96 protein-coding genes, 1 tRNA gene and 2 pseudogenes (2 of these 99 cut by a window edge) are annotated in these 115,343 nt (G+C 41.9%); 14 read left to right on the forward strand and 85 right to left on the reverse strand.

What is annotated here, in order from left to right:
* Positions 1-760: the 5' portion of a CdaR family protein gene (locus ACVC7S_RS05805; RefSeq protein WP_447266505.1), read on the reverse strand. The gene continues 38 nt to the left of window position 1, outside the view; 760 of the gene's 798 nt are visible here — the first part of the coding sequence; its start codon is at positions 758-760; its stop codon lies off the left edge, out of view.
* A complete protein-coding gene (gene cdaA, locus ACVC7S_RS05810; protein ID WP_447266506.1) occupies positions 747-1,604 on the reverse strand; it encodes a diadenylate cyclase CdaA in 858 nt (285 codons plus the stop codon). The genes ACVC7S_RS05805 and cdaA overlap by 14 nt, the downstream gene beginning before the upstream one ends.
* Positions 1,605-1,740: 136 nt before the next feature.
* Here cdaA and ACVC7S_RS05815 point away from each other — a divergent pair, with 136 nt between their 5' ends.
* Positions 1,741-2,709 carry an NAD(P)/FAD-dependent oxidoreductase gene (locus ACVC7S_RS05815; RefSeq protein WP_447266507.1) on the forward strand — a complete coding sequence of 323 codons (969 nt, stop codon included), beginning with the start codon at positions 1,741-1,743 and terminating at the stop codon, positions 2,707-2,709.
* Between the two features lie 32 nt (positions 2,710-2,741).
* On the opposite strand, the gene whiA is transcribed toward ACVC7S_RS05815, so the two are convergent.
* The 9 genes from whiA to ACVC7S_RS05860 form a co-directional block, all read right to left on the reverse strand.
* Positions 2,742-3,653 (reverse strand): DNA-binding protein WhiA, encoded by a 912-nt coding sequence (gene whiA / locus ACVC7S_RS05820; protein WP_447266508.1) that lies wholly within the window; start codon positions 3,651-3,653, stop codon positions 2,742-2,744.
* A complete protein-coding gene (locus tag ACVC7S_RS05825; RefSeq protein ID WP_447266509.1) occupies positions 3,650-4,627 on the reverse strand; it encodes a YvcK family protein in 978 nt (325 codons plus the stop codon). The genes whiA and ACVC7S_RS05825 overlap by 4 nt, the downstream gene beginning before the upstream one ends.
* A complete protein-coding gene (gene rapZ, locus ACVC7S_RS05830; RefSeq protein ID WP_447266510.1) occupies positions 4,624-5,514 on the reverse strand; it encodes an RNase adapter RapZ in 891 nt (296 codons plus the stop codon). Before rapZ ends, ACVC7S_RS05825 begins: the two co-directional genes overlap by 4 nt.
* A 51-nt stretch (positions 5,515-5,565) precedes the next feature.
* Positions 5,566-5,946, reverse strand: a complete 381-nt coding sequence (locus ACVC7S_RS05835) for a RidA family protein (RefSeq protein ID WP_001140420.1) — start codon at positions 5,944-5,946, stop codon at positions 5,566-5,568.
* A 9-nt stretch (positions 5,947-5,955) separates the two neighbouring features.
* Positions 5,956-6,543, reverse strand: coding sequence for a ribosome biogenesis GTP-binding protein YihA/YsxC (yihA, locus tag ACVC7S_RS05840; protein WP_000405203.1), 588 nt, complete (start codon positions 6,541-6,543; stop codon positions 5,956-5,958).
* Positions 6,544-6,551: 8 nt separating this feature from the next.
* Positions 6,552-7,784: an ATP-dependent Clp protease ATP-binding subunit ClpX gene (gene clpX / locus ACVC7S_RS05845; protein ID WP_004240351.1), complete on the reverse strand. Its 1,233-nt coding sequence runs from the start codon at positions 7,782-7,784 to the stop codon at positions 6,552-6,554.
* A 201-nt stretch (positions 7,785-7,985) separates the two neighbouring features.
* Positions 7,986-8,492 (reverse strand): dihydrofolate reductase, encoded by a 507-nt coding sequence (locus ACVC7S_RS05850; RefSeq protein WP_447266511.1) that lies wholly within the window; start codon positions 8,490-8,492, stop codon positions 7,986-7,988.
* A 118-nt stretch (positions 8,493-8,610) separates the two neighbouring features.
* Positions 8,611-9,285: a (d)CMP kinase gene (gene cmk / locus ACVC7S_RS05855; RefSeq protein ID WP_447266512.1), complete on the reverse strand. Its 675-nt coding sequence runs from the start codon at positions 9,283-9,285 to the stop codon at positions 8,611-8,613.
* Between the two features lie 9 nt (positions 9,286-9,294).
* Positions 9,295-9,801: an SAG1386/EF1546 family surface-associated protein gene (locus ACVC7S_RS05860; protein ID WP_049549902.1), complete on the reverse strand. Its 507-nt coding sequence runs from the start codon at positions 9,799-9,801 to the stop codon at positions 9,295-9,297.
* A 45-nt stretch (positions 9,802-9,846) separates the two neighbouring features.
* Between ACVC7S_RS05860 and ACVC7S_RS05865 the strand changes: the two genes are divergently transcribed.
* Positions 9,847-10,050: a ferredoxin gene (locus ACVC7S_RS05865; RefSeq protein WP_004240353.1), complete on the forward strand. Its 204-nt coding sequence runs from the start codon at positions 9,847-9,849 to the stop codon at positions 10,048-10,050.
* An 82-nt stretch (positions 10,051-10,132) separates the two neighbouring features.
* On the opposite strand, the gene ACVC7S_RS05870 is transcribed toward ACVC7S_RS05865, so the two are convergent.
* The 6 genes from ACVC7S_RS05870 to ACVC7S_RS05895 all read right to left on the reverse strand — a co-directional run bounded on the left by ACVC7S_RS05870 (position 10,133) and on the right by ACVC7S_RS05895 (position 17,240).
* Positions 10,133-11,098 (reverse strand): glycosyltransferase family 2 protein, encoded by a 966-nt coding sequence (locus ACVC7S_RS05870; RefSeq protein WP_447266513.1) that lies wholly within the window; start codon positions 11,096-11,098, stop codon positions 10,133-10,135.
* Between the two features lies 1 nt (position 11,099).
* Complete coding sequence (gene galE, locus ACVC7S_RS05875; RefSeq protein WP_447266514.1) at positions 11,100-12,119, reverse strand: UDP-glucose 4-epimerase GalE; 1,020 nt, start codon at positions 12,117-12,119, stop codon at positions 11,100-11,102.
* A gap of 101 nt (positions 12,120-12,220) precedes the next feature.
* A complete protein-coding gene (locus tag ACVC7S_RS05880) occupies positions 12,221-13,324 on the reverse strand; it encodes an NAD(P)/FAD-dependent oxidoreductase (RefSeq protein WP_447266515.1) in 1,104 nt (367 codons plus the stop codon).
* A gap of 16 nt (positions 13,325-13,340) precedes the next feature.
* Positions 13,341-14,138, reverse strand: a complete 798-nt coding sequence (locus ACVC7S_RS05885) for a Nif3-like dinuclear metal center hexameric protein (protein ID WP_447266516.1) — start codon at positions 14,136-14,138, stop codon at positions 13,341-13,343.
* Positions 14,125-14,802: a tRNA (adenine(22)-N(1))-methyltransferase gene (locus ACVC7S_RS05890; RefSeq protein WP_084856037.1), complete on the reverse strand. Its 678-nt coding sequence runs from the start codon at positions 14,800-14,802 to the stop codon at positions 14,125-14,127. Before ACVC7S_RS05890 ends, ACVC7S_RS05885 begins: the two co-directional genes overlap by 14 nt.
* A 101-nt stretch (positions 14,803-14,903) precedes the next feature.
* On the reverse strand, positions 14,904-17,240 hold the full coding sequence (locus ACVC7S_RS05895) for a cation-translocating P-type ATPase (protein WP_447266589.1): 2,337 nt from the start codon (positions 17,238-17,240) through the stop codon (positions 14,904-14,906).
* Between the two features lie 132 nt (positions 17,241-17,372).
* Between ACVC7S_RS05895 and ACVC7S_RS05900 the strand changes: the two genes are divergently transcribed.
* A complete protein-coding gene (locus tag ACVC7S_RS05900; RefSeq protein ID WP_447266517.1) occupies positions 17,373-18,122 on the forward strand; it encodes a lysophospholipid acyltransferase family protein in 750 nt (249 codons plus the stop codon).
* Between the two features lie 42 nt (positions 18,123-18,164).
* Here ACVC7S_RS05900 and ACVC7S_RS05905 read toward each other — a convergent pair whose 3' ends face one another.
* The 26 genes from ACVC7S_RS05905 to pbp2b all read right to left on the reverse strand — a co-directional run bounded on the left by ACVC7S_RS05905 (position 18,165) and on the right by pbp2b (position 61,685).
* Positions 18,165-18,857 (reverse strand): alpha/beta hydrolase-fold protein, encoded by a 693-nt coding sequence (locus ACVC7S_RS05905; protein ID WP_447266518.1) that lies wholly within the window; start codon positions 18,855-18,857, stop codon positions 18,165-18,167.
* Positions 18,838-19,848 (reverse strand): ABC transporter substrate-binding protein, encoded by a 1,011-nt coding sequence (locus tag ACVC7S_RS05910; protein WP_268710588.1) that lies wholly within the window; start codon positions 19,846-19,848, stop codon positions 18,838-18,840. Before ACVC7S_RS05910 ends, ACVC7S_RS05905 begins: the two co-directional genes overlap by 20 nt.
* 19 nt (positions 19,849-19,867) lie before the next feature.
* A complete protein-coding gene (locus ACVC7S_RS05915) occupies positions 19,868-20,623 on the reverse strand; it encodes an ABC transporter ATP-binding protein (RefSeq protein ID WP_447266519.1) in 756 nt (251 codons plus the stop codon).
* Position 20,624: 1 nt separating this feature from the next.
* Positions 20,625-21,671 carry a FecCD family ABC transporter permease gene (locus tag ACVC7S_RS05920; protein ID WP_447266520.1) on the reverse strand — a complete coding sequence of 349 codons (1,047 nt, stop codon included), beginning with the start codon at positions 21,669-21,671 and terminating at the stop codon, positions 20,625-20,627.
* A 302-nt stretch (positions 21,672-21,973) separates the two neighbouring features.
* A complete protein-coding gene (gene rpsO, locus ACVC7S_RS05925; protein ID WP_001018251.1) occupies positions 21,974-22,243 on the reverse strand; it encodes a 30S ribosomal protein S15 in 270 nt (89 codons plus the stop codon).
* Between the two features lie 291 nt (positions 22,244-22,534).
* On the reverse strand, positions 22,535-23,227 hold the full coding sequence (locus ACVC7S_RS05930) for a phosphoglycerate mutase (RefSeq protein WP_000240126.1): 693 nt from the start codon (positions 23,225-23,227) through the stop codon (positions 22,535-22,537).
* A 314-nt stretch (positions 23,228-23,541) separates the two neighbouring features.
* On the reverse strand, positions 23,542-23,922 hold the full coding sequence (locus tag ACVC7S_RS05935; RefSeq protein WP_447266521.1) for a hypothetical protein: 381 nt from the start codon (positions 23,920-23,922) through the stop codon (positions 23,542-23,544).
* Between the two features lie 151 nt (positions 23,923-24,073).
* Positions 24,074-29,581 (reverse strand): ZmpA/ZmpB/ZmpC family metallo-endopeptidase, encoded by a 5,508-nt coding sequence (locus ACVC7S_RS05940; protein WP_447266522.1) that lies wholly within the window; start codon positions 29,579-29,581, stop codon positions 24,074-24,076.
* Between the two features lie 232 nt (positions 29,582-29,813).
* Positions 29,814-30,194 (reverse strand): hypothetical protein, encoded by a 381-nt coding sequence (locus tag ACVC7S_RS05945; RefSeq protein ID WP_447266523.1) that lies wholly within the window; start codon positions 30,192-30,194, stop codon positions 29,814-29,816.
* Between the two features lie 247 nt (positions 30,195-30,441).
* Complete coding sequence (locus ACVC7S_RS05950) at positions 30,442-36,888, reverse strand: ZmpA/ZmpB/ZmpC family metallo-endopeptidase (protein ID WP_447266524.1); 6,447 nt, start codon at positions 36,886-36,888, stop codon at positions 30,442-30,444.
* Positions 36,889-37,117: 229 nt separating this feature from the next.
* Positions 37,118-45,430, reverse strand: a complete 8,313-nt coding sequence (locus tag ACVC7S_RS05955) for a ZmpA/ZmpB/ZmpC family metallo-endopeptidase (RefSeq protein ID WP_447266525.1) — start codon at positions 45,428-45,430, stop codon at positions 37,118-37,120.
* Positions 45,431-45,724: 294 nt separating this feature from the next.
* Positions 45,725-48,517 carry an isoleucine--tRNA ligase gene (ileS, locus tag ACVC7S_RS05960; protein WP_447266526.1) on the reverse strand — a complete coding sequence of 931 codons (2,793 nt, stop codon included), beginning with the start codon at positions 48,515-48,517 and terminating at the stop codon, positions 45,725-45,727.
* Positions 48,518-48,767: 250 nt separating this feature from the next.
* The gene (locus tag ACVC7S_RS05965) at positions 48,768-49,562 is read right to left on the reverse strand and encodes a DivIVA domain-containing protein (RefSeq protein ID WP_096406333.1); all 795 of its coding nucleotides are present in this window, start codon (positions 49,560-49,562) and stop codon (positions 48,768-48,770) included.
* Positions 49,563-49,578: 16 nt separating this feature from the next.
* Complete coding sequence (locus ACVC7S_RS05970; RefSeq protein WP_447266527.1) at positions 49,579-49,833, reverse strand: DivIVA domain-containing protein; 255 nt, start codon at positions 49,831-49,833, stop codon at positions 49,579-49,581.
* An 8-nt stretch (positions 49,834-49,841) separates the two neighbouring features.
* Positions 49,842-50,633 carry a YlmH family RNA-binding protein gene (locus ACVC7S_RS05975; protein ID WP_447266528.1) on the reverse strand — a complete coding sequence of 264 codons (792 nt, stop codon included), beginning with the start codon at positions 50,631-50,633 and terminating at the stop codon, positions 49,842-49,844.
* The gene (locus ACVC7S_RS05980; RefSeq protein ID WP_000576501.1) at positions 50,630-50,890 is read right to left on the reverse strand and encodes a YggT family protein; all 261 of its coding nucleotides are present in this window, start codon (positions 50,888-50,890) and stop codon (positions 50,630-50,632) included. Before ACVC7S_RS05980 ends, ACVC7S_RS05975 begins: the two co-directional genes overlap by 4 nt.
* Positions 50,890-51,420, reverse strand: coding sequence for a cell division protein SepF (locus ACVC7S_RS05985; RefSeq protein ID WP_000053351.1), 531 nt, complete (start codon positions 51,418-51,420; stop codon positions 50,890-50,892). Before ACVC7S_RS05985 ends, ACVC7S_RS05980 begins: the two co-directional genes overlap by 1 nt.
* 9 nt (positions 51,421-51,429) lie before the next feature.
* Positions 51,430-52,101, reverse strand: coding sequence for a YggS family pyridoxal phosphate-dependent enzyme (locus ACVC7S_RS05990; RefSeq protein ID WP_447266529.1), 672 nt, complete (start codon positions 52,099-52,101; stop codon positions 51,430-51,432).
* Positions 52,102-52,104: 3 nt separating this feature from the next.
* Positions 52,105-53,361, reverse strand: a complete 1,257-nt coding sequence (gene ftsZ, locus ACVC7S_RS05995; protein WP_000144251.1) for a cell division protein FtsZ — start codon at positions 53,359-53,361, stop codon at positions 52,105-52,107.
* A gap of 16 nt (positions 53,362-53,377) precedes the next feature.
* Entirely contained in the window at positions 53,378-54,748 is a 1,371-nt protein-coding gene (ftsA, locus tag ACVC7S_RS06000) for a cell division protein FtsA (RefSeq protein WP_447266530.1), read from the reverse strand.
* 215 nt (positions 54,749-54,963) lie between these two features.
* Positions 54,964-55,668 carry a YwaF family protein gene (locus ACVC7S_RS06005; protein WP_447266531.1) on the reverse strand — a complete coding sequence of 235 codons (705 nt, stop codon included), beginning with the start codon at positions 55,666-55,668 and terminating at the stop codon, positions 54,964-54,966.
* A gap of 88 nt (positions 55,669-55,756) precedes the next feature.
* Positions 55,757-56,368, reverse strand: coding sequence for an NUDIX hydrolase N-terminal domain-containing protein (locus ACVC7S_RS06010; RefSeq protein ID WP_447266532.1), 612 nt, complete (start codon positions 56,366-56,368; stop codon positions 55,757-55,759).
* Positions 56,355-57,728 (reverse strand): UDP-N-acetylmuramoyl-tripeptide--D-alanyl-D-alanine ligase, encoded by a 1,374-nt coding sequence (locus ACVC7S_RS06015; RefSeq protein ID WP_447266533.1) that lies wholly within the window; start codon positions 57,726-57,728, stop codon positions 56,355-56,357. Before ACVC7S_RS06015 ends, ACVC7S_RS06010 begins: the two co-directional genes overlap by 14 nt.
* A gap of 85 nt (positions 57,729-57,813) precedes the next feature.
* Entirely contained in the window at positions 57,814-58,857 is a 1,044-nt protein-coding gene (locus ACVC7S_RS06020; RefSeq protein WP_447266534.1) for a D-alanine--D-alanine ligase, read from the reverse strand.
* Between the two features lie 175 nt (positions 58,858-59,032).
* The gene (recR, locus tag ACVC7S_RS06025; protein ID WP_000966754.1) at positions 59,033-59,629 is read right to left on the reverse strand and encodes a recombination mediator RecR; all 597 of its coding nucleotides are present in this window, start codon (positions 59,627-59,629) and stop codon (positions 59,033-59,035) included.
* Between the two features lie 10 nt (positions 59,630-59,639).
* Positions 59,640-61,685, reverse strand: a complete 2,046-nt coding sequence (pbp2b, locus tag ACVC7S_RS06030) for a penicillin-binding protein PBP2B (RefSeq protein ID WP_447266535.1) — start codon at positions 61,683-61,685, stop codon at positions 59,640-59,642.
* A gap of 255 nt (positions 61,686-61,940) precedes the next feature.
* Between pbp2b and ACVC7S_RS06035 the strand changes: the two genes are divergently transcribed.
* On the forward strand, positions 61,941-62,792 hold the full coding sequence (locus ACVC7S_RS06035) for a MurR/RpiR family transcriptional regulator (RefSeq protein WP_061586714.1): 852 nt from the start codon (positions 61,941-61,943) through the stop codon (positions 62,790-62,792).
* A gap of 291 nt (positions 62,793-63,083) precedes the next feature.
* On the opposite strand, the gene ACVC7S_RS06040 is transcribed toward ACVC7S_RS06035, so the two are convergent.
* The 28 genes and pseudogenes from ACVC7S_RS06040 to nrdR all read right to left on the reverse strand — a co-directional run bounded on the left by ACVC7S_RS06040 (position 63,084) and on the right by nrdR (position 94,390).
* Entirely contained in the window at positions 63,084-63,848 is a 765-nt protein-coding gene (locus tag ACVC7S_RS06040; RefSeq protein WP_447266536.1) for a class I SAM-dependent methyltransferase, read from the reverse strand.
* A gap of 464 nt (positions 63,849-64,312) precedes the next feature.
* Positions 64,313-65,209 carry an ROK family protein gene (locus tag ACVC7S_RS06045; RefSeq protein ID WP_447266537.1) on the reverse strand — a complete coding sequence of 299 codons (897 nt, stop codon included), beginning with the start codon at positions 65,207-65,209 and terminating at the stop codon, positions 64,313-64,315.
* 15 nt (positions 65,210-65,224) lie between these two features.
* Positions 65,225-66,142: a dihydrodipicolinate synthase family protein gene (locus ACVC7S_RS06050; protein ID WP_221161040.1), complete on the reverse strand. Its 918-nt coding sequence runs from the start codon at positions 66,140-66,142 to the stop codon at positions 65,225-65,227.
* Positions 66,143-66,312: 170 nt separating this feature from the next.
* On the reverse strand, positions 66,313-66,957 hold the full coding sequence (locus ACVC7S_RS06055; RefSeq protein ID WP_411866303.1) for a YesL family protein: 645 nt from the start codon (positions 66,955-66,957) through the stop codon (positions 66,313-66,315).
* A 20-nt stretch (positions 66,958-66,977) separates the two neighbouring features.
* Positions 66,978-67,430 (reverse strand): YhcH/YjgK/YiaL family protein, encoded by a 453-nt coding sequence (locus tag ACVC7S_RS06060; RefSeq protein WP_447266538.1) that lies wholly within the window; start codon positions 67,428-67,430, stop codon positions 66,978-66,980.
* A gap of 490 nt (positions 67,431-67,920) precedes the next feature.
* On the reverse strand, positions 67,921-68,760 hold the full coding sequence (locus tag ACVC7S_RS06065; protein ID WP_070696207.1) for a carbohydrate ABC transporter permease: 840 nt from the start codon (positions 68,758-68,760) through the stop codon (positions 67,921-67,923).
* A 15-nt stretch (positions 68,761-68,775) separates the two neighbouring features.
* The gene (locus tag ACVC7S_RS06070; protein ID WP_001209416.1) at positions 68,776-69,642 is read right to left on the reverse strand and encodes a carbohydrate ABC transporter permease; all 867 of its coding nucleotides are present in this window, start codon (positions 69,640-69,642) and stop codon (positions 68,776-68,778) included.
* 218 nt (positions 69,643-69,860) lie between these two features.
* Positions 69,861-71,189 carry an ABC transporter substrate-binding protein gene (locus ACVC7S_RS06075; RefSeq protein ID WP_447266539.1) on the reverse strand — a complete coding sequence of 443 codons (1,329 nt, stop codon included), beginning with the start codon at positions 71,187-71,189 and terminating at the stop codon, positions 69,861-69,863.
* 114 nt (positions 71,190-71,303) lie between these two features.
* Positions 71,304-72,002 (reverse strand): N-acetylmannosamine-6-phosphate 2-epimerase, encoded by a 699-nt coding sequence (locus tag ACVC7S_RS06080; RefSeq protein WP_001135647.1) that lies wholly within the window; start codon positions 72,000-72,002, stop codon positions 71,304-71,306.
* 232 nt (positions 72,003-72,234) lie between these two features.
* The gene (locus ACVC7S_RS06085; protein ID WP_447266540.1) at positions 72,235-75,732 is read right to left on the reverse strand and encodes an SIALI-17 repeat-containing surface protein; all 3,498 of its coding nucleotides are present in this window, start codon (positions 75,730-75,732) and stop codon (positions 72,235-72,237) included.
* Between the two features lie 328 nt (positions 75,733-76,060).
* The gene (locus ACVC7S_RS06090) at positions 76,061-77,041 is read right to left on the reverse strand and encodes an acetylxylan esterase (RefSeq protein ID WP_447266541.1); all 981 of its coding nucleotides are present in this window, start codon (positions 77,039-77,041) and stop codon (positions 76,061-76,063) included.
* A gap of 159 nt (positions 77,042-77,200) precedes the next feature.
* The gene (locus tag ACVC7S_RS06095; protein WP_000894824.1) at positions 77,201-77,683 is read right to left on the reverse strand and encodes an acyl-CoA thioesterase; all 483 of its coding nucleotides are present in this window, start codon (positions 77,681-77,683) and stop codon (positions 77,201-77,203) included.
* A gap of 310 nt (positions 77,684-77,993) precedes the next feature.
* Positions 77,994-80,009, reverse strand: coding sequence for an ATP-dependent DNA helicase RecG (recG, locus tag ACVC7S_RS06100; RefSeq protein WP_447266542.1), 2,016 nt, complete (start codon positions 80,007-80,009; stop codon positions 77,994-77,996).
* Positions 80,010-80,030: 21 nt separating this feature from the next.
* Entirely contained in the window at positions 80,031-81,134 is a 1,104-nt protein-coding gene (gene alr, locus ACVC7S_RS06105) for an alanine racemase (RefSeq protein ID WP_447266543.1), read from the reverse strand.
* Complete coding sequence (gene acpS / locus ACVC7S_RS06110) at positions 81,124-81,486, reverse strand: holo-ACP synthase (RefSeq protein WP_447266590.1); 363 nt, start codon at positions 81,484-81,486, stop codon at positions 81,124-81,126. The genes alr and acpS overlap by 11 nt, the downstream gene beginning before the upstream one ends.
* 45 nt (positions 81,487-81,531) lie before the next feature.
* On the reverse strand, positions 81,532-82,563 hold the full coding sequence (locus tag ACVC7S_RS06115; RefSeq protein WP_000864036.1) for a 3-deoxy-7-phosphoheptulonate synthase: 1,032 nt from the start codon (positions 82,561-82,563) through the stop codon (positions 81,532-81,534).
* 1 nt (position 82,564) lies between these two features.
* Positions 82,565-83,596 (reverse strand): 3-deoxy-7-phosphoheptulonate synthase, encoded by a 1,032-nt coding sequence (locus ACVC7S_RS06120; protein WP_447266544.1) that lies wholly within the window; start codon positions 83,594-83,596, stop codon positions 82,565-82,567.
* A 79-nt stretch (positions 83,597-83,675) separates the two neighbouring features.
* Positions 83,676-86,189 carry a preprotein translocase subunit SecA gene (secA, locus tag ACVC7S_RS06125; protein ID WP_447266545.1) on the reverse strand — a complete coding sequence of 838 codons (2,514 nt, stop codon included), beginning with the start codon at positions 86,187-86,189 and terminating at the stop codon, positions 83,676-83,678.
* Positions 86,190-86,320: 131 nt separating this feature from the next.
* Complete coding sequence (locus ACVC7S_RS06130) at positions 86,321-87,076, reverse strand: DNA alkylation repair protein (RefSeq protein WP_447266546.1); 756 nt, start codon at positions 87,074-87,076, stop codon at positions 86,321-86,323.
* Between the two features lie 143 nt (positions 87,077-87,219).
* Positions 87,220-87,510: a hypothetical protein gene (locus ACVC7S_RS06135; protein WP_447266547.1), complete on the reverse strand. Its 291-nt coding sequence runs from the start codon at positions 87,508-87,510 to the stop codon at positions 87,220-87,222.
* 19 nt (positions 87,511-87,529) lie between these two features.
* Positions 87,530-87,868, reverse strand: a complete 339-nt coding sequence (locus ACVC7S_RS06140) for a hypothetical protein (RefSeq protein ID WP_049537130.1) — start codon at positions 87,866-87,868, stop codon at positions 87,530-87,532.
* 123 nt (positions 87,869-87,991) lie between these two features.
* On the reverse strand, positions 87,992-88,588 hold the full coding sequence (locus ACVC7S_RS06145; protein WP_000812473.1) for a LemA family protein: 597 nt from the start codon (positions 88,586-88,588) through the stop codon (positions 87,992-87,994).
* Positions 88,589-88,743: 155 nt separating this feature from the next.
* Positions 88,744-89,595, reverse strand: a complete 852-nt coding sequence (locus ACVC7S_RS06150; RefSeq protein WP_447266548.1) for a TPM domain-containing protein — start codon at positions 89,593-89,595, stop codon at positions 88,744-88,746.
* Positions 89,596-89,822: 227 nt separating this feature from the next.
* Positions 89,823-91,133, reverse strand: coding sequence for a ribosome biogenesis GTPase Der (gene der, locus ACVC7S_RS06155; RefSeq protein ID WP_084971241.1), 1,311 nt, complete (start codon positions 91,131-91,133; stop codon positions 89,823-89,825).
* Positions 91,134-91,146: 13 nt separating this feature from the next.
* Positions 91,147-91,859 (reverse strand): annotated as a pseudogene (locus ACVC7S_RS06160) (NADPH-dependent oxidoreductase).
* Positions 91,856-92,752 carry a primosomal protein DnaI gene (dnaI, locus tag ACVC7S_RS06165; protein ID WP_000446492.1) on the reverse strand — a complete coding sequence of 299 codons (897 nt, stop codon included), beginning with the start codon at positions 92,750-92,752 and terminating at the stop codon, positions 91,856-91,858. The pseudogene ACVC7S_RS06160 and the gene dnaI overlap by 4 nt, the downstream one beginning before the upstream one ends.
* A complete protein-coding gene (locus tag ACVC7S_RS06170) occupies positions 92,753-93,916 on the reverse strand; it encodes a DnaD domain protein (RefSeq protein WP_447266549.1) in 1,164 nt (387 codons plus the stop codon).
* Positions 93,917-94,390: a transcriptional regulator NrdR gene (gene nrdR / locus ACVC7S_RS06175; protein ID WP_001203676.1), complete on the reverse strand. Its 474-nt coding sequence runs from the start codon at positions 94,388-94,390 to the stop codon at positions 93,917-93,919.
* A gap of 140 nt (positions 94,391-94,530) precedes the next feature.
* Here nrdR and ACVC7S_RS06180 point away from each other — a divergent pair, with 140 nt between their 5' ends.
* The 3 genes from ACVC7S_RS06180 to ACVC7S_RS06190 are packed head-to-tail and all read left to right on the forward strand — an operon-like array spanning position 94,531 to position 96,340.
* A complete protein-coding gene (locus tag ACVC7S_RS06180; protein ID WP_096406266.1) occupies positions 94,531-94,896 on the forward strand; it encodes a GntR family transcriptional regulator in 366 nt (121 codons plus the stop codon).
* 4 nt (positions 94,897-94,900) lie between these two features.
* Complete coding sequence (locus tag ACVC7S_RS06185) at positions 94,901-95,596, forward strand: ABC transporter ATP-binding protein (protein ID WP_447266550.1); 696 nt, start codon at positions 94,901-94,903, stop codon at positions 95,594-95,596.
* A gap of 15 nt (positions 95,597-95,611) precedes the next feature.
* The gene (locus tag ACVC7S_RS06190) at positions 95,612-96,340 is read left to right on the forward strand and encodes a hypothetical protein (RefSeq protein ID WP_447266551.1); all 729 of its coding nucleotides are present in this window, start codon (positions 95,612-95,614) and stop codon (positions 96,338-96,340) included.
* 31 nt (positions 96,341-96,371) lie between these two features.
* Here the strand turns inward: ACVC7S_RS06190 and ACVC7S_RS06195 are convergent, their stop codons facing one another.
* Together ACVC7S_RS06195 and ACVC7S_RS06200 are read right to left on the reverse strand one after the other, a co-directional pair.
* Complete coding sequence (locus tag ACVC7S_RS06195) at positions 96,372-97,067, reverse strand: LrgB family protein (RefSeq protein WP_447266552.1); 696 nt, start codon at positions 97,065-97,067, stop codon at positions 96,372-96,374.
* The gene (locus ACVC7S_RS06200; protein ID WP_000781325.1) at positions 97,064-97,438 is read right to left on the reverse strand and encodes a CidA/LrgA family protein; all 375 of its coding nucleotides are present in this window, start codon (positions 97,436-97,438) and stop codon (positions 97,064-97,066) included. Before ACVC7S_RS06200 ends, ACVC7S_RS06195 begins: the two co-directional genes overlap by 4 nt.
* A 196-nt stretch (positions 97,439-97,634) precedes the next feature.
* On the opposite strand from ACVC7S_RS06200, the gene ACVC7S_RS06205 reads away from it, so the two are divergent.
* The 3 genes from ACVC7S_RS06205 (at position 97,635) to trxA (ending at position 98,666) form a co-directional block, all read left to right on the forward strand.
* On the forward strand, positions 97,635-98,015 hold the full coding sequence (locus tag ACVC7S_RS06205; protein ID WP_447266553.1) for a MarR family winged helix-turn-helix transcriptional regulator: 381 nt from the start codon (positions 97,635-97,637) through the stop codon (positions 98,013-98,015).
* Between the two features lie 100 nt (positions 98,016-98,115).
* The gene (locus ACVC7S_RS06210; RefSeq protein ID WP_000570263.1) at positions 98,116-98,337 is read left to right on the forward strand and encodes a DUF4649 family protein; all 222 of its coding nucleotides are present in this window, start codon (positions 98,116-98,118) and stop codon (positions 98,335-98,337) included.
* Positions 98,338-98,351: 14 nt separating this feature from the next.
* Entirely contained in the window at positions 98,352-98,666 is a 315-nt protein-coding gene (gene trxA, locus ACVC7S_RS06215; RefSeq protein ID WP_001029581.1) for a thioredoxin, read from the forward strand.
* 94 nt (positions 98,667-98,760) lie between these two features.
* On the opposite strand, the gene ACVC7S_RS06220 is transcribed toward trxA, so the two are convergent.
* The 10 genes and pseudogenes from ACVC7S_RS06220 to ACVC7S_RS06265 all read right to left on the reverse strand — a co-directional run bounded on the left by ACVC7S_RS06220 (position 98,761) and on the right by ACVC7S_RS06265 (position 109,099).
* Entirely contained in the window at positions 98,761-99,429 is a 669-nt protein-coding gene (locus ACVC7S_RS06220) for an MIP/aquaporin family protein (protein WP_042902662.1), read from the reverse strand.
* A gap of 218 nt (positions 99,430-99,647) precedes the next feature.
* Positions 99,648-100,004: pseudogene (locus ACVC7S_RS06225) on the reverse strand (hypothetical protein); the annotation flags it as partial.
* A 2,577-nt stretch (positions 100,005-102,581) separates the two neighbouring features.
* Positions 102,582-104,378, reverse strand: a complete 1,797-nt coding sequence (gene pepF / locus ACVC7S_RS06230) for an oligoendopeptidase F (RefSeq protein ID WP_447266554.1) — start codon at positions 104,376-104,378, stop codon at positions 102,582-102,584.
* A gap of 10 nt (positions 104,379-104,388) precedes the next feature.
* Entirely contained in the window at positions 104,389-105,132 is a 744-nt protein-coding gene (locus ACVC7S_RS06235) for a 16S rRNA (uracil(1498)-N(3))-methyltransferase (protein WP_447266555.1), read from the reverse strand.
* A 1-nt stretch (position 105,133) separates the two neighbouring features.
* Positions 105,134-106,084 carry a 50S ribosomal protein L11 methyltransferase gene (prmA, locus tag ACVC7S_RS06240; RefSeq protein WP_447266556.1) on the reverse strand — a complete coding sequence of 317 codons (951 nt, stop codon included), beginning with the start codon at positions 106,082-106,084 and terminating at the stop codon, positions 105,134-105,136.
* Positions 106,085-106,221: 137 nt separating this feature from the next.
* Positions 106,222-106,695, reverse strand: a complete 474-nt coding sequence (locus ACVC7S_RS06245) for a GNAT family N-acetyltransferase (protein ID WP_447266557.1) — start codon at positions 106,693-106,695, stop codon at positions 106,222-106,224.
* Positions 106,696-106,753: 58 nt separating this feature from the next.
* The gene (locus tag ACVC7S_RS06250; RefSeq protein WP_447266558.1) at positions 106,754-107,122 is read right to left on the reverse strand and encodes a hypothetical protein; all 369 of its coding nucleotides are present in this window, start codon (positions 107,120-107,122) and stop codon (positions 106,754-106,756) included.
* On the reverse strand, positions 107,119-107,547 hold the full coding sequence (locus ACVC7S_RS06255; RefSeq protein WP_447266559.1) for an NUDIX hydrolase: 429 nt from the start codon (positions 107,545-107,547) through the stop codon (positions 107,119-107,121). Before ACVC7S_RS06255 ends, ACVC7S_RS06250 begins: the two co-directional genes overlap by 4 nt.
* A gap of 1 nt (position 107,548) precedes the next feature.
* Positions 107,549-108,610, reverse strand: coding sequence for a site-2 protease family protein (locus ACVC7S_RS06260; RefSeq protein ID WP_447266560.1), 1,062 nt, complete (start codon positions 108,608-108,610; stop codon positions 107,549-107,551).
* A gap of 18 nt (positions 108,611-108,628) precedes the next feature.
* Positions 108,629-109,099 (reverse strand): DUF3013 family protein, encoded by a 471-nt coding sequence (locus tag ACVC7S_RS06265; RefSeq protein ID WP_447266561.1) that lies wholly within the window; start codon positions 109,097-109,099, stop codon positions 108,629-108,631.
* A 115-nt stretch (positions 109,100-109,214) separates the two neighbouring features.
* On the opposite strand from ACVC7S_RS06265, the gene ACVC7S_RS06270 reads away from it, so the two are divergent.
* From ACVC7S_RS06270 to ACVC7S_RS06280, 3 genes are all read left to right on the forward strand, one after another.
* Positions 109,215-110,486, forward strand: a complete 1,272-nt coding sequence (locus ACVC7S_RS06270; protein WP_447266562.1) for a replication-associated recombination protein A — start codon at positions 109,215-109,217, stop codon at positions 110,484-110,486.
* Between the two features lie 264 nt (positions 110,487-110,750).
* A tRNA-Lys gene (locus ACVC7S_RS06275) sits at positions 110,751-110,823 on the forward strand.
* A gap of 352 nt (positions 110,824-111,175) precedes the next feature.
* A complete protein-coding gene (locus ACVC7S_RS06280) occupies positions 111,176-111,691 on the forward strand; it encodes a DUF308 domain-containing protein (RefSeq protein WP_020900386.1) in 516 nt (171 codons plus the stop codon).
* A gap of 271 nt (positions 111,692-111,962) precedes the next feature.
* On the opposite strand, the gene ACVC7S_RS06285 is transcribed toward ACVC7S_RS06280, so the two are convergent.
* Both ACVC7S_RS06285 and ACVC7S_RS06290 read right to left on the reverse strand, forming a co-directional pair.
* Positions 111,963-113,051: an AI-2E family transporter gene (locus ACVC7S_RS06285; RefSeq protein ID WP_447266563.1), complete on the reverse strand. Its 1,089-nt coding sequence runs from the start codon at positions 113,049-113,051 to the stop codon at positions 111,963-111,965.
* Between the two features lie 9 nt (positions 113,052-113,060).
* The gene (locus ACVC7S_RS06290) at positions 113,061-114,350 is read right to left on the reverse strand and encodes a DUF308 domain-containing protein (protein ID WP_447266564.1); all 1,290 of its coding nucleotides are present in this window, start codon (positions 114,348-114,350) and stop codon (positions 113,061-113,063) included.
* A 784-nt stretch (positions 114,351-115,134) separates the two neighbouring features.
* On the opposite strand from ACVC7S_RS06290, the gene ACVC7S_RS06295 reads away from it, so the two are divergent.
* Positions 115,135-115,343, forward strand: the 5' portion of a protein-coding gene (locus ACVC7S_RS06295) for a low temperature requirement protein A (protein WP_173304495.1). The gene runs 937 nt beyond the window's last position; 209 of the gene's 1,146 nt are visible here — the first part of the coding sequence; it begins with the start codon at positions 115,135-115,137; the stop codon falls past the right edge of the window.

The raw sequence follows: 115,343 nt of genomic DNA on the forward strand, positions 1-115,343 counted from the left end.
TCGTTGAAGACGAGCTGCTAGTCGAGGACCCTGTTGATGAGGTCGTTGACGAAGAACTCGAGCTAGACGATACTGTCTTGGTTGTAATTTTCATTGTAGTGTCAAATGGCATAATGACGCTTGGCAAGACATTTCCATTTTTATCGACTGCTTGTAGAGGAACAGAGGCTGAATAGTTACCTGTTATCCGTTCACTAGTCGGTAAGATGGCAATGACACGATCTACTCTAGAGAGAGTTTCCTCGTCACTAATAACCGTTACTTTTTCATCTGACACAGTGACTGTATCAATTTTCACACGAGAATCAATCTGACTAGGGTCAATCTCAGGCACAACGATTACATTGTCTCGTTTTGCTTTTTTACCAACCTTGACTGTTATCTTTTGCGGAGTTGCAACAGCGGTCAAACCACTCGGTAAATTTTCAATGGTTAGAGGAACTTCAATGGTCCCTACATTGGCATTGGTTAAGTCAGCTTTGACCTTGAATTTTCGAGTGCTTTCCTGCATCTCACTCGCCAAAGCAACTCTGTTTGATCCAGTTAGGAAGACAGTAACCTCAGATGTAAAACCACTGATAAAGTACTGGTCGCTATCATATTGAATATCGATTGGGACATTAAGAACCGTATTGGTATAGGTTTCTGTCCGCACTTGCCTAGCACTATTGCTATTCTGGTAGTTTGTAGAAGTCGCATAGATAAAGAGGATGCAGGCGAAAAAGAAGGAAGAAATAATATAAAGACTATTTTTTCTCATGTTTCAATCCTCCTAACAAACGCTCTTTCAGACCGTTCTTTTCCTCTGATGCTGGAAGTAAGATTCTTCTCAATTCAGATTCAAACTCTTCCAAGGTCAAATCATGCTTAAAGACTCCATTATAGGTGATTGAGATCCCACCTGTTTCCTCAGAAACCACAAAGGTAAGAGCATCCGATACTTCTGACAAACCAATCGCCGCCCTGTGGCGTGTCCCAAACTCCTTGGAAATTCCTGTATTTTCAGTCAGGGGTAGGTAGGCTGAAGTTACGGCAATCCGATTTTCTCTGACAATGACCGCACCATCGTGCAAGGGAGTATTAGGGATAAAGATATTAATCAATAACTCGGATGAGATTTTCGCATCTAGAGGAATTCCAGTAGAGATATATTCCTGCAAGGTTCTCACTCGCTGAACAGCAACCAGAGCACCTATCTTACGCGGACTCATGTACTCGACTGATTTGACAAAGGCACGAACCATTTGCTCTTCCGCACTAATAGGGGCATTGTAGAAGAAATCAGTAGCTCGACCTAATCTCTCTAAACCAGTCCGAATCTCTGGCGAGAAGATAACCACCGCTGCGATGACCCCGTAGGTGATAATCTGATTGATCAACCATGAAATGGTCGTTAAGCCAATCATATTGGACAGAATCTGACCTAGAATAAAGACCAAAACTCCCCGAACCAATATCATGATTTTAGTCCCTGCAATCGCTTTGGTAAAATGGTACAAAATATAAGTCACAATCAAAATATCAATCAGATTGATGACTATCGTCCAAGGACTTGAAAACAAACTCGTCCAGTATTGCAAATTGGATAATTGTTGAAAATTCATCCCTGGCCTCCTCCCTGTCAAAACACTTTCCGTACTATTATACCATTTTCTACTCATTTTTTCCCCATCCTACTTCATTTTAAATTAAGCAAAATTATGATAAAATAAACTGACTAGAAAAAACGAAGGAGAAATCATGTCTCAACTCTATGATATTACCATTGTAGGTGGTGGTCCTGTCGGCCTCTTTGCTGCCTTTTACGCCCACCTACGCCAAGCCAAAGTCCAAATCATCGACTCTCTTCCCCAGCTCGGTGGTCAGCCTGCCATCCTCTACCCTGAAAAGCAAATCCTTGATGTGCCAGGTTTTCCAAACTTAACTGGAGAAGAGTTAACCAAGCGTTTACTTGAGCAGCTAGATGGCTTTGATACACCTGTTCATCTCAACGAAACCGTTCTTGAGATTGAGAAACAAGATGAAGGATTTAGCATTACAACCAACAAGGGAAGACACCTGACTAAAACAGTCATCATTGCCATGGGTGGCGGTGCCTTTAAACCGCGTCCGCTCGAATTAGATGGCGTCGAAAACTATGAAAATATCCACTACCACGTTGCCAATATCCAGCAATACGCTGGTAAGAAAGTGACCATCCTTGGTGGAGGGGACTCAGCAGTTGACTGGGCATTGGCTTTCGAAAAAATTGCCCCAACTACTCTCGTTCACCGTCGAGATAACTTCCGCGCCTTGGAACACAGTGTGCAAGCCCTGCAAGAATCATCTGTGACTATCAAGACACCATTCGTTCCTAGCCAACTCCTTGGAAATGGAAAAACACTTGATAAACTGGAAATCACAAAAGTCAAATCGGATGAAGCCGAAACGATTGAGGTAGACCACCTCTTTGTCAACTACGGCTTCAAGTCTTCTGTCGGAAATCTTAAAAACTGGGGACTGGATCTCAACCGACACAAGATTATCGTCAATAGCAAGCAAGAATCCAGCCAAGCGGGTATTTACGCTATCGGAGACTGCTGCTATTATGAAGGAAAGATTGATTTGATTGCCACAGGACTTGGAGAAGCACCTACAGCTGTTAACAATGCTATCAACTACATCGACCCTGACCAAAAAGTACAACCCAAACACTCAACCAGTTTATAAGAAAAGAACCACGGATTAACTAATCCGTGGTTTTATAGTTCATCTGCGATCTTGTTTATTTTTCTGAGTCTGTGGTTGACACCACTTTTAGTCAGGGGATTGCTCAGGCTATCTGCCAACTGCTGGATAGAGTAGTCTGGATGCTGGATTCGCAACTGAGCCACCTCTTGCAAATCCACTGGTAAATTTTCCAAGCCCATTCTATCTTTGATTTTACTGATATTATTGATGGTTTTCATGCTGGCAGAAACCGTTCGAGCGATATTAGCTGTCTCGGCATTATTGGCTCGATTGAGATCGTTACGTGTTTCACGCAAAATCTTGACGCGCTCAAAATTATCACGCGCCTGCATGGCCCCAATCACAATCAAGAAATCCATGATGTCTTCTGCACGCTGGAGATAGGTAACTGCACCTTTCTTGCGCTCAATGACCTTGGCGTCCAGCAAAAACTGCTGAAGAAGAGAGGCCAGTCCTTGGGCGTGGTCCAGATAAACAGAACTGATCTCCAGCTGGTATTTGCCAGACTCAGGATCACGGATACTTCCATTTGCCAGAAAGGCCCCACATAAATAAGCACGACCTGCTTCTTCATCTGCTAAAATATCAGGATCGATGCCCGTCTCCAAACCAAAGAAGGAATCCGCAAGCCGCAAATCAGCTAAAAGCTCCTGCACCCTCTCGTCAGTATAGACCGTATAGACACGGTTCTTGCGAAGATTGCTTCTCTGATGGTGACGAATCTCTGACTTGATTTCATAAAAATGGAGAAAGGACTCATAGAGGTGCCGAGCTAACTTGGCATTTTCAGTCACAACAGACAGGGTCAAGCCCGAAGACGAGAGACCAATACTGCCAGACATCTTGATGATGGCTGATAGTTCATGACGACTGAGATGGTGCTGACCAAGAATTTCTTCTTTTACTGCAACTGTAAAACTCATTTTCGCACCTGTATAATTCGCATCAATTCATCCACAATCAAATCCCCATCGTGGAAGGCTCCTCCATTTTCCAAACGAAGGAAATTGGAAGAAATCACACGAGGAACCTGCTTGCAGAGACCAGCAAAATCATGTTCCACCTGTACCAAATATTCATCGAAACGGTTGGTATCCATGTATTCTCTAGGTACCTTTTCGATATTGACCAAGACTGTATCAATAAAAGGCCGACCTAGATGGCGATGGAGGACTTCCACATGGTCACTGTCTGAAAAGTGCTCTGTTTCCCCACGCTGGGTCATGATATTGCAGACATAGGCTATCTCTGCCTTGGTATCCAAGAGTGCTTGTCCAATCTCTTCGATCACGATATTGGGTAAAATCGATGTAAAGAGAGAACCAGGCCCCAAGACGATCATGTCACTCTCGAGAATAGTAGTGACTACTCGACGGCTGGCTTGTGGTGTTTCATCATCCAAGGTATTGGTCACATAGACATGGTCGATCATGCCTGGATGATCTGCAATATGGCTCTCACCCGCCACCTCAGAACCGTCTTTAAAGACTGCATGTAGCGTCAAAGGGTGGTCACTTGATGGGTAAATCTTCCCTGTTGTATGGAAAAAAAGACTTAGTAGCTGCATGGCATTGTAAGTAGATCCCTGCATTTCAGAAAGGCCTGCGATGATGAGATTCCCTAGGGGATGACCAGCAAAAGCGCCAGCCTCTTCTGAGAATCGGTACTGAAAAACCTTCTCATAAAACTTGGGCATATCCGACATGGCCACCAAAACATTACGAAGATCTCCAGGCGGTGTCAGTTGTTGGATATTCTTTCTTAGCTCACCAGAAGATCCACCATCATCGGCGACTGTTACGATGGCTGCAATCTCAACATCCTTTTCCCGCAAACTTTTCAAAATGACGGGGATACCAGTTCCTCCACCAATCACCGTTATTTTAGGTTTTCTCATGAACGGTTTACCGTTTCCTTTCTTCGGTCTTTGTCACGATGGCTTTCATTGACAGACCAGTTTTTAGCTAGGTCCTCTGCGATTCGTTTGGCAAAGGCAACACTACGGTGCTGTCCACCTGTACATCCCACTGCAATGGTCAAAACAGACTTGCCTTCTTTCTTGTAACTTGGCAAAATGGGTTCAATCAAGGCAAGCAAGTGCTGATAGAAACTTTCTGATTCTGCATGTTTCATGACATAGTTGTAGACTGGCTCATCCATCCCCGTTTGATTGCGCAGTTCTGGTAGGTAATAGGGATTTGGCAAGAAACGGACATCAAATACCAAGTCCGCATCGATAGGGATGCCGTACTTGAATCCAAAAGACATGACCTCGATACGGAAAGACTGGGCTTGTTCTTGGTCCGAAAATTGCTCAGCAATGGTTTTACGCAATTCACGCGGAGTGAGTTCTGTCGTATCCACTACATTTTGACTCATATTTTTCAAAGGTGCCAAGAGTTCACGCTCCAGCTTGATGCCGTCTAAAATCCGACCATCCGCTGCTAGAGGGTGACTCCGTCTGGTTTCCTTGTAACGGGCCACCAATTCCTTATCTTTTGCATCCAAAAAGAGAATTTTGAAATCCAATTCATCCTGGTTTTCCAATTCATCCAAAACAGCCTGAATCTCCGAGAAGAAGGAACGACTACGCATATCCACTACCAAAGCCAGTTTGTGGTCATCATCTTTGGTTTCGACCAACTGTAAAAACTTTGGCAAGAGGGCTGGCGGCATGTTGTCAATCGTGAAATACCCCAAATCCTCGAAGGACTGAATGGCTACGGTTTTTCCTGCGCCACTCATCCCTGTCACAATCACTAGGTGAAGTTGTTTTTTTGTCATTTATCTCTCCTTATATCAAAAGAAGTTTGGTAAAACCAAACTTCAACTAGCTTATCCAATCTCTGCGATGACTTCAATTTCGACTTTCACATCGCGAGGAAGACGAGCCACTTCCACAGCTGAACGAGCTGGGAATTCCTCTTTGAAGGCCGTTTGGTAAACCTCATTAAAAGGAACAAAGTCGTTCATATCGCTTAAGAAGCAAGTTGTTTTGACAACGTGATCAAAGTCCGTTCCCGCTTCTGCTAAAATAGCACCAATGTTTTTCAAGACTTGTTCTGTCTGTTCTTGGATGGTCTCTCCTACAATTTCCCCAGTTTCAGGTGAAAGAGGAACTTGACCGCTAGCAAACAAAAGATTACCAACGATTTTCCCTTGAACATAAGGTCCGATTGCTTTTGGAGCTTTGTCTGTATGAATTGTTTTTGCCATTTCTTTCCCTCACAATTTTTCTAATATTGCATCCCAAGCCTGATCCATCCCTGCCTTACTGACAGATGAAAAGAGGATGAAGTCGTCACTTGGGTCAAAGTTTAATTTCTTTTTGATTGCTGATTCGTGCTTGTTCCACTTACCACGAGGAATCTTGTCTGCCTTAGTTGCAACGATGATGACCGGAATTTCATAATACTTGAGAAATTCATACATCTGCACATCATCTGCTGATGGGTCATGGCGGAGGTCAACCAGACTGACCACCGCACGGAGATTTTCACGAGTTGTCAGGTACTCCTCAATCATGCGGCCCCACTTTTCTCGTTCCTTTTTGGAAACGCGGGCGTAGCCATACCCAGGTACATCCACAAAGCGCATCTTGTCATCAATGTTAAAAAAGTTAAGGAGCTGGGTTTTCCCAGGTTTCCCTGATGTACGGGCTAGATTCTTGCGGTTGAGCATGGTGTTGATAAAGCTGGACTTCCCAACATTTGACCGACCTGCAAGGGCAATCTCTGGCAGTTCATCCTGCGGATAGTGGGATTTATTGGCCGCACTGAGCAAGATTTCTGCATTGTGTGTATTGATTTCCATAGTCACCTCTAGGCTGTTTCTAGGATTGGTTTATCCGTTCCATCCACAGCTTCTTTGGTGATGCGGACCAATTTCACATTTTCCTGACTCGGTACTTCAAACATAACATCCAGCATGGTCTCTTCGATGATGGAGCGAAGTCCACGCGCACCCGTTTTGCGTTCGATGGCTTTATTGGCAATCTCTTGAAGGGCTTCGTCGTCAAATTCCAACTCAACATCATCATAAGAAAGCAAGGTTTGGTATTGTTTGACCAAGGCGTTTCTTGGCTCTTTCAAGATGCGAACCAAGTCATCCACCGTCAATTGCTCGAGAGCCGCAAAGACTGGCAAACGTCCAATCAACTCAGGAATAATTCCGAATTTTTGAATATCTTCTGCTATGATTTCTTGCATGTATGAGCTGTTTTCATCAATCGCCTTGTTATTTTGGCCAAAGCCAATAACCTTCTCACCCAGACGTTGTTTAACGATTTCTTCGATTCCATCAAAGGCACCACCCACGATGAAAAGGATGTTTTTAGTATCCACCTGAATCATCTCTTGTTGCGGATGTTTGCGTCCACCTTGAGGCGGTACACTAGCTACAGTTCCCTCTATGATTTTAAGAAGGGCTTGTTGCACTCCTTCACCCGAAACATCACGTGTGATAGAAACATTTTCGCTCTTCTTGGCAATCTTGTCAATTTCATCCACGTAGATAATCCCACGCTCTGCACGTTCGATGTTAAAGTCAGCAGCCTGCAAGAGTTTGAGGAGGATGTTTTCCACGTCCTCACCCACATAACCAGCCTCAGTCAGAGCTGTCGCATCTGCGATAGCAAAAGGCACGTTCAAGCTCTTAGCTAAGGTCTGGGCCAAAAACGTTTTCCCTGAACCCGTTGGGCCAATCATCAAGATATTTGACTTCTGCAAATCCACATCTTCAGACTCTTCACGCGTATCGTGGAAATTGATGCGTTTGTAGTGATTGTATACAGCCACTGCCAAGGCACGTTTGGCACGATCCTGACCAATCACATAGTGATTTAAGATATTTAGGAGTTCGATTGGTTTTGGTACTTCAGACAAGTCTGCCAAGACTTCCTCAGCCAACTCCTCCCTAATGATTTCCTGGGCCAACTCCACACATTCATTACAGATAAAGGCGTTGTTCCCAGCGATTATTTTCTTCACTTCTTCTTGGCTTTTGCCACAAAATGAGCAATAAACCATCATATCATTTTTCCTATTTGTAGGCATGATTTCCTTCCATTCTAATTTATCATTCTATCTAAAATAAGGTCATATAAAAAGCGTGGACACTGTTCACCAGATTGGTAAAAGCATTCAACCAGAGTAAGGCAGAAAGTCCATAGCGCTTCTTACGAAAAGCCTGTGCTCCAGTCAAAATACAGATCACACACAAAAAAGCTGTAAAAAATCCAAATATACTGCGCTCCATTAGACTTCCTTTCTATCTCGGTATTGGATGGTGAAATCATAGTTATTTTTCTCATCTCGGGTGTAAGATTTGCTTGCTACTGTCTCAAAATGAGACAAGTCAAACTCCTCAGGAAAATAGGTATCTCCCTCCACCTGAGCATGAATCTGTGTCACAATGATTTCATCTAAATATGGCTCAAAAGCCTGAAAAATCTGTTTTCCGCCAATGATATAGAGATTTTTTTCCTGACTCTGATACCACGCTAAAACAGACTCCACATCTTGAAATACGAGCGCCCCATCTATGACTTCTTCGCTATTGCGCGTTAAAATCAAGGTTTGCCGTTTTGGAAGCAGACGACGTCCCATGCCATCAAAGGTCACTCGCCCCATCAGTATAGCATGATTTAAAGTTGTTTCCTTAAAATGTTGCAACTCTGCTGGCAAATGCCAAGGGAGACGATTTTCCTTCCCAATCACACCTTTTTCATCTTGGGCCCAAATGGCTATGATTTTCTTTGTCATGCTTCCGTCCTTTTTATTGATACTACTATTTTATCAAAATTCTCCCAAAAAGGCTGTTTTGAAACGCGCGCAAAAGAGAGAAAAGGAGCAGGCTTCATTTAGCCTGCTCCTCTCGTCCCTAGGACATATATTTTTTTGCTTCTGATTCGATTTTTTCGACCACTTCTTGGATACTTAGTCCAGTTGTGTCGAGGTAAACTGCATCCTCAGCCTGTTTGAGAGGTGAGGTTTCACGATGACTATCCTTGTAGTCACGCGCAGCAATCTCTTCTTTCAACGTTTCAAGGTCTGTTTCGATCCCTTTAGCAATATTTTCCTTGTAACGACGCTCTGCTCTTTCTTCAACAGAAGCCACTAAGAAAATCTTGAGTTCAGCTTTTGGTAAAACAACTGTCCCGATATCACGCCCATCCATGACGATACCACCTTGCTGAGCAATCTCTTGCTGGAGCGAAACCAGTTTCTCACGCACCTCAGGAATGGCAGCAATGCTTGAAACTTTGTTGGTCACTTCATTTTCACGAATCGGATGAGTAATATCAACATCCCCTACAAAAACAAGTTGCTCACCTGTTTCTGAACGACCAAAACTAATGGGGTGTTGGTTAAGAAGCTCAAGAAGTTGGTCTACATTTCCTGCATCCAACTGATGCTTGAGCGCTATATAAGTCGCAGCACGGTACATAGCACCTGTATCAAGATAAGTGTAACCAAAATCTTTAGCAACAATCTTTGCGACCGTACTCTTACCACTCGAAGCTGGACCATCGATAGCAATTTGAATTGTCTTCATGACCGACTCCTATCTTGTCTTAATCACATCACCTGGGTTGGCAAACCAAGATCCAGATGACATGTGAGAAGGATTTAGAGCCTCTAGCTGGGCAATGGAAATCCCTGCACGTTGAGCAAGAGCTGCTTCTCCCTCTCCAGGATGTACTGTAAGTGTTCCTTCACCTTCTGTATGTTCTTCCGAACTGCTCTCTGAAGGTGTTGATTCAGAAGAAGCTGTTTCCTCTACCTTGCTACTTGAAGATGATGATGCTTCTACTTTAGAACTTGAACTTGTAGAAGGAGACGATGCATCATAGAAGTCCTTCAAAGATGAAGTACGATTGCTTCCTCCGGTTGATAGGTAAATCAATACAACTACCATTGCTACAACGATTACAAAGAAGAGGCTAGCTAGAACCGTCAAGACACGATTCGCAACAACGCCTTTCCCTTTTTGTTTCCGGTGTCGACGCTCTGATCTTGTTTCTTCCTCATTGTTTTCGTAAATATCTTCTTGCCACGGTTCTTTTTCCATACCTTACTCCTTGTTTTTTTTACATTTTCTTATTACAATATAAATATGAAACTCACACTTATACCTGAACGATGCATCGCCTGTGGGCTTTGCCAAACCTATTCTGAACTCTTTGATTATCACGATAATGGAATCGTTCGCTTTTATGATGATCCAGTTGAATTACAAAGAGAAATCACTGAGACCAGCGATGTTCTGGAGGCCATCAAAAATTGTCCTACACGTGCACTTCTAAAAGATCGGTCATAGTTTAAAAGGGAGATTGATATTGTAGATTCGTTTTATCACTTTAATCCCTTCATCTACTAGTTTAGCATATTTCTAGGTAAAATTATAGTCTTTTCCGGTTATTTTTTCCTTCAAAAATAGAAAGATCACTTTTTTCTTTAACCAGATAGAGTGGTCTTTTTTTGGTCTCTAGATAAATCTTACTGATATACTTGCCTAGAATCCCAATGGTCAGGAGTTGAATCCCTCCAAGAAAGAGAATGACAGCCATCAGAGAGGTCCAGCCAGATGTCGGATTTCCCAGAATAAGAGTCCGAAACACCACAAAAACAGTCATCATAAAAGAAATAAAACAAGATAGGAGTCCCGCTACAAAGGCTATACTTAAGGGAAAATCTGAAAAGTTGAGAATCCCTTCAATCGAGTAGAAAAAGAGCTGCCTAAAACTCCAACTGGTCTTGCCAGCCTGTCTTTCGACATTTGGATAGTCAAGATAGTGCGTTTTAAAGCCCACCCAAGCAAAGAGGCCCTTAGAAAAACGATTGGATTCGGTCAAGGCTAAAATAGCATCCACCACAGACCTTCTCATCATCCGAAAATCACGGACACCCGAGGGCAGAGCTACGGGGCTGATTTTTTGCATGAGGCGGTAAAAGAGATTGGCACAGAAGCTTCGAAGGAAGGGTTCTCCCTCCCGACTAGTTCTCCGTGTCCCAACACAGCCCAAGTCTGCATTTTGGTCTAGTAAGGCTTTCATCTCAAGTAGCATACTAGGAGGATCCTGAAGGTCTGCATCCATCACGACCACCAGGTCTCCAGTTGCATGCTGCAAGCCTGCATACAGAGCTGCTTCTTTCCCAAAATTTCGCGAGAAAGAAATGTAATGTACCGCAGGATTTTGCATCCGATAGGCCTTCAGCAAGTCTAAGGTCCCATCACTTGAGCCATCGTCTACAAAGACATACTCGATCTCTGCTCCCAATTCTGGAAGCAGTGCTTCAACAGACTGATAAAAAAGAGGAAGTACTTCCTCTTCGTTTAAACATGGGACAATGATTGAAATCATCATCTTAGTCTTCAAATCCATTTGGATGCTTGCTTTGCCAACGCCATGCGTCTTCACACATTTGCGTGATACTGAGTTCTGCTTCCCAGCCCAGTTCAGCTTTGGCTTTTGCAGGGTCTGAGTAGCAGGCAGCGATATCACCTGGGCGGCGTTCTACGATGCGGTAAGAAATAGGACGTCCCACTGCTTTTTCCATGTTTTGGATAATTTCAAGAACTGAGTAGCCCTTACCTGTTCCAAGGTTGTAAATGTTAAGGCCTGAACCTTTTTGGATCTTTTGTAGAGCTGCAACGTGACCTTTGGCGAGGTCTACAACGTGGATATAGTCACGAACACCAGTCCCATCTTCCGTATCGTAATCATCTCCAAACACTTGCACTTGCTCTAGTTTACCAACTGCTACTTGCGCAACATAAGGCAAGAGGTTGTTTGGAATACCGTTTGGATTTTCTCCCAAATCTCCACTTTCATGCGCTCCGATTGGGTTGAAGTAACGAAGCAAGACCACGTTCCATTCTGAGTCTGCCTTGTAGATATCGGTCAAAATTTCCTCTAGCATGAGCTTAGTACGGCCATATGGATTGGTCACTGAAAGTGGGAAATCTTCTAGAATTGGCACTGTATGAGGATCTCCGTAAACTGTCGCAGAAGAACTGAAGATGATGTTTTTACAGTTGTTTTCTTCCATGGCTTTCAAAAGGCTGACAGTTCCAGCGATATTATTGTCATAGTAGGCAAGAGGGATACGTGTTGATTCACCAACAGCCTTCAAACCAGCAAAGTGAATGACACCAGTCGGTTCTTCCTGCTTGAAAATATCTCTGAGGGTATCTGTGTCACGAATATCTGCCTCATAGAAAGGAATCTCAACTCCTGTAATTTTTTCAACAACTTCTAAACTCTTACGATTGCTGTTGACAAGATTATCCACCACAACCACTTGATGACCTGCTTGGATCAATTCAATAACAGTGTGGGTTCCGATAAATCCGGCACCGCCAGTTACCAAAATCTTTTCTTGCATCTTTTTTCCTCGATTCTCGGATTATTTTTTCTTATTTTATCATTTTTGATAGGGAATGTCATTTGCCATCCTAGAGGGTAGGCTAAAATTTCAGTAAAATTCTATTCTCTTTTTACTCGTTTGACATAGTTTGCAATTGGATAGGCTGCAGGGTCCAGGGTTAACTCCTTTTCTTGAGCTAGTTGGGCTAAGTGGTAACCAATGATAGGCCCAGTTGTGAGACCTGATGACCCTAGCCCACTAGCCGCATAGACACCTGCTAAGCCTGGCACCTGTCCAAAGAAAGGGGAGAAATCACTGGTATAGGCGCGAATTCCCACACGCTCACCAGATGATTTCGCTTCTGCTAAGGCTGGATAGTGGGGGAAGGCTGCCTCCTCCATTTGTTGGAGCAAGGTTTCATCCACCGTCAAGTCAAATCCCATATCATTTTCATGGGTAGCTCCTAGGGACAATTTCCCACCTGCAAAAGGAATCAAATCCCACTCACCCTCAGGCATAACAACAGGGTAAGATTCCATATCTAGGGTAAGTTGATAATCTCGTAGTTGTCCCTTTTGGGGACGAACATCTACCACATATCCTAAAGGCCTCAAAATGTCTCCCAACCAAGCTCCCGTCGCCAAAATAACCTGTTCAAACACCTCTTCACCAATCTGGTACCCTGCTGATACAGGAGTCAGAGTCATTTTTTCTTTGACTAACTTGACTTGACTGACTTCCAGCAAACGAGTCACTAAGAGGTGGCCATCTACTCTCGCTCCACCAGAAGCATAGAGCAGGTGGTCAAATCCCTGCAAACCAGGGAATAATTCATTTGCAGACGCTTGGTCTAAAATGGCTAACTGGCCTATCAAGGGAGAATCTTCCCTACGCTGAAGGGCTAGCTCATAGAGTTCTTCCAACTTGGATTCGTCCTTTTTCAAGAGAAAAACTCCTGAGCGTTGGTAAAAGTCGATTTCCTGACCAGATTTTTCTAAATCAGCCAACAAATCCGCATAAAAGTCAGCCCCCAAGCGTGCCATCTTATACCAGGCTTTATTGCGGCGTTTTGAAAACCAAGGACTGATAATTCCCGCTGCTGCCTTGGTTGCCTGACCCTGTTCATGATCAAAAACGGTCACCTCTAAATCTGCTTCTTTGGAGAGGTAGTAGGCAGCAGTTGCCCCTACAATCCCTGCTCCAATAATGGCAACTTTTTTCATTGTTTTCTCTTTCTAACTAGATATGGTGGAAAGGATTGGTCGATGCTTGACTAGGTATGATATCAATGGACCAATCCTTTTCTGCCTTCCATTGAGTAAGGAGGTCAGCGATTTTTTCCACAAAAAGCACTTCGATATAATGTCCTGGATCCAATGCCATCAGACCATCAGACAACATATCCTGAGCTGTGTGGTAGTAGATGTCACCAGTAATATAGACATCTGCCCCCTTAGCTAAAGCATCAGGATAGAAAGACTGACCACTACCGCCACAAATGGCCACACTTGAAATAGGCTTCTGCAAATCACTCTCTTGATAATGCACCATGCGAAGACTATCAAGACCAAAGACTTGCTTGACATGCTGGGCCAATTCTTCAAATGTCTGAGGCTGAATATTCCCAATCCGCCCAATCCCACGTTCTGGGCCTGTTTCCTGGAGATAAGTCGTCTCCTCAATGCCTAGCATCTGGCAGAACCAATCATTGAGGCCATTCTCAACGATGTCAATATTAGTATGACTGACATAAACGGCGATGTCATGCTTGATCAGGTCGATGTAAATCTGATTTTGCGGACGACTGGCTACCAAGTCCTTGATGGGACGAAAGATAGGCGCGTGCTTAACGATAATCAAATCCACACCCTTTTCAATGGCCTCTGCCACCGTCTCTTCTCGAATATCGAGGGCAACCATGACCCTTTGGATATCCTTGTCCAAAGTACCGATTTGCAGGCCACGACTGTCTCCCTCCATTGAAAATTCCTGAGGACAAAAGGCTTCATATGCGTTAATTACTTCACTTGCTAGCATGGAGTACCTCCTTGATGGCTTGAATTTTATCTACTAAAACTTGTCGTTCCTCCAGATTTTTTTCCGGGATTTGTTCGAGAGCGAACTCTAGCTTAACCGCTTCTTTTTGCCATTTTTGGACAAATACTGGACTGACCTCTTTGGACAAGAAAGGTCCAAAGCGAACATCACTGGCTGATAGCTTCATTTGTCCTGATTCCACCACCAAAATCTCGTAGAATTTGCCTGCTTCTTCTAGGATGCTTTCTGCCACAATCTGAAAATCGTTATCTTGCAACCAAATACGCAAGTCGTCTTCACGATTATTGGGTTGGAGGATTAAACGCTCTACATTAGCTAGCTTTTCCAAACCTTCTTGCAATATGGTAGCAATCAAACGGCCACCCATACCAGCAATGGTGATAACCGATACTTGGTCAGCCTCTTCAAAGGCTGCCAAGCCATTGGCTAAACGAACCTGAATTTTCTCCTTTAGACCGTGATTCTCAACATTTTTCACCGCTGACTGGTAGGGGCCTTCCACCACCTCACCTGCAATGGCGCTTTTGATTTGGTCTCTCTCAACTAACTCGATGGGCAGATAAGCATGGTCACTTCCCACATCTAGTAAAATAGCTCCCTGTGGTACAAAGGACGCCACCAATTCTAATCTCTTTGAAATCATCTTCTCTCACTTTCCAAAACTCTATTACCTCTTATTATACCATATTTCAGCTAGCAATCTTGCACCTAAAAAGACCACAATCCACAGATTGCAGCCTTTCTTTATTTTCTAGCTTGATAACGACTGGTTAAGATAAATATCACTGTAAAGACAGCCATCATGACAAGGTAAACAGACAGCGTTTGTCCTGTCAAGGTTGAAATTTCAAGCAACTTTTGAATCATTGGGAAGAGAGCCGTAGCCAGGAAGCCTCCCACAGACCAGACAATCAAAAGCACACGCCAGAGGGTGAATGGCATGCAGGCTCTAAATACGGATAAGAAACCGATAGACCCAAGGAGATAATAAAGTAGGGTTGAGATTTCTAACTCTGACCAACCTTGGCTAGCCCCAAAGATTTTGACAAAGAGAACGCTGAAGACGATCATAAGGGCACTTGGTAGGGCACGAAGCATGGATCTTCTGAGGAAATTTGGCTCAACAGGTTTGATATTTCGCTCAAAAGTCAGAACGAATGGCGGGAAACCTTCCACGAATTGGTCAATCATGGTAATCTGAATCGGAATGAAAGGGAAAATCAAAATCCACTCAGACCGTCCCAGCAGAGCACTGGCGATACAGATGACTGCGAGCAAGAAGGAATAGATGGTCTTAATCAAGAAAATCGGTGCAATATGGGCAATGTTATTGACCACACGACGACCTTCAAAGAGAATCTCAGGAACATCATTAAAGTCTGAGTTCAAGAGAACCAGATTGGCAATCTGACGAGTCGCAGGATCTCCCTCAGCCATCACGATAGAGCAGTCTGCTTCACGAAGGGCCAGAATATCATTGACACCGTCTCCTGTCATAGCTGTTGTATGACCCGCTTTTTTCAGGGTTTGGATCAGTAGTTTCTTTTGATGAGGAGAAACACGTCCGAAAATCGCAGTCTCCTCCGCCATGGCCATCAATTCCTCATCCGTGATTTTTGAGCAATCAACATAGCTTTGATAGTCTGCAAATCCAGCTTTCTGGGCAATGCTGGATACAGTGACCGGATTATCACCAGAGATAATTTTGAGGCCCACTTCCTGAGAACGGAGGTAGTCTAGTGTCTCTGCTGCTCCTTCTCGAATGGGGTCCAAAATTTCCAGCAAGGCCAGAGCCTGAATATCAGATGGTTTATGTGGTTTGTGATGATCTAGTTTTTCCTGACTGAGAGCCAAGACCAAGACACGAGAACCTCGTTCCAAGGCCTCTCTGGCTTCTGGTACTTCAGAGTCCAACAACATCTCAGGCGCCCCTAAGAAAACTGTCCCTAGCCCTTCCAACTCCATAGCTCCCCACTTGCGGTCGCTAGAGAAGGGAAGATTGGAAAGCATAGGGTAGGCAACCTTTCCTTGGAAACGCTGGCGAATGGCTTGAGCTGTAGGATTTTTATCCTCACTATGGGCCATATAACTGGTCAAAATGCTGGCAATAGTCTCTTCACCATAAGTTTCCGTCAGCGGAAGAACGGCTTCCACCTGCATCTTTCCTTGGGTGATGGTGCCCGTCTTGTCTAGACAGAGCATATCCACGCGCGCCAAGGTCTCGACAGAGTACATCTCCTGCACCAAGACCTTTTTCAAGCCCAGCTTAATCACCGCAGTCAAGAGTGAAGTGATGGTCAAAAGGGCGATTCCCTTGGGCAACATTCCCAAAAGTGCTGTTGACGAATTTACAACGGATAACTTAAGAGGCAAACCTTTTAAAATCAAGGCTTCTAGCAAGAGAGCCAGACCAAAGGGAATGATAATCTTCCCAGTAAAACCTGCTAGCTTGTCCAGTGATTTCATGATACGAGAGTTGATGGGTTTAACAGTCTTGGCTTCCAGCATGAGTTTGGAAGCATAGTTTTCTGCCCCGACATGGTGGACACGAGCTAAAACTGACCCACTGGCTAAGAAACTTCCAGACAAAAGCAAGGCATCAACTTCCTTTTGCACCAAATCACTCTCACCCGTCAACATGGCTTCATTGACTTCCGCAAAGCCTTCTAAAACCCGCGCATCACTAGGAATCTGCTCCCCAGCCGACAGACGAATGACATCTCCTAGAACCAATTCTTCTGGATTGATGGCAATTTCCTGACCCTCACGGATGGTTTTGACCTTTTCTTTGGTCATGAGATTGAGCTTGTCCACCATGTGTTTGGCCCGTAGTTCGGTCACAATTCCAGAAAAAGCGTTAAAGCAGATAACAGCAAAGAAGACCAAATTGCTCCAAGCCTGCACAAAGGCAAGCGCTAGGGTAATAACAAAGTTTAATGCGTTAAAAAGTGTAAAAACATTTCGTTTGATGATTTGCCAAGTACTGGTACTGGCTGAAGCGGTAAAGTCATTGACCAAACCTTGAGCCTGTCTTTCCTTGACTTCTCTTTGGGTTAATCCCATAATCTTATTTTTATCCATAAATTCTATCATATCATTTTTTTTAAAAGAATTCTAATCCAATCTAAAACTGTTGGCTGATAACTGAAAAAGTTTGCCAGCAGTCTTTTGATAAGGTATAATAATAAAAGCAATACAATCGAAGGAGATCTCATGTTTTATACTTATTTACGTGGACTAGTCATGCTGATCTTGTGGTCCATCAATGGCAATGCCCACTATCACAATACGGATAAAATCCCTAGTAAAGATGAAAACTATATCCTGGTCGCACCTCATCGTACCTGGTGGGATCCAGTTTACATGGCTTTTGCGACCAAACCAAAACAATTCATCTTTATGGCCAAAAAAGAGCTTTTTAACAACCGCATATTTGGCTGGTGGATCCGTATGTGTGGGGCCTTTCCTATCGACCGGGAAAATCCTAGCGCCTCTGCTATCAAATACCCTATCAATGTCCTCAAAAAAAGTGACCGTTCCCTTATCATGTTTCCTAGTGGTAGTCGCCACTCGACAGATGTCAAAGGCGGAGTTGCTCTGATTGCCAAGATGGCTAAGGTCCGTATCATGCCAGTTACCTATACTGGTCCCATGACCTTGAAAGGTTTGGTTAGCCGTGAACGTGTCGATATGAACTTTGGAAATCCAATCGATATCTCAGACATCAAGAAAATGAATGATGAAGGGATTGAAATGGTTGCAGACCGTATCCAAGCAGAATTCCAACGTTTGGACGAAGAAACCAAGCAATGGCACAATGATAAAAAACCAAACCCACTCTGGTGGTTTGTCCGAATCCCAGCCCTCATCCTTGCTGTGATTGTTGGTATCCTAACGATTATCTTTACCTTCATCGCAAGCTTTATCTGGAATCCAGATAAGAAGAGAGAGTCTCTTGGTTAAAAAATACAATTATCCCTTGGTAAAAACCAAGGGATATTTCTTTTATTCGATTTTCCATTTTTGGGCCAACCAGTTGGAAAAGGCTAGGAATCGTTCAGCCACTTGCTCATGATGCCCATAAGGGTCAAAGACAAACTGACTAGTCGGATAGCGTTGCTGAAAACTGGTATGAATCTGCTCAGCGTAGACTGGTGCTTGAGCCAAGCGATTGGTATGATGGGCTCCTTCTGTTTGACCATTCTGTAAATACAGCAAACAATCTAAATTTCTCACCTTTTCTTCCCTGCAATAAGTCGTAAAATCAGGATACCAAAAGGAACCACAGATAGAGAAGATACAGGAGACCTTGTCAAAATGGAAAAGACTGTATACAGCAGCCAATCCACCTAGTGAGTAACCCCCATAGGCAAGGCGATTTTTGTCCAGGCGATAAAGCGACTGCAACTTGTCTAAAAGACCTCCAAATAAATGACCATGATAGGCATTTGCCTGACCACCAAAATCTGGAGCCCCATCTCTCAGAGCAGATGCCTTCCAGGGAGTGTAGTCGTCTAGGCGATTTTTAGAGGTCAAGCCCACTAAAATCACAGATTCGGAAAGAGATGATAGGAAATCCAAGTTTCCATCATTCAATAAAATAGCTGGATAGGTTTGATTGGGGTTATAGGTCGAAGGAAGGCTGACCTTGACTTGGATTCCTTCCCAATCAAACTCATTATTTATTGATAAAGTCATTGATTTTCTCAAGGGAATCAATCACTGCTGGACCATAGTCCATCAACTCATCGTAAGAAATGGTCATGATTTTTTGATTCTTAATAGCAGGAACGTTTTCTAAAACTTCATTTGCCTTCATCAACTCTACTGCATTGGCATCCAATTTTTTATTGCGGTCGCTGGTTACATAGATAATCAACTCAGGATCCATTGACACGAGATTTTCCAAGGTCAAGCCTGATGTTCCCGTTGCAACGTTGGTATAACCAAGTTGATTCAACAAGCTCTCTTGCAAAGCAGACTTGTAAGCACCAAAGGTTTCGTCGTTATAAGCAACCATAATCAAAGCCTTTTTCTTTTCACCTTGGCTTGCTGGGTTTGCTTTCTTAACAGCGTCAATTTTAGCTTGTAATTGGGCTGCGTATTCATTAGCCTTGTCCTGAACATTGAAAATCATTCCAAGATTTTTGACATCTTCTACGATATTTCCCAAATCTTGCTGAATCGTTGAGAGAGAAGCTTTCTGTGTATAGACTGGGATTTTATTTTCATTCCAGGTGCTAACTGTCCCCAAGGATTTTTCAGAAAACATCATGTTTCGACCCATCACAGCGTCTGGCTCATAAGAAAGGACTGTCTCTTGTGAGACTGTTTTTTTATCACCGATTTGAGGAATAGTCGCAATCGCGTCCTTGTATTTGTCTGTTACAGCATTGTCAGGGTTGAGCATGCCAGCAATTTTATCCTTCAAGCCTAACTCCAATAAGATTTCAGTGGTTGACAGATTGTTGGTGATAACTTTTTCAGGTGCCTTGTCAAAGACTTGTTCGACTTCATTTCCCTTAGCATCATAGGTCTTGACCGTTAACGGATAAGTCGTCTCTGTGCTGGCCTTTTGACTTGTTTCTGTGCTAGATTGTGTGGTAGCCTTTTCAGTGGTAGTGTTGCCACAAGCTGCCATGGTTAGGGTAGCTACTGTTACGAGTAAAATGCTTAGTGTTTTTTTCATTTTGTTTTCCTTTTCTTTCTTATAAATAGTGAATCATAGCTTGCTGATCCTCGGTCCAAGTAACCTGACTTTGAACTCCGTATACAGTTTGCAATGACTCAGGGGTGATGGTCTCCTTTGGAGTCCCTTGGTAAAGGATTTCTCCCTCTTTCATCAGATAGAGATAATCCGAATAGCGACAAGCAAGTTGAATATCATGTAGGACAGCTAAAACATTGACCTTGAGATTCTTCACAATGGCCAACAAGTCTAGCTGATACTTGATATCCAGGTGATTGGTTGGTTCGTCCAGGAGCAAGAGAGTCGGTTCTTGCGCTAAGGCGCGGGCTAATAAGACTCGTTGTTTCTCCCCCCCTGACAGGGACGAATAGATACGAGTTTTCTTCTCGAGCATGTCCACTTTAACGAGGGCATCTTGAACGAGCGTATAATCCCTTTCCTTTTCCTTCTGTAAAAAAGAGAGGTGGGGAGTTCTTCCCAGCAAGACGATTTCCTCAACTGTACAATCAAACTGCAATTGATTAAACTGGGTGACAACTGCCATTTGCTTGGCTGTTTCTTTGAGTGACCAATGCTCCAGTGGCTTTCCATCTAGGCTTATCAAGCCTTTGTCCGCCTTTTCCTGACGATAGAGGAGTTTAAGCAGGCTGGTTTTTCCACTTCCATTTGGTCCTAGTATCGTGTGAAATTGATGCCCCTCAACCTTAAGAGAAACTCCTTTGAGGATTTTTTTCTCTCCTAGTCCAAAATGGATATCCTGACAAATCAAGTCCATATCAGGCCCTCACCTCCCTTCGCCTACCTCCAACAATGTAGATAAAGAAGGGAGCACCTACTAAGGCTGTGAAAATGCCAATCGGCAACTCAGCGTTTGGAATGATGATACGAGAGAGTACATCTGCCCAGATGACAAAGAGGGCACCCAGTAAGGTCGCAACGGGAAAAAGCCTCCTGTAATTCGTTCCTACTAACCCTCGAGCTAAGTGAGGAGTAATTAGACCAACAAATCCAATAATCCCACAAGTAGCCACCAAGACAGCTGTCAGCACAGCCACCACGGTCACGTAAAGATACCAATAGAAGCGTAAGGGAATTCCCAAAGTTAAAGCAGCCTCATCTCCCATCATCATCGCATTAAAAACACGATACTGGGTAGCGAAAAATAGAAAGGCCAATCCTACTACTATAGTTGGCAGGACTAAGTCAGACCAAGTAGTCCCGGCAAGCGAACCCATGGTCCAAAACTTAATAGTCATCACACTATCCGCATTAGCGCCAACTGAGATAATAAAGTTGGAAAAGGCCAGAAATAGAGCATTAACCACCGTTCCTGATAAGATCAGACTAGAAGTCGTCATCCTGCCCTGCATAGAGGCAATGATGAGGACAGCGATTGTTGCCAAAATAGCTCCAAGGAAAGCTCCAAGGCTAATCACCAATTTTAAACCAAGAATGATGCTCAAAGTTGCCCCTAGAGTTGCACCCGCAGAAATTCCTAAGACATAAGGCTCTGCGATGGGATTGTTCACTGTAGACTGCATCACGCTACCACACATAGAAAGACCAGCCCCTACTATCAAGCCTAACAATACTCGAGGGAATCTCATGTTCCATACAATGGCAAGAGTAGACTTGGAAACCTCTCCTATCTCAAGAGGAATCCCCAATCTGCTCAAAATGATCCGATAGGTATCTCCTAGATCAATCGCAACAGACCCCATAGAAACAGCTATAAAGAGGGAAATTCCTAAAACACTTAGCAAAATAACCAAAAACAACACAAATTGCAAATCTTGTCGGCTTCCAGAAAATTTGGAAAGCATGAAAACCTCCTTAGACAAAATTAAAAATTTAGAAAATTCTCATAAAAAGTATACCATATTTTCAACAATGGAACAAGATGAGAAAAATAAATATAGTTGGTCTTACAGTGCTAATAATCGTAACCGAAGATTATACTTGGGTATATCGAGGTAGGGTGACAAAAGTAAAAAAGCTCTCTGAATATCAGAGAGCTCAAGTCTTGCTGGATAAAACGTTTATAGACTAGGCAACGAGGCGAAGATTGTACTAATGGTACATCGAGCTGAAGCCAACGAAGTATAGAAACGTTTTAGACGCAAGATTAACGACGAAGTCCAAGAGAGTTGATTAACTCACGGTATCGGTTAACGTCGTTTTTACGCAAGTATGCAAGCAAGTTACGACGGCGACCGATTTTCTTCATCAATCCACGGTAAGTAGCGTGGTCTTTTTTGTGTTGTTTGATGTGTTCGTTAAGGTGGTTGATTTCCCAAGTAAGGACAGCAACTTGAACCTCTACTGAACCTGTATCACCTTCGTGACGTGCATATTGTGCGATGATTTCATTTTTTTTCTCTTTTGAGATTGCCATGATGTTTCTCCTTTTTATTTGGCTTCATCCGAGTGACAGGTTGGCATGCCTGTAACCAAGAAGAAGTTATTTGTCTTTACGACAGTTCTTATTCTACCAAGAAGCAGAGACTTTGTCAACTGATTTACTGTTTAAAACCTTGAATTACTCTACTGATTTCAGGGCTTCGAGCATATCTACTTTTCTTACAATCAAGTCACTCTTTACTATCATTATAACGCTTTTTCAACTAGTTGGAAACCAGAAGCAAAAACAAAAAAGCCTAGGAATCCTAGGCTTTCTGTTTATAGATTATTTTCCAAGGTAGTATTCAGAAACTACGTTCAATTTTTCGTCAAATTCGAATACCAATGGTGGGAAGTTAGGGATTTCCACATCCATGATTTCGTCGTCTGACAAGCGTTTGATGTGTTTTACAAGGGCACGGATTGAGTTACCGTGAGCTCCTACGAATACGTTTTTACCATCTTTAAGTGCTGGAGCGATTTTGTCTTCCCAGAATGGAAGGGCACGTTCCAAAGTCACTTTCAAGTTTTCAGCATCTGGAATAACTGAGTCGTCAAGTGAAGCGTAACGACGGTCAGTGTGAGCTGAGTGCTCATCATCACGATCCATGTTTGGAGGCAATACATCGTATGAACGACGCCAGATGTGAACTTGCTCATCACCAAATTGTTCAGCAGCTTCAGCCTTGTTTTTACCAGTCAAACCACCGTAGTGACGTTCGTTCAAGCGCCATGATTTTTCAACTGGAACCCATAATTGGTCAGCCGCTTCAAGAGCCAAGTTTGTTGTTTTGATCGCACGTTTCAATACTGAAGTGTAAGCTTGGTCAAATTCGATACCAGCTTCTTTGATCAATTTACCAGCGTCAATCGCTTGTTGTGTTCCTTTTTCAGACAAATCAACATCAGCCCAACCAGTGAAAAGGTTAGCTTTGTTCCATTCAGACTCACCGTGGCGAGCAAAAACCAATTTTACCATTAGATGGATTCTCCTTTTATTTTTCGAGGTTGCCCTCGTTTATCTATTCTATTTTACACAATTTTTCACAAAAAAGCTAGTTAAAATCAACTAAAAAGAAAGAACAGTGTCCTCTCATCTAGTTATTATTAATTCGCGATATTCAATCAAGAAACGATTGCAATTATTTGTTATTTAAAGCATCAATTAAACGATCAGTATTCTTAGTTACATCATGTTTTCTTATAAAAAAAGCATTTTTCCAACATATTCTTTCACCAGATAATTCTTTAAATGAAAAAAACAACCCTCCAACGGATTGTTTCACTAAATTATCAGACAAGGCCACGGACTTCTTTCAAAAATTTAGCAAAAGAAACAGCTCCTTTAATGATTAGAAATCCTCCTATCCACTCGGTCGCTGAAAGAAAGCCCAGCACGCCACCAATGATAAATAAAATAGATGGCAGCTTTCGAAGTTGTTGGTCTTCTTCAAAATAGATTAGCATAAAGGTCCCTATTGCAATCATCAAAATCTTAAAAAATGTCAGGAGCAGGGAAAAGGCAACCGTAACAACCAGCACCTTTGAAGGATCTTTATAGATGAGAGCCCCAGTATAGGATAGCAAAAATCGTAGGACAGGTCCCAAAAGCAAGGTTATACCTGCCAGCATGCCCAGTCTCCAATTGAGTCGAACCAATCTATCTCTCTCCATAAAAACCTCCTTCTCTCGTAGCTATCATTCTACCATATTTGCCCCAGAAACAAAAGACCTTCTCAGGCACAAACAAATCGCCTACCAGCTTTCAGACAGCCGAACATAAAAAGAGAAGATCTGTCGATCCTCCCTTTTCATTTTCCAACCCTTATTTCTTAAAAATAGAGGTTCTGAAATCGTTTGTTTGGTCAAGATAGGCTTTAAAGATTGCTCTCTTCAACTTATGAACAGCACTGTCATACTCTGGATTATAGTTGCTCCAACGAGGAGCATCCGCATCCTCCAGTACAGCTTGATCCATGAGGGCTTGCAATTCAGTCACACTATTGATGGTCTTTGTCGCATAGCTTGGCCATGGTCTTGTCGGATCTTTAAAGGTCACTTGTTTCAAGTTTTCAAACTGATCCACACGTTCTTTATACATAGCTTTCTTAAAGGTAGCCCAAGATGCATACTTGCCTTCAAACACCTTGTCCAATACAAGATCATCTGTCACCAATCCTCGTGTTTTACCATAGAGATTGATGGTTTTACCTTTTTGTTTGGCAATTTCTTCGTATTGATTTGAGATATAAGGTACCATTCCATCCTTAAAGCCTTTGGCAGCCAAAAGTTCGTAAGCGATCCGGCGTCCCATAAGGTCCCCTGGCGTGCCTTTCTCACTGCTGAGAGCTGAAAAGATTGGAGCAAAGAGTTTAATCGTATAGTAGCCATTTCGCTCATAGTCGCCAGATTGGTACTCACGAGATGACAAGATGTTATGGTCAATCAAACTATCAAAGTTAGTTAGTTTTTGGGCCTCTTCTGCTGTCAATTCTTTGACTACGTTAGTAGCGTATACCTCATTGCCATCTACTGGATCTTTCACATACTTGTTCTCAATTTTTCTGAGAGCCACCATTTTCTGGTAAACATTCAGTTTGTTAACGATTGACTGCCCTTCGAGATATTCCAGCATGTAGATAAGGTCAAACATGTTATGGACATAGCTCTGAAGATCTGCTGCGTTTTGGAATCTTTCTGTCGGATCCAAGACTTGCAGACGGGATCCCTCTGTACTATCTGATGTTGAGTGTTTCAAGATTGAGTTGATGGTAATGGTTGCGTCACTTGGTTGGTCAGGAGCCTGCAATAAGCCTTTTGCGAAGAACTCTGGTCCCAAGCCGCTTCTTCGACCATAGCCGCCAAGGTAAATATCCTGATCCGAATCATGGGTCATCTCATGGGTATAGGTAATGGCTCCATCCTTGTCCAGCATACGGTAAGACATATAGTAGACACCATCACCTGTTGCGTAGGCTCCATGCTGATTGTGTACTACCTTATTGCCAACCGGTCCAAAGAAGTTCTTCATAGCTGGATTGGAGCTATCAAACTTAGCCTCCACTGTAGCTTTTCCAGAGGTTGTATCATCGCCAAACTTATAGGCATCATAAAGGAGAATCGTACGATAAAGTTTTTCACGTCCCTCATTATCTAAAATACGATACCAATAATCGTAGTGATCACGCTGACGTTTGGCTGTTTCACGTGCATTTTCTTCTACAAAATCATTGAGAGCCTTGCCCGCTTTATGGTCACTATTGCGGTAGCGATCATAAGCTCCAAATCCTAGACTAGACATGGTCGAGATGACAAAGACGGATCTCTCTGGCAAGGTTAGGAGAGGCAAGATCATATTGCGGTATTTCCATGTGGCACTCGTGATGCGGTCATAAACACCGATAGAATACTTGGTGCCAGCTTGTCCTTGCTTGGCTTTAACCTCTGCAATATTGGATTTTTCTTCAACGATATAAGCCTTGGTCTCTGATTTAAACCAGTCATTGTTGCTTTTCTCTGGTAGAAAGACTTTTCGGTAATGTTCCAGCGTGCTAAATAAATCTGTCGTTCCATGCTGGTTGGCAAGACTGATACCATAAGTATCGACATTATTCTTAGCTAGAAGATTGTTAAAGCCAGATTTACCTAGCTCAATCAGAGTGTCCAGTGGTGAAGCATTTCCCTTACCAAAGAAGTCCAGATGGTACAGAACCAGGTCTTTGACGTTTACTTGACCATAGCTGAAGTTGTACCAACGCTCCAGATACGCCATACCAAGTAGCAAGGCTTCCTTGTTGTGCTTGATTTTATCTACAAGATAGCCCTTGGTAACTTGGTTGTCACCAGCCAGTCCGGCATCTGCTGACAAGAGTTTCTTCAAACTGTCTTCCAGATGTTGTTTTGTTTTGGCGAACTGGTCTTCTAGATAGAGCTCAGTCTGCTTGACGTTTGGAGAAATACCTAGTGTCTTTCTGATGCCTTCTGAATGGTAGTCCACCTGCTGCAATTCAGGTAAGACTTGCTTGATGATAGAGCTTTGGTCGTACAAGAATTGGTTTGGCGTATAGAGAAGTCCAGTATTTCCTAAACTATATTCTGCTAATTTAGCGAAATCAGCCTGATACTTGAGACTGAGATTCTCAGATGAATGGTCCTTGTAGTGAAGCAAGAGTTTGTTTGCAGTCTCTTTGTTAGAAACAATGTCTGTGATGACTTGGTTATCCTTCATCATTACTGCTGACAAGAGTTCTTTTTTATATAAGCTACTGCTTTCTTTTACTAGATTTCCGTATTTGACGATGGTTGCCTTGTTGTAGAAAGGTAGCAATTTTTCAATATTTTTATAAGCCAAGGCGCGCTTAGCTTGATAATGAGCCACCTTAGAAAAATCACTGTCTTTTTTGCCACTTGTTGAGAGGGGTTCCACTGTTGGTAGAGTGAGAGGATTGATGGCTACTTTTTTGCTTTCGATTTGGGAAGCATCTAGCATTGTTCCTCTTTCTTCAAAGGATTCCTTGCTGACGACCTCATCCTTGACTAAGGTGACATTGTAGACTCTGTTGGCCTTACTGCTAAATGTGTCCTTCACCTTCATTCCATTATAGTGGTAGCCGGTAATGGCATTCCCGTTGGTTACATTGACATCACTGAGAACATTGGTCAATCTTCCAGCATGCTGTTCCTCATTAGTTTTTCGATCCCACAAATAGCCTGCTACTCCCGCGACTCTACCAAAGTGCTTGGCATTGTTAATATCGCCTTCAGCATAGCTATCTTGGATTTGTGCATCCTGATCTACTAGACCTGCAAGACCACCCACTGTCTGATCTGAACTATTTGTGTTGGACGAAATGGCTACTGTCGCTTTTGACTTCGTCAGCAAAGCCTTGTCACCTGTCAAATGACCGACCAGACCACCGATATTATAGGCAGCAGTCGTTTCATACGTGTTGATAATTCTTCCCTTGAAACTGCTCTCTGTGATGCTTGATTGGTCCGCCTTAGCCAGCAAACCACCGATACCACGTTCACCAGCAAGAACACCATCGACATGAACTTGCTGAATCTTTGTGTTATTCTGGGCTTCATAGGCCAGTGAACCAATATCATCTTTCCCTGAAATGGAGACATTTTTCAGACTCAATTTTTCTACTCTAGCGCCGCTCAAGGTTTCAAATAGAGGTTTTTTCAAGTTGTAAATAGCATACCGCTTGCCATCTTTTTCACCGATAAACTGACCAGTAAAGGTACCCTTGATGTAGGATTTAGCTTCAGGCTCTAACTCCACTTCGTTGGCATTCAAACTAGCTCCCAAATAATAAGTTCCAGAGAGATTCTGGTTGATAGCTTTGACGAGATTGCTAAAGGAAGTGAAGGTTGTTGTTTCCTCTCTAGCCTTCTTAGCTAGATAGAAGGTGAAATTGTCAGCATATTTATTTTCTAGCTCTTGCTGGAGTTTCTCGGCCTTGGCTGTGATTTTATAAACTGGCTGACCATCTTTCGTTTCAGCTGTTATTGACGAAACTGGTAGATAGACATCTTTAAATGATGAAGATTTGACTTTGACAAAGTAAGTTTCTGGATTACTTGGAACGCTGTCTAAAGAAACGTGTTGTTTGTATGTTCCATTGGTCTGACTATACAACTCCAGATCCGAAACATTTCTTAGTTCAAGTGTTTTTTCTGGATCTTTTTCTTTTGGTTTCTCTGTCGGAGTCTCTGGTTTTACTTGCTCAGTATTACCAGTATATTCTGGAAGGGGAGCGACTTGTTCGGGTTCAACAATGGCTCCAGCTTTCTCACCAGTATTTTCTGGTAGGGAAGACTGAGTCTCAGGTTCAACAATCGCACCTGATTGAGTATCTGTATATTCTGGTTTTTCGCTTGTCTCTGGGACCACAATCGCTCCCGCTTGAGTTCCTGTATACTCTGGTGTTGGTGGCACCTCTTCAGGCTCTACGATTGCTCCAGACTGCTCGCCTGTATAGGCTGGTTTCTCAGCTGTTTCTGGTTCCACCAAAGCCCCTGACTGGACGCCCCCAACCTCTGGCTCAACTTGTTCTGGTTCCACTATCGCACCAGCTTGCGTTCCCTGATATTCAGGTAGCGGAGCAACTTGCTCTGGTTCAACGACTGCTCCAGCTTGGGTGCCAGTATATTCTGGTTTTTCGGCTATCTCAGCCTCTACAATCGCTCCCGCTTGAGTTCCCTGATATTCTGGTAAGGAAGCCTGCGTCTCAGGCTCTCCTTTTCTTGCAGACTGTGGTGCTTCACTCGGAGCAACTGCCTTCTTAGTCCCTTTTTCTACTATACGTGGCAGGGCTTCTTCTAATTTAGTTGATAGAACTTCCCGAGAAATTTCTTGGTTTTCAATAGTGAAAATGCGAACAAGATCAATCTTCTTCCCAGCACGCCCTTCTTGTTTGACACGAATGGTTCCCTCTGCTAGTTCTGGATTTTCTTGAACCACTTCTGAAAAGTCTAGTTTGGTTTCAATCTCTTGGTCTTTGTATAGGAGTTCTGGTTTGTTCACGCGACCAGCCAAGACTTCGTCTTGAGGATCTACACTAGCAATACCAGACGGATTTTGATTGGATGAATCTTGAGAAGGGATTGGTTTTTCAGCAGGGAGTGTAGGAGATGGAGCTTTCTGCTCATCTCCTACCTTTTGCCCACCTTCATTGGTCTGAAAATGAGGTTGAACCGTGTAGTCTAGTTTCTGATCCCTAGCAGCAGTTTCTTGCTGATTAATCTCTTTGTCTTGCTTAATATATCCTAGGTAAGTATAACCTGATAAGGCACGTGGCAAAGGCAGACTATCTCCTTGGGATAATTGGTATTCCTGATTGTATTGTAGCAAAAGTTGATTTTCGATAGCCTGAACCGAAGAAACCAAACCACTGCCCATCCCTGTTACCAAAATCACATTCAAGAGGGCCTTCTTTTTGCCTTTCTTTTTGGTTACAACAAAAATAAGAAGGCCAATCGAAGCTAGCGCTCCACCTGATAAAACACTAGTAAGACTATGCTGCCCACCTGTATTGGGCAACTGACCTAGCTGTGCTTTCTCATCCATACGGTAGACTAGATAATAGGTGCTTTCACTATCTTCAGCAATTTTAGGAATGTCCTTTACAATCAAGTCTTTTTCTTGCCCACTCAACTCCGTATCCGTCACATATTTGTAGTGAACAGCTACATTTTCTTGAGCAAATACAGTTCCACTGCTCGCAATGGACACAAAAAATAGGCTTGAAATCGAAGCTGATACAAGACCAATTGCTAATTTTCGTAAGGAAAAACGATGCTGCTTCTCTCCAAAAATCTTTTTCATTCTAAATCCTCTCGCTTTTTAACCTCTATCAAGAAAATAACTAGAATTATATTTTGATATAGGTAATTTACATTCATCATTATACTATAAAAAGAGTTCCTTGTCTCAAATAAATGCTTTGATTTTACGAATTTGAAAGTTTATTTATCCTGTTAAATTTATCCCTTACTTGGTAAGAAAAAAGAAGGCTAATCGCCTTCTCTTATTTAAAAATATTCCTAACAAAAAGTCATTATTCTTGAACATCGAATTTTTTCAAAAGTCCAAAATAGAGGGATCCACCAATGATTGTCAAAATTCCTCCTACCCAGCCCAAGAATGGGATCAATCCAACAGAACCACCCACGATAAATAAGACAGACGGTGCAGGAGTCACACGCTCATCATCCTTGTAATAAACAATAGCTACAATTCCTAAAACCAAGATTGCAATTTTCACCAATGATAAAATAATTGAAAAAATCGTCAATAGCCCAACTGTTGCATCTGAGTCCTCCGTTGCCGCAGCAGCACCGACAGCTATCATAAACATAACAACTGGAGCCAACAGCAAGACAATACCTGAAATAAGACCAAAAATCGCATTTACGCGAGCAAGTGTATTTGTTTTCATCCGAATCTCCTTAAAAATTTGTATAGCTATCATTTTATCATATTTTCATGAAAAACAAAAGAAATTTCAAAATGAGGATACTAGATGATGAATGATTTCAAATTTCTATCCAGACATTTAGACTAAGAAATAGGTCATGTATCAATTTGTTTGTAAGTTCATTCGTCTTCTCCACTAAGCAAGCAATTCCATAGAAAAAAGAAGATCACTTGGATCTTCTTTTTTCGTATCTATCTTTGTAAGAAGCTTATTTTTCAAAGATTGACTGTCTGAAGTCATCTGTGGCACGTAGATAAGCATTAAAAATACGATACTTGAGTTGGGCGACACTGCTCTTAGAGCTGTCTGATAAGGCCCGATCGATGTTCTTAGCTGAAGCATCCGCTAGTACTGCTAAGTACATATAATCTTGTAATTCCTCATAAGAAGAAATCGTAATTTGTCGTTTGCTATCTAGTTTTCCTGCTTCAAACTCAATGGTGATAGGGCGAAGGAAGTTTTGAGCCTTGTTGTATCGCTCATTCAACATAGCTTTCTTCAAATCCTTCCATGATTCATACTGGCTACCATAGAGATTTTTGAAAACCAGATCATCTCCAACTACACCGACATCTCCTCTGTTCCAGATTGAGTAGGTCTTATTACCTTCTTTAAGCGCTTGGCCAGCGTATTGGCCAGATACATATGGGACAAATCCTTGCTGGTAACCCTTGTCTCCGAGCAATTCATAGGCTCTACGGCGGAACATAAGTCCCCCAGGTGCACCAGTTGGATTGTCCAGAGCTGCATAGAAGGAAGCAAACATATTGATGACATAGTAGCCATTTCGTCCAAAGCTAGCTGTATCCCAACCATCGCGACGACCAATGATATTATGATCAACAAGGTCTTCAACGGATTTTAGTTTAGCTGCTTCTTCGGCTGTTATTGGTACAATGCGATCATCAGCATGTGCTTTCTTACCATAAGACGTATTCTCAAATTTATAATTTTCAGCCTTACGGTACCATTTCATTTTCTGCTGATCAGTTAGGACACCAGTAACAATATCCCCTTCTACATAATCCAGAAGGTTCAGTACGTCAAAAACTCCATGCATGTAGTCGCGAAGAGCATCTGCTGAGGAGAATCGGGCAACAGGATCATAGGTATGATAACGTGTGGTCGAATCTTTATCTCCTTGATAGAAGCTATTAAGTACGAGACCTTTTTCGCTAACATTGGTTACAGACTCTAACATCCCTGTAGCAAAACTCTCAGGTCCTTCACCCTCACGACGACCATGTCCTTCAAAATAGATAGAACCATCCGAGTTGTGGGTCATTTCATGGGTATAGACCATGGTTCCAGAAGCTCCCAGCATCTGGTCATAGACGTAGAAGACTTCATAACCATTGGCAAAGGCCCCTAGTCCATTGTCTCCGTGATACTTCCCAGCAGGGCCAAAGAAATTGTACATAGCAACAGAGGTCTTATCATTACGCGGAGCCCAATATTGCTGGCCTTTATCATTATAACGCAAGAAACCGTCTGTAACGATCACCCGTCTGAATAGAGTGTCTTTCCTGTTTGGACTTAGAATGTTGTACCACATGTCATAGTGGTTTCGTTGCCATTCAGCTGATTGATCCACAAGTTTTTCAACGTGTCGATGAAGTTCCTCGCCTGAGAGAACTCTGCCACCTTCTTTCCTGTAGCTTCCAAAGCTACCAAAGGCAATGGTCGACATATTGCTGATGATATAGACATCTCTTTCAGGTAAGGTCAGAAGTTGGAGGACCATTTGCTTGAAGCCCCAATCTCCCTGAGTCAGTCTGTCGTAGACCTTGATTGTATACTTACTCTTACGATCCGCATTGTCCTGCTTAGCCTGAATTTCTGGCAGACTTGAACGAGCTTCTACGATATAAGCCTTGGTATTTTCCTTAAACCACTCACTATTGGTTTTGTGTGGCAAGAAGAGTTCACGCAGACTTTCTAAGTATGTAAAGAGGTCTCCTTTGCCTTTTTCCTTGGCTAGAGATTGTCGGTAGGCATTGAAGTTGTTTTGTGCTCGAAGATTGCCCATGCCAGAGTTACCGAGAGCAATGATGGTATCGAGTGTCGAAGCTGCTTGATTGCCGAAGAAATCAAACTTATAGGCATTAAGGTCCTTGGTATTGAAAGTTCCATAGTTGACATTGTACCAACGATTGAGATAGGTCAGACCAAGCATGAAGGCCTCTTTGTTCTGCAGAATCTTTTGGCTAATCATATCCGCTACCGCAGGACCTAGAGTGTTAATCGACTTGTCAACTGAAAGTACCTTGAGGAGCTCCTGACCTAGTTCAGCCTTGGTTTGTTCAAAGGCTTTTTCTAGATAAAGATCATCTAAGGAAGCTGTTTCACCAATTCCAAGGACCTTTCGAACTGCAGTTGAGTCATAGGTCACAGCTTTGAGTTCTTCCAAGACACTCGCTTTAATGGACTGGTAGTCCGATAGGAAGGCCTCTGGTGTATAGAGCAAATTCTTATCAGCGATGCTATATTCAGCAATCTGACCATTGGCAAAATCTCCCTTGTAGGTCAAATCAAGATAAGCAATGGTCTTATCTGCATAATGCAGCATCAGTCTATTGATTTCACCCTTATGGCTATTGACATCCGTTATCAGTGTCCCATCTTTCATCGGAACCACATCTAACAAGGCTACTTTGTTGAGTTTATCGTCTTCAGCTAATTGGTTGGCTGTATGAACGATGAAGTCTTTGTTGTAGAATGGTAATAGTTTTTCTACATTTTCGTAGGCTAGCTTTCTGGACTCTTGGGCTCCCCTCACTCGACTATAGTCTGTCTGATGCTGGTAAGCTAGCTGCAATGGCTCTTGGTCCGTCAAGTTTGAAGTGATTCCAAAGGACTGACGTTTGGCTTGTCCATCTACCTCTGAAATAGTACGGACAAAACGCTCATCTTTTCGATTTGCTGTAGTCCCTTCAAGAACATAAGAGTCCCAAACAGAAGCCTCAGGATAGGGATCTCCTGTCATGGCATGACCATTTTGAACCTTGACACTGGTCAAGACATTTCGGACCTGTCCATTGTTCCAAGTAGACCCGATTGCTCCACCGACTTGGCCAGAATGACCTCCATTTTGGATAGAACCAGACACATAAGAAGTTTCTAATCTAGCTCCATTCTGCAAGCGACCAATCAAGCCACCAACACGCTGGTCTCCATTTCGACCCGTTACTTGGATAGATACATCTGCTTGACTCTTCTGCGCCAGTGATTGGTTGCCGTGGAAATTACCGACTAGGCCACCAATATTGTACTCCTGCCCTCCATCTTGGGTGCTGGTGATAGCCCCTTTAAAGGCAACATTGGTTAGTTTTGTATTTTGGGCAACTCCTACTAGTCCACCGATATGCTTGTTACCAGATAGACTACCACTTACAGAAACATCCGTAATCGTTGCGTTCTGAGCGTTGCTAGCCAAGGCCCCTATAGAGTCCTTACCTGAAACTGCAGCCGATTTCAAGGTCAGTTGCTGGATAGTGGCATTTTTCAAGGTTGCAAAGAGTGGTTTTGCTAAATTGTAGATAGCATAATCTTTGCCATCTACTCGACTCGTTAAGCTACCTGAAAATTCTTCTGGAACATAGCTTGTCGTAGACTGTTCCAACTCAATCTCATCTGCTGAAACATCCGCTCCTAATGTGAAGTTTCCAGTCGGGTTTGACTTCATGGCCTCTATGAGCGTTTTGAAGGACGTATAGACTCCTTCTTGACTAAGAGGGGTTTTCGGAAGATCAAAGGAGTAATCTGAACGATAATGATCCCCTTCTCCCTCAACAAGCTGATTAGCTGATACTGTTACGGAGTAGGCATTGCCCTTATCTGTAATCTTAGAAACGGGCATGAGCATATCCTTGAACTTGTCTGACTGAATTCGGACATAGTAATTGTTCAAATCAGACGGCACTTCTGACAAGGATAGGTAACGTCGGTAGTGACTGCCATCTTTACCGTACAGTTCGATGCGGTCGATGTCTTTGATTTCAACCTTCTTATAATCTAGCTGAACTGGACGTTGATCCTCTATACTAGTTTGTTCCCCTTGACCTAGGTCATATTTCATGACGGTTTTGAGGGTATAAGGAGTATAGTAATCCAAGTCATCAAGTGTCAATTTTTGAGCGAGATCCACAAGGTCAACTTCCTTGATCAACGTTTCGCCCTTGTAAAGCTGCACTTTGGCTGATTGATAGCTAGCTGTAGCATCCGTCAAGTGATAGCTAAGAGAAACTTGGCGTTTATCTTCTTCCTTCTCGACACGGACTAGAGAGAGGGTTGGTTTTCTCTTGACTCCATCCAGAGCTTGACGAGCCGCCGCGAGATCTGTCCGAACTTGATCAACCAAGGCTTGATTGGCGAAAGGATTGTCCAAAACGAGCTTGGCCTGATCTAGAGCACGACGATAACGGAGTTTGACTTGTTCATCAGCATACTGGTAAGCAACTGTAGACTGAGTCACATCCTTCATCTCAAATTCAACTCCGAGAGTTTTCTTATCAACAGGTTGGCCGTCTAGATTATTCTTAGCAGTTTCAAGGGCCTTTTTCAAGGAATCAACCTGTTCTTGACTAGCGTGAGATGTCTCAAAGATAGCTTGGGCATTTGCAACTGCCTGTTTATAAGACTCTTGATCTGCAGCGGTATCATTGAAATACTGATGCGTTTTCTGGATGCTGTCGGCCTCTTCCACTAATTGGTGTAAGGGTTCGAGGTCGAGTGTTCCTTTTTCTGGCTCTACAGGAGCATGATCCGCATTTGTAGAGATTGGTTTTGTACCAACTTTGATGATCTGAGGAACTGCTTCTTTTGTGACAGTATTAGAAATTTCCTCCGTATTTTCAACTTTTCCATCTACCAAATACTGACGGGTGACGATTGTTCGCACACCGTCTTGACCAGCTTGGCTAACTTCCCTTTGCCCCAAAGGCAAGTCTGCACTTTCCACTTCCTTGGTTGGATAGGGTTCTGCCAACGTTGTGGTAACATCCTTTTCTTCGACCTCTAGGCTTGGAACTTCGTGTACTGGAGCGTCTGTTGGTTTATCACTAACTAGGCCTGTTCCGACTGTTACGATTTCCGAAACTGCTGGAGTTGTCACTTCGTTAGAGATTTCCTGACTTCTCTCTACTTTGCCATCTACACTGTACTGACGGGTGACGATCGTACGCACTCCATCTTGACCAGCTTGGGTTACCTTTGTCTGGCCAACTGGCAAACTATCACTCTCAACCCGTTCCCGAGTGTAGGGTTCGGCCACTGTTGTGGTAACGTCCTTTTCTTCAACGTTTAAGCTTGGAACTTCATTTACAGGAGCGTCTGTTGGTTTCTCGCTAACAGGACCTGTTCCAACTGTTACGATCTCTGATACTGCTGGAGTTGTCACTTCGTTAGAGATTTCCTGACTTCTCTCTACTTTGCCATCTACCATGTACTGACGGGTGACAATCGTACGCACACCATCTTGACCAGCTTGGGTTACCTTGGTCTGGCCAACTGGCAAACTATCACTCTCAACCCGTTCCCGAGTGTAGGGTTCTGCTATCGTTGTGGTAACATCTTTTTCTTCAACGTTTAAGCTTGGAACTTCATTTATTGGAGCGTTTGTTGGTTTTTCACTAACGGACTCCCCTGTGTTTGGTTTTGTAGGAGAAAGGACCTTGCTTCCGACTTTTCTAATCTCAGAAGTAGGCTCAGTCGTTACCTGATTGGAAACCTCCTCTGTATGGATCACCTGACCATTTAAAATGTAGCTGCGGATCACAATGGTACGACTACCATTTTTCCCTGCCTGAATCACCTCAGTTTGACCTTGTGGCAAATCAGCTGCCTCGACTTCCTCCACTTGGAAAGGAATGCTATCGGTGCGACTCGTTTCTTTACTCTCAACCTTTAACTCTGGTTGTTCAAATACAGGAGCATCACTTGGTTTCTGAGCACGATACTCTTCCTGCGCTTGACTTCCGTTTGAAGTTTGAACTGGAGTATCAATAGGAGCCGAATGATTCAACTCTTTCTTGCCATCAACTGGAGATTTTACTGCTTTTTGAGATTTCAAATAGCCTACATATTGGTAGCCTTCAATCGTAAGTGGGGATTGCAATGTTTCCCCGACCTGTACAGTCAATTCCTGATTGTAGTCAGCGAGCATTTGATTTGTCAAAGCCAAAGACGTTGGCGCGATTAGCTGACTTCCTAGACTAGTTAAGAGCATAAATGAAGCGAGTTTCTTGCGATCATCTCTGCCCAGTTTAATTGCTACGACCAGTAGCACTATGCCTGCCCCTGCTGCAATTGAGCTAATGAGTTGACTATGACCAGTTGCAGGCAACTGTCTCGTCGGACGATAAATCAAATAGTATGTATCATCTGTTTCCTCAGCAAACTGTGGCAATTCTTTGACTACCAACTGCTTCTCTTGGTCCGTGAGTTCACTCTCTGTCACGTACTTATAGTGAATCTGTTTTGTGACGGATGGCGTCTGTTCACTAGCTGCTACATTTGCAAGAGAACCTCCTCCACTAAAAAGGTAGAAAACCCCTACCAAAGCAGAAACTAAACCAACCGAAACTTTTCTCAATGAAAAACGTTGGTGCTTTTCTCCTAAATAACTTCTTTTCATTCCTAATCTTTCCTTCATCATGATTTCAATCCCCTCTATTCTACCGAAATTTACTAGATTATTCAATTTATTTGCTATAAATAATTGTAGCAAAACAATACTAATCCTTTTAGCGCATTTGCGCTTTAAAAATCCTTATCTTACCAGGTCTTGAATTCGCAAATAATATCATGGAGAATCACAGAAAAAATTCCTAGGTAGCCTTAAACCTAGGAATTTTTCAAATTTTGATTGAACAGAATTATTTTCCTTATTTCTTGAAAATGGACTGTCTGAAATCGTCTGTCTCACGAAGATAAGCGTTGTAAATCTTCTTCTTGAGCAAGTTAACCCAGCTAGCTTCGACACGGCTAGTAGCATTGGTAATGTTGCGTACATCCTCTGCCACGGCTGCGTCCATCAACTGCTGCATCTCTGCATAAGAACGAATGGTTACTTTCTTGGTACTGTTTGGATTTTTAAGCTCGTACTCAATGGTAATTGGCTTCAGCTTGGTTAGCTGATCAATTCGCTCCTTGTACATGGCCTTCTTGAAGGCTGCCCAAGAGGTGTATTCACCTTTAAATACATTTTCCAAGACTTTCTGGTCGGTCACGAGACCGACATCTCTTCCAGACCATCCGTCCCACGTTTTCTTCCCTTCATCGAAGGCTTCCTGAGAGTACTGACCAGAAACATAAGGGACAAATCCGTCATGATAGCCCTTGGCTGCCAGTAATTCATAGGCTGTGCGACGGAACATAACGTCACCAGGTGCTCCATTTGGATTGCTCAAGGCTGAGTAAATTGGTGAGAAGAGGCTGAGACTGAGGTAGCCATTTCGACCATATTTCCCACTTTCCTTATTCTCCCGACGAGTGATTACATCATTTTCAATCAGGGAATCAAAGGTCTTCAGCTGCTTGATTTCCTCAGCTGTAAAGCTTCGCGTCTGGTTACCTGCGTGGGTCTCCTTACCATACTTATCTGTAATATAGTAATTCTCCATCTTCCTGAACCACTGTAACTTGGCAGCATCGCTCTGCTTCAGCATAGAGGTACCTTCTAGGTAATCTAGGGTGTAGATCATGTCAAACATACCATGAACATAGTGTTGCAGGTCTGCTTCATTTTGAACACGTTCCTTGAAATTATAGGTATGCATACGTGTCTTAGAATCCTTATCCACCTTGAAGAGAGTATTGAGCGTAATGGTTGGTTCATCTGCGCTCGGTGAAGACTGCAAGAGTCCGCGAGCATAGAGTTCCGCACCCAAGCCCTCACGACGACCATAACCTTCAAAGTAAATAGCACCGTCAGAGTTATGGGTCATTTCATGGGTGTAGACAGAGTTTCCATAGTCTTCCAACAATTTAGCAGCATCAAAGTGAGTTACACTACCCGTAGCATAGGCATTATAGCCCTTGCTTGGATACCACTTGCCAGCTGGTCCAAAGAATTCCTGCATAGCCTGTGATTTTTTGTCATTAGCTGGAGCCCAATATCTTTGACCATTCTTGTCAACCAATGAGAATCCATCATAAACCAGAACCGAACGGAAGAGCTTGTCCTTGCTTTCTGGACTGAGAATCTTATACCAGAAATCATAGTGGTCGCGCTGGTATTCAGCTGTTTTTCTCACTCTGTCTTCAACATATTCAATTAGTTCTGCGTCTGTTCGCACTCTGTTATTGGCATCCAGGCGGTAACGATCATAAGCTCCCATAGAGAGGGTAGACAGATTAGAGATAGCATAGACACCTTTCTCCGTCATGGTCAAGAGTGGTAGGAGCATGCCCTTGTGTTCCCAATTATCTGCAGTAATCTTGTCATAAACACCGACAGAGTACTTGCTCTTGCCCTCGGCTGCGTCCTGAAGCTGTCTCGCTTCTGCTACATCGGACTTAGCCTCAACGATGTAGGCTTTTGTATTGGTTTTGAGCCATTCATTATTGGTCTTGTATGGTAGGAAGAGCTGACGGTAGCCTTCAAGGTAATTGAAGAGTCCTCGCTTGCCAGTTGCTTCAGAGAGCGAATTATCATACGCTGTATAGTTGTTCTTAGCCTTGAGGTTCTCAAGTCCTGATTTCCCTAAAGCAATGATTGTATCAAGAACCGAAACGTCATTCTTACCATAGAAATCCATCTTGTAAGCCGACAGGTCTTTGACATTAAAGTTGTCATAGTTGATATTGTACCAACGGTTAAGGTAAGTCAGCCCCAATAGGAAAGCTTCTTTATCAGCAAGAATCTTCTTAACAAGATAGTCCTTAACTACTTCACCTTCAGTATTGATAGCCTTATCCATAGCCAGCACTTTGCGAAGCTCACCTGATAGCTTGCTTTTCACTTGCGTAAATGCAGTGTCTAAGTATAATTCATCCAAAGAAGTATCTGCTGCTACTCCAAGAGCTGTTCGCATAGCTGGCGAATCAAGAACGACTTTGTTTAGCTCTGGCAAGACTTGATTTAGAATACTAGTATAATCTGATACAAAGGCTTCTGGAGTATAAAGAAGGTCTAACCCCTTGATACTATACTCAGCAATGCCTCGATTTACGAAATCTCCCTGATAAGATATTTCTAGGTAGTCAATGGTATTGTCCATGTAGTGCAGCATCAAACGATTGATTGCTGTTTTATTGCCATGGATATCAGTGATAACCTGGTCACCCCTCATTGGAACAACATCCAGTAGGTACTCCTTGTTCAACTTATGCTCTTTCGGAATCTTGTTAGCAAACGAAACAATGGTTTCTTTATTGTAGAAAGGAAGCAGTTTCTCCATATTTGCATAAGAATATCCGCGGTCAAATTGAGCATTGTTTACTTGACCATAGTCGACAAAACGCATATTTAGATTCGTGTCATCTAGGCTAGTTGTGATGTCCATAGCAGTCAGTTTTTCTTCCATTTCTTCTTGAGTAATGGTAGAAGTAACAAACTGATCGTTTTTCAAGGTTTCACTTTTGGCAACTTTATATGCTTGTGTAATGCGGTCGTTCTTGTATCCCTGATCCCCAGAAATACTGTAAACATTTGTACCGCTAACATTACTGATAACATTATCAACTAAACCATTAAAGTAGTTCGAGCCGATCACTCCACCGATTTGACCGTTAGTGGTTGAATTATATAATTTTCCTGTCACATAAGATTTGGTGATTCGAGCATTGTTTTCTAGACGTCCAACCAAACCACCAATACGTTGTTCATTTGATCGCGCACCGCTAATAATCGTTACATCTGCTTTACTTTGGCTAAGAAGAGATTCTCCTCCTTTAAGGCTCGCAACCAAACCACCTACGTTATAAGCTTTGATGTGTTGATTGTTAGATAGGATGGTACCCGTAAAGGAACTATTGGTAATCTTCGTATTGGTTCCATTAACTACAAGACCCGCTACGTTAGAAGCGTTGCCTACTACCGATACTCTCCCCTGAACAGAAACATCTGTAATTTGCGCATTTTCCGCATTGCGTGCCAGCGCAGCTGAGTCATAGGTCCCCACGATATTCACATCTTTAAAGTCAATATTTGAAATGGTAGACCCACTCTTGAGGTTTTCAAATAAAGGCTTGACTAGATTGTAAATGGCATATTGCTTACCATTATGACTACCTGTCAGACTACCTGTGAAGTTCCCTTTGAGGTAGACATAATCCGCAGGAGCTAGGTTGACCTCGCTCGCATCCAAATCAGCTCCCAGAACATAATTTCCTGCCATATTTCGCTTCATAGCGTCTACCAATCCAGCAAAGCTGGTGTAGACATTTTGCTGACTTGGGACTGCCTTACTGATGTAGAAGTCGTGCCCAGACTTGTAACCCGTCTCACTTTCTTGGACGAGTTCAGGAAGCGTTACATTAACCTTATAGACTGCCTTGCCATCTTTCTCTGCTTCAGAAATGCTGTGAACTGGTAGGAGAATTTCCTTGGATTCGCTTGATTTGATCTTGACGAAGTAGGTAGACAGATCCGTAGGCATAGAACTCATCGATACAAAGCGCTTATATTGGTCGTTTTCTTTATGATAAAACTCAACAGAATCAATATCACGGAAGGCAATCTTCTTGTATTCTAACTCAAAGTTACGACTGTCTGTTTCAAACTCAGTAAAGCTGCCATTATCCAGTTCATAAGTCAACTTAGTTTTCAAAGTATAACCTGTATAGTAGTCTAGGTCGCCAATTTTCAAGCTACCAGCAAAGTTAGTAATCGGAAGAGTGCGAACCAGCTGATCTCCCTGGTACAATTCTGCAGTCGCTGAACGGAAGGATTTGGTCTGGTCTTCCAATCTATATTGGACCGTAACCGACTTATCATCGGCATTCTCAGTCAGACTTAGAATCGAAACTGTCGGCTTGACTTTAGGTATTCCATTCAGCGCTTCTTTGGTTGCTGTCAGGCTAGCAAGAACTTGATTGACTTGCACTTGTGTAGCAGTCTGATTGTTCAAAACTCCCTCTGCCTTGGTCAATTCGTCAGTATAAGCTGTCTGCTTTTCTGAATCCGCATTCTTATATTTAACCGAAGTTTTAACTCTTGGATTTAAATCGTACTCAGTCTGAAGAGCAGTTTTGACAACCTCAAGACCACTTAATTGAGCCTTGGCTTGATTGATTTGTTCCACCAATTGGTTGACTTCTGCTTGGCTGGCTTGGGATTGACTCAGAATCGCTTGACCTGCCGTCAAAGCAGCATCATAGTTAGCTTGATGACTCTGACTATCGTTGAAATAACGGGCCTGAGCTTTAATCTGATCCGCTTCTGCTAAGAGATTATGCAGTGAAATTAAGTCGAACTCTTCTAAAGCGTCTGCTTTCGGTGGATCGTTCGGTACCATGGTTGGCTTAGCCGTTCCAACTTTGACCACTTGCGTTACGGGAGCTAGAGTTTCCTCGTTGGACAACTCTTGGCGATCAACCTCTTGACCGTTAGAACTGTAGACGCGAGTCTTGATCGTGCGCTCTCCCTCAACACCTGGTGTTGCGATCTGGCGCGCATCTTGGACTAATTCATCCGTTTCTTCTTCACGAATGTTAAAGTTAATTTTTTCAACGCGTGTTTCATCGGTATAAGTCAACGGATACTCTGGCAGTGCGTCTGCTTTTGGTGCATCATTTGGTACCATAGTTGGTTTAGCCGTGCCGACTTTGACGATTTGTGTTACAGGAGCCAAGGTTTCTTCATTCGAAAGTTCTTGACGGTCAACAACTTGACCATTGGAACTGTAAACACGAGTCTTGATCGTGCGCTCTCCCTCAACACCTGGTGTTGTGATTTGACGAGCATCTCGAACAAGATCATCGGTTTCTTCCTCACGGGTGGTGAAGTTAATTTTCTCAACGCGCGTTTCGTCAGTATACGTCAACGGATATTCTGGCAGAGCATCGGCTTTCGGTGCTTCATTTGGCACCATGCTTGGTTTAGCCGTGCCGACTTTGACGATTTGTGTTACTGGAGCCAAGGTTTCTTCATTCGAAAGTTCTTGACGGTCAATTTCCTGGCCATTAGAACTGTAGACGCGAGTCTTAATCGTGCGCTCTCCCTCAACACCTGGTGTTGCGATCTGGCGGGCATCTTGAACCAATTCATCCGTAGTTTGCTCTTCAATGTTGAAGGCTATTTTCTCTACACGAATTTCGTCGATGTAAGTCAACGGATACTCTGGCAGTGCGTCTACTTTCGGTGGATCGTTCGGTACCATGTTTGGCTTAGCTGTTCCGACTTTGACAATTTGCGTTACGGGAGCTAGAGTTTCCTCATTGGATAATTCTTGGCGGTCAACCTCTTGACCGTTAGAACTGTAAATGCGAGTCTTAATCGTGCGCTCACCTTGAACTCCCGGAGTTGCAATCTGGCGGGCATCTTGGACCAATTCATCCGTAGTTTGCTCTTCAATGTTGAAGGCTATTTTCTCTACACGAATTTCGTCGGTATAAGTCAACGGATACTCTGGCAGAGCCTCTGCTTTCGGTGGATCGTTCGGTACCATAGTCGGTTTAGACGTGCCGACCTTGACGATTTGTGTGACAGGAGCCAAGGTTTCTTCATTCGAAAGCTCTTGGCGGTCAATTTCCTGGCCATTAGAACTGTAGACGCGAGTCTTGATCGTGCGCTCTCCCTCAACACCTGGTGTTGTGATTTGACGAGCATCTTGGACCAATTCATCCGTAGTTTGTTCTTCAATGTTGAAGGCTATTTTCTCTACACGAGTTTCGTCGCTATAAGTCAACGGATACTCTGGCAGAGCCTCTGCTTTCGGTGCATCACTTGGTACCATATTTGGTTTAGCTGTGCCGACCTTGACGATTTGTGTGACAGGAGCCAGAGTTTCCTCGTTAGACAACTCTTGGCGGTCAACCTCTTGACCGTTAGAACTGTAGACGCGAGTCTTAATCGTGCGCTCTCCCTCAATACCTGGTGTTGTGATTTGACGAGCATCTTGGACCAATTCATCCGTAGTTTGTTCTTCAATGTCGAAGGCTATTTTCTCTACACGAGTTTCGTCGCTGTAAGTCAACGGATACTCTGGCAGAGCCTCTGCTTTCGGTGGATCGTTCGGTACCATAGTTGGTTTAGACGTGCCGACCTTGACGATTTGTGTGACAGGAGCCAAGGTTTCTTCATTCGAAAGTTCTTGACGGTCAATTTCCTGGCCATTAGAACTGTAGACACGAGTCTTGATAGTTCGTTCACCTAGGACTCCTGGAGTTGTGATTTGACGAGCATTACGAACCAATTCATCCGTTTCTTCTTCACGAATTGTGAAGTTAATCTTCTCAACGCGAAGTTCGTCAGTGTAAGTTAGCGGATATTCTGGCAGAACGTCTGCTTTCGGCGCATCGTTTGGTACCATGCTTGGTTTAGCTGTTCCGACTTTGACAATTTGCGTTACTGGAGCTAGAGTTTCCTCGTTAGACAACTCTTGACGGTCAACCTCTTGACCATTGGAACTGTAGACACGAGTCTTGATGGTCCGCTCACCTTGAACACCCGGAGTGGCGATTTGACGACTTCCTTCTGGAATCTCATCTGTATATTGCTCGTCAATAGAAAAATCAATCTTTTCTATTCTAACCTCATCATTTGTAGTCAATTCCAACTCAGAAGTCTCATGAATAGGAGCTGTATCAGGAGTTGTACCATATTCCGTCAATTCTGGAATCTCTTGAACTGGAGTTGTCTCGGGACTGGTGCCATACTCTGCCAATTCCGGAACTTCATGAACAGGCGCTGTTTCTGGAGTTGTGCCATATTCCGTCAATTCTGAAATTTCATGAACTGGCGCTGTTTCAGAACTGGTGCCATACTCTACCAATTCTGGAACCTCATGAACTGGAGCAGTTTCAGGACTAGTTCCATATTCTGCCAATTCTGGAGCTTCGTGAACTGGGGATGTCTCAGGATTTGTACCATATTCTGCCAATTCTGGAACTTCATGAACTGGCGCTGTTTCTGGAGTTGTGCCATATTCTGACAATTTCGGAACTTCGTGAACTGGAGTTTCTTTTGGTATCAAGTTAGTTGGAGCTGTTCCAACTAAAATAATTTCAGAAACAGGTTCAAGCGTCACTTGATCAGAAATCATTTCGCTTTTTACGATTTCTTGATTCTCACGATAATGACGAATTACAACTGTTCTTTGGCCTCGAACACCTGATTGTATGACTTTTGATTGACCTTGAGCCAATTCATCGGAATACTGGTATTGGGTCTGATAAGGGAGATCTTGAACCGACTTTTGTTCACTAATTTTTAATTCTGGCAATTCATGAACTGCTCCAAGGCGAGCGAGTTCTCTCTCCTTAGTAGCGATAGCTTCTCTATCTTGCTCTGTCAGACCGTCTTCCTTATCCGAAACAATCTCTTTTGTATTCGAATTTGTTTCACTCGGTTTAAGTTCACTTCCCTTCTCTTTCTCCAAATCAAGTGTCGGATTTTCCTTCAGAGCAGAATGAGCTAAATGACTATCATTTTGTTCTTCATTCTTTAAGTAACCGATATAGTCGTAACCATCAATTTTCAATGGCGCTGGAAGTGCATCTCCAAGACCCAAGTTAAGACTTTGATTATATGCCGCAAGTTCGATATTCGTCACTGCTAAGACTGTTGGAGATAGCAGTATAGATCCCATTCCAGTTACCAACAAGATCGAAGATAAATACCTCTTCCCCTTCCTGCCTCTAACTACTACAAGCACTAGTAATGCAAGACCCATCGCTGTAAAAGTTGATTCCCAAAGGCCGGAGTGACTTGTCTTAGGCAATACTCCAGATGAATCCCCTTGAGTAGTCGGACGATAAACTAAGTAATAAGTCTCTGAAGCATCCTCAACATGCTTTGGAATCTCCCTGATCAAGGCACTCTTCTCTGCCTCCGTCAATTCAGACTCCACTACGTAGTGGTATTTGACCTGAGCAGACTGCTGACTTTGAATTTCTGCCGCCTTCACAGAAGTCAAACCCCCAGCTATTTGCCCATTCAAAAAGAAGCTTCCAATAGTAGCCGAAACGAGCCCAACGGACAACTTCCGGAAAGAAAAGCGCTGTCGTTTTTCTCCATAAAACTGATGTTTCATTCTCAAAATTTCCTCTTCAATATATTATTCAATCCTTTCTATTCTACCTAATTTCACTTGATTATTCAAATTATTTGTCGCGATTTTTAGAAGCAACACATGCTTTTGAAAAGTACCAAAATACGACCTCTCTTTTTAAAAACATCTCAAAAAATCAACTTAAAACTCTTCCTAAAAATGTTAGTTTTCCCTCCTTTGTCCTAAACTTTTTCCAGCAAAAAAGAGAGAAATGACTTCCTCTCTTTTTCCTTTTCATCTCATCTTAAACTATGAGAAGACATATTTCTAATCTGATTATTTGGCTTCAAATCCTTCTGCGGCAGCGTCTGCAAAGTTTTCTTCTACGATGCTTGCACAGTGGTCACAGATGACTGCATGGTAGCTACGATCTGCAGTAGTTGGATCGATACGACGGCAGCGGTCACATACTTCACCTGTAGCGCGTTCAACTGTGAAAGCTACATCCTCAAAGCTAACTGCACTCTCTGGAGCTACACCTTCTGCGATGGTCAATTCAGACACGATTAGAAGTTGAGCTACATTGCTGTTTACTGCTCCTAGAAGAGTTTTCACCACTTCATTTGGATAAACTGTCAAGTGGGCTTCGAGTGATTTACCGATTACTTTGGCATTACGTGCTTCTTCCAAGGCTTTTTGGGCTTGTCCACGGAAGTCCATGAAAGCTGCCCAGGTATCCAAGATTTCTTCTTGGTTAGCAAAGGTTTGAGCTTCTGGTAATTCTGACAATTGAACGAAGTCTTCAGCTTCAAACTCAAGATAGGACCAGATTTCCTCTGCTGTGTGAGGAAGGATTGGTGTCAAGAGTTTGGTGATTTTAACAAGAATGTCATAGAAGACAGTCTGCATTTGACGGCGTTCGAGTGATTTGGCACCTTCGATGTAGACAACATCTTTGGCAAAATCAAGGTAGAAGGCCGACAAGTCAACGTTGATAAAGTTCACCAAGGCCTTGTAGATGGTTAAGAATTCAAAGTTAGCATAAGCATCACGAATGGTCTTGACAAGCTGGTTAAAGCGGATGGTCATGTACTTATCAACCGAACGAAGCTCATCGTAAGCCACTGCGTCTTGAGCTGGGTTAAAGTCAGATGTATTGGCAATCAAGAAGCGAAGGGTGTTACGAATCTTACGGTAAGTTTCAGATACTTGGCTCAAGATATCCATAGAGATACGTACGTCGTTGCTTGAGTCCACACTTGTTACCCAGAGACGCAAGATTTCCGCACCAAATTGTTTTTCAACATCGCTTGGAGCAATGGTATTCCCAAGGGATTTAGACATCTTCTCACCTTTACCATCAAGGGCAAAACCTTGTGACAAGATTTGTTTGTATGGCGCTACGCCATGGTTGGCAACAGATGTGATAAGTGATGAGTTAAACCAACCACGGTATTGGTCAGAGCCTTCTAGGTAGAGGTCTGCTGGATATTTGAGTTCTGGACGGTTGACCACTACTCCATTCCATGATGAACCTGAGTCAAACCATACATCCATGATGTCTGTTTCTTTCTTGAACTCGCCATTTGGTGAACCTGGATGCGTAAATCCTTCTGGCAAGAGATCTTTGGCATCTCGTTCCCACCAGATGATAGAACCATGTTCCTCAAAGAGTTGAGCCACGTGTTCAATCGTTTCAGCTGTCATGATTGGTGTGCCATCTTCTGCGTAGAAGATTGGAAGAGGAACTCCCCAAGCACGTTGACGAGAGATGACCCAGTCACCACGGTCACGAATCATGTTGTAAAGACGGACTTTACCCCATTCTGAGTGGAACTTGACTTTTTCAATTTCGTCCAAGATTTCTTGGCGGAATTTTGAAACTGAGGCAAACCATTGTGGCACTGCACGCCAGATGATTGGTTTCTTGGTACGCCAGTCAAATGGGTATGAGTGAGAGATTTCTTCTTGGGCAAGAAGAAGATTACCAAGTTTCTCGATAACCGTTGGTACCACCTTGTCGTAGAATTGACCTTCGAACTCAGGACCAGCATTTGCCATCATAATACCGCGTTCGTTAACTGTTACAGCAACTTCAAGACCGTTGGCAACACCGACATTGTAGTCATCCTCACCAAAACCTGGAGCTGTGTGGACGATACCTGTACCAGAGTCAGTCGTAACGTGGTCACCAAGGATTACCAGTTCATCTACTGCTGTATCCCATGGGTGGACTGTCACAATGTGATTCAATTCTTGCCCACGGTAAGTCGCCAAAACTTGAACATCAGCCCACCCAAATTTCTCAGACAAACTGTTCAACAATTCTGAAGCAACCACAAACTTACGAGATTCACCAGCAGGTTGTACGACTACGTAATCAATATCTGCACCAACAGTCAACCCACGAGAAGCAGTGATGGTAAATGGAGTTGTTGTCCAAACAACGATGTAAGTATCAGTATCTAGGACACCTTTTCCGTCTTTGACACGGTTGGCATAGTAAAGAGAAGTTGAAACTAAGTCATGGTATTCAATTTCCGCTTCTGCAAGGGCTGACTCAGATGACCATGACCAATAAACTGGCTTGGCACCACGGTAGATATAGCCTTTCTTGGCCATTTCACCAAAGACACGGATTTGAGCTGCTTCATAGTCAGGAGTCAAGGTTACATAAGGATTTTCCCAGTCACCAGAAACACCCAAACGTTTAAAGTCTTCCCGTTGTTTATCTACTTGGGAAAGAGCGTAGTCACGGCAAAGTTTCAAGTACTCAACCAAGTCCATTTCTTTGCGTTTGACACCTTGTTTCGCCAAAACTTGCTCGATTGGCAAACCATGAGTGTCCCAACCTGGGATATAAGGTGCATAAAAACCTGACATAGACTTAGAACGAACAATGATATCTTTGGAAATCTTGTTCATAGCGTGTCCTACGTGGATATTTCCGTTTGCATACGGAGGACCATCATGTAAGGTGAAATGCGGTTTTCCTTGGTTCAATTCTTGACGACGTTGGTAAAGTTTTGCTTCTTCCCATTCTTTTTGCCAAACTGGCTCTTTGGTTGGAAGACCAGCACGCATTGGAAAGTCTGTTTTTCCAAGATTAAGGGTATCTTTGAGTTTCATTATATCTCCTTTATTATATAGACAAATTAAAAACCACGACTCGCAAAAAGGACGAAAATCGTGGTACCACCTTTGTTCGAAAAAAGACTGTGTCTCTTTTCCTCTTTTCCCGTAACGTGGGGAACGTCCAGTCTTACTGCTTTCAGACTGGATTGCTTGAGAGGATAATCTAACCACTAGAGATTGCAGGACTCTCACCATCTCCCGCTCGCTGAAAATATAGTTGGTTCGATCTTGTTCTCACATTTTCTTATAGGATAAGAACAGATTCTTTGTTTGCATCTTCCTCAGTTGCTGCAGTAGCTTCTACTTCAACTGACTCTTCATGCTGGACAAGTTCTTCTGTATGTTGATTTTGTTGGGCTTCGAATTCAGCCAATTCTTTATTGCCAGCCTCGATACGAGCTTGCAACTCTGCTACCTCTTCTGGAGTGAATTGACGAGTCATATCAATTGGTTCTTCCTCTGGTTGTAAAGATACGGATTCACCAAGAACTTCACCAACCACCTCTTTAAAGGCTTCATCACTTGTTTGAAGGTAAGTAGCTGTTGGACGAAGAATATCTTCCCAATCAGATGATTCAACAATAGCTAACTGACTTTCAATCGTTGATTTAAGACGCTGATGGAATACACGGCTCTTGTTCTTCAATTCTTCAGTTTCAACAGCAACTTTCTTAGCATTATCTGTTGCCTGACGAAGAATTTCGTTTGCCTTGTATTTCGCTTCTTCGAGCAAACGCTGAGCGTCTTGTTCAGCTTGTTGAATAATATTGTTTGAACGTTCTTGAGCAGCTTGTTTGACACGCTCAGCAGTATCCTGGGCAATCAAAACTGATTGGCTCAAGGAATCCTTCATTTCATCAAAGTAAGACAAACGTTCTTCCAAATTCTTGATGCGTGTTTCTTTTTCGTGATTGCTACGAACCAAGTCTTCATAATCACGAACAACGATATCAAGAAACTCGTCTACTTCTTCTGGGTCAAAACCTCTAAATCTTGTACCAAAGGTTTTATCTTTAATTTCTAACGATGTAATTGGCATACTTTTCCTCACTTACTTAATAAAAAATAGAATCATTAATTGCTTCTGGTTCTTGCTCGCTTGTTACTGTTCTCTTAGGAATATCATTCGTATAATAGGAAAGATGCTCTTCTAGTTTTTTGATATAGAGTTCAGTTTCATCTTTGTATCGAATCATCTCCTCTAATTCAAAGTAAATCTTATCTAGAAAGAGGTCAACTTCTTCCTGATTGTAGCCTCTGAATGTTCTTGAGAAAGCTTTATTACTTATTTCTTGTGGTGTAATCGACATATTTTTTCTCACTTGCTTAAAAGTAGCCGGACTGTTAGTTTTTTCTTATCCTTTTTGGTCTGACCATTGTCTTTGACAACTTTCAAACGACCAAACTTTCTCACACTGATCAAATCTCCAACTGCGACCTGGTAATCAGTTTTTTCAACCACATGATAATTTACCTGGACAGATTTTTTCTCAATCAGTTGACTAGTTTGATTTCTAGATAATTTCAAGGCACTTGATAAGAGGGCATCCAATCGAAAACTCGAAACTAAAATTTCTCGTTCTCTATAGTCAATTTTAGATATAATCCTATCGGTAAAAGGACGTTCCTCCAGCGATACAGGAAGTCTGCCAATTTTTCTTATTCCATCTTGAAAAAGAGGAATAAAATCACGATTGACAAAAATCTGTGCTCTCTTTTCATCTACCAAGATATCACCAAATAATTTACGGTCAATTCCTAGCTGATTGATGATTGTTCCCAATATTTTTCCATGACTCAGTTGTTCAAACTTACTCGGATAGCAAATTTCTAACAGGGTCATTTCAAAATCTGATATCTCCGGTTCAAAGTAATCTGGATAAAGAAGAACACGAACCGACTCAGTCGGAAAAAAATCACCGCTACTTTGACAACCCAGTCCATATGTCTCAGCTAGCACCCTCAAAATCTGTTCCTGATGAGGATTGATAAAAGGGCTAAGCACCGGTGCATGGGTATCTTCCACCCGCTTGATCCACTCCAATCCTTTATCAATAAAGGGAATATCTTCATGGGAAAAGTGCTGATAAATGGCTCTATTTGCTATCATAGTAATAGGACTAGTCGTGTTAAGAGATTTCCAACAAACTGGATTAGAATAAGCGCAGCCCAAACAGTAAAATCAAGCCCCGCAAATTGCAAATTGAGCTTACGAAGAGGCTCGATAACTGGACGAGCAAGTCTGATAACTAAGCGACCTAGTTGACTTTCATAAGCATTTGGAAACCATGAAAGAAGAGCAAATGCAACGAGAATGATGGAGTAAATGCTAACCGCATTTTGGATTAAACGGATTAAAAAAATCATTATTTTGCTCTATTTCGTTTAATATCAAAACCAAACTCAGCGCTTTGTGATTCATCTGGAAGTTTGATATCTTCAATATTCACAATGACATTAACAGGAGTCAATAGATACATTGTGCTCGCAACTTTTTTCATATTTCCAGCCAAGACATGACGAGCTCCATCCAAGTAATCAAGGCAACGACGGGCTTGTACTTCTGTCATATATTGGAAATCGATCAAGATACTTTCATTTCCAGCCAACAAATCTACAATTTCAGTTGCATCTTCATATTTTCTTGGATAGCGAACGTCGATTGTCACTTTCTCATCAGAACGATGGCTTTGCATTGCCAATTCTTGTTGACGAGCATGTAAGCGAGTAATGTTTGCATCTTTTGCTGGTCCTGACTGAGCAGGTGCTGGTAATTCCTTAGAAGTTGAGACGGCCGGACGAACTGTTTCTTCTTGTTGAGGCTGGTAGTTAGTTGTTTCCTCTCCATCTTCTGTGAAATAATCTATAAATTTATCGAATTTATCTTTTAAAGACATAGCTCTCTCCTATTTAAAAAATGCTGTACCGATTCGAACAAAGGTTGAGCCGAACTGAATGGCTTCTTTGAAATCACGACTCATTCCCATGCTGAGTTCTGTCATCGGCATATTAGGGATTTGTTTTTCTCTAATTTCTGCCTGCAGAGCTTGTGTTTCTTTGAAAATTTCTTTCAATTTCTCACTATCTGCCTCAAAAGGAGCCATGGTCATTAAACCAACATACTCAATCTGATCTAACTTAGCCAATTCTGGCAAAAGTTCTAGCAATTCTTCTTTTGAAAACCCATGCTTGCTTTCTTCCCCAGAAATATTGACCTGCAAGAAACACTTGATAACCTGGTCTCTTCTCTTTTGAATTTCCTGAGCCAATTTTAGGGAGTCTAAAGCATGAAAGTAATCCACATATGGGATTACTTCTTTTACTTTCCGTCTTTGTAGTGTTCCTATTAAATGCCAAGTGACTGGATAATCTTTCAAGGCCTGATATTTTTCTAAGAATTTATCAACTCGATTTTCACCTATATGACGGACACCAAGCGGAAGCAAGGCTTCCGCTGTTTGTATGTCTACATATTTTGTCACTGCAATAACTGAAACATCATCTAAAGCACGGTTTGCTTCTAGACTAGCATCAGCAATCTGCTGAAATACTAATTCAGTATTTTTTTTCAAATTCATTGATTAACGATTTTTGAAGAATGGTGGTGTATCCAACTCATCTTCATCCTGTGAAACTGGTGTCTCAAAACGTTCTACTGGAGAAACTACTGAATCTGTTTGGCGGACAATAGACTCACGACGCAAGTCCCAGTCTCCAAAAGCAGAAGCTTGGTTTGTTTCAAAGCGACGTGGACTTGATTTAGGCAATTCTGCTGTTTCTTCCAAATCGAATTGACGGTCAAAAGTATGAGACTGTGGAGTTTTAGCTGATGGGCGACCTGTTGTGTATGGCGCATGAGAACCAACTACTTTTTCCACTCGATCTTGACGAACACCTGTAGCCACAACGGTCACACGGATTTCATCTTTCATGCTTTCGTCAATTGATGTTCCAAGCCAGATGTTCACTCCTTGACCAGCTGCTTGGTTGACGATTTCTGAAGCTTCTTCTGCTTCAATCAAAGTCAAGTCAAGACCACCCGTAACGTTAACGATGACATCTTCAGCACCGTCAATAGTTGTTTCAAGAAGTGGTGAGTAAATCGCTTTACGAGCCGCTTCGACGACACGCTCTTCACCACTACCAATACCGATACCCATAAGGGCATTTCCTTTATTTGCCATAACAGTTTTCACGTCGGCAAAGTCAAGGTTAATCAATCCTGGGTTCGTGATCAAGTCTGTAATTCCCTGAACACCTTGGCGAAGAACGTTATCTGCTTCACTAAGTGCTTCAAGAAGTGGTGTTTTCTTGTCAACAATCTCTAGCAAGTTGTTGTTTGAGATAATCAACAAAGTATCAACATGCTCGCGAAGTTCGTTGATTCCTTCTACAGCGTACTGACCACGTTTGCTTCCTTCAAATCCGAAAGGACGAGTCACCACACCGACTGTAAGGGCTCCAAGATCTTTAGCAATACGTGCGATCACTGGGGCAGCACCTGTTCCAGATCCTCCACCCATACCAGCAGTAATGAAGACCATGTCTGCACCGCTGATTGCTTCCGTCAGAGCTTCTTCGCTTTCTTCTGCAGCCTTACGTCCAACTTCTGGACGACCTCCAGCACCCAAACCACGAGTCAATTTTGGACCAAGTTGGATAACTGTTTCTGCTTTCGTACTGCTAAGAGCTTGTACATCAGTGTTGGCTGCGATAAATTCTACACCAGCAACACCTTCGTCAACCATGCGATTGATGGCATTACCACCACCGCCACCGACACCAATTACTTTAATAATTGCGCCTTGAGCTGCTGCTGTATCAAATGAAAATGTCATAATTTCTTATCCTCTTTTATTCATCAAACATGCTTCCGATCAAACCACGGAAACGTTCTGTTAGCTTCGGTTTACTTTGAGAACTTGCTTGGAATTCTTCCTTAGGAGCAACTGGAGCTTCCGTCACAGTTTCAGCTGGAGCTGCTTGTGCTGGACTTGGTTGCGCTACTGGATTCAAACGTTGATTTGGAATGCCAAAGTTGATTGGTTTTTGACGAAGGAATTCATCTCCTTTAACCGCTTTTTGAGCAAGAAGATTGACTTCAGTCAATTTACCAGCAAACTCAGACAAACTAATCACATGAGCAAATGCAGGGTTGCGAATTCCAACTTGGTTTGGTACGTGAAGTTTTACGCGAACACCAAATACTTCTTGGGCCAATTCAACAATTCCTGGCAAAATTGCATTTCCACCGATAAGGACGATACCACCTGGCAAATCTAACAAGTGTCTTCTTTCAAGCTCTTGTTTGATTTGGTCAAAGATATGTTTGATGCGTGCTGAAATAATTTCTGCTAAGTAGCTTTCTGTCACTTCAACAGGCTCTACTTCACCAATTACTTCAACTTGGAAAGTTTCGTTACTTGCTAGTGGAACATAAGCTTCACCATAGTTCAGTTTCAAACTTTCAGCAATTTTTTGAGATGTTTTTAAGACTTTAGAAATGTCTTTTGTAACGTAATCTCCACCTTCTTGGTAGATGTTGGTGAATTGCAATTCCTGGTTACGGATAGTCGCTACAGTAGTTTGACCTCCACCCATATCGATGACAGTCGCACCAAATTCACGTTCACCTTCATTGAGAACTGAGTTTACGATTGCCAATGGTGAGATAATCACATTATCAACATGGATACCTACACGCTCCACTGTCTTGCGGAGATTGTGTAGAATTGTACGAGGTCCTGTGTAAAGCAGACCACGCATTTCCAAACGGACACCCATCATACCACGAGGGTCACGAATACCTTGAAATCCATCCACGATGAATTCTTCAGGAATAAAGGTAATCACTTCACGATCAGGAGTCATGCTCTTTGTCAAAGCTGATTTGACAACATTCTCAACATCCTGGTCTGTGATTTCTTTGGTATCTGAAGTAACAGGAATCATTCCTTGTGTTGGTTCGACCTGCAAGAGGTTTGCTGGAAGTCCAACGTTAACAGACTTAATAGAAATACCAGCTTTCTCTTCTGCCTGTGTGATTGCTGATTTGATCGCTGAAGCAGCTGCTTCAATATCAACAATAATTCCGTCTTTGACACCTTTACTTTTGGCGTTACTTACACCAATTACGTTTACTTCGCCATCTCTATGCTCAGCTACTAGCACTTTAATTGAGCTAGTTCCGATATCTAAGCCTGTAAAAAAACCATCTCTAGTCATTACATCGCATCCTCTCTGTCTTCCAAGTTTCTCACTTCTATTTAATAACTATACTTGGGCATAGCTATTCACAGAATATTATAACACAAAAAATCCGATTGTGCTCAGATTTTGATAAATTTCCTAGTCATTTTTCGCTTTTTATTTCTATTTTTTTATCTTAACAGCCTAACTTAAAAAAAGTATCGTTTTTTACAAAAAAAGAAAGCTTATATTTAAGCTTTCTTCACAAGTATTTTTTCTGCTTTCTGCTCTAAAAAAACTTCCAATACTTTCTTAGTCAAACTAATAGCTGTAGCTAACACCAGCGACACAATCAGGTAATTGGCCACTAAGCCATGATCACCAACCAATGGTGGCTTTGTCAAGAAACCATAATCTCCTCCAGTCACTAAATTAACCACAAAAATCAAAGCATTTAGTGAGAAGGTTAATAAAACAATCCTCTTAACATCCAATAATCGAGAATCATAGTGTCTAAATAAATAAACCAAAGAATTTCCTAGAAGAGCTAGGTGACCAAAAATGAAAGATAGGATGGCTATGTGTGGAAAAGGATAGGCATCTGGTACTGGATAAACAAAAGCGGCTAGCGTTCCAAAGATTCCAAGTAGAGAAAAATATTGCTTGTACATTGACTTACCAGGAAGTAATAGCACTACAAACATCGCCATACGACAATGATAAAATGGTAAACTTTCTGACAGAGGCATGTGATTTCCCCAGTACCAACTGTAGAGAAGGATCAACTGGACAGCTTGCAGAATTTGGAAAAAACGTTGATAGCCTTTTTTATCGTAATAGCGATAAGAAGCGTAGAAGGTCAAAGCTAATAACGTAAATAAACTTACATACCAGACAAGATCAAATTGGGGTGGTTCTGTCGCTTGCGTCATAAAGAAAATATCCCATAAATTCATTTAATATTCCTCATTATTTCAAAATCTTCTCACATATTATACCATGTCAATCAAAAAAAATGAATTCAGAAATACGATAATAATCTTCTTAGTCAAGATATTGCTCTCTTTGTTCTTGATGAATTTGCCAAAGAATCTCCATTTGTTCTTTTGTGATGCGTTTTTCAGATAAGACTGGCAATTGGTCAATGGCAAAAAATTGAAGCTCAGCAATCTCTTGATTTTCTTGAAATTGTCCATCAAGAAGCTTACATTCAAAGACAAACTTTGCATATTGTTTGCTCTGCAGTTGGAAACGATTGGTATCAAAAACTGCAAGTAACCTTTCAGTTTTTGCTGTAAAACCGGTTTCTTCTTCAATTTCTTTAAGAATATTTTCGGTTGGAGAATATCCGACTTCACCAAAACCACCTGGCAAAGCCCAACTATCCTCCCCTTTTCCTCTAACTAAACAGACTTTTTCATCCTCAACAATCCAAGCGCGGACGTCCATCAGAGGAGTTGCATAAGCGGAAGTTGGTTTCAAGACTTCTGCAACTTCTTCTGCATCGAGGTCTGATACCTGATTCAACATTTCAGATAACAGACTTCGCAAGTCCTCGTAGCGCTCACGGTCGAAAGGATCTTTTGTAAAGGTTAATCCAGTATCCGTAATGGCTAGCATTCTTTGCAGATACTTGGTAAAATCACTTGCATTCATTTTCTAAACTTTCTACCAACTTGGCTAGATTCATGGAGTTAGAGCCTTTAAGCAAGATTTGGTCATTGGCACCGAGGCTTTCCTTAACCTGCTTGACTAGATCTTCAAATTGGTCCTCGTCGGCTGTTTTCTTGAAATAAAAAACGTGGCCGATTGGGAACATTTGACTAGCCAGTTGGCTTAATTCCGAAATATCTGCTCCATAGAAAATAACGGTATCCAGCAAATCTGGCGATAGGCTCAAAATCATCTGGTTATGGAGTTGAACAGACTGGTCGCCGAGTTCCTTCATGTCCGCCAAGACAGCGATTTTTTTGCCTCCTTCGTTGGCTGGAATAGCCGAAAAAGTCTCCAAAATCAACTTCATGGCTGTTGGATTGGCATTATACACATCTGACAGGATATCTGCTCCATTGGCCGCTTTCTTCCACTCGGTACGATTACGGGTCAGTTCAAGATCTTGGAAGGCCTGACGAATTTGCTCCTCTGAAACTCCCTCTTGCAGGGCAACATAGGATGCAATCATAGCATTGGTGGCATTGTACTTGCCAGTTACTGGCAAATCAAGGGTTTGCTCCAAGAAATTGGCCTTGAAGGTCAGACTATCTTTGCGCTCAACCAAGTTGGTAATTTCCAGCTCTGCTCCTTGACCAAAACGAACCACCTTTTTATCAGTTGGCAAATAATCCTCTACAATGGAGTCGGCTGGTGCCAAAAGCAAAGAACCTGGTGCCATACCGTCTGCAATTTGCATTTTCCCCTTAGCAATCTCGGAACGATCATTGAAAAATGCTAAATGAGCTTCTCCAACCAAGGTCACGATAGCTGTCTTGGGGTGAGCCAATTCAGACAAGAGATGGATATCTCCAAGGTGATCCTGTCCCATCTCCAAGACCAACTTTTCAGTATCATCAGGCATGCGAAGAACCGTGTAGGGAAGGCCAATCTCGTTATTGTAGTTTCCTTGGGTTTTGTAGGTCTTGTATCTTGTTGACAGTAAATGCGCCAGCATATCCTTGGTCGTTGTCTTACCATTTGAACCCGTAACAGCAAAGACATCAACCGCTGTTTTTTCAAGATAGTAGGCTGCGAGAGTTTGAAAGGCAGTCAAGACATCATCTACTAGAATGTAGGGATGATTTACAACCTCTTTCTCAGACAAGGTCACTACTGCACCATTTTCAAAAGCTGTTTCGATAAAGTCATGACCGTCACGCGCTCCCTTGAGCGGAACAAACAAATCTCCTGTCACGATTAAACGACTATCAAACTCAGTTTTTTCTATCTGGGTGTCCTCAAAGATGCTGACATCATTTTTAGCTCCAACAACTTGGGCCACTTCATGGATTGTTAATTTCATTTCTACTCCTTTAAAAAGGGGTGAAGTCCACGAACTCGACTCACCTTAACAGTGATAGTTCTGGCTTCTACCCTCTCTTTCATTTTTATAGCAAATGCGCTTCGCGCTTGTCAAAACTTTGCTTAGCAAGGTCAACCAAACGCTCGATTAGTTCTGGGTAGCTGATTCCCATATTGTCCCAAAGTAGTGGGTACATAGACCACTGAGTGAAGCCTGGCATGGTATTGAGCTCGTTTAGGAAAATCTCGCCCTTGTCTGTATAGAAGAAATCACAACGAGACAGACCGAGACCACCGATGGCACGGAAGGCTGTTTCTGCATTTCGACGCATGACAGCTACTACATCATCACTAATCTTGGCTGGGATGTCCATGGTAATCTTGTTATCGATATATTTAGCATCATAGTCATAAAAGGCAACATCCTTGACCACTTCACCTGGCAAAGTGCTCTTAACATCATAGTTACCTAAGAGACCAACCTCAATTTCACGCGCATTCACCCCTTGCTCTACCAAGACACGGCTGTCATATTGGAAGGCAAGTTCCAAAGCTTGGCGGAGTTCTTCTTGATTTTCAGACTTAGAAATACCGACACTTGAACCCATATTTGACGGTTTCGTGAAGACTGGATAAGTCAATTTTTCTTCAACTTCAGCAATTTTAGAAGTCACATCATCCCCTTCGACAATGGCCACATAAGGAACTTGGGCAATCCCAGCAGATTCTAAAACACGCTTGGTCGTGATTTTATCCATAGCAAGGCTGGATGACAAGATGTTACAACCAACGTAAGGCATTTTCAAAACTTCTAAGAATCCTTGAACAGAACCATCTTCTCCCATCGGACCATGAAGAACTGGAAAGACTACAGCGCCTTCTTCGTAGATGGCACTTGGTGCAACTTTCTTATCCCAGTCAATAGTCGCATTGGTCATGAGACGGTCTTCTTGACCTGGAGTCTGGCTAAATTCTTGCGTTTTGATAAAGTCACCTGACTGGCTGATGAAGAAAGTTTTGACAGTGAAACGGTCGTAGTTGACCGCACGCATCACACTTTCAGCTGAAAGGACAGAGACTTCACGCTCTGCACTACGTCCACCGTATAAAAGAATAATCGTTTGTTTCATATTGCTTGTCCTAATTCTAATAGAATACTCGTTCTTTAGTATATCATATTTGCTTCTTTTTTGAAACTTGAACATGGTACTAGAATTTCAGAGAGATAAAAAGAGACCGTTAACATCAAATTCGGTCTCCTTGGTTTTTAACTAAATGAATTGAAGTTCGTAAATTTGTCTACTCCTACAACTCTGTCCGATTTTCAATGGCTCGTAAGAGTGTGACTTCGTCCGCATACTCGATATCTGCTCCCACGGCTAGTCCTCGTGCTAAACGAGTGACCTTGATACCAGCTGGCTTGAGCAAACGAGAGAGATACATAGATGTCGCTTCCCCATCTGCCGTCGCATTGGTTGCCACAATCACCTCTGAAACCTCACTATCCATGAGACGGGTCATGAGACTCTTGAGGTTGATATCGTCAGGGCTGATACCATTCATCGGAGAAATGAGGCCGTGCAAGACATGATAGAGTCCATGGTATTCTTGGATGTTTTCCATAGCAGCCACATCGCGACTATCCTCTAGTACCAAGATGGTTGTCTGATCACGAGTCGGATCTGTACAGATTGAGCAAGGATCATCATCCGTTAAACGGCCACAGATGGAACAATAGGTTAATTCCCGCTTAGCAGACAGGAGATTTTTGGCAAATTCATTGACATCGTCATCAGACATTCCAATGGTATAGAAGGCTAGGCGGGTAGCCGTTTTAATCCCGATACCTGGTAACTTTGAATAGCTATCAATCAGCTTGGCAATAGGTGTTGGATACAGCATAAGTTCCTTTCTAGTTCATTGGATGGTGTTGGTGATAAAGATTGATAATGTCGCGTGCAATCGAAGGTCCGACACCGTTTGTAAGGTTGGTGTTATGAGGAAAGACGACTGCGACCGCAATTTGGGGATTATCCGACGGTGCATAGGCGACGGCATTGGTGTTATTAGCTTTTTGACCGCCATTAACGTAACTTTCGGCAGTACCCGTTTTCCCACTGATGGATACGGCTGCGCCATTTGAAAAGGCACGACCTGTCGTAAGGGCACTCGTTCCATGCGAAACTTGATAGAAACCTTGGTGCAAGATAGCCATATCGGCTTCTGAGATATTGACCTTGTTCATTTCCTTGGCAGCTGTTTCCTGAACTAGACTGCCTAAGCCACCTTGGTCATTGTTGCCATAGATTCCTTCAACGATGTGAGGAGCTAAGCGGACGCCATTATTAGCAATAGTCGCCACATACTGAGCTAACTGCATCGGTGTATAATTATCAAATTGCCCAAAGGCATTATTTAGATAGTTGGCCAAATCGTAGTCTTTAGGAATAAATCCTGTTGACTCATCTGGTAAATCAATCCCTGTAGACACGCCCAAACCATACTCACCGAAGGTTGAACGAAGTTTTCCCATTGCAGATTCAAGATTGTTGGTTCCTACTGTCATATTCGGCTGATAAGTTTGTCCCATGATTCCGAGAGCAGTTTGGACCATGTAGGCATTGGATGAATACTCCAAGGCCTCAACGGCTGTAATCGGGAAAGAACCATCATAATAAGGAGTATACCAGGAATTGATCGGAGCAGAACCTTGGAAGACGATTGGTTGATCTGTCAGGGTTTGATTTCCTGACAAGACCCCATTTTCCCAACCTGAGCTGATGGTTGCCGCCTTGACGACAGAACCTGGCACAAAAACATTGGTAACTGTACCTAATGAATCTGAAGTTAATTCTCCAGTTTCTAGGTTATGCTTCATACCTGACATGGCAAGAACCGCACCAGTCTTGGGATTAAGGGCTACAGCGTAGACTCCTTCTGAATATTTAGCTCCACCATTACCCAACTCTGAGTTGAAGTAGCTCTTGAGTAGGTCGTCCACACCATTCTGGAAAGCTAGGTCAACCGTTAACTTGATGTTGTTTCCTTTGCTTCCTTCTTCGACATTTTCCACACTTTCCATATTTCCGTGTTTGTCGAGGTGGATTTCTTTGACGGAGCGTTTGCCTTGAAGAACATCTTCATATTGCTTTTCAAGATAGGAAGTTCCCACTCGGTCATTGAGAGAATAGCCTTTTTTGAGATAAGCATCAACTTCCTCAGCCGGAAGTCCTGACTTCTCATTTGAAACGCTACCAACGATTGTTGATAAAGATGTATCCAGTACTTTACGATCCCATGAGGTTGAAATGCTGATACCTGGTAATTCCTTGGACGCTGATGCAACGAGAGCAACTTGGGTAGCATCTAAGGCATCCGTAGAAATGGTACTCGTCGCAAAATTTTCAACAGCATTTAGCTGACTAAAGAGATATATTTCCTTTTTCTGGTCATCTGTATAATTAAGTTGACTCACGTCAATACTTTCAACCGCATTATTGTAAAGTGTCGCTTCCGATAAGCGGTTCCCATCAGAATCTAGGCGTTTATCGCTTGGCAAGGATTCGACTGTTTTTTTGTAAATATCCTGGTCCGCCAAGTAGTAGTCTGCAATCTGTCGATCTGTCAGATCAGGGGAAGTTACATTTACATATGTGAGAAGTTTCTTGGCTGTCTCCTTCAATTCAGCTGCCGTCATTTTATTGTTTCGTGTGAAAGAAACAACTTGCTTGACAGTGTTTTCTACCAAGGGTTTCCCTGCTGCATCATAAATCTGTCCACGAGCTGAACTGGTTGTTACCCTTGTTTGGCTGGCTGAGGCCAATTTTGTTTCATAGAAATCTTTATTGAGCACCTGCATGTATAACAAACGACCAATAATGGCCATAAAGAGCAGGATGACAATCGCAAATAATAAATTAAGCCGAATCGGAATCGAATGGCTATTAAATTTTCTCATACAACTAAGACTCTTTTCTAGAAAAATTCCCGATTTCCACCTTTATTTTCCCTAAAATAATAGAGTAAATAGGTGAATCTCAGTACATTTCATTGTACCATATTTTACGGAGAAACTCTTGGAAAAGTCGAAGCATTTTTTGACTTTTAATTGAAAATGCCTTTTTATTTGGTTATCCTATTTTCTATGATATAATGATAGTGATAGTTAGGAAAGCGTTAACTTTTAAGACTTTGACTCATAAAAAGGAGCCTCATGAACAAGCCAGATATCGCAACCATAATCGACCTCCATTTTGAAGAATTAACCGAGCTCGAGCAAGAAATCGCTCGCTATTTTTTACAAGCTGAAACGATCCAAGATGATCTCTCTTCTCAGCAAGTTACCCAGAAATTACATATCTCCCAAGCAGCCTTGACCCGCTTTGCCAAAAAGTGTGGTTTTACAGGCTACCGAGAGTTCGTCTTTCAATACCAGCATCAGGCTAGTAAACCGGACACTCATTCGCACAAACACAGTCCTTTGACCAAACGTGTTTTGCGAAGCTACAGTATCATGCGAGAACAAACTCAGGATTTGATTGACGAAGAACAACTGGAACGCGTCGCCCAATTAATCGATGACGCTGAACGAGTTTACTTTTTTGGGACGGGAAGTTCTGGTCTGATTGCCCGTGAGATGAAACTGCGCTTTATGCGTCTAGGTGTTGTCTGTGAAGCTTTGACCGATCGGGATGGCTTTGCTTGGACGACCAGTATCATGGATGAAAACTGTCTGGTACTTGGCTTTTCCCTATCAGGAACTACCCAATCCGTCCTCGATAGTTTGTTGGATGCCAAGGATATGGGTGCCAAGACCATTCTCTTTACCAGTTCTCCTAGCAAAGACTGTCAGGCCTACACCGAAACAGTCCTAGTCGCAAGTCATAGCCAATCTTCTTACATCCAACGTATTTCTGCTCAACTGCCTATGCTCTTTTTAACAGATTTGATTTATGCCTACTTTTTAGAAATCAATCGTGAGAGCAAGGAAAAAATCTTTAATAGCTATTGGGAAAATAAAAAACTCAACGGCTATCGTAGACAAAAACGCGCTAGAAAATCCTAGTTTGGTTGAACCAAACTAGGATTGTTTTGTTTTGAAATGATAATAGGCTCATAGGTGGTCTCTTGTATCTGTTTCTTTGTACCAATACTTTTTTATCTATGTTTTTCAGTTCTTCCTTAAATTCTCCTTATCGTTTTTGAATGTTTGACAACAAAAAGGAAGTATCGGCTAATTGCTTTTACTTCCCCTCTATTATTTTATTTAAAAGTTTTACTTAGACAAACTGAGATTTAGATTTTAACCCTTAAGGAAAATAAAACGAGCTATTCTTCAGAAGTATGTTCTAAAATATCATAGTTTAATGCAGAGTGTAGCGATGTAGTCATTTCCATAAGGTGATAATCGATGTCTTTTATCACACGATTCATAAAAATCAATCATAGCAAGACCATTCTTCAGTTGTCCTCTAATCTGAGTTTCTAAGGTATGACTAAATTCATATCCATATTCTGGATTGATGGTGATTTTTCCTTCCTTTTCAAGCTCTCTTGAATTAAAAGGTATTGAAAACTGTAACAGTAATTCCTCATCTAGTTTGTCCCATACAATGTCAGCATCATACATGTATATCCAAGGATTCATAAATCCGACCATTAACAGTCCACCCTTTTTCAATACGCGAGAGGCTTCTTTATACATGTTTTCTAAATCCTCTATATATACATTTGAAACTGGATTAAAAATAATATCAAACGTTTCATCTTCAAATGGGAATTGTTTTGTCAGATCGCCTTGGACTGTATTGATTTTTAATCCTTCTCTTTCAGCAACCATCTCATCTCTTTGTAATTGTGATTTAGAAAAATCCATGATGGTGACATCATAACCTTTTATAGCAAAAACTGGTCCCTGCTGTCCACCACCACAAGCTAACCCTAATATCTTTTTTCCCTTGGCTTTTTCAAACCATTCTGTGGGCACTTTTTTCCCAACAGTTAAGGCAACAGAAATTAGATGCTTTCTAGCTTCTTCTAATTCTTCATGTGTCAATGGCTCAGTGTAGTCATTTTTGACGTTATTCCATCTATCTTGATTACATTTTATATAATTGTTCATCTGATAATCTCCTCGCAATTTTATAGTATTTCGATTTCAGGTGAATAGGTTGCCATTACATTCTCTCACCTCTAGAAATTCTAATTTGTCAATTTTTCGTCCATCCCATTATATCACTTTTTTCTTCTTGGCTTGGGTTTAGTATTTAGAAACAAAGTAGAGTGCTTGTACCGTCTTCTAGAGCTATCTCCTCTCATATATTTTTCGATGGTAGGAATTCTCCTCCTATCCTACTTTTTTGTAATTCATATTTGTCTTTCCGCTAGTTTTCATATACTGGACAGTTTTTCTATCATCAAAAAAAGAATTAAGCAAAACATTTTTCACTCGACTAGTGATTAAGTGTTCTGCTTAATTCTATAACTCCAAACTAGGATTGTTTTGTTTTGATGCTCTTCGAAAATCAAATTCAAACCACGTCAGCTTCACCTTGCCGTACTCAAGTACTGCCTACGGCTTGCTTCCTACTTTGCTCTTTGATTTTCATTGAGTATAAAATGATAATAAGCTCCCAACATACCTGCTGTATTTTGGTGATGGGCAAATTCTAATCGTATCTTTTCAGCTAGACTTGGTACCAAGGCCGCCTTCAAGGCTGTGCGGATCTTTGGTTTGAGAATAGCCTCTTGTCCCATGATACCGCCACCGAGAATGACTACTTCTGGATTGGCAACGTAGCAAATATTTGCCAGACCTTTTCCAAGGTAATCTACCATGCGGTCAATGCCAGCCATACAGATCTTGTTTCCTTCGGTAGCTTCCTTGAAAATGCGTCGGCCATTCCACTGATCAACTGGATCACCATGAGCTGCTGCTACATATTCTACCAAGGCTGTCGTAGAAGCCAAATCTTGGAAAGCCCCATCCTGCATATGCATATAACCGACTTCGCAGGCTGAATTGCTAAATCCATGGAAAACTTTCCCATCCATAATCAAGCAACCACCGATACCTGTTCCAATGGTCAAGCAGAGTGTCACACTCGCTCCCTTTCCAGAACCAGATACTGCCTCAGCAAGACCTGCGCAGTTGACATCATTTTCAATTTCGCAAGGAATCGCAAAACTCGTCTCGATTTCCTTTTTGAACTGGGTTCCTGCGTAGTTAGGAATTTGAGGGCCAGCATAGAATATCTCACCCTTATCTGGATCGACCATTCCCGCCGAAGAAATGGCAACACCTGCTACTGGACCCTTTTCTAAATAGCTGGCTACGATATCTTTTGTTTTCTGTAAGATGTGTGGACCACCCTTGTAAGCCTCAGTCGCTACTTCGTTAGTCTCTACAAGTTGTCCCTCTTGGTTAATTAAACCGTATTTGATATTAGTTCCACCAATATCAATTGCAACGTAATTAGTCATAAAGCCTCCTATTGATTAGAGGAAACGCTCCTTAGTTTCACGAATCAATTGAGCAGCTGCTTCTACAACTGGACGATCTTCTTCGGTCACTGGTGTAAGTGGAGAACGAACTGAACCAATGTTCAAACCTTCATTGATCTTCAAAACTTCTTTGATTACACAGTACATATTTCCATGTGCAGCAGTCAATTTACCAATGATTGCATTGATAGCGTATTGCAATTCACGCGCTGTTTCCAAGTCTTTTTCAGCAATCAACTCATTGAGTTTCAAGAAGAGTTCTGGCATAGCACCATAAGTACCACCGATACCAGCTTTGGCACCCATGAGACGGCCACCTAGGAACTGTTCATCTGGACCATTGAATACGATGTGGTCTTCTCCACCAAGGCTGACAAAGGTTTGGATATCTTGAACTGGCATAGAAGAGTTCTTAACACCGATAACACGTGGATTTTTCAACATTTCAGTATAGAGACTTGGAGTCAAAGCAACACCTGCCAATTGAGGAATGTTATAAATCACGTAGTCTGTGTTTGGAGCTGCAGCACTAATGTCATTCCAGTATTTGGCAACTGAGTATTCTGGCAAGCGGAAGTAAATCGGTGGAATCGTTGCAATGGCATCTACACCCAAACTTTCTGCGTGGCGAGCAAGTTCCATACTATCCTTTGTGTTGTTGCAAGCTACGTGAGCGATGATGGTCAATTTGCCCTTAGCAACTGCCATGACTTCTTCCAAAATCAACTTGCGGTCCTCTACGCTTTGGTAGATACATTCACCAGAAGAACCGTTGACATATAGGCCTTGAACTCCCTTATCAATGAAGTATTGGACCAAGGCACGGGTACGCTCTGGACTTACTTCTCCTTGATCATCATAACATGCGTAGAAGGCTGGAATGACACCTTCGTATTTTTTCAAATCTGACATAGATTTTCTCCTAAGATTTCTTTTTTCTGCTGAGAGCAGTTCTATTCTTTACAAGTTTAGTATACACCTTGTGAAAATCGCTTTCAATATCTTGTATACACTTAGATTTTAGTTTCTACTTGTATTTTAGAAACTTTAACGATTGAAAGTAGTTTCAGAAACAAGCCATCCTACTGGTATTTGGCGAAAATTTTCTCCATCAATCCTGCTTGGAGAAAGACTAGCAAACCAAAACCAAAGAGGATAAAAGCTGATCCTCCCAAAAGGAGAGTGAAGGCGGATAGATAAAGAACCATCACAATGAGAAAGAGAATGGCTAACATGAGGAAGAACCACGGAAAGTTAAAACTTGCCAAGATAAGCCCTTTTTGCAGCACTTCTTTCCAAGACAAATCATAGCGCGCAGCGATGGGATAACTAGCCAGCATCACCAGAGTGAGGAAGATGAGAATCCCCAAACAAATAGCTTTCACAATCTGGAAAGGTAAAGCTGTCTGGCCCCAGAAAAGATAGAGGTCTAAAAGGCTTAGCAAAACTATACCCAACTCCAGCAAACCTAACTGGAAACCCAGTTTCAGATTTTGCTTGAAGGCCCTTATAAAAGTTCTAAAGACTGGTACCCGCCTGCTTCTCTTAATCTCGAACATAGTCTCATAGAGGCTGATTTTCGCCACTCCAATCGTCACAATGGGCAAACAAGAGACGACAAAAAGAAGATTGGCTGTCACGATATCCAAGACCTTCTCACTGAAACGCATGAGAAAATTATCTGTATCAAATGCTGCCTTGATTAGGCTTACTCCTTTTTGTGCCATGTTTGCTCCTCCTGATTCTTTTAATCAATCAAAATTTTAAAGAGATATTTGCGAACCTTCTCTTCCATACCTGCATAGCCATTTGGCTGGTGCGGTTCTCCAGGGAAGAAAATCGCAAAATTGTGATAGCCCAACAATAGTGGATAGCGTTCATGACAATGGACAAAACCAATGTCACTCGCTTCATCGAATGCTACCGCCTCGTCCTTGATACGTGAACCGTAGCTCGAATATTCATGTCCTTCTACCAGCAAATGCAAATCTGCATAGTGTTTATGGTGCTCAAACTGATCATTTTCAGCTTGATTGAGAACATTTTCCTGCACAACTAGAAAGACCTTGTTTCCGTCAATCTCATACTTACCTAGTTCGAAAGAATCCTTACGGTGCTGATAGAGATAGTCGATAGCCTTATCTAGATTGGGATGAATCCCTTTGTAAAAGGTGATATTTTTTAAATCGTCAAAAATCATACTGTTTCCTTCGTTTCTGATAGTTACTATTTTTCAGTTTCGAATGTTCCTTTTTCTATTTCCCTGTAATAGTGCGGACGGAAGCAAATTCCTTCGGAATTTCATTCCTAATTTTTGAGCCTTTTGCTCTTTCATCGTCAGTCTCAAAAATTCCGTCTAAGATAAGCGTAAGATGCTTATCTTAGATACCACTATAGCGGGAAATAGTTACCATAAAACGAACCTACTCTAACTAGTATCATGAAAAGAGTTCATTCTTAAGTTTATAAGTGTCTGACAAAACTTCACGAAGTAACTGTATACTCTCCATTTTGTAGACACTTATGAAACTATATTTCTCTTAGTCTATAACATATTCTTCTGAATTTTGATAGACAGTTTTTCCTATACTCAATGAAAATCGAAGAACAAACTAGGAAGCTAACCGCAGGCCATACTTAAGTATGGTATGGTAACTCTGGCGTAGTTTGAATTCGATTTTCGCAGGGTCTTATCCTTTGACCGCTCCCATAGTAATCCCTTGAGTGAAGGATTTTTGGAATACAAGGAAGACTGTTACGATTGGTACGGCTGCAAGAGCTGCACCCGCCATGATCAAACCATAGTTAGTTGCCATTTCGGCCTGCATGGTCGCAACCCCTAGTGAGATAGTCAAGTTTTGACGTGAAGTCAACATAACCAACTGCATAAAGTAGTCGTTCCAAGTATTGATGAAGGTAAAGATTGCAAGGGCTGCAAATCCTGGCTTCACAATAGGGAAGGCTACGCTCCAGAAGGTACGAATCTCACCACAACCGTCGATTTTAGCTGATTCAAGCAATTCTGTTGGAATATTTTCACTGAACTGTTTCATGAGGAAGACCCCAAATGGCCATCCAATCAAAGGCAGGATAACTGCCCAAAGAGTATCGTGAATTCCCATGAAGTTGACGATACGTACCAATGGTACAAGGACAACTTGTTTAGGAAGAGCCATGGCAGCGATAAAGACTGCAAAGAGGATGCGCTGACCATAGAAACGTTTTTTAGCTAGTACATAACCTGCTAGGGAAGAGGTCGCACAAACCAAGAACATAGTTACCAATGAAATAAATACAGAGTTCCACATCCACTGCATGGCAGGGTTTTGCACCATGAGTTGTTGGAAGTTTTCCATGGTTGGCATTTTAGGGAACCACTGTGGTGGAATCATAATGGTATCCGGTTGTGATTTGAAGGCCCCTGTCAAAATCCAGTAGAATGGAAAGATGAACAGCACGGTCAACAAGAGCAAGATAATCGTTGAAATAACAGTGAAAGCTGTTAAGGGTTTCTTTTGTGTAGATTGCATAGCTGTCTCCTTTCTTTAGTATTCTACGTCGTTTCCAAGTACTTTAAATTGAACAAAACTTACGATCGCAATCATAATTGCCAAGAAGACACCGATAGTGTTTGCATAGCCGTATTCTGTCAATTGGAAGGCTTTTTCGTAAAGGTAGTACATCAAGGTACTTGTTGAGTAGTTTGGACCACCAGATGTCAAGAGCTGAATCAAGGCAAAACATTGGAATGAGTTGATAGTCGTAATGATTGCGATGTAAAGTGTTGTTGGAAGAAGGCTAGGCCATTTGATCTTCCAGAAGACTTGAAATTCAGTCGCACCATCAACACGCGCTGCTTCAACTAGTGAGTTATCAATATTTCCCATAGCAGCGATATAAAGGATAATCGGTTGACCAACAGATGTTGTCAAAAGGATGATCATAATCGCTAGCAAAGCCCAGTTTTTATCACCCAACCAAGAAATGTTTTGGCTGATGATATGACTTGACTTAAGAACAAAGTTTAGAATCCCTGATAGTGGGTCATAGATCCATTTCCATACAACCGTTACGGCAACACTACCTGTTACAACCGGTAGGAAGAAGACGAAACGATAGAAAGAACGGGCAATGGCATTTTGATGATAGGTTTGAGATGCTACAAAGAGCGAGAAGAGAACTACAATCGGAACAGATCCAATAACCAGGATAACGGTATTGATCAAAGACTTGGTAAAGACAGGATCTTTAAACATACGAATGTAGTTGTCCAAGCCTACAAACTCAAATTTCGTCATGGAGTAGTTAAAGAAACTTGTAATGAATCCCATAATCATAGGAGCCAAGACAAAGATCACAAAGAAGAATAATACTGGTGCTAGGAAAGCATAGGAAATCACTGTTTCCCGCATGCGAATTTTATTGACTTTCACAGTCGGCACCTCTCTTTCAAATAGAATATTTTTTGATTTTCTTAAACTGTTTTAAAATCAAAATGAAATTTTTTAAGATTCGCTTATGTAAGAACTTCATTTTAATTTCGTGACAGTTCCTACCATTTCAAACAAAAGTCCCCCTTTTCTTACACCTTAGTGCACAGGGAAAAGGGGGAATCAATCTGACTTAGTGCTTATTGTTTTGTAGCTTTTTTGATTGTTTCGTTAGCTTTTTCAGTGAAGGTTTTCAAAGCATCCGCTGGTTTTTCGTCACCATTAGATACAGATTGCAACATTGGGAACCAAAGTGTTCTCATTTCTGCAAATCCATCGATAGTGTTGTAGTATGGTGAGTAGTATTTAGTCCAGCCACTGATTGTTTCCATACGTTTGTCTTCATAAAGTTTTCCAAATGAAGTACGAACTGGAAAGGCACCTGTACGAACAACGTCTTTAGGACCCCATTCTTTGTCATCAGCGATGAATTGAACGAATTTCTTAGCAGCTGCGATTTTCTTATCGTCTTTGTTGTTAAATACTGCAAATCCGTTTACAAGGTATTCAAGAGATGGTTTACCTGAGTCTGATGGGAATGGTACTTCTACCACTTCTACTTTACTTGCTTCCAAGAGTTTCGCTTGGATACCGTTTTGAGCTGGAGCCCAAAGGATTGTGTATGAAGTTTGACCGTTAGCAAAGTTTTGGATGTCTGCTCCACCGTCAAATTGTGAACCATTGTTCAACAAGCCGTCTTTGATCCAGCTAGCAGCTTTTTCAAGACCTTTGACGAATTTAGGATCGTCAGTTGTATATTTAGTTACATCTTTGTCTGTTACAGAACCGCCATAAAGGTTTGCAATGAAGGCACGTGTTCCTTGGTCTCCCCCTTGACCAGCACTGAACAATGAACCTGGAGTGTAGCCTTTATCTTTAAGGGCTTTCAAAACTTTTTCAAAGTCATCAGTTGTCCAACCTTCTTTTACAAGGTTTGCAACTCCAGCATCTTCCAACATTTTCTTGTTCATTGCCATATAGAATGGTGCTGAACTGATTGGATACATGTAAGCTTTGTCTCCAGCCTTACTTGCTCGTACGATGTTTTCGTTGTTCACATCTTTGACGAATTCGTCTGTGAAGAGGTCGTTCAACTCAGCCAATTTACCATTTTTACCGTATTGGATGATACGTCCTGGTGCGTCAAAGAGTACGTCTGGCGCTGTTCCCGCTTCGATAGCTGTTGTGATTTTTTCTGGACCTGACTTGAAGTCGATGGTTTCCAATTTCACTTTTACATCTGGATTTGCTTTTTCAAAAGCTTCGATGATTGATTTTTCATAAGTTCCAACACCGTCACCAGTTTTTTCTTGTGTGAAGACTGGGAATGCCCACCAAGTGATTTCTGTTTTTCCGCTATCGCTACCAGAATTTGCAGAATCTTTACTTCCACCAGAGTTACCACAAGCAGCAAGGCCAAGAATCGCAGCACCCGCAAGTACTGTACAAGCTAGTTTTCTAAATTTCATCTGTATTCTCCTAATTTATAAGCGTATCCATATTGGATAATGAGCAAGTTTATATTTGTATACGTTTTCATTTTGTCCGACGCATCGACCACTCTCCTCTGTTTTGAGATTATGTTATTTAAGACCGGCAACAAAGCGTTCCGTAATCTCTTTTGGTCTAGTAATAGCTCCACCAACAACGATGCCTCGCACCCCATATTCAAGGATTTGTTTGGCTTGTTCTGGTGTATGAATTTTCCCTTCAGCGATGACATCCACTCCTGCTTCACACAGTTTTTTGATTAGTTCAAAGTCTGGACCATCTACTTTTGGACTATAAGAGGTGTAACCTGATAGGGTTGTTCCCACAAAATCAATCCCTGCTTCGACTGCTGCTAGCCCTTCTTCAAAAGTGCTAGTATCAGCCATTAAGAGTTGATGTGGATACTTTTCTTTGACTTGTCGGATGAAGTCCTGAATTTCCAAACCGTCGTAACGTTCACGTTTGGTACAATCCAGAGCAATAACCTCAATGTCTAGTTCAGCCAACTCATCAACTTCTTTCATAGTCGCTGTAATGAATGGCTCCTGTGGCGGATAGTCACGTTTGATGATCCCGATAATCGGGAGTTTCGTAACCTCCTTGATCTCCTTGATATCACGAACACTGTTTGCTCGGATACCGACTGCTCCACCTTGCTCAGCCGCTTTGACTAGCAAGGGGATAACCCCTCCCGCTTCTGTATAAAGCGGTTCGTGAGGAAGTGCCTGGCAAGAGACAATGATTCCATCTTTGATTTGTTCAATCAAGGCTTCTTTGCTGATCTGTGGCATCCTCTTTCCTCCCTTTCTTGTTCTTATGGGCTTATTATATATCATTTGTTAAGCGCTTTCAATAGCTTGTGGTAGAATAGATTTCAGTTTCAAAACTATTTTATAGAACAGACTATTCTGAAAGTAGTTTCAGACTTCTTATGATTTTGAATCAAGCTGAATGTAATAAAGAAAGATAGCAGGCTGAAAACCTGCTATCTCTTCTGAGACTTATTCAAATAGCTTTTGCTAATTATTCTTTTCTCTTCTTGCCAAATGCAAACAAGGATAAAAGAACGCCTGCAATACCAAGGGAAATCAGTGAGCTTGTTTCCTTGCTTCCAGTATTTGGTAGATCCGTTTGTTTAACTGCTGGAGCTTGATAGGTAACATCTTGTCCTAGAGATAGTTTGTCATTTGCAGCTGCTAAGACTGGTTTGGTTTCTCCCTTATACTCTGGCAGTTCATGGACTGCCGCCTCAGCGCCATTGACGCCACCTACGTACTCTGGTAGGTCATTTGAAGCTGCTAAGACAAAGTTAGCGCCTCCTCTATATTCAGGAAGCTCGTTTGAGGCTGCTAGGACCGCATTGACACCACCTTTAAACTCTGGCAGTTCATGGACTGCCGCTTCAACAGCGTTGACCCCACCTGTAAATTCAGGCTTTTCAACCGTTGGCGCTGCTTCTTCTCCTACTGTTGCTAATGGACCGATGTACTCTGGCATCTCTGCCACTGGGGCTTCCTCAGCATTGACACCACCAGTGAATTCGGTTTTTTCTACTGTTGGAGCGGGTTCTTCTCCTACTGTTGCCATTGGACCTGTATACTCCGGAACTTCATGAACCGCTCCTTCCTCAGCATTGACACCTCCTGTGAATTCAGGCTGATCTACTGTTGGAGTTGCTTCTTCACCCACTGTTGCCATTGGACCTGTATACTCCGGAACTTCATGAACCGCTGCTTCCTCAGCATTGACACCACCTGCGAACTCCGGAACTTCTTCAACTGCTGGCTCAGCTGCATTAACACCGTTGGTAATTTTTGAGCCTGCTACAGTTACGGCAAGATTATGGATGCTTTCAATACGGCCATCAATGATCTCTGTGATTTTCTGACCAATATCCTCTTTATCAATTGAGAACAAGAGAGTTTTACTATCATATTGGGTAACAAAGTTAGCAGTTTTGCCATTTGCCAATTTCAGAGTTGGCGCTTCATTCACCAATACTTCCGAATCAAACTCCATGGCAACAATTCCTTGTCCCATTTCGATAGCTTGCTTCACTCTAGCTTCTTTTGCAACGATCATATCCTTGCTCAAGAAATCCCAGTTAAATTTCTTATAAGATAAGGTATATTCATTTTGGTTGCTATCCGCATGTTCGTAAAGCAAACCATATTCTCCCTTTCCAAGGTCTTGGAGGGAGTTATAAGCAAACTTACCACTTTGGATAGGGTTGTGTTTGAGCCATGTCAACTCACCATTCTCTTCTACACGAGCCAAATGCACCAAACCATTGTAACGTCCAGGTCCCCCTGCATTGCTGAGTACAATATACTCCTTACCTTCATGCATGGTATGAATAGCAGACATTTGAACATAAACATCTTTAACTTGAGGATAGCGTTTGACTTCCTTCTCCCACGTTGCACCACCATCTTTACTTGTGGCAACTTGAAGATCTCCTGTCAATCCACGCATAAAGAGTTTGAGGTCTCCGTTATTCAATTGAACAACCGTAGATTCTGTGTTTTGAGCACCAGCATTATCCATATTGGAAGAGTGGATAGTTTGATTTCCGACAGGACGATTGTCATTGACTGCAGCTCCTGCATGCCATGTTTTACCATGATCATCCGAATAGATAACACGTGAAGACTGAGAACCTCTTAGATGTGATACATTATTGGTTGTATAAACTGGAATCACAAGACGTCCTTTATGAGGGCCTGTACGCAAGGCAATTCCTGTACCAGGCCCTGTTCCTAAGAAATGCATCCATTCCTTGCGAATTCCGTGTGTAATATCTTGAGGCGCAGACCAAGTTTTACCATCATCATCACTGTATGACATCCATAGATAGCTAGTATTTGCTACTCTAAAGATATTCTTTTCACTATAAGCAAAGTAAATATTGCCAACTAATTCATCACCCTTGTATAGGTCTCCCTTGTCACTATAAGCAGCTTTCTTAGGATTTACAACAACACGGTAGTCTGTCTTCTGATTTTGAGGATCATAAACATCACCATTTTCACGAATAGTGTACTGTCCTGTTTCCCCTTGTTTATACAAAATTTGATAAACCTTATCTCCGATTTGCTCGTAGGCTTTGGGTGCTTGACCTGGCAAAGCAAAAACAGCTTTCCCTTCTAAGAACATATCGTAAATGGCAAAGATTCTCTTGGTTTCTGGATCTTGTACCAGAGCCATATCGATATTCACTGGAGATGGTGCATTTGGATCCTTGGCATTTTCGTTGTCACGAGGATTAGAAACCACGATTCTATCTCCCCATGTCTTACCATTGTCATCACTACGACGGATAACCATTCCGATATCGCCCCAGTCAGAATGGTGCAAGCGTCTCTCATCTGTTCCAGCAATCAGAGTTCCCTTGTCTGTTTTGAGAAGGGCTGGAATACGATAACTATTGATACCATCTTTATTTGGTTGGCGATTAGATCCACCTTCAAAAACATCATATTTTTCTGTAACTTTAGCACCCTCAGGAAGCTTTCTCTCCAATTCAGAACGCTCAAATAGTTGGCTACGTTTTTTAACTTCTTCTGGTGTCAAGGTGCGATCATAAACGGTAAGATTACGAACTTGCAAATTTGAAGCCCAAAATGTCTTGTTTCCACGTTTAGTTGCTCCAATTTGAGCTTGGTTGACATTTGGCATATCCTTGATGAATCGACCAGATTTCAAACTAGTGCGAGAAAGCACACCATTTACGTAGAGTCTAACCTTACCATTTGGATGCTCTGCACTTGGTCTTTCAACTGTAAAGGTCACAGAGTTCCATTGACCTGGTTTAATCTTCAGAGGAGCATCGGTATATTTGTCATAAAACTGATTTCCGTTCGCATCACGTCCTTCAATCAAGGCAGTGTTATTAAGAACAGCCATCGTAAAATACTCATTTTCTTTTTTATCACTTGATAAAGAAAATAAGTTGTAAAATGATGGGGCGTTTGCGGCTGGCTTAAACTCCATGTGAACTGTAGCATTCTGGAGTGTCTTTAATTTTTCTAATTCTCCAGAAAGGTCAACTCTCTGCCCATTTGTAGAATCCGTTACCACATCTTCTTTTTCAAGGACAGGATTTGCATTTTCGAGCTCTCTTGCATAATAATCTCTTGGAATTGCCCCTTCATCTTCTGTTTCTTCTGCAGATGGGTCTTCAGTTTTATTCGCAGGGACTTCAGTCTCTTCTGTTGGTTGTGATTTAAGCTTATCTTGGTCCACTTCAACTCCGTTGTCCTGAGCTGCTGCCAATTTACCAGCCAAATCTTTATCCAAATGAGCAAGATCTCCCGAGGACACTTCTTTTGGTAACTCTGATAATCCTTGCCCTTGACCAGATTCGACTGTTTCTGTACTAGCGCCTGCTGCATTGGCTTGCTCTTGAGCTAAGACTGGATTTACTCCAAATACTACTGTACCAATCACTACTGATGCTGCTCCAACAGCAAATTTTCGAATTCCGTATCGCTGTTTCCGATGTAAAGATTTGTAATTCATGTTCGTCCTTCCATTTTTCATAAAAATAAAGCGCTTTCTTTTTTGTCTAAAATTTTTAGTCCTTATGACTATACAATAAAAAAGCAATACAAATGAATGAGCTCTCTCATTCTTACCTCCATCTCCCTACTGTCATCTGTTTTAAACAGTAGAATTCCTTCTCCTTTCTTACTTGACTTTTCCTTTATTATACAACAAAGTCTTATATTTATATCTGTGTTCCCACAGAATAGATTTTACTTTTAAGAATATTTTAATATTTTGAATTTTCTAAAAGTACTTTCAGGTTTTGGACATAAAAAGAGAGCTCTGGGGGCTCTCTCATTCATTATCTTACGTACTTAAAAGGAATCTCGCTGCCACAGAGCCAGTTATAAACTTGGTCATTGACAAAAACATTCATGGCTTCGTGAGCATACTCGGGCATGATACGATAGGATTTGTCGCAAGTTAAACGGTTGTATATCGCAAACTGGGTAATGGGATAGCAAACATCGTCATCCAAGCCCGTAATCATCTTGACCTCACCTTTAATACGATGGGCAAGATTTTTCACATCGATATAGGCAAGGGTTACCATGATTTCCTCCTCTGTTTCATGGAAGGGATCGTGGAACTTAAAATAACGGAAGAGTTCATCATAGGCTTCACTGGTATTGCCAATCTCAAGCACTCGTCTAAAGTCTGACAAGAAAGGATAGATGGCAACTGTTCGCTGAATCCGAGGATTGAGCGCTGCTGCAACCAGGGCTAAAGCACCGCCTTGTGAGGCACCATAGCTAGAAAGTCTTTCCTCATCTACCTGTGGCAGACTAGCAACAATTTCGATCAACTGGTAAATATCCAGATAGACATCCTTATAAAAGAGCTGGTCTCGACCTTCAACAGCACCACGGATGATATGTCCCTTAACGGTATTTCCCAAAGGAGAGCGCAAGCCATCTTGCGAATAACCTGACTGGCCTCGGACATCCATAGAAACAACACCGTAACCAGCCACAGTATAGGCTAGCATGTCAGCCCAATCCCAACCACGGCCCATGTACCCATGGAAATGGAAGATTAGCGGAACCTTCTCCTCAGTCTTTGGAAGGACGATTCGTGCATAGACCTTGCCTTCATTAGTTCCTTCAAAGGTCAGTTCATAACACTTGACTTGAGGAATATGGAAATCTCTTTCCTCCAACTGGTAGGCAGGAAGGACTGAAACTTTTTTGACCTCTTCATCCCAAAAAGCATCAAAGTCTTCTGGAACCTCATCCCTTCCTTTATAAGTCTTTATTTCTTCTAGCAAAGCTGGATTTTTCATAGCATGCTCCTTTTAATTTGTAATCGCTATCATAACTGTAGCATATCTAGAAAAGCAATGCAAGAAAGAATGGTAAACAGAAAGTGATTTTAGATTCTCCTCCCTCAAACTGATCGTCTGAAAGTAGTTTTAAAAATCTTAAACTTCTAATCTTCCGTTTTACATATGATCCTTCACAGCAACTGCTACCATTTTGGCTTTGGCACGGACTTTAGTAGCCACTGTCATCTCCATAGCAATAATTGCTTTTCTTTCCCCTAATTCCTCCAATGTAGAAGTGACCACAATTTCATCTTCAATTGGACTAGGACTAAGGTAATCAATCTCCAAGCGAGCAGTAATAAAACGTCCTATCACAGTTGATTCAGTCAGTTCCAACCCTTTTTGATGATGGGCAAACCAAGCTGCTGAGGCCGTGCCATGGCAATCAAAAATAGTCGCTATCATTCCTCCAAAGACATTTGATGGAACTCCACCAGTATAAGCATTTTCAAGCTTTATCCGACTAATACAACTCTTTCCATCTATACTTGGATAGGTTTTTAAATGTAAGCCTAAATCATTCTTGGGACCACATCCCCAACAATGCTGAAATCGTTCTCCATACCTATCTTGGATAGCAATCGTTCTTGTTTCTAACATTCTTTTCACTCCTCTTTACTCAGATGGGGTCATTATATCAAGCTTCAGTCAAAGAGTAAATAGGCTTGGAGACTAATATCTTTTTATCACTCGACTAAGTTTGATTTATAGCCGACCATATTATAAAAATAAAAAGAGCGTTTCCGCTCTCTGTGTATCAATAGGTACTAGCTCCTTTCTCTTGTTTGACGGTTTGGAATTTCTTTTGGTAGGTCACTTTAATCGTCATATAAGAGTCCTCGTTTCTTTTTGATGACTCTAGTATAAGACCCAAACCTAAAAGCTAGCTTATAGATTTCTTAGAAAAGGCTTAATCCAGATGTTCTCTCTTTTCTAGATGAAGAGCAATCATGCGCCATTCTGGATCCTCTTTCCAATCTTTTATCGAACTAATGTAGCTGGCAACCTTTCTGGCTTCTTCTAAAATCGGAAAATCTTCGATAATATCCGCCACTTGAAACTCTGGAAGTCCTGACTGTCTGGTTCCAAAAATCTCACCTGATCCGCGCATTTTCAAATCTTCCTCAGCAAGGACAAATCCATTGGTGGTTTCTGTCATGATGCGCATGCGGTCTTTCCCTGACTCGGTCTTGGGATTGGCAACGAGAACCGCATAGGACTGCTTATCCCCCCGACCCACACGACCTCTGAGCTGGTGAAGTTGGCTGAGACCAAAGCGATCGGCATCCATGATAATCATGACGGTCGCATTGGGAACATTGACCCCAACCTCGATAACAGTTGTAGATACTAGAATATCTGTTTTTCGCTCTTTGAAATCCTGCATGATTTGGTCTTTTTCATCACTCTTCATCTTACCATGTAAAAGAGCCACTTCGGCCTTCCCTGCAAAATGAGCCGTCAACTCCTCAGATAAGGCAATGGCATTTTTCAGATCCAAAGCTTCAGATTCTTCAATCAAGGGAGAGATGACGTAAGCTTGGGAACCTTTTTGAATTTCTCTCTCTAACCAAGTCAGTACCTGAGGTAGCTGCTCATGTTTGATCCAACGTGTCACAATAGGTTTCCGACCCGCTGGCATCTGGTCAATAATGGAAACATCCATATCGCCAAAGGCTGTGATGGCAAGCGTCCGTGGAATGGGAGTCGCCGTCATCATGAGGACGTCTGGATTGTCCCCTTTTTCACGTAAAATCCGCCTTTGCCCCACACCAAAGCGATGCTGTTCATCAATGATAATCAAGCCTAGCCGAGCATAATCCACTCCCTCTTGAATCAGTGCATGTGTCCCGATGACCAAATCAGCCTTACCCTTAGCAATGGTCTCCAAGGCCTCTCTTTTTTCTGCAGCTTTCAAGGAGCCTGTCAAGAGAGCGAGTTTCAAGTCTGGAAAGAGACTCTGTAGACTTTCAAAGTGTTGCTCCGCAAGGATTTCTGTTGGCACCATGAGGGCCGCCTGGTAGCCAGCCGTCACCGCCGCAAACATGGCCAGGCCAGCAACCACCGTCTTTCCGCTCCCTACATCTCCTTGTAAGAGTCGATTCATGTGGTGGTCGGACTTCATGTCGGCCAAAATTTCCTGCAAACTCTTTTCCTGAGCTGGGGTTAGAGCAAAAGGCAGATTTTCTTTAGCAGCTGTCACCTTTTCCTGAGACCAATTCAGAACCAGACCGCTTCCCTGAACTCTATTTTCAGACTTGAGCGTCTGTAACTGCATTTGAAAGTAAAAAAGTTCCTCAAACTTGATGCGACGAAGGGCCTGCTTGTATTCTGCCAAATCCTTAGGAAAATGCATAGCACGAACTGCCTGACAACGGGACATGAGTTTGTATTTATCAAGTAAAGACTGGGGAAGATTTTCCTCTATCAAGAAGTCCAACCCCTGATCAAAAGCCGTTTTGATGACCTTAACTAGACTGGCCTGACTGATTCCTTGAGCCAGACGATAGACAGGCTGGAGGTCATCTTCAACCTGAGCAAGAACCTTCATCCCAGTCAGACTGGCCTTAGCACGATCCCATTTGCCAAAAACGGCAAGCGTTGCTCCCAATTCTATCTTATCTGCTAGATAAGGCTGGTTAAAGAAGTTCACCGCAAAAACGACTTCTCCCTGCTTGAGACTAAAGCGTAGACGATTACGCTTAAAACCATAATACTGGACACTGGCAGGAGTCACGACTTGACCAGATAGGACTGCCTTCTCCCCGTCTTCTAGTTCCAATACTTGCTTGGTCTTGAAATCTTCATAACGGAAAGGAAAGTAGAGCAAGAGGTCTTGCAAGTTTTCAATTCCTAGTTTGGCATATTTCTCTGCCGACTTTGGTCCCACACCAGGCAAGACATGCAAGGGTTGATGTAGATTCATGCTCCCCCTCCTTTCTTTGTTTTAATAATATTCTCGTGGAATGCGATCGCTGAGAAGACAAACCACCTCATAGTTAATGGTTCCACGGTAGGCCGCTACCTGAGTTGCTGTGATTTCCTTATCTCCGTCGGAGCCAATCAAGGTTACCTTGGTCCCTAGCGGGTAAACCTTAGGCAATCGAATGGTGATTTGGTCCATCGAAACCCGCCCAACAATTGGACAAGCTTGTCCATCTACCAAGACGGAGAAATTCTGCATATCTCGTGTCCAGCCATCCGCATAGCCGATTGGTACCGTCGCAATGACTTGCTCACTATCCGCCTGATAAGTTGCTCCATAGCCCATGCAAGCTCCAGATGGAACTGTTTTGACATGAACAAGGGCAGATTGCAAGGTCAAGGCTGGTGTCAGGTCGTAAGGCAGGTCCAAAACCTCTCCGCTGGGATTCAGGCCATACATGGCGTCTCCCATACGCACTGCATTGAAAATAGTCTCTGCATGCCAAAGAGTCGTGGCAGAATTGCTGGCATGGATCAGCTCTGGCACTTCCTTCATGCTTGACAGAATAGTCTTAAATCGTTCCAACTGGGTATTAAAGTAGGTATCTGATGCTTCATCTGCCGTCGCAAAATGGGTAAAGATCCCCTCAACACGAGCACCCTCTTGCTTGAGCAAGTCTTGAGCCTCTTCAGCTTCACTAGCTTCTCGAAAACCAATTCGTCCCATTCCTGAGTCAATCTTGAGGTGAGCCGATAAGCCAGCTAGGTTAGCACCAGTAGCTAAGAGTGCTTGAATCCACTCCAGTCCAGCCACCGTCAAAGTGATGTCGTATTCTTTAGCTAGACCAATAGCTTCTATTTCAGAAACTCCTAAGATAAGGATTTTCTTGCTAACTCCAGCCTGACGAAGTTCAATAGCTTCATCAATATTGGAAACGCAAAAGCCGTCGACATCGTCTTGGATAGCTGTCGCAATAGCTACAGCACCATGTCCATAGGCATTGGCCTTGACCACTGCCCACTTGAGCGTTCCTTCAGGGATATGAGCCCCCATCTGTTGGATATTTTTTCGAATGGCTCCCAGACGAATCAGAGCCTTGGTCGGTCTATGTGGACTAGCTTTCATGATTTTCCTCCAAAATGACACTGGCTGTCACAAACTGCTCTGTGTGGCTGATCGATAGCCAAATCTTTCCTGAAAATGGTGCCTGACTAAAATAGGGAGCCCCTTTTTCGTTGTTCAAGACTTCCAAATCCTGAAAGGTCAGTTTGCCAATACCCGTTCCCAGAGCCTTAGCAAAGGCTTCCTTAGCCGACCAACGACCTGCCAAATATTCAATTTGTCTGCGGCCTTTGAGACTGGTAAATCGCTCCATTTCCTTAGTGGTTAGCACCCGCTCGGCAAATCCTGTATGCCGTGTAACTGCGCGTTCTATCGAAGCCAATTCTTCGATGTCAATTCCATGTCCAACTATCATTTTCATCAAAAGGAGTTGAGATTCCCCCAACTCCATCCCTTTCACTTATTTTGTTAAGGTAGTATAAATTTCGTCTACCAAGGCCACTGTATTTTCCCAACCTAGACAAGGGTCAGTAATAGAGCAACCAAAGACCTCTGGTTGGTTTTGGCGACCATCTGCTAGGTAAGATTCAATCATAAAGCCTCGAACCGTCTTTTTAATCTTTTCATTCCAATCACGATTCAGCAAGGCTTGGCGAACAATGCGGATTTGTTCCATATACTGCTTGCCAGAATTGTCATGATTGGTATCGATGATGATAAAGGGATTTTCAAGTCCCATAGTCTCATAACGGTTGATAGCGTTTAAGAGGGTCTCATAGTAGAAGTTGGGTTCATTTTTGCCATATTCATTCATGGCGCCACGAAGGATCACGTGGGCCAAGGGATTTCCTGAAGTCTCCACTTCTTGACCATGGTAAAGGAAGGTCTGCTTGTTTTGAGCTGCATAGATAGCATTAAACATAACCCCGAGGTTGCCTGATGTCGGATTTTTCATCCCAACTGGAGCATCAATCCCAGAGGCTACAAAGCGATGTTCCTGGTCTTCTACTGAACGAGCTCCTACAGCATGGTAGCTGACCAGATCATCGACCAAAATGAGATTTGACGGATAAAGCATCTCATCAGCTGTCGTCAAGCCCGTTTCGGTAATCACACGGTAGTGCAGCTGACGAACAGCTTGCAAACCATTGATGAGACTAGGAGCCTCGCTAGCATTTGGCTGATGAATCAAACCCTTATAGCCATCTCCATTGGTACGAGGTTTAGCTGTATAGACTCGCATGACGATAAAGATTTTATCCGCAACTTTTTTCTGCAAGTCAGCTAAACGGCGGGCATATTCCAAAACAGCCTCTTCATTGTCAGAAGAGCAAGGTCCCATCACCAAAAGAATTCGGTCATCCTCACCCGAGATGATGGCTGCCAACTCTCGATCTCGTGCTTCCTTATAACGCAAGACTTCAGGTGACAGCTGAGTTGCAGCCTTGATTGCTTCAATATCTATTTCTTGACCTTTTTCGATAAATGCCATCTTATTCTCCTAGCGTTTGGTAGATTTCGCGAACAAGTGCTTCCGTATTGTCCCAGCCTAGACAAGGGTCCGTGATAGACTTGCCAAAAACTTCTGGCTCATTTTGACGTCCATCTTCCAGATAGGACTCAATCATAAAACCACGAACGTATTTTTTGATCTTCTCATTCCAGTCACGGTTGATCAAGGTCTGGCGAACGATACGGATTTGATCCATGTACTGCTTGCCTGAATTATCATGATTGGTATCAATGATGATAAAGGGATTTTCCAAGCCCATCTTTTCATACTGGGCAATGGTATCCATCAAATTGTCATAGTAGTAGTTGGGAATATTTTTCCCGTATTCATTCAAGGCACCGCGAAGAATGGCATGAGACAATGGATTCCCGGTTGTTTCCACCTCTTTACTGAGAAAGAGGAAACTCTGTTTATTTTGCGCTGCATAAATCCCGTTAAACATAACATTGAGATTTCCAGATGTTGGATTTTTAAACCCTGTTGAGAAATCTGCTCCGCTCGCTACAAAACGGTGCTGTTGATCCTCAACTGAACGAGCCCCAACAGCCATATAAGAAATCAAATCATCCACCAAAGGAAGGTTTTCTGGGTAGAGCATCTCATCAGCAGTTGTCATACCCGTCTCGGTAATCACACGATAGTGCAGTTGGCGAACAGCCTTGATTCCATTGATCAAACTAGGGGCTTCTGTCGCGTTTGGCTGGTGAATCAAGCCCTTATAGCCATCTCCATTGGTACGAGGTTTGGCTGTATAGACTCGCATGACCATAAAGATACGATCTTTGACTTCTTCTTGCAAGGCAGATAAGCGCTTGGCATACTCGAGGACTGCCTCCTCATTATCAGATGAACATGGTCCAATCACCAAAAGAATACGCTGGTCTTCTCCACGGATGATGGCTTCTAGTTCTTGATCACGTTGGTATTTTTTCTCATAAGCCAAATCATCTAGTTTTGACAAGGCACGAACTTCTTCAATATTAATTTTAGGACTTTTAGCTTTAAATACCATGATTCATCTCCTTATAAAGCAAACGGACACCAAGTAAAAAATGATTTTCACCAGGTATCCGCCTGTATCTTATCTCATATTATTGTCTCTTACCATGACAGTTCTTGAATTTCTTACCAGATCCACATGGACATTGGTCGTTTCGTCCGATTTGGCTCAAGTCCAAATCTTCTGGAAGATTTGCCTGCTGCGCTGCGATATTACGAGTCGCAGTTGTACTGATATTGTGTTCAACTTGCGGACGTTCTTGTTCATGGATTTGTGCTTTCATCATCAAGCGGGTCACATCGAATTCGATTGAACCAATCATGTCGTTAAACATGCGGAAACCTTCTGCTTGATATTCTACAACAGGGTTGTTTTGTGCATAACCACGAAGGCCAACAGCATTTCGCAACTGATCAAGGGCATCGATATGGTCAGTCCACTTGTTGTCTACAACACGTAGAATCAAGACTTTTTGGAATTCCTTAACTGATTCTTCATCACGCAATTTCGCAACTTGACTATCGTAAACTTTCAAAGCACGTTGGTATAGTTCATCTTTGATAGCTTGGTCTGACAAACCTTCTAGGTCTGAAAGTGAAATGGAATCTTCTGGAAGCAAGTTGTACTTCGCAAAGTTCAAGATTGCTTCGAGTTTTTCATCTTGTTTAGAACGAGCATGTGCATCCACGATACGGCCAATGGTACGACGGATCATAGCATGGATTTCAGGTGCCAAGTCACGATCTGCAGTAATGACATCATAACGTTGCGCATAGATAATCTCACGTTGTTCTCGCATAACGTCATCGTATTGAAGGACTTGTTTACGAGTGTCGTAGTTATTTCCTTCGACACGTTTTTGAGCTGCTTCAACTTGACGCGTTAACATGCGAGATTCGATGGCTTCGTCAGACATATTGAGGCGTTCAAAGACACCTTTCAAACGTTCTGAACCAAAACGTTTCATCAAATCATCTTCAAGAGACAAGTAGAATTGTGACTCACCTGGGTCTCCTTGACGTCCTGAACGCCCACGAAGCTGATTATCAATACGGCGACTTTCGTGGCGCTCTGTACCGATGACACACAGTCCACCAAGTTCGCGAACCCCTTCACCAAGCTTAATGTCGGTACCACGACCGGCCATGTTGGTTGCAATAGTAACCGCACCACGTTGACCAGCGTTCATGATAATTTGAGCTTCTCTATAGTGGTTTTTCGCATTCAAGACTTCGTGAGGAACGCCTGCTGCTACCAATTTCTTAGAAATATAATCACTGGTTTCAACGGCAACAGTACCAACCAAGACTGGTTGACCTTTTTGGTAACGCGCCTTCACATCCTCAATAACAGCCTTGAATTTAGCATCGATACTTGCATAGAGAAGGTCTGAGTGGTCAATACGTTGGATTGGACGGTTAGTAGGGATTGGGATAACACGAATGTTGTAAATTTCGCGGAATTCTTCTTCTTCTGTTTTACCAGTACCTGTCATCCCAGCCAATTTCTTATACATACGGAAGAGGTTTTGGTAGGTAATAGAAGCTGAAGTCTTGGTCTCGTCTTGGATTGACACACCTTCTTTGGCTTCGATGGCTTGGTGCAAGCCATCAGAGTAACGGCGACCTTCCATGGTACGACCTGTAAATTGGTCGACAATCAAGATTTCCTGCTCTTCGCTAACCACATAGTCGATATCAAGGATCATGATATAGTTGGCACGAAGGGCATTGTCAACAAAGTGAGTAAGAGCAACGTTTTCGATATCGTAGAGATTTTCTAGTTTGAAGTAGCTTTCTGCCTTGTCAATACCAGAGTCTGACAAACCGATTGTCTTAGACTGAACGTCAATGATATAGTCGTCCTTGTCCAAGGATTTCACGAAGTGATCCGCCATATGGTAGAGTTGGCTTGTTTCAACTGCGTTGGCACCTGAAACGATCAATGGTGTACGAGCTTCGTCGATCAAAATTGAGTCAACCTCATCGACCAAGGCATAGTTGAGTGGACGTTGTACCATGTTTTCTGCACGAACGACCATGTTGTCACGAAGGTAGTCGAAACCAATCTCTGAGTTGGTTGAGTAGGTAATATCGCAAAGGTAAGCCTCTTTTTTCTCCATTGGAGATTTAGCTGCCAAGTTGATCCCTACTGACAAACCGAGCCATGAGTAGAGCTCACCCATCTCAGTCGCGTCACGTTCTGTTAGGTATTCATTGACTGTAACTACGTGAACCCCTTTACCTGCAAGGGCATTGAGGTACACTGGCATGGTCGCTGTCAAGGTCTTCCCTTCACCCGTACGCATCTCTGGAACGTCACCATGGTGAAGAACAATCCCACCCATGACCTGAACCTTATAAGGGAAAAGCCCGAGGACACGTTTTGCCGCTTCACGTACTACCGCAAAAGCCTCATATAGCAATGAATCAAGTGATTCACCCTTGTTGTAACGTTCTTTAAATTCGTCAGTTTTTGCTTTTAGCTCTTCGTCTGACATCGCAGCCATTTGGCTCTCATAATTAAGAACCTTATCTGCCATCTTTTCTAGACGGCGAAGTTCTCCTTTATCATTTTCAATAATCGTTTTTAAAATATTAGCCATGATTTTCCTTACTTTTAATTCTGAATATTTTAGAATGTTCTTTTCATTTTAGCATATTTACTATTATTTTTCAAGAAAGAATCCTTAATTTACAACGGAAAAGACCAGTCAAAATTCAGCTTTTTTTTGCATCAATCTTCTGTTGCTATTTTTTTGTTTTTTGTTCGTGAGGCATGCTTGATGACCCAGGCACAACTTGGACTCAAATCTTCCTTTTGCCAAGTTTGAAGAATCCTTTCAAACTTATCAGGGTCTTCCTTGTATAAATCATTTAAATTATTGGCTACGCTTTTTTGAATGGACTTGTCTCCATCATCCTTTAGATTGGTCAGAATCGTGGTGAAATCCTCAAAATAATCCAATACCACGGTTTGTCTCTTAGCCCAAGGTAGACGGATACGCATGCACTCGCTAGCAAGTCTACGAACGCGCAAATTTTCATCCTGACTCCATTCTATCAGCAAGGCCATTGTAGCCTTAGGATAGCGAGCCAGTATGGGCCTCATGGAAAATTCTCCGGTAAACCGCTTGGTGAGTTCCTTACTAAAAGCCGCGCTCAATTCAAATTCCTTGTCTCCATATAGCTCTACATATTTACCGATTGGCCAAAGCCAATACCCTTCTGAAAACATGCCTAAACCACCCTCTAGCTCAGGACCTAAAATTTTCTCAAAAACCTTGAGAGAGTCCTGATAAGATAGGGGGAGACATTCTTTGATACTTTTAGCCAAGAGTTCTTGACGTTGGCTAAACTCCAACTCTTCCAAGTCTTTTTCTAGCAACAAGCTGAATTTTTGTCCATCAAAGGCAGGGGACGCTTCTTGCAACCGTCGACTCAAATCCCTAGCATAAGCCAAGTCATAATAATCCTTTACTTTTTTCGCCATTTTTAAATTCCTTAATCTTCTGTTTACGGAACTTATTATATCATATAGATAGCTCGTCAACAAAATCATTTTCACTTCTCAAACTATTTTGTCAAGAAAGTAAAAAGGACTAGAAGCTCGTCTAGTCCACCAATTTTTAATGTTTAATTTCCCAAAAATGCTGGCAATAAGCCAAAGTACAAAAAGAGATTGATCCAGAAGGCCATGCAAAATAGCACTCCAAAGATAAAGAGACTGATTTTTTTAATCAGTATGGAGTATAGAATGGATAAAACACCAAAGACCACGAAGAGTTTTTTCATAACGAAATAATATACCGAAACTCCTCCTATTTGCCAACTCCAAGGAAGAAAAAATACGAGCAACCAGAGGATGCAAAGCGTAAGAATATAGATTTTGTAATAGCTATACATAAATTGCCTTACCTTTGACATCTTAAACCTCCTCTAAAAATTAGCTATTCTGTGATGAGCCTCTGTTATTGATCTGTCTCAGCTTGAACATTCTCTTCAGGCAGACATAGACTTTCCAGTCATTCACAAGAGACAAAAAGACTAAAAGAATCCATATCCCCCACATTGTTAGATCCATGGGATTTTTCAAGACAAAATTGAAAATTAACAAAGAAAAAATTGTAAAAGCGATACTGAACAAAGCCCACAAAGGGAGATATATCCAGTAAAAGTAATAGAAAAACACGAAATATTTACTATCTTTATCCGCCTTCTCAATCCAATGAAAAAAATAAAAGTAAGGTGACAAAATTAATAGTTGCAGAAGTCTTTCTAGCATAGCTTTCTCCAAGATTTCATTTTATTTTATTATACCAAAAAAACCTGGAAAAGGCTTTCCAGGTTTGAGTTTGAAATTACTAGTCATGCTATAGAAATCACTTTATTCATAAACTGATTCACTTTATTGGCTTGATGAAGAAGTTCCAAAATCAACCTTAGGAACTGTCTTGGCTTCTTCTGTTTCTTTAAAGGTTTCCGCTTCTTTAAAGTTCATCATATTCGCAAAGAGCACGGTTGGAAAACTTCTCAGTTTTTGATTGTACTCGGCTGCGACCTTGTTATAATCCTTACGTGCTACAAAGATACGATTTTCACTTCCTGAAAGTTCGACCATTAGTTGCTCAACATTTTGATTGCTCTTGAGTTCTGGATAATTCTCCGTCAAGGAAATCAAGCGAGAAAGAGCTGAGCTCAATTCTCCCTGAGCCTTTTGGTTTTCTTCTGATGTTACTGAGCTACTACCGATTTTAGCTCTAGCATCCGCAATCTTGGTAAAGACTTCTGTTTCATGATTCATCTGTCCTTTAACGGACTCGACCAAGTTACCAATCAAATCTGATCGACGTTGGAGGGCTGTCGAGACATCGGCCTGAGCCTGCTCCACTTTAGTCTGTTCACCAACCAGACCATTATAGGTCGTCACTGCGGAACAACTTCCCAGAACTAGTAGTCCAAAGAAAATCGCCACTATTGAGAGAATTACTTTATTTTGTTTCATATCAAAACCTTAACACTTTCTTTTATCAACTTTTCTGAGATAGGACTCAGATTTTAAATCAATTTCCCAAAGGTTTAGTATCTTACTCTTGATTAAAGAGTCAGTTGTGCCAACTTTAGAGTAGCCTCATCCTATTCCTATCTATCTGTGATGAGTTACCAGCTATCAGACGAACCGCCGCCATCAAAACCACCGCCGTCCCAGCCTCCAGATGAATCAGAGCCAGAGTCAGACCAAGAAGAACCTGAATCTGATGAGTCGCCACCCCACCAGCCACCGCCAGAATCATCGCCATGTGAACCGCCACCACGACCTCCAGATATAAATCCGATGATCATCACAATGAAGTAAATGAGAACTCCAAATCCGATAACTCCGTCGCTCGAACTGCTTTTTCGGTTCCGTTTTGAAGATCGACTCTCAGCGGTATACTTTTCAATTTCTCTTAATCGACTAGAGTTGGTGGTATAGTCGTAACTACTTTTAGAACTTGAAGCAGTCGTACTCGATCCACTATAAAACATGTAGTTGAGATTGTTTACTATCGAGAGAACACCCTTGTTATAGTCACCATTTTGAAAGTAGGGGCGTGCTGTTGTCAAGAACCTGTGAGTCTGATAGTCTGTGATCTTACTGGCAACATTATTACTGGTTTCAATCCGTGATTTTCTATCTTGAACTGCTACCACGATCAAGACACCGTGATTATCTCCCGAATAGCCAATCTTCCAAGCTCTAGCTGTTTCATTGGCAACTGTTTCGATTGTTTCTCCATTTAGGCTTTTCACAACGTAAACGCCCATTTGGAATTTTTCTGCTTTTTTACTATTGACATTATTCAATTCCCGAATCTGACTAATTGTCGCGTCAGTCAGATAGTGATCTGGGTCATAGATCCCGTACTCAGGTTTTTCAGGTGCTGTGAATGCTGACAAGAAGAGAAAGACCATCAGCAGTCCAAGCAAGCGAACCAACAAACTATGTTTAAATAATCTGCTTCTTTTCATAATAACCTCCCTGATAAAGGAAAATTGATTTAAGGAATTATAGCATTTTGATTTTTACAAAAAAAGTGCAATTTCATTACAAATAGGTTACAAAAACCAGGAAAATGATTGAATTTTGATGACAGATTCTCCTCCAATTTGGCAGGTTCTTTTCTCCCCTCTTAGATAGAAAAAAGAAGACTATGAAGTCTTCTTTTAGTTTGTTTTTGTAGAAAAACAAGCAAAGGTTACTTGCGTTTTCTTGCAATCAAATGAATCGGGGTTCCTTCAAAGACAAAGGCCTTGCGGATTTGATTTTCCAAGAAACGCAGGTAAGAGAAGTGCATGAGTTCTTCTTCGTTGACAAAGATGACAAAGGTTGGTGGCTTGGTTGCCACTTGAGTCGCGTAGAAGATTTTCAGGCGTTTTCCTTTATCTGTCGGTGTTGGATTGATAGCAATGGCATCCATGATGACATCGTTCAAGACAGCTGATGGGATACGCGTGTTTTGACTTTCGCTGATTTGCTTGATCATCTCTGGCAGTTTGTGGAGACGTTGCTTAGTCAGAGCTGAAACAAAGACAATCGGTGCATAAGGTAGATATTGGAACTGCTCACGGATATCTTCTTCCCAGTTCTTCATGGTGTGGTTGTCTTTCTCAAGAGTATCCCACTTGTTGACCACAATGATCATTCCTTTACCCGCTTCATGGGCGAAACCTGCGATACGCTTGTCGTACTCACGAATACCTTCTTCGGCATTGAGAACCATCAAGACCACATCGGAACGGTCAATAGCACGCATGGCACGCATGACAGAGTATTTTTCTGTATTTTCATAGACTTTACCAGACTTACGCATACCAGCTGTATCAATCATGGTAAATTCTTGTCCATCTGCATCTGTAAAATGGGTATCAATGGCATCACGCGTTGTTCCAGCTACTGGACTGGCAATCACGCGATCTTCTCCCAAAATGGCGTTGATCAAACTGGATTTTCCAACGTTAGGACGGCCAATCAAGCTAAATTTAATGACATCTGGATTTTCTTCTTCAACTTCATGTGGTAGATTTTCCACGATGGCATCCAGTACATCACCCGTACCAATACCGTGGACAGATGAAATTGGCAACGGTTCACCTAAGCCTAGTGCATAGAAATCAAAGATATCATTTCGCATCTCAGGATTGTCAACCTTGTTAACTGCTAGGATAACAGGCTTATGGGTTTTATAGAGTTTGCGAGCTACGTACTCGTCCGCATCTGTAATCCCTTCTTTACCAGAAACGACAAAGACGATGACATCTGCTTCTTCCATGGCAATTTCTGCCTGATGTTTGATTTGCTCCATGAAGGGAGCATCGACGTCGTCAATCCCTCCAGTATCAATCATACTGAAAGAACGGTTGAGCCACTCACCCGTTGCATAGATACGGTCACGTGTCACACCCTCGACATCTTCTACGATTGAGATTCGCTCACCAGCGATTCGGTTAAAGAGGGTCGATTTCCCAACATTGGGACGCCCTACAATGGCAACAGTTGGTAAGGCCATGTTTTCTCACTTTCTAAAATAACTTTTTCTGTTCTAGATTCTTCCGAGTTGAACTAGGTTCGGCTTGGCCAAACTGCTCTGCCAAACGCTGACTCCAAGAGGTCGTCGCACGCGCACCAGCATAGTCTGCCTGTACTTGGTCATAGTCCAAAATCGCTTCAACTGGCTGTTCTTGGTATTCTTCTTCAAATACCACTTGCTTCAAAGGCAGTCTTGGTTTGACATCGTGTTGTTGATCTGGCAAGCCAAGGGCAATCCCAAAAACGGGGTGGTATAGTCAGGCAAGTTAAAAAGCTCTGCCACTTCTTCCGACTTGTAACGAACCAAACCGATAATCACACCACCATATCCCAGACTCTCAGCCGCAAGCAAGGTATTTTGCCCAGCAAGAGCAGCATCCACAGATGTGATGAGGAGACCTTCCACTCCTTGGGGTTGGAAAGTGTCCGTATGAAGGCTTGCTCCCTTTTCAGCTCGGTTCAAATCACCAACAAAAAGCAGGAAAGCAGCTGACTGGCGAATGGCTTCCTGAGGAACCAGTTCATATAAGGCATCTTTCTTCTCTTGGCTGCGTACAAGAATCACAGAGTAGGATTGGAAATTTTTCCAAGATGACGCCATTTGTCCAGCAGTCAAAATCTCGTCCAAGTCCGCTTGAGGAATTTCTTGCTCCTTAAAGCGACGAACTGAAGTATGGGCTTTCATCAGTTTAATGGTTTCTGTCATCGACGATTTTCTCCTTCTAGTCTCGTTTCCTCAGCCAAATAACGAATCCTTTCCATGACCCGTCTAGCTTCCCAAGTCTCATCATTTCCATTCTTTCCTTTGGCAAAATGTTTTTCCAAATCTTGAAAATTAAAGTTGGAAGTAAAGAAGGTCGGCAAATCTTCCTGCATACGATACTGGAGAATAACTTGGAGAATCTCATCACGCACCCAAGGGGTGGACTGTTCTGCACCAATATCATCCAAGACCAAGACTTCTGCTAACTTGATCTCATCCACCAAAGTCTTCACAGATCCTTCACCGATGGCATTTTTCACATCAATGACAAAACTTGGATAGTGGAGAATGGTTGTTGAAGCACCACGTTTTTCAGATAGGTCATGGGCTAGGGCCGCCATCATGAAACTCTTACCGACACCAAAATCTCCGTAAAGATAGAGGCCTTTTCGGATACTTGGATAAAGGTCAACAAAGGCATAGAGTCTCTCAAAAATCGGCAAACGTCCTAGATCATCCAGGTCAATCTGAGCCAATTTCGCTTTCTTAAGACTTGCTGGTAGATTAATCAACTTGAGACGATTCTTGATGGCCGCCTCTTTTTCAGCCGCGATTAGTTCTGGTGTTTCTTCATAAGATACATCTGCATAGCCGTGATTCATGACCAAGATAGGCTTGTAGCCACGCGCTATATAGTCAGCATCCCCACGAAGAAACTTGTCCCGTTCTGTGATATATTGGTTGAACTTGGAAATGCTACGATTTAACTCCTCTTGGCTGAGGGATTCTTTCTGGATAAAAGCCGCTACATCGGGGTCCTTCATGATCTGCTGGACCAAGTCCTGATACTGAAAACGACTTGTCTGACGTTTGATTACATCACCAACACTTTCCATCTAGTCTCCTCCTTCTTCTAATCGGGCTAACATTTCTTGTTTTTTACGTTCTAGTTCCAGACGAGTTTCCTCACTGGTTTGATTCTTGTATTCTGGATTACTCCACTTAGGAACATTTGTCTTAGTTGAGCTAGTTTTTGATTTTTGGTCTTCCTGGCCTTTTTGCTGACGCTCTCGAATCCGAAGCACAGCTTCTTCTGCTGTTCGAATTTTTTGGTAAGCATAGTCATTTGCGACCTTCATGGCATATTTTTCATTGACATTTGCCGAATCAACCTTGTTAAAGGTTAGAAGTAAGACGATATTGATGACTTCGTCCAACAAGCCTAAAGACTCTATCTGGTGAAGGAGCTCCCTTTCACTCTGGGTGATGTACCCTTTGCGCTCTTGTTTGAGGACTTGCAAAAAATCTCGGGGAGTTTTACTCTTTGCTTCCCTGATAATGGCCATTTCTTTGAGGCTAAAGTCAGAAGATGCTGGTTTTTGTGCTATCTTTTCACGCATGCGTTTGACTGAAATAACCTGAGCCACCGCTGTCGCCTTGGCTAATTGATAGGTTTCAAACCAGGTCCACTTTTTTTCATCTGCGATGGCAAACAATTCCAAAACATCCGCCTGCTCGTTTTCAAAACGCAAACCATCTCGAGCCATCAGGCGCTGAAAATGTTCCAAATCAAAATCATTTTTCATCTTGCTTTTAGACTCGCTTGGAGTCACTTCTTCGGTCAGATTTGGAAATACTTGACTCAAAGAAACAGAGAGTACTTCTCCCTCACTTGGAGCCTGCTTCATAGCAGAAACAGCTGTATCCCCTATCTTTTTCTCCAACAGTCTGCTATAGACAGAATGACTTAAAAAATCCTGAATAGGTAGGGGAGAATGAAGCTGCAATTCATAGGTTTCTCCCTTCTGATAAAGGGTCAACAAATCCAAAGCAGATAAGACTTTAAGGGATTGGAGTAAGGTCGGCATGCCAAAGTTTAAGTGGTTGAGGATATGGGAAAAGAGATGCTCCTTTTGCCCTCCATCCCAAAAGGTAATGGCATATAGATAGAGGCTCAGTGCCTCCTGACCGATAATCGGGAGGTAGCACTGCACCAGAGAAGAGGTATCTTGCGACACCCGATTATTCTTTAGAAAAGAAAAACGGTCATTTGGTTTCATCTATTTTTCCTTTTTCTTCTTAGAGGACTGGGTAATTTGCTGGAGCAGACTCTCCAACTCACTCACATCCTTAAAGCTACGGTAAACACTGGCAAAACGAACATAGGTAATCTCATCCAGCTCTGCCAATTCTTCCATGACTAAAGAACCAATGTATTCACTTTGGATCTCATTCTCACTGCGACTACGGAGTTTTTGCTCGATACGATTGACCACCATGCCGATTTCATCACTTGAAACAGGGCGTTTCTGGGCTGAGCGGATAATCCCATTAAAGATTTTATCTCTCGAAAACTGCTCTCGCGTACCGTCTTTTTTTACGACAACTAGCGTTCTTTCTTCTACTCGTTCATAGGTTGTAAAACGATGCTGACACTCATCGCACTCACGTCTTCGACGGATGGTATTTCCTTCTTCGGCTTGTCGACTATCAACAACACTCGACTTGGTAGCCCCACATTTTGGACAACGCATGCATTTCTCTCCTTGTCGTTTTCTTTTCATTATACCATTTTTTGAGCAATTCCCAAAACAATTCTTATTTTTACTTGACAAGTTTTTTGTTTTATTGTATTATTTGATTAGAACAAGCAAGACAAAGAAAGGAGACTATGATGTCCTGGTCATTTGATAATACAAAACCGATTTATTTACAGATTATGGAAAAAATCAAATTACAGATTGTTTCCCATGAACTGGAACCTAACCAACAGCTCCCAACCGTGAGAGAACTGGCGAGCCAGGCTGGGGTCAATCCCAATACCATCCAGCGCGCCTTGTCTGACCTTGAACGTGAAGGATTTGTATACAGCAAGCGGACAACTGGTCGTTTTGTCACCGAGGATTTGGACCTCATCGTTCAGTCCCGCAAACAACTTTCCGAGGAGCAACTGCAACACTTCGTCTCTTGCATGCTCCAATTTGGCTACCAAAAAGAAGAGTTGCCAAATGTATTAAGCGACTATATTAAAGGAGTTTAAGACTATGACATTATTAGCACTTGAGAATGTATCAAAATCTTATGGAGGCACTATTGCTCTTGAAAATATCTCACTTGAGATTTCGGCTGGCAAAATTGTTGGTCTCCTCGGCCCAAATGGATCTGGAAAAACGACCTTAATCAAACTGATCAATGGCCTTCTTCAGCCTGATAAAGGACGTGTTCTCATTAACGGATTGGATCCAAGTCCAGCCACCAAGGCGATCGTCTCCTATCTTCCTGACACAACTTATCTCAATGAAGAGATGAAGGTCAAGGATGCTCTAACCTATTTTAAAACCTTCTATCAGGATTTTAATCTCGAAAGAGCCCAACACCTGTTAGCTGATCTTGGCATTGATGAGAACAACCGCCTCAAGAAACTATCAAAAGGGAACAAGGAAAAAGTTCAACTCATCCTGGTTATGAGCCGCGAAGCTCGTCTTTATGTCCTCGATGAACCTATTGGTGGAGTGGATCCAGCTGCCCGTGATTATATCCTCAATACCATCATCAACAACTACTCACCAACCTCTACGGTACTGATTTCAACCCACTTGATTTCAGATATTGAACCTATCTTGGATGAGATTATCTTCCTCAAAGACGGAAAAGTCGTCCGTCAAGGAAATGTTGATGATATTCGTTACGAGTCTGGTGAATCCATTGACCAGCTCTTCCGTCAAGAGTTCAAGGCTTAGATAAAGGAGATTATTATGTTTTGGAATTTAGTTCGTTATGAATTTAAAAATATCAATAAATGGTATCTTGCACTCTACGGTGCTGTACTTGCAATTTCAGTTTTGATTGGAATTTTTATTAGCAGTCTTAGCACTAGTTACAACCCTGATAATACAGGCTATCTCATTTTCTTTTTGATTTTAGTCTTTGGGGGACTCAGCGTCACTCTTTGGATTGCAACAATCTTTTTAATCATCCGAAGATTCAAGGGCAGTGTTTATGACCGCCAAGGGTACTTGACCCTGACCTTGCCTGTCTCTGAGCACCAAATCATCATCGCAAAACTTTTAGGTGGTCTTGTCTGGTCCATCTTAAGCTATATCGTCTTTATCTTGAGTATACTGATTATCTTTTTCTTAACACCAATAGAAAAAGACTTCACTGCCCTCTATAACTTCATTTCCCCTTACCTCAGCTACGGCTGGCTGTATGCCCTATCACTATTTGTCGGGTCAATCGCATGGATTTTATCCATTTACCTCTCCATCTCTATTGGACAACTCTTTAATGAGTATCGAACAGCTATGGGAATTCTAGCCTATATCGTTATTTCAATCGTTATTAGTTATATCACTTTCTTCTTAAGAGTTGACAATGACTTTAACGTGATGGCTGGTACAGAAATCTTGCGCGATCTCGTTCTAGCGACGATCTATTACCTCGGAACCTACTATATCTTAAAAAACAAGGTTAACTTGCAATAAAAAATGCCCAGCTAAAAAGCTGGGTTTTTCTTTAACTCAATATCAAACTGGCTACAAAAGGGCTGACAAAGACATAAAGAATACCAGTAATACCGATAGCCAAGCCACCCATGGCTCCTGCTACAGAGCCGTATCGAAAGGCTGTTCCCGTGCCGACAGCGTGTCCCGTTCCTCCAAGGGAAAGGCCTACAGCCACTGGATCATCAATCTTCAACCACTTCAAAAGAGTTGGTCCGATAACACTGGTCAAAATCCCAGTCGCCACTACGACGACCAAGGTCACAGTCGTCAAACCTTGCAATTTTTCTGTGATCCCCACTGCCATGGCGGTTGTCACTGACTTGGGAAAGAGAGAAATGGCTAGGAAGAAGTCCATGCCAAATATTTTCGCTACTATGGCAGTAAAGCAAGTATTGACAACTACTGCTAACAGACTACCAAAGAGAATACTCCGAGCATGGTGCTTCATCAGGTGAAAACTCTTGTAAAGCGGAATCCCTAGAGCCACGGTCGATGGGACTATCAAGTTGTTCAGATAAACCCCACCTTGATAGTAGTCTTGGTAAGAAATACCAGTCACCTTGAGAAAAATAATGATAAAAACAGCTGACAAAAGCAAGGGCGTTGTCAAAGGATGGGGAAAACGTCTGTGAATCAACATCCCTACTAGATAAGCTAGGATAGATAATGCAATCCCAAACAGAGGATTGGAAACAAATTCGCTCATTTAGCATCTCCTTTCTCATAATCTCCCTCAAATCGTCTCTTGATAAACTGAACCACTAGGGCGATGAGGATAATGTTGATGACAGCCGCAAAAAAAACAATCAAGACGATAGGCAAGAGATAGGGAGCAATCACATCAAACTTCTCCATGATTCCCACTGCTGGCGGCAAAAAGAGAATGGTCATATTGGCCAGCAAGAAATTCCCGACCATATTGACATGCCTAGTCCTTAGCCACTTGAACTGTAAGGCTAAAAAGAGAATAATCAAACCAATAATACTGCCTGGGATGGGCAGATGAAAGAAACTAGAAATTCCCTCTCCGATTAGAGAAATCACAAAGAGAATCATTAATTGAACATATAATTTCATCCTAAACTCCACGAAATAGACTTCTTGCATACCAGTTTACTCTTTTTTCAGAAAATTTCAAGGAAATATTGAAATTCTTCTCTCTTGCAAGAATTAGTTAAAAGTAGTATAATCATTGCATGCGCAATCATCTTGTGTTGTAGAGACAGTCAGTAATGACTTTGTGATTTTTACTTTGAAAAGAAAGGAGAAAGCAATGACCTATTTGGAAAAGTGGTTTGACTACAACCGCCGTCAAAAGGAAATGGAAGCCATGTTAGAAGAAACCATCGCCCAGCAGACTGAACAAAGGTTGACCTTAAAAGAGTTTTACCTACTCTACTATCTGGACCTAGCTGATGAAAAATCCTTACGACAGATTGACCTACCAGATAAACTCCATCTTAGTCCGAGCGCTGTTTCTCGAATGGTTGCCCGACTAGAAGAGAAAAACTGCGGTTTGCTTAGTCGCCGATGTTGTGATCAGGATAGACGGGCTAGTTTTATCTGCCTGACTGACGAGGGACAAACAACCCTAGCTTACCTGCAAAAGGCCGTCGAAGAAAGTCTGGAAACGAGTCTTGATTTCATTTCGTAATCAGATTTTTTAAAAAAGTTGCGTGCGCAATCATTTTTCTTGACATTCCTCTTTTCAAGGAGTACAATAAAGTCAAGATCAAACAACAAAGGAGTTTTATATGATCGAAATTACCTATCTAGACGCCAGCAAGCAAGAGAGAACCATGACTTTCGAGTCTTACCAAGACTTTGAACGTTCTCAACATGCCTGCCTCATCGGCGTCGCGGATTACTACACTGTCCAAAAATTAACCTACAATGGTCATGATTTGGACTACCATGGGACTTATGGAGATGTCTTCTTCTATCTCATGAAACAAGATTTAAGCCAATACAACTAAAAAGGAGAAATACAATGGCAAAAGCAATTACAGATGCAACATTTGAACAAGAAACAAAAGACGGTTTGGTCTTGGTAGACTTCTGGGCAACTTGGTGTGGTCCATGTCGTATGCAAGGTCCAATTTTGGACAAATTGTCTGAAGAACTTTCAGAAGATGTCTTGAAAATCGTTAAAATGGACGTTGATGAAAATCCAAACACAGCTCGTGCCTTTGGAATCATGTCTATCCCAACCCTTCTCTTCAAAAAAGATGGCCAAGTGGTAAAACAGGTTGCAGGTGTTCACACAGCAGAACAAATCAAAGCCATCGTTGCTGAATTGAGCTAATCACGAAACACTCCCATTCAAAAAGGGAGTGCTTTTTGTTTGCATAGAAAAAGCCCTGTTCCTCAAACTGAGAACAGGACTCTTTTTTCGTTTCTTATTCTTCTGTTCCAAGGCAGTTTTTCGCAACAAGGGCTGCAAGAACACCACCAACGATTGGAGCAAGGATGAAAATCCAAACTTGTTGAAGAGCTGCGCCACCAACCAAGACAGCTGGAGCCAAACTACGAGCTGGGTTTACTGAAAGGCCAGTGATGTTCAATCCTACAAGGATCATAGCCATCAAGGACAAACCGATTACCAAACCAGCAATCGCGCCATTTCCTTTGCTTGCTGATGTTACAGTCATGATAACCAAGACAAACAAGAAAGTTGCGATGACTTCAAACAAGAAACCACCAAAGACAGTGACACCGTTTGCCAAGGCATTTTCACCAAGACTAGCAGTTGACATGCCTGAGTTAGACAAGAGGAAGAATACTGCAGCTGATGCAAGGAAAGCTCCAACTACTTGTCCAAGGATGTAGTTCACAAGCTCTGAAGATGACAAACGTTTGTTTACAAACATAGCGATCGAAACAGCTGGGTTCAAGTGAGCACCTGAAACAGTTCCGATTGAGAAAGCTGCGACTACGATTGCCAAACCAAAGGCAAAAGCAATTCCAAGGTGTCCAAGGCCATTAAGACCATTTCCAAAAACAACGGCTCCTGTTCCGATGAACACAAGCATAAAAGTACCGATTAATTCAGCAACAAATTTTTTCATGATAAGTCTCCTTTTTTCAAACTATGTATTAGTCTATCAGAAGGAGGAAAGGGTTTCAAGAAATTTGATTGGAAATTTCATACATATTGCAATATTGTTTTCAAAATTTGTATATTTTTAATGTATTACAATTAGTTGTAAATCTCTATATTTGATGGTTATACTATACTGAATAAAATGAGAGTTTGTATTAATCTTTTTAAATAGCATAGAACTCTCTATTTAATCCATTCCCCATTGTAATTGACATGATATCCATCAGGTGTAGTTGTATTGACTGCTAAAGCGCCAGAACTATAAGCATAATACCATTTCCCTGAAACAGTGAACCATCCTGTTTGCATAGAGCCTGAGCTATTCAAATAGTACCATGAGCCACTTGATTTGACCCATCCTGTTTGCATATCCCCTGAACCACTGAGATAATACCACGAATTACCTGATTGAATCCATCCAGTCTGCATCCAACCCGAGCGATCAAAATGGTACCATTTCCCATTGATTAGCTCCCATCCATTAGATGTATAGGAACCATTGTTATGTCTATACCACCAACGACCAGATGATTGAATCCAACTTCCTTTTGAAGCAAGTCTTACTTTTAACTTATAGGCTTCAGATACTTTGATGTATTCTTTCTTAGCAGTTTCCTTTTTAACTTTTGCATTTTTTAATTTAGCATTTGCATTTTCAAGTGCTTTTTTTGATTCCTCAAACTTCTGTTTAGCGATAATCAAACTTTTTTTAGCTTCATCGAGTTTTCTTGGAGCATTTTTGAGGATAATGACATCTTGTTGCGCCTTTGTCAAATCCTTTTTAGCATTAGCTAATGACTGTTCCGCATTCTTACTAGCATGAGATTTATTATTCTTGATTGCTTTCAATCGATTTAATTGAGATTCTTGTTTCAAAAATTCAGTTTTAGCAGCACTCAGCAAAGTTTGTTGTTTACTCAATTCTGCTTGTGCTGATTTCAAAACGTTTAGCTTAGCTTCATTTTGTTTTGTCAAATCCACAAGACGTTTTTTAGATTTGTCTAGTTCTTTTTTATCTTTATCTAAAGTCGTTTTAGCAATGGTAAGGTTATTGTTTAGAGACGATAGTTTTTCATTTGCCACAGTCTCTTCATTTCTTTGTTTTCGATTAAAATTATCTAAAGCTTCTTTCGCTTTAGTATAGGCTGGATTTTTAGGATGTGTGATTTCATTCCAAACATAACGGAAAGTTGTCTTCGGTAAGAATTTTACACGTTTACCGTTAAAATAAAATTCAGAGCGATTTTTATCTCCATCCTTATTTTCTGCTCTTGCTAAAAAATGTGAGCTATAAGGATTACTATAATACGTCTCACCGTTATAAGTATAACTACTTCTTTCAGATGGGCTAACTACAGATGGTAAGGTATTATAAACATCTCTATTATTATCAGATACAAATGTCAATATACCATAACCGTTAGTTTGCGTCATAGCAAGCCCAGTCCCTGAGGCAGCTAATAAAGGTATTCTATGTCCGTAGTTATATCTATTCACCTCATTTGGATTATCAGTACCATAACTACTTGCATTATTATAATCATGGAAGTAAGATAATAATTCATCATAAGCAATCTGTTTTTCATCTAAAGTTGATTTTTCTTGTAATGAACCCTGAGAAGCATTTTCTGTTTCACCCTTAAGTTCAAACTCACTTGTTTTCAAAACAGTATCATGACTCAATTCATTATTTCTTGCCATTTCATCCGTTCTGGCTTTTGCCCATTTCAAAGCTTTATCCGTTACCTCAGGCACTGGGATATCTATACCATTTATACGACGTAATTCTACTAGATACTCTCTTATATATCTAGAAACTTTTTTATAATCTACAACATGAGGTTTATCAACATCATCTTTAGAGTTTACTATTATTGTTTCAGTTTTTTCTCCGTTAAAGTCGACATTTTCATTTGAAACAACATAATATCTTTTACCATCTTTACCTATCCAAGATGAATATTCAGGAGATAATGTAGTTGACATAGAATTATCATCACTTACCTTATCTTCTTTTAATTGATGTTCTACTTTTTCTGTTAAAAATTCAGATCCAGCCGACTTTACATTCTTTTCAAGATTAGAACGTGTCTTATTTCCTCTTTCTACAAGCGCTTTTCTTTCTTGCTCTGCTTTTGATACTGAATTAGTTAAAGAATTTACTTTATCTTGGTTCGCTTTCACTTTCGCATCTAATTTCTCAGTTGCTTGTTGAAGCTCGCGTAGTGTATTCCAATCAAAAGAATTCTCTGCTACCCTTACTTTGTCTTGTGCATTTTTTACGTCTGCTGCTCTTTGATCAACCTGAGTTTTTGCCTTATTAACAACTGTTTGTTGGTTCTCGACACTTGTCTGAGCTTGTTTCTCACCTTGTTTTGCTCCAGCCAAATTTTCTTCGGCTTTCTTGACAGTTACTTGTTTTGCGGCAAGATCCTTTTCTGCATTTTTAATTTTCTCAGGTGTAGCTTGCTTAGCAAATTCTTGAGCTTGTTTCAAAGCGTCATCTGCTTTGTTCTTATTAGTTACAGCAGATGCATACTCTTGTTGCGTTTTATCAACAATCTTCTGAGCATTCTTTTCTTCATCAATTGCTTTGTTTAGTTTGACTTCTGCATTTTTTACATCTGATTCTGAAACTTCAACATCCTTTTTGGTCTCTGATTGACTGACAGTAGTTTTATTCGATTGTTTATTTGTAACCTCATCTGCTTGGACATGACCATTAAAAGCAGTTACTATTGCAGTTGCAACTCCCAAACCAATCAGCACTTGTTCCTTTTTCATAAAATTAACCTTTCTTTTTAAGCGTTTATATTTTATATTTTATCATATATTTCTATATTTTTAAAGAATTACGATATTCTTAGAAATTGTTTATAAATCTATACCTTGCATCTATAATTACATAAAACAACTTAATTATAAATTGTAATATATAGTTCCTCATCAACTTCTGAACTAAATTCAATCATATAGAAAACAAAAAGGATGATTAGTAATACCGATTCCGTTATTAATTCTGCTTTGCAATTACGACCCTAAACACTTTTCTTGACAATCACTACAAATAAAGCAAAAGTCCCATTAGCATCATTCTAGAATGACCTCTCTATTCCCTTATTCCCCCAACTCAGCACTGTAGGCGATAATCTGGTCAACTGTGTCTGACAAGAACTGGATGGTATCACGGAGTGGTTTGTCTGTTGAGATATCGGCTCCGATAATCATGGCTGACTCAAGCGGTGTCTTGCTGCCACCTGATTTGAGGAGATTGAGCCAGTCTTCGGCTCCATTCTCAGAATTTTTCAGATGGAGATAACCTGCTGTCGAGATGACAAGTCCAGCTGAGTAAGTGTAACTATACAAGCCCATGTAATAGTGAGCTTGGCGCATCCAAGTCAGAGCTGCATCGTCATCAATCTCAATGGCATCTCCCCAGAAGTTCGTCAAGACTTCCTTCATGATGCTGTTGAGTTTACTTGCTCCAAAGGTTTCACCCTCTTCAATCAATGTATAAACCTTGCGTTGGAAGGCCGCTTCCAAGAGGTGGGTGATAAAGTTATGGAAGTAGGTGTCTGTCAGACGATGAGCAAGAGCGAAGCGTTTCTGACGAGGGTCATCAGACTGGTGCTCCAAATAATCACTTAAAAGCAATTCATTGAAGGTTGATGGCGCTTCGACGTAGTAAGTCGACATATGGGCGTTGAAGTAACTTTGGTGATTATCTGAAAAGATGAATTGACCAGAATGCCCGATTTCATGAATCAAGGTATAGACATCACTCAAACGACCTGTCCAGCTCATAAGGACATAAGGATGCACACGATATGGATCCGTTGCATATCCCCCAGAATCCTTGCCACTATTGGCAGCGAAGTCCACCCAACGTTCTTCTTGATAGCGAGCAATTTCCTGACAATATTCTTGCCCCAAAGGTTCTACTGACTTCATGACCAAATCATAGGCGTCATCAATAGTCACTTCAGGATTGAGGGCACTGTCCAAGTCCAATTTCCAGTCTGCAAAGGTCATCTTTTCAAGACCATTCACCTTGGCAACATGCTTGAGGTATCTCTGAGCGACTGGCGCAAATTCCTGCATAATGAGGTCAATCTGACGATCAAACATGGCACGGTCTACTTCCTGCTCAGCTAAAAGATAATCAAAAACTGAGTCGTAGCCCTTCATATCTGCCAGTAGTTTTTCAGACTTGACTTGAGCTAGATAGGCTGCTGCAGCTGTATTCTGGTGCTTACGGAGTCCTTCTGAGAAAGAACGGAAGGATTTTTCACGCACCTCCGCATCCTCGTGGTTTTGGTAGAAATTCTCATAAGTTACAAAGCTGTTTTTGTAGGTCTTGCCATGGGCTTCAAAGTCATCCATTTCAAAATCCCCAGCTCTCATCTTAGTATAAATGTCCTGTGGACTGTAGAAAACTTCACCGAGATTGGTCAAGGCCTTCTCCACATCTGCCCCTAGATAGTGGGCTTTTTTGATTTTTGCCTGACGAATGGCTGCCGTCAAATGTGGCAATTCACCCAAACGGTCCAAGACTTCCTCGTCTGCTGCCACCAAGGCATCGTCAAAGAAAGTCAAGGCTACGCTGGCATCTGTTTCAAATTCCATCCCAGCTTGGGCAATGTTGGCAAAATCTTCATTGCTATAGTCTGTCGTCTGAGGCATAAAGGCGTAATTGCCGATATGGCTCATCTGGATGTAAATTTGTTCCAATTCCGCAAAGGCCTTCTCAAAATCCTCAAAAGTGTGAAGATTGCCCTTGTAATCACGGCTAAATTGGTTGATATCTTCGCGAGTCTTTTCGATTGCTCGCAAGAAATCCTCACGGTCTTGGTATAGGGCTGTTAAGTCCCAAAGTTCCTTTTCTGGAAATTCTGAACGGTGTTTTTGTTCCATTTTCTTCCTCTTATTTTTCTAATTCTACTAAAACACTAAGGGCTGATAAAGCATACAGTGGGGCTGTTTCTGCTCTTAGAATGCGAGGTCCTAGGCCTGCCAAGACGGCTCCTTTGGCTTCAAAACTTTCGATTTCTGCAGGTGATAGACCGCCTTCTGGGCCAAAGATAAAGAGTAATTTGGCTCCTTTTTCAAGACCAGTGACTGCTTGCAGAAGCGCAGCGGCTTCTCCCTCTTTTGCTGATTCTTCGTAAGCCACTACGATAGAGTCGAACTGATCCAGTTGCGATAGAAAGTCTGCTTTTTTCTCAAAAAGTTTGACACTCGGTACCAAATTACGCTTGCTTTGCTCGGCTGCTCCAAGGGCAATTTTTTCAAGTTTTTCAACCTTTTTGCCCAATTTCTTTCCGTCCCACTTAGCAACGGACCAGTCTGCAGGAAAGGCCCAGATTTGACTAGCACCCAGTTCGGTTACTTTTTGAGTGATGAACTCTAGCTTGTCTCCCTTGGGAAAGCCAGAGGCAATGGTCACTTGGACTGGCAGTTCCACATTGTCAGCTAATTCTTTGACTAGCTCCAACTGACGAGCCTCCACATCTAGCACGCGCGCCAAACGCTTGATCCCATCATCAAAGACTAGGGTCACCTGGTCATCTTCTTTTAAGCGCATGACCTGAAACATGTGCTTGCTGGTTTCCTTGTCCTCGATGGTGACTGGCGAGGTAGCATTACCCTTGACAAAATACTGCTGCATGCTAGCCTCCAATCACACCTGAAATATCCTTGGTCTTCTTAAAGACACAGGCATTCCATTCTCCTTGAATCATGTGGGTTTCAAGGAAGAATCCAGATGACTCAGCTGACTCTCGCACCTTGTCCCACTTGTCCTTGATAATGCCACTCATGATCAGGTAGCCTTCGTCCTTGACCAAACGATAAGCATCGTCCGTCAGATGAATGAGGATATCCGCCAAGATATTGGCCACGATGACGTCTGCCTCAATCTCAACACCCTTAAGCAAATCGCCTGGCGCTACATGGATGTTTTCCATACCTGGATTGAGCTCAATATTCTCCTGAGCGACTCGAACCGCCACGTCATCGAGGTCATAGGCAAAGATTTCCTTAGCACCAAGCAGCGAGCTGGCAATAGAGAGAACCCCTGAACCAGTTCCCACATCGATCACTGTTTCGCCACCACGAAGAACCTGCTCCAAGGCAAAGAGACTCATCTTGGTCGTCGGATGGGTTCCTGTCCCGAAGGCCATACCAGGATCTAGCTTGATAATCTTTTCTCCCGTAGTCGCCTCATAGTCCGTCCAAGACGGCACAATGGTCAAGTCATGAGTGATGCGGGCGGGCTCGTAATATTTCTTCCAGTTGTCTGCCCAGTCTTCCTCAGCCAAGGCAGTCGTCCCCGTCTTGACCTCACCCAAATCCATAAAGTCTGTCAATTCTGCTAGACGAGCCTGCAAATCCGCCTCAACCACTGCCACATCAACCGTATCAGGATAGTAGGCTGTCACCACGATTTCTTCTTGCTGCTCGACTTCAGGGAATATCTCACCAAATCGATCCACATTTCCCACATAGTCCATACTGTCCTCGATCGCAACACCTTGCGCCCCCAGCTCAATCAAGAGATTGGAAACTAATTCCTCCCCCTCACGCTTAACTGTAACTTTTAACTCTTGCCATGTTTCCATAATTAAGATACCAAGCCCGTAAAACACAAAGCCAAAATAGGAAACTCTCTGAAGACGCTTGTGTCTAAGAGAAATTTATCTTTTTGGCACCGTGTTTAGGGCGGGTTCAGTTTAGAAATGTAACCGAACCATCCTTTCTATTTGTCAATCAATTTTTTCATGTAGACCATATCCATACCTTCTTTTTCAGGTTCGATATGGGTTTGGCAGTAGCCATTTTTCTCATAAAAAGCGACCATGCCCGCATCCTGTAATACCGTACACAAATCCCACTGTGTGATGGTTGAAAATTCTTTTTCCAGCAAGCTCAGTCCCTCAGATCCATATCCTTTTCCTTGATACTGGGGCAAAATCGCTGCCGTTCCCAACCAAGCATTCGTTAACTCTTCATTGGTCTGAATTCGTAAAAAACCGATAATTTCGTCCTTTTCTTTTATAAAGTAGTAATAACTATTAGGACGCTCGACTAGTTTCCATTTGATTCGTTCGCGGTCCTCCAGATAGGGATCATACTCATCTTGGTATTTTTCATAGACAGCCTTAAAGCTAGCTCTTTGAATAGCAATAATAGTTTCTAAATCCTCTGCTCCTGCTCGGATAATCTGAATCATACTAATACCTCCAAATTCACTCTCTCAACTCGCTTCCTACGCCCTTCCACACGCTGTTTTACTGACCCTTAAATTCCTCAATCACATCTGTATAGTGTTCTTTCATTGCGCTATGAATCTGATGTTTAAAAATACCAAACGTAAGGTAATAAACAAACAGAACAATTCCTTCAAGCAGTAACAAAAATAAAAAATATACTGAAAATGAAAGTGGTTGAGTATTCTCACCTTGTAAAGACAGAACATACAGTAACCCCCAGATAAGGGCCATAGAAATCCCAGCTACTTTCGTACCACTTTCTCTCTGCTTCTTTAACTTTAAATATTCCATATAGATGAATGTAGCTTCTTCTCTAGAATATTGTCCAGTTTTTAGTTTGCGTTTAACTTCCTTGTTTAACGTCGTTGTTGCAATTGCAAAAATCATTTTACTTCCTCCAAATAATCCTTCAATCTTCCTTGCAACTGAGGTACTGCATGTTTAGAATTTAGAAACTCCTCAATGCCCATCAGTTTATAGCCCTGTCCTTCATCACCAAAGACGATACTATCAAACTGTTCCTGCCTTAACTTGCCAACCAAAAAGACGGATTCCTTCCCCTCAAAAAGCATACTTGGGTAAACCTTACTCCAAAGCAGACAATCCTCAGTTAAATGAATCCCCAGTTCTTCATAAACTTCACGCGCCGCGCACTCAAAAGGATTTTCATCACCCTCTCGTCCGCCACCTGGCAATTCCCAGGTATTAGGGTATGGAATGTTTGATTTGTCATCACGTAAGATGGTTAAGAGCTTATCCCCACAAAAGAGGGCAATTTTGCAACCAGTAAAATCAGAAATTTCTATTGCCATATCAGACTCCTTCGGCTAATTCTTTCTCCAACTCTGCTAACCAACTTTCATAATAACGTTTCTCATCTCGCAACATGCGACTAGTATTCATTTTCTGTCTAGCAATCTTTATAGCCTTGCGAGTTTGAGCCATGTCTTTCCTTGCCTTAAATTGATACCAGGCTTGAATGATCTGCATGTCTGCCATTTTTAGAGACAAAAAGGATTTAACTCCTCGATTACTTGCATACACCTCTGCTTTCTCATAATCTCCTTCTAGCAAGGCTATTTGAAGAAGGTATAATTGAGAAATCGTTTTAGACATTGGATTATCTGTTTTCTCTAGCATAGACTGAAACTGTTGCTTTGCGAGCTCTATATTATCATCCAATATGAAGACCAAGCCCTGAAGAGTCTGAACACTTTCTGCAAAACTCCCTCTCGCATCTTCAGCAACAGGCATGATAAAGTCTTTCAAATCATATTCTTGAGGAGCTAGCAAGGTCTGGGCAGAATGCCTCAACACCAAGTAGGCGTATTTGGTATTTTCAGGGTGGTGTAGCAATTCCCAGATTTTCGCTCCATCGGTAATCCCAACTGGCTTAGCATTGATGAGAAGAAAAGATACATTAAGACAAATCCAAGTAGCCGCAAAATACCAGCTTCTTGTCAAAAATCCGTACAATATCGCTAATAAAATCAAACTAAGATGAACTATCAAGCCACCTGCAAGCATCAGGATGATTCTTTGGTCGCTTTCATCTTCTTTCAATCCAATATATTGAGCACCAACATTTTTCAGAACGGCTGTTCGGCTAAGAGAAAACTTGCCTAACTTTTTGGTCAAAAGAAAATTCCCTAATCCAAAAGCCACCAGTCGATAGCCTGTCAGGTAACCGCAGACTGCATGTCCCAGCTCATGAAGGATAAATATCAGATAGATGCTGAAAAAAGTAAATAGGTAGCCTGGAACAAAGACAAACGAAAAATCTAACTCTTTAAAGGCAATTGTTCCAAAAGCAAATCCTAGCATCAAAAAAACAAAGGACAGACCAGAGATAAAAGACAAACCTATTTTCTTCATATACTTCCTCGTTAGTTTCTAATACCTCGGATAAGGATAAAATTCTCCCTCTTCCAAGCCAACTTTTCCTTCTTCAAAGACTTCTTGGTTCCATTCCATGACAAATTCTTCTGTTTCTGGGTCTTCCAAAAAATCCATAAGCGCATCCAGCCCAACCTCGGCAGTATCTTTGAGGAATAGTGAAAAATAGTTTAAAAATTCACGAGAGAAGCCTTTCTTTGGTAAGTAAGGGATGACAGTCAGATAATCGTCTGCATTGACGGTTGACTTAGCAGGATTGTAGAAAAGGACTGCTTCTTCAAAGAGAATGTCGTCTGATGACACCTCTCCGTCCTCGTCCAGCATCTCTACTCCCGCAGCATTTTGTGCTTCCAATAAAAAACTCACTTCAACTGCATGATTGCGCTTGTCCCAGCTAATCTCAAAGTCAAAGGGAAAGTTCTTGTCCAATTCTTCCTCTAAAACATCTAAAAATCCGTATGTTGCCATTTTGTCCTCTTTCTATGCGACTCTTAAATCGCCCCGATTACTCGGAATTATGCTAAAATAGATACTACCATCTTACCACATATACATCAGAAAATCCATGTTAGAAAGGACTGCTATGCCAGACAACCTCGCGCTTCGCATGCGCCCAAAAACCATCGACCAGGTCATCGGTCAGGAGCATCTGGTCGGACCTGGAAAAATTATCCGTCGTATGGTGGAAGCCAATCGTCTGTCCTCCATGATTCTCTACGGACCTCCAGGAATCGGCAAAACCAGTATTGCCTCTGCCATCGCTGGAACGACCAAATATGCCTTTCGGACCTTCAATGCCACTGTTGATAGCAAAAAACGTCTCCAAGAGATCGCTGAAGAAGCTAAATTCTCAGGAGGATTAGTCCTGTTACTAGACGAGATTCATCGTCTGGATAAAACAAAGCAAGACTTTCTTCTGCCACTCTTGGAAAGTGGTCTGGTTGTCATGATTGGCGCTACGACTGAAAATCCCTTCTTTTCTGTCACTCCTGCCATTCGTAGCCGTGTTCAGATTTTTGAATTAGAACCCTTGTCCAATCAAGACGTCAAAGAGGCGATTCAAATCGCTCTAACTGACCCTGAGCGTGGTTTTGACTTCCCAGTTGAGCTAGATGGAGATGCGCTGGATTTCATCGCAACCTCTACCAATGGAGACCTCCGTTCTGCCTTTAATTCACTAGATTTGGCTGTTCTCTCTACCCCTGAGAATGACAATGGTATCCGCCATATCACGCTTGATATTATGGAAAATAGCCTCCAACGAAGCTATATTACTATGGATAAAGATGGAGACGGGCACTACGATGTTCTCTCAGCCCTGCAAAAATCCATCCGCGGATCAGATGTGGATGCCAGTCTCCACTATGCAGCCCGCTTGATTGAAGCTGGTGACCTTCCTAGCCTAGCTCGTCGCTTGACTGTGATCGCTTATGAAGATATTGGTCTGGCCAATCCTGAGGCGCAGATCCATACCGTGACTGCTCTAGATGCCGCTCAAAAGATTGGTTTCCCCGAAGCTCGCATCCTCATTGCTAATGTTGTGATAGATTTGGCACTTTCGCCCAAGTCCAACTCAGCCTATGTGGCTATGGATAAGGCTCTTGCCGACCTCAAATCATCAGGTCATTTGCCCATTCCGCGACATCTGCGTGATGGTCACTACAGTGGAAGCAAGGAACTGGGGAACGCTCAAAACTATCTCTACCCCCATAGCTATCCTGGACACTGGGTCAAACAAGATTACTTGCCAGAAAAAATTCGAGATCATCACTACTTCTCTCCAGAAGATACTGGCAAGTACGAACGGGCCTTAGCTCAACGCAAGGAAACCATTGATAAATTAAGAAACTTGTGAAATCCTTTTCAAAAAAAATAATTTTTCCTCTTGAATTTTTTTAAAAAAGTGGTATCATATAAATATAGAAACGCTGTGGTGTACGACTTCACACTTAAGTGTTGACCGACTATTTTTTGTATTATTAGGGAAACAAAAGTCTTCTAACAGCATGTAGGCCGTCTCACACGGAAACAGCTTCAGTTAGAGCGAGTTGCCCACCTGCTTAATTGCGCGGGTTCAATACAAACCGTGAAGTTTCGGCACCAATACAGCTTTTTATTTGCCTTCTTAGCTCAGTTGGTAGAGCAGTAGACTCTTAATCTATGGGTCGCAGGTTCGAGCCCTGCAGGGGGCATCTAAATACAACAGGAAAAGCCTTGATTTACAAGGCTTTTTTGCTTGTCTATAACTGATTTAACCCATCATTTGTCCCACATTTTAAATCTATCTTTTCTTTTTGAATCAAATTACATCTTTACAAATAGTGTAAAGCCAGTTACTTTTGCTTTGATGCCATACAATATTTTCATGTAGAGAAGACAAATTTTATCTTCTCTTTTTATTTTCAAAATAATAAAAACTGATTTTCTTTTCATAAATCAGACTGAAACTTCCAAATTTTCCATTTTGTTTATTGATATTTCCTCTAAAAAGGTGTATAATATTTTTATTATCAAACTATACTATACTATATAGGGGGTATTGAAATGAAATTTTCTAATCGTTTACTGCTATTCCTTGCAGGAGTTGTTTTTGTCCTTTTAGCACTCTTTCTATTTACAGACCCAGTAGCTAATCTTGTTGCTTACAGCTGGTGGATTGCATTTGGTTTACTGGTTGCTTCTATAGCAGCTATTTTAGGCTATTTCTCTGTACCAAAAGTGCTTCGCTCACCAGCTCATCTTTTCCAAGGGATTGTTAATCTTCTCTTGGCTCTTTACCTCGTTGCCTATGGCTTTGTGACGCTACCAGTTGTCATTCCAACTATTTTAGGAATTTGGTTAATTGTAGAAGCCATTATAGCTTTCTTTAAAGGCAATCGTCTGGGATTGATTTTCCCTATTATTGGCAACCATATCATGTGGATAGCGTTGCTTGCATTTTTACTAGGTCTAGTGATTTTGTTCAATCCAGTAGCTACAAGTGTCTTTGTCGTTTATGTCGTTGCCTTTGCATTTTTAATTGTTGGTTTCACCTATATCCTTGATGCCTTTCGTAAATAATCTAGCTGCCATTTTGGGCATATTAAAAAAGCTGGGAAGTTACATTCTCAGCTTTTTATTTGCCTTCTTAGATCAGTCGGTAGAGCAGTAGACTCTTAAGCTATGGGGCGCAGGTTCGAGCCTTGTAGGGGCATCTAAATCAACAGGAAAAATCCTTGGTTGCAAGGCTTTTTTTGACGTCCAATAGCTTTTTGTAGCAAAGTATTTAAAAATAAAAGAGAAGAGAATCTCTCACTCTCTTCTCAGTATATCTTATTAAATTTAGTTTTTCTTAATCTACCTGATTTTCCTTTGCGACGACAAATTCTTTAACCAGTCGATAGATAACAGCAAATACGGGGGTAAAGAATATCATTCCAAGTAGTCCGAAAAGATTCCCTCCGATACTAGCAGCCGCAAGCGTGAAAAGGGCTGGTAAGCCAATAGATTGACCCACAACTTTGGGATAGATAAGGTTTCCCTCAATCAGCTGTATAATTTGATAAAGAAGGATAGACAGTAAAGCTTGACTTGGACTGACTGTAAAGATAAAAATCGCTCCTAGCACACAAGCAATCATAGGACCAACATAAGGAATGAAAGACAGCACTCCTGCAAAGATACCTGTCATTACCCCATAGGGTAGTCCAAATAGGCTATAGCCAACCGCTACCATAACTCCTATGATGACTGCTTCAATTAGCTGACTCATCAAAAACTGATCATAAGTTTCTAGTCCTATTTGTCCGATGTAAGCCAACTTTGTCACTACCTTCTCTGAAAGTAAGACTTTCAGAAGTCGGCTCGTCATCGCTGCCAAATGTTCCTTACTGGATAAAAATGAAAAGGTGAAGACTATAATCAAAAAGGCATTCATCAAACTTGAAAAAATATTGCCGATATTACTAGTCAGACCCGATAAGAAACCTATCAAGGCTTGGCTAATAGAACTAGACTGTCCCTGTATGCCTGATACAATAGTTGACAACATGTCTTTGGTTACAAATTCCGAGCCGTCTAGCAATTTCCCAAGTTGAGTCAGGACTGTTGAAAGGACTGTTCCCAGCTGACTAATAGTCTGAGCTAGGGTTGGTAGCACCAAAACCAAAAGACCTATCACGATTAAGATAAGAGCTAGGAAAACAAGTACCATGGCAATCGGACGACGCAACTCTGCCTTTACCTTCATTTTAACTAGGAATTCTTCAATTTTTTTCATGGGAACATTGAGCACAAAAGCAATAACAGCACCATAAATCAAGGTGGAAGTCACTTCAAAGAGAGATACTGCTCCTGATATAAAACTTGATGCATTCAGAATTACAAGAGTAACCAGCCCTATAAAAAGTATTAACGGGGTGTATTTTTTTACTAAATTCATAAATTCTCCTTAATAAACATGTTTAGATACGACTAAACTATTTGGTTTTTCAAACTCTCGGTCAAGGTAGGCTTGATAAGTTCCTGGTGCGATAAATCCTTTGGGTGAGAGGATATCTGTTCCAGCCTGACCGACTATGGTATCTGCCAAGAGCACACAGTTTGTGGATAAGACAAAGTATGATTTAAACTTAGATTTGTTAAATTTATAAAGCTCACCCTCCGTCTCATGTTTGATTTTATAAGCGTAGATGTAGTCTTCCTTGCCATCTTCCATTTTAATTTTATCTGCACTTGGCTCCCAAGGAATCGTCAGTTGTTTCAATTCAGCCAACTTTTTCTGAACTGCTTTTTCCATTTCAGGTGTCAAATCTATTCCGTAAGCAAAAAGTGTTTTTTTACTCTCACGTTTACATAGATCAATGTACTTATCGCGGTCACAGAAATATAAGACACCATCTCCTACCATACCAAATAAGGTCTCAGATGACGGGTCATAGTTGCCATAAGAAATAACACGGCCCTGATAGCAGATATCCACATGACCAATAGCTGAAAACAGCGAGGTCTCAGCTGTATGAACAAAAATTTCTAGCTCTGCTGTCTTACCAGACTTCATAATTCCAAGATAGATTTCCTCTTCCTCATCAGCATTTTCCTGCATGAATTTATTGATTTTTGCTAAAGTACTTGCAGGGATGAGAGCGGCTAGGGCAATAGGTAAGCTCATTCTGACACGACGTTTGAGATGGTTTTTCCCAATTTCCTTTTCAAATAAGAAACCGTCACGGATATTGGACACACCATAAAGGCAAAAATAAGCCCCTAAAACAAAGAGTTGAAAGACAGAATTTCCCGTAGAGGACAAAAGACTAGTCCCACCAAGAAAAACTAGTACGAGACCATCTAGTAAGAAACGAAAACGAGGTCGAATTTTGTTTTTGCGGTAGAGAACATAGGTGACAAGGTTGATACTAGCATGAAAAATCTGATAAATTCCAATCACAAGAGCCAAAATATAAATTGGCACATCAGTAGCAAGATTCGAGCCTAGCAAATATCCCATCACTAACAATTTAACCAGTGCAACTCCCAAGGTGTCCGTTGACTGACTTTTTTTGAAAATACGTAATACTAAATCTAAGACCGTTGCTATCCAAGCTAAAAACAGAACCAGTCGAATAACCGTCACTGGCAACCAAGTTCCCGTGACCATCAAGATAAGACCTAGCAGAACAAACAAGAAACCCTGAACAAGTAATTTCTTACCTGTCAGACCTAAAGAAAGAATTTTTTCCATAAAAGACCTTTCAAAAATAATAATTAAGCCCTTTGATCAAATTGACTGGTAAATAGCTGACGGCACAAACAGCCTGTGCCAGCAAGACATGGCGACTGACTGTAGCAATGTCACCATCTTGTCTTTTGCACTTCTGAAATTTGTTTTATTGAGTCGAAATCAGAGCTTTTAAAAACTAGCTAAACTTGAAAGCTAACCATAATTGCTAGATAAAAAAGGTGCAACCAATCCTTCTTGTAAAGGTAGGAAAGAATTATATCCATTCCATTAATTATTTATATATTACCTATTGTGACACAATACTCACTATAATTCAACTTTTTACCTATTTAAAACCATAAAGCCTACATAACTCTTTGAAGAGAACAAAAATCTGAATGTAATAAGATAGTACCCATTACCCATATTATAATTAGATTATGAATTGAAGCTTTTTGGAACTAAAATTAGGAATAATTGAGAAAGTAGGGAGGGAAATTTTGCTTTTACCCCATTTTGAAATAATTTCATTTTAGATTTTTCTAAGTTTCTTTCAAAGAGCCTGCAGGGGGCATCTAAACAACAGGAAAAAGCCTTGATTTACAAGGCTTTTTTGTGTAGTCTTAGCACTAAAAACGATAGAAAAAGCGGCCCTTCTGTACTGACCCCAAAAGTTGGACAGAAAAAACCTAACTTTTGTGGCGCAGTTCATTAGCGCCACATAAAGTTATTTAAGCATCTCCTTTTCTCTCATTACCATTTTCTGTTATAATAAATTGTACTTCTAAAATAGAAAGGTCTTAAGATGACAACTCTTATTAAACATAAACGTGTAGAATTTTCAGAACTTTTTTATGACTTAGTTTTTGTTTTTGCAATTTCAAAAGTAACTACTTTAATCGACCATCTTCATAACGGTATTTTGACTTGGAATTCTTTCCTTGATTTTTTCATTGCTATTTTGGTTCTCATCGATTCCTGGATGATTCAAACCGATTATACCAATCGCTATGG

It is taken from the genome of Streptococcus sp. Z556 (assembly GCF_053010225.1).

Bases quoted from the DNA above. Each gene is read 5' to 3' on its own strand.
- ACVC7S_RS05910 (WP_268710588.1), bottom strand. From the start codon at position 19,848: ATGAAAAAAACACTAAGCATTTTACTCGTAACAGTAGCTACCCTAACC.
- ACVC7S_RS05990 (WP_447266529.1), bottom strand. From the start codon at position 52,101: ATGAATTTGAAAAAAAATACTGAATTAGTATTTCAGCAGATTGCTGAT.
- clpX (WP_004240351.1), bottom strand. From the start codon at position 7,784: ATGCCTACAAATAGGAAAAATGATATGATGGTTTATTGCTCATTTTGT.
- ACVC7S_RS06015 (WP_447266533.1), bottom strand. From the start codon at position 57,728: ATGAAATTAACAATCCATGAAGTGGCCCAAGTTGTTGGAGCTAAAAAT.
- ACVC7S_RS05895 (WP_447266589.1), bottom strand. From the start codon at position 17,240: ATGGATAAAAATAAGATTATGGGATTAACCCAAAGAGAAGTCAAGGAA.
- ACVC7S_RS06235 (WP_447266555.1), bottom strand. From the start codon at position 105,132: ATGCAGCAGTATTTTGTCAAGGGTAATGCTACCTCGCCAGTCACCATC.
- ACVC7S_RS05835 (WP_001140420.1), bottom strand. From the start codon at position 5,946: ATGGCAAAAACAATTCATACAGACAAAGCTCCAAAAGCAATCGGACCT.
- ACVC7S_RS06135 (WP_447266547.1), bottom strand. From the start codon at position 87,510: ATGTCAAAGGTAAGGCAATTTATGTATAGCTATTACAAAATCTATATT.
- ACVC7S_RS06035 (WP_061586714.1), top strand. From the start codon at position 61,941: ATGAACAAGCCAGATATCGCAACCATAATCGACCTCCATTTTGAAGAA.
- ACVC7S_RS06130 (WP_447266546.1), bottom strand. From the start codon at position 87,076: ATGGCGAAAAAAGTAAAGGATTATTATGACTTGGCTTATGCTAGGGAT.
- ACVC7S_RS05920 (WP_447266520.1), bottom strand. From the start codon at position 21,671: ATGCTTTCCAAATTTTCTGGAAGCCGACAAGATTTGCAATTTGTGTTG.
- ACVC7S_RS06270 (WP_447266562.1), top strand. From the start codon at position 109,215: ATGCCAGACAACCTCGCGCTTCGCATGCGCCCAAAAACCATCGACCAG.
- ACVC7S_RS05950 (WP_447266524.1), bottom strand. From the start codon at position 36,888: ATGATGAAGGAAAGATTAGGAATGAAAAGAAGTTATTTAGGAGAAAAG.
- ACVC7S_RS05825 (WP_447266509.1), bottom strand. From the start codon at position 4,627: ATGAGAAAACCTAAAATAACGGTGATTGGTGGAGGAACTGGTATCCCC.
- ACVC7S_RS05980 (WP_000576501.1), bottom strand. From the start codon at position 50,890: ATGATTTTTTTAATCCGTTTAATCCAAAATGCGGTTAGCATTTACTCC.
- ACVC7S_RS05915 (WP_447266519.1), bottom strand. From the start codon at position 20,623: ATGGACTTGATTTGTCAGGATATCCATTTTGGACTAGGAGAGAAAAAA.
- ACVC7S_RS06205 (WP_447266553.1), top strand. From the start codon at position 97,635: ATGACCTATTTGGAAAAGTGGTTTGACTACAACCGCCGTCAAAAGGAA.
- ACVC7S_RS06065 (WP_070696207.1), bottom strand. From the start codon at position 68,760: ATGCAATCTACACAAAAGAAACCCTTAACAGCTTTCACTGTTATTTCA.
- secA (WP_447266545.1), bottom strand. From the start codon at position 86,189: ATGGCTAATATTTTAAAAACGATTATTGAAAATGATAAAGGAGAACTT.
- ACVC7S_RS05880 (WP_447266515.1), bottom strand. From the start codon at position 13,324: ATGAAAAAAGTTGCCATTATTGGAGCAGGGATTGTAGGGGCAACTGCT.
- ACVC7S_RS06005 (WP_447266531.1), bottom strand. From the start codon at position 55,668: ATGAATTTATGGGATATTTTCTTTATGACGCAAGCGACAGAACCACCC.
- recG (WP_447266542.1), bottom strand. From the start codon at position 80,009: ATGAATCTACATCAACCCTTGCATGTCTTGCCTGGTGTGGGACCAAAG.
- ACVC7S_RS06260 (WP_447266560.1), bottom strand. From the start codon at position 108,610: ATGAAGAAAATAGGTTTGTCTTTTATCTCTGGTCTGTCCTTTGTTTTT.
- rapZ (WP_447266510.1), bottom strand. From the start codon at position 5,514: ATGACAAAAAAACAACTTCACCTAGTGATTGTGACAGGGATGAGTGGC.
- ACVC7S_RS05900 (WP_447266517.1), top strand. From the start codon at position 17,373: ATGTTTTATACTTATTTACGTGGACTAGTCATGCTGATCTTGTGGTCC.
- ACVC7S_RS06060 (WP_447266538.1), bottom strand. From the start codon at position 67,430: ATGATTTTTGACGATTTAAAAAATATCACCTTTTACAAAGGGATTCAT.
- ACVC7S_RS06040 (WP_447266536.1), bottom strand. From the start codon at position 63,848: ATGAACAATTATATAAAATGTAATCAAGATAGATGGAATAACGTCAAA.
- recR (WP_000966754.1), bottom strand. From the start codon at position 59,629: ATGCTGTATCCAACACCTATTGCCAAGCTGATTGATAGCTATTCAAAG.
- cmk (WP_447266512.1), bottom strand. From the start codon at position 9,285: ATGAAGACAATTCAAATTGCTATCGATGGTCCAGCTTCGAGTGGTAAG.
- ACVC7S_RS06095 (WP_000894824.1), bottom strand. From the start codon at position 77,683: ATGTTAGAAACAAGAACGATTGCTATCCAAGATAGGTATGGAGAACGA.
- ACVC7S_RS06140 (WP_049537130.1), bottom strand. From the start codon at position 87,868: ATGCTAGAAAGACTTCTGCAACTATTAATTTTGTCACCTTACTTTTAT.
- ACVC7S_RS06250 (WP_447266558.1), bottom strand. From the start codon at position 107,122: ATGATTTTTGCAATTGCAACAACGACGTTAAACAAGGAAGTTAAACGC.
- ACVC7S_RS06170 (WP_447266549.1), bottom strand. From the start codon at position 93,916: ATGAAACCAAATGACCGTTTTTCTTTTCTAAAGAATAATCGGGTGTCG.
- ACVC7S_RS06145 (WP_000812473.1), bottom strand. From the start codon at position 88,588: ATGAAACAAAATAAAGTAATTCTCTCAATAGTGGCGATTTTCTTTGGA.
- ACVC7S_RS05970 (WP_447266527.1), bottom strand. From the start codon at position 49,833: ATGTCGATTACACCACAAGAAATAAGTAATAAAGCTTTCTCAAGAACA.
- ACVC7S_RS05965 (WP_096406333.1), bottom strand. From the start codon at position 49,562: ATGCCAATTACATCGTTAGAAATTAAAGATAAAACCTTTGGTACAAGA.
- prmA (WP_447266556.1), bottom strand. From the start codon at position 106,084: ATGGAAACATGGCAAGAGTTAAAAGTTACAGTTAAGCGTGAGGGGGAG.
- ACVC7S_RS06150 (WP_447266548.1), bottom strand. From the start codon at position 89,595: ATGAAAAGAAGCAGATTATTTAAACATAGTTTGTTGGTTCGCTTGCTT.
- ACVC7S_RS06255 (WP_447266559.1), bottom strand. From the start codon at position 107,547: ATGGCAATAGAAATTTCTGATTTTACTGGTTGCAAAATTGCCCTCTTT.
- ACVC7S_RS06190 (WP_447266551.1), top strand. From the start codon at position 95,612: ATGTTTTGGAATTTAGTTCGTTATGAATTTAAAAATATCAATAAATGG.
- ACVC7S_RS05985 (WP_000053351.1), bottom strand. From the start codon at position 51,420: ATGTCTTTAAAAGATAAATTCGATAAATTTATAGATTATTTCACAGAA.
- ACVC7S_RS05945 (WP_447266523.1), bottom strand. From the start codon at position 30,194: ATGAAAACAAATACACTTGCTCGCGTAAATGCGATTTTTGGTCTTATT.
- ACVC7S_RS05860 (WP_049549902.1), bottom strand. From the start codon at position 9,801: ATGGAAAAAGAACCGTGGCAAGAAGATATTTACGAAAACAATGAGGAA.
- ACVC7S_RS06265 (WP_447266561.1), bottom strand. From the start codon at position 109,099: ATGGCAACATACGGATTTTTAGATGTTTTAGAGGAAGAATTGGACAAG.
- ACVC7S_RS05935 (WP_447266521.1), bottom strand. From the start codon at position 23,922: ATGGAGAGAGATAGATTGGTTCGACTCAATTGGAGACTGGGCATGCTG.
- ACVC7S_RS06045 (WP_447266537.1), bottom strand. From the start codon at position 65,209: ATGACTAATTACGTTGCAATTGATATTGGTGGAACTAATATCAAATAC.
- ACVC7S_RS06210 (WP_000570263.1), top strand. From the start codon at position 98,116: ATGATCGAAATTACCTATCTAGACGCCAGCAAGCAAGAGAGAACCATG.
- ACVC7S_RS06075 (WP_447266539.1), bottom strand. From the start codon at position 71,189: ATGAAATTTAGAAAACTAGCTTGTACAGTACTTGCGGGTGCTGCGATT.
- ftsA (WP_447266530.1), bottom strand. From the start codon at position 54,748: ATGACTAGAGATGGTTTTTTTACAGGCTTAGATATCGGAACTAGCTCA.
- ACVC7S_RS05890 (WP_084856037.1), bottom strand. From the start codon at position 14,802: ATGATTTCAAAGAGATTAGAATTGGTGGCGTCCTTTGTACCACAGGGA.
- ACVC7S_RS05850 (WP_447266511.1), bottom strand. From the start codon at position 8,492: ATGACAAAGAAAATCATAGCCATTTGGGCCCAAGATGAAAAAGGTGTG.
- ACVC7S_RS06010 (WP_447266532.1), bottom strand. From the start codon at position 56,368: ATGAATGCAAGTGATTTTACCAAGTATCTGCAAAGAATGCTAGCCATT.
- ACVC7S_RS05955 (WP_447266525.1), bottom strand. From the start codon at position 45,430: ATGAAACATCAGTTTTATGGAGAAAAACGACAGCGCTTTTCTTTCCGG.
- ftsZ (WP_000144251.1), bottom strand. From the start codon at position 53,361: ATGACATTTTCATTTGATACAGCAGCAGCTCAAGGCGCAATTATTAAA.
- galE (WP_447266514.1), bottom strand. From the start codon at position 12,119: ATGCAAGAAAAGATTTTGGTAACTGGCGGTGCCGGATTTATCGGAACC.
- ACVC7S_RS06290 (WP_447266564.1), bottom strand. From the start codon at position 114,350: ATGGAAAAAATTCTTTCTTTAGGTCTGACAGGTAAGAAATTACTTGTT.
- der (WP_084971241.1), bottom strand. From the start codon at position 91,133: ATGGCCTTACCAACTGTTGCCATTGTAGGGCGTCCCAATGTTGGGAAA.
- ACVC7S_RS05940 (WP_447266522.1), bottom strand. From the start codon at position 29,581: ATGAAAAAGATTTTTGGAGAGAAGCAGCATCGTTTTTCCTTACGAAAA.
- ACVC7S_RS06020 (WP_447266534.1), bottom strand. From the start codon at position 58,857: ATGAAACAAACGATTATTCTTTTATACGGTGGACGTAGTGCAGAGCGT.
- ACVC7S_RS05815 (WP_447266507.1), top strand. From the start codon at position 1,741: ATGTCTCAACTCTATGATATTACCATTGTAGGTGGTGGTCCTGTCGGC.
- nrdR (WP_001203676.1), bottom strand. From the start codon at position 94,390: ATGCGTTGTCCAAAATGTGGGGCTACCAAGTCGAGTGTTGTTGATAGT.
- ACVC7S_RS06115 (WP_000864036.1), bottom strand. From the start codon at position 82,563: ATGGCATTTATCGAAAAAGGTCAAGAAATAGATATTGAAGCAATCAAG.
- ACVC7S_RS06245 (WP_447266557.1), bottom strand. From the start codon at position 106,695: ATGATTCAGATTATCCGAGCAGGAGCAGAGGATTTAGAAACTATTATT.
- ACVC7S_RS05930 (WP_000240126.1), bottom strand. From the start codon at position 23,227: ATGGTAAAATTGGTTTTTGCTCGCCACGGTGAGTCTGAATGGAACAAA.
- ACVC7S_RS05885 (WP_447266516.1), bottom strand. From the start codon at position 14,138: ATGCTAGCAAGTGAAGTAATTAACGCATATGAAGCCTTTTGTCCTCAG.
- ACVC7S_RS06220 (WP_042902662.1), bottom strand. From the start codon at position 99,429: ATGAAAAAATTTGTTGCTGAATTAATCGGTACTTTTATGCTTGTGTTC.
- ACVC7S_RS05905 (WP_447266518.1), bottom strand. From the start codon at position 18,857: ATGACTTTATCAATAAATAATGAGTTTGATTGGGAAGGAATCCAAGTC.
- ACVC7S_RS06185 (WP_447266550.1), top strand. From the start codon at position 94,901: ATGACATTATTAGCACTTGAGAATGTATCAAAATCTTATGGAGGCACT.
- cdaA (WP_447266506.1), bottom strand. From the start codon at position 1,604: ATGAATTTTCAACAATTATCCAATTTGCAATACTGGACGAGTTTGTTT.
- ACVC7S_RS06120 (WP_447266544.1), bottom strand. From the start codon at position 83,596: ATGGTATTTAAAGCTAAAAGTCCTAAAATTAATATTGAAGAAGTTCGT.
- ACVC7S_RS05870 (WP_447266513.1), bottom strand. From the start codon at position 11,098: ATGATGATTTCAATCATTGTCCCATGTTTAAACGAAGAGGAAGTACTT.
- trxA (WP_001029581.1), top strand. From the start codon at position 98,352: ATGGCAAAAGCAATTACAGATGCAACATTTGAACAAGAAACAAAAGAC.
- ACVC7S_RS06280 (WP_020900386.1), top strand. From the start codon at position 111,176: ATGAAATTTTCTAATCGTTTACTGCTATTCCTTGCAGGAGTTGTTTTT.
- yihA (WP_000405203.1), bottom strand. From the start codon at position 6,543: ATGGAAATCAATACACACAATGCAGAAATCTTGCTCAGTGCGGCCAAT.
- whiA (WP_447266508.1), bottom strand. From the start codon at position 3,653: ATGAGTTTTACAGTTGCAGTAAAAGAAGAAATTCTTGGTCAGCACCAT.
- ACVC7S_RS06080 (WP_001135647.1), bottom strand. From the start codon at position 72,002: ATGCCACAGATCAGCAAAGAAGCCTTGATTGAACAAATCAAAGATGGA.
- ACVC7S_RS06085 (WP_447266540.1), bottom strand. From the start codon at position 75,732: ATGAATTACAAATCTTTACATCGGAAACAGCGATACGGAATTCGAAAA.
- rpsO (WP_001018251.1), bottom strand. From the start codon at position 22,243: ATGGCAATCTCAAAAGAGAAAAAAAATGAAATCATCGCACAATATGCA.
- pbp2b (WP_447266535.1), bottom strand. From the start codon at position 61,685: ATGAGAAAATTTAATAGCCATTCGATTCCGATTCGGCTTAATTTATTA.
- dnaI (WP_000446492.1), bottom strand. From the start codon at position 92,752: ATGGAAAGTGTTGGTGATGTAATCAAACGTCAGACAAGTCGTTTTCAG.
- acpS (WP_447266590.1), bottom strand. From the start codon at position 81,486: ATGATAGTTGGACATGGAATTGACATCGAAGAATTGGCTTCGATAGAA.
- ACVC7S_RS06055 (WP_411866303.1), bottom strand. From the start codon at position 66,957: ATGGCACAAAAAGGAGTAAGCCTAATCAAGGCAGCATTTGATACAGAT.
- ACVC7S_RS06070 (WP_001209416.1), bottom strand. From the start codon at position 69,642: ATGCGGGAAACAGTGATTTCCTATGCTTTCCTAGCACCAGTATTATTC.
- ACVC7S_RS06180 (WP_096406266.1), top strand. From the start codon at position 94,531: ATGTCCTGGTCATTTGATAATACAAAACCGATTTATTTACAGATTATG.
- ACVC7S_RS06195 (WP_447266552.1), bottom strand. From the start codon at position 97,067: ATGAGCGAATTTGTTTCCAATCCTCTGTTTGGGATTGCATTATCTATC.
- ACVC7S_RS05975 (WP_447266528.1), bottom strand. From the start codon at position 50,633: ATGATAGCAAATAGAGCCATTTATCAGCACTTTTCCCATGAAGATATT.
- ACVC7S_RS05865 (WP_004240353.1), top strand. From the start codon at position 9,847: ATGAAACTCACACTTATACCTGAACGATGCATCGCCTGTGGGCTTTGC.
- pepF (WP_447266554.1), bottom strand. From the start codon at position 104,378: ATGGAACAAAAACACCGTTCAGAATTTCCAGAAAAGGAACTTTGGGAC.
- ACVC7S_RS06200 (WP_000781325.1), bottom strand. From the start codon at position 97,438: ATGAAATTATATGTTCAATTAATGATTCTCTTTGTGATTTCTCTAATC.
- alr (WP_447266543.1), bottom strand. From the start codon at position 81,134: ATGAAAGCTAGTCCACATAGACCGACCAAGGCTCTGATTCGTCTGGGA.
- ACVC7S_RS06090 (WP_447266541.1), bottom strand. From the start codon at position 77,041: ATGAAAAATCCAGCTTTGCTAGAAGAAATAAAGACTTATAAAGGAAGG.
- ACVC7S_RS06285 (WP_447266563.1), bottom strand. From the start codon at position 113,051: ATGAATTTAGTAAAAAAATACACCCCGTTAATACTTTTTATAGGGCTG.
- ACVC7S_RS06050 (WP_221161040.1), bottom strand. From the start codon at position 66,142: ATGTCAGATTTGAAAAAATACGAAGGTGTCATTCCAGCCTTCTACGCA.
- ileS (WP_447266526.1), bottom strand. From the start codon at position 48,517: ATGAAACTCAAAGATACCCTTAATCTTGGAAAAACAGACTTTCCAATG.